This window comes from Paenibacillus sp. FSL H7-0716 (assembly GCF_038002705.1).
In the GTDB taxonomy this organism is placed as follows: Bacteria; Bacillota; Bacilli; order Paenibacillales; family Paenibacillaceae; genus Paenibacillus_AQ; species Paenibacillus_AQ odorifer.
This window is the reverse complement of sequence record NZ_JBBODA010000023.1, coordinates 1-99,380: the sequence shown is the minus strand read 5'-3', so window position 1 is coordinate 99,380 and position 99,380 is coordinate 1. Positions and strand designations below refer to the sequence as shown.

Sequence of the window (99,380 nt, the reverse complement as noted above, 5' to 3'; positions counted from 1 at the left end):
CGGGCTTGCCTTTACCGCCGCGTCCCTTGCCCGCGGCGCCTTTACCCCCGGCCGGCTTAATGAAGCCGCCACCCGAACGGCCGCCCTTGCCTCCGCGGCCGCCTGCAAAGCCACCGCCGCGGTGCTCGCCTGGCGCGCGTGGCTTCATGTCGACCAACTCGAAATCGATCGTGTGGTCATCCATATTTACTTTGGCGACTCGGATCTTCACCTCGTCACCAATGCGGAACACACGCGATGTGCGCTCGCCAATGAGCGCCATATGACCTTCGTCGAAATGATAATAATCGTCGCTCATTGCACTGAGACGAATAAGACCTTCGACGGTATTATCCAGCTCGATGAACATTCCGAAGCTGGTCACACTGCTGACCATAGCCTCGAATTCCTCGCCTACTTTATCCTGCATGTATTCTGCTTTCTTCAGCTGCTCCGTATCGCGCTCAGCTTCTACCGCCACACGCTCGCGTTCCGAAGACTGCTGAGCAATGTCAGGCATCCGGCTAGACAAATAATCATGCCGTTTCTGGGTCAGTGCCCCTCCATTCTCAATCACTTCACGCATTACGCGGTGAATGACCAGATCGGGGTACCGGCGAATCGGAGAAGTGAAGTGAGAATAGTATTCCGCAGCCAGTCCGAAATGACCCGTGCTCTCCGCATCATACTTTGCCTGCTTCATAGAACGCAGCATCATCGTACTGATGACCGTCTGCTCCTTTGTGCCTTGGATTTGCTCCAACAAATCCTGCAAAGCACGTGGATGAACCGAATTGCCACGACCCTTGACGTGATATCCGAAATTGGCCGCAAAAGCCATGAAATTCTGCAGCTTCTCTGGGTCTGGATCTTCGTGAATCCGGTAAAGGAACGGAACCTTCAACCAGTGGAAATGTTCAGCTACTGTTTCATTTGCCGCCAGCATGAACTCCTCGATAATCTGTTCAGCTACAGAACGCTCACGCTTCACGATATCTACAGCCTTGCCGTTCTCATCCACGATGATTTTGCTCTCTTCAAAATCAAAATCAACCGCACCCCGGCGCATCCGCGCATCGCGCAGCTTCATCGCCAATTCTTTCATGAGGCGGAAATCGTCAATTAGTGGACTATAACGTTCCAGCAGCTCTGGATCTTCGTCTTCGAGAATTTTACGAACATTGGAGTAAGTCATTCTCTCTTTGGTGCGAATCACGCTCGTAAAGACATCGTGCTTCACAACCTTCATTTGCTCGTTAAATTCCATTTCACAGGACATTGTTAAACGGTCTACCTGTGGATTCAAGCTGCAAATCCCGTTCGATAGACGGTGCGGCAGCATCGGAATAACCCGGTCTACCAAATACACACTACAACCGCGGTCATAGGCTTCTTTATCCAGCTCAGAGCCTTCACGCACATAATAACCTACGTCTGCTATATGGACGCCCAGCTTGTAATGTCCATTCTCCAAGCGCTGTACGTTTACCGCATCATCCAAATCCTTAGCATCTTCGCCATCAATCGTAACAATGTTCAGTCCGCGCAGGTCGCGTCTTCCTTGCTCCGCAATCTCCTCTTCTGTAATTGAATCAGGAGCACCATCGGCTTCATCCATCACTTCAGCTGGAAATGCCTCAGGCAATTGATGTTTGCGGATAATGGAAAGAATATCAACACCCGGATCATCCTTATGTCCGAGAATCTCAATAATTTCACCTTCTGCCGCTGCTCGGCCTTCCGGATAACTCACAATACGCACAACGACCTTTTGACCATCAACAGCACCTTTAAAGGATTGCTTCGGAATAAAAATATCACGATTAATCCGCTTATCATCAGGCAGCACAAAACCATAGGTCTCCAGGTTCTGAAATACACCTACCGTCTGCAACACGCCACGTTTTACAATGCGTACTACTTCGCCTTCCATACGTCCGCCGGACGGACTTTTAGAGGTAATACGAATCAGAACGATATCGCCATTCATAGCTCCCTTAAGATCATTTGCATGGATATATACGTCAGGATGATCACGATCATCCGGGATTAGAAAAGCAAAACCCTTCGCATGTGCTTGTAAACGTCCACGCAGCAAATCCATCCGTTCTGGCACGCCATAACGTGCAGTACGGGTCAATACAATTCTTCCATCCTGCTCTAATTCAATCAGCAGCTCCTCGAACTTTTTAAACCCTTCGCTATCCTCTAGAGCAAAATGACTCACCAGCTCTTCATAAGTCATTGGTTTATATGCAGTTTCCCGCATGAAATCGAGTAATATTTCTTGTGTTATCATGTTCGTCACCCCAGCCCTCCGCGGCTTCAAGCCGCTGGCAAATATGTATATCTTGTCCTGCCCTGCAGTAATGCCAAGTAAATTTTACCTTTACTACTTCATACCCTAGTATACACGAAATCAATCCTGCGCATCCCTGTTACTGTCATCCAAAGGTTAACACAGTACAAAATTTCCTTTAAATGCTGAAATACATCCATGCCGACTTCAGGTTTACTTCCTATCGATCCAGCCTTTTTCTTTGCGAATATGAAAAGAAAAGCACCCTTAGGTGCTTTTTAACTCCTTTTAATATAACAAAAAAGCCTCCGCTCTATTCCATTTAGAACAGAGCGAGGGCTTACGGTAGATCTTTTAGTCGATTAGAACTGCAGCTAGAATCGCCATGATAAAGAAACCAGCAGCAAGTCCAACAGTTACACGTTGTAGTACGAGCTCCATACCACGAGCTTTTGTTTTACCAAAGAGATGCTCAGCACCGCCAGAGATGGCACCGGAAAGACCCGCGCTTTTCCCCTTTTGCAGAAGAACCACCGCAATAAGACCGACGGAAAAAATCAGGAGCACAACTTTCAAAAAGATATCCATTCACTTCCACCTCCTACGCCTAAGCATCACTATCTATGGTAATTTAGGTTATCACGATACATAAACAGTATTCTTATTTTATCATAGCGCTGTCGGTAATACAACAGCTTAGACTGTTAAGTCGTAGCTTTTCTTGCAAGATAAGGATAAACCTATTGAAGTCTATCTTCTTCAAATCATAAAAAAGACCCGCCATAACGGCGGGTCTTAGAAGTCTGCTATAAAAGCAGATTATCTTTTGAGGTTGTAGAAGGATTTCAGGCCGTTGTATTGAGCCAATTCACCCAACTCATCTTCGATGCGAAGCAATTGGTTGTATTTAGCAACACGGTCTGTACGGGAAGGAGCACCTGTTTTGATTTGACCAGCATTAGTCGCAACAGCGATGTCAGCGATTGTGCTATCTTCGGATTCACCGGAGCGGTGGGAGATAACTGCTGTGTAACCAGCACGTTTAGCCATTTCGATAGCATCAAAAGTTTCAGTCAATGTACCAATTTGGTTAACCTTAACCAAGATGGAGTTACCGATACCTTTTTCGATACCTGTTGCAAGACGCTCAGTGTTAGTTACGAACAAGTCGTCACCAACCAATTGGACTTTGTCGCCCAATTTTTCAGTAAGCAATTTCCAGCCATCCCAGTCGTCTTCGGACATACCGTCTTCGATTGTGATGATAGGATATTTTTCAACCCATGAAGCAAGAAGGTCAACATACTCAGCGGAAGTGTAAGATTTACCTTCGCCAGCAAGGGTGTATTTACCGTCTTTGTAGAACTCAGTGGAAGCAACGTCCATACCCAAGAATACGTCAACACCTGGTTTGTAACCAGCTTTTTCAATAGCTTCGATGATTGTAGTGATTGCTTCTTCATTCGAACCAAGGTTCGGCGCGAAACCACCTTCGTCACCAACAGCTGTGTTCAGGCCTTTGGATTGAAGTACGGATTTCAAGTTGTGGAAGATTTCAGCACCTGTGCGAAGAGCTTCTTTGAAGCTTGGAGCGCCTACAGGAAGAACCATGAACTCTTGAACGTCGATGTTGTTATCCGCATGCTCACCACCATTGATGATGTTCATCATTGGTACTGGAAGAGTTTTAGCGTTGAATCCGCCCAGGTATACGTACAAAGGAATATCCAAAGCTGCTGCAGCTGCACGAGCTACTGCCATGGATACAGCTAGGATTGCGTTAGCACCCAATTTACCTTTGTTAGGAGTTCCGTCCAAAGTAATCATCAATTTGTCGATGCCCACTTGGTCAAGAGCGTCCATACCGATAACTTCTGGAGCGATGATTTCATTTACGTTCTCAACAGCTTTCAGAACGCCTTTACCCATGTAACGGGATTTGTCGCCATCACGAAGTTCTACAGCTTCGTGAGCACCAGTGGAAGCGCCGGAAGGAACGATAGCGCGGCCTTTAGCACCGGATTCCAGATAAACGTCAACCTCTACTGTAGGGTTACCACGGGAGTCAAGGACTTCGCGAGCATATACATCAGAAATAATAGTCATGTAAGTTAATCTCCTTTTAACATTGTTTTGGGTCTTACTTGTATAGCTTAAAATCAAAGGCGTTATACCTTACCTTACTTACGGCTAGCAATCATGGATTGTCCGGTCATTTCCGCAGGTTGAGGAAGTCCCATCAAATCTAGGATTGTTGGTGCTACGTCTGCAAGAATACCGGATTCACGCAATACAACATTCTCAGTAGTCACGATGAACGGAACAGGATTGGTTGTATGAGCTGTGAACGGGCGACCGTTCTCGTCAAATACCATATCTGCATTACCATGGTCAGCGATAATAATGGCAACGCCACCTTTGGCAACAACCGCATCCACTACTTTACCCACACACTCATCCGTCACTTCTACAGCCTTGATTGTTGGTTCCAGCATGCCGGAGTGTCCAACCATATCAGGATTGGCAAAGTTAAGAATGATAGCATCCTGTCTTTCCGCTTCGATTTCCGCTACGCAGGCTGCAGCCACTTCGTATGCGCTCATCTCAGGTTGAAGATCATAGGTTGCCACTTTAGGAGAGTTGATTAAGATCCGGGTTTCCCCAGGAAGCTCCTCGTCACGTCCACCGCTGAAGAAGAAGGTTACATGCGGATATTTTTCAGTTTCCGCGATGCGCAGTTGCTTCTTGTTTTGTTGAACAAGCACTTCACCCAATGTGTTATCCAGGTTCTTCGGTGAGTAGGCTACATAACCTTGTACCGTTTCGCTGAAAGTAGTTAGGCATACGAAGTGCAGGTTTTGCGGGAACAAAGGACCACGGTCGAAACCGCGGAAATCTTGATTCGTGAACACTTGTGACAATTGAATAGCACGGTCAGGACGGAAGTTGAGGAACACGACGGAATCGCCGCTCTCTACTGCCGTTACAGGTTTGCCTTCACTGTCTACAATTACACTAGGTTCAACGAATTCATCAAATACCGAGTTTTCATAAGATGAAGTGATGGCTTGCACAGCATCCGTGTATTTAGGGCCTTCACCATAAACCATAGCACGGTAGGCTTTCTCTACACGTTCCCAACGTTTATCACGATCCATTGCGTAATAACGTCCGGACACCGTTGCAATTGTACCCACGCCAACCTCTTCGATTTTAGCTACTAGATCTTGGACAAACTTCTTCCCACTATCAGGAGCTACGTCACGGCCGTCCATAAAAGCATGGATATACACTTCATGCATATCTTCTTTTTTAGCCAGGTCAAGCATAGCAAACAGGTGGTTAATATGGCTATGTACCCCTCCGTCGGATACAAGCGCATATAGGTGAAGCTTTTTGCCAGTGTTCTTAGCATTTCTCACTGCACTAACCAGGGTTTCGTTATCGAAGAACTCGCCCTCGCGGATCGATTTATCGATACGAGTCAAATCCTGATAAACGATCCGGCCTGCACCAATATTCAAATGCCCTACTTCGGAATTGCCCATTTGCCCTTCCGGAAGGCCTACAGCTTCACCGCAAGCAGTGAGTGTAGTGTTAGGATATTGTTTCAGGTAACGGTCATAGTTAGGTTTGTTGGCTTGAGCAACGGCATTACCTTCTGTCGTTCCACGCAAACCAAAACCATCCATGATGATCAAAGCTACGGGTTTTGGAGCTGACATCTTACTTCGCCCCCTCAACCAATTGAACGAAGGAATCCGGTTGTAAGCTGGCACCGCCAACAAGCGCACCATCGATGTCGCTTTGGCCCATGTACTCAGTTACATTCTCAGGCTTCACGCTGCCGCCGTATTGAATACGAACAGCTTCAGCTGTTGCTGCATCATACAGATCTTTTACAAGACTGCGGATGTATGCAATAACTTCGTTAGCATCTTGGGAAGTGGAAGATTTACCTGTGCCAATAGCCCAGATAGGTTCGTATGCAATAACAACTTTTGCTGCTTGCTCGGCACTAAGACCTTGGAATGCAGCTTCAGTTTGTACTTTACATACTGCTTTAGTTTGATCAGCTTCACGCTCTTCGAGCTTTTCGCCAACACATACGATAGGAGTAATTCCGTGACGGAATGCAGCATGCATTTTCTTATTCACGATTTCATCCGTTTCGCCAAAATAAGCACGACGCTCAGAGTGGCCAATGATAACATAGTCCACACCAAGATCACTTAGCATTACACCACTGATCTCGCCTGTGTAAGCACCGTTATCCTCAAAGTGTAGGTTTTGTGCACCAATCTTGATGTTAGTACCTTTTGCAGCTGCTACAAGTGCAGGCAGGTTAGTAAATGGAGCGCAGATTACAGTCTCAACGCCTTCTACTTCTGCTTTGCCTTTAATTTCAGCAATAAAGCTTTCTGCTTCAGGAACTGTTTTGAACATTTTCCAGTTACCTGCAATAATAGGTGTTCTCATGACTTATGTTGCCTCCTTCTTAGGTCTTACTTATCGTTCAGTGCTTCTACGCCAGGAAGCGCCTTGCCTTCCATGAACTCAAGGGATGCACCGCCACCAGTGGAGATATGATCCATTTGATCAGCCAGGTGGAATTTCTCTGCTGCTGCTGCGGAATCTCCGCCACCAATAACAGTGTAACCTTCAGTAGTTGCACAAGCTTTTGCTACTGCAAGTGTACCTTCAGCGAATTTATCGATTTCGAATACGCCCATAGGTCCATTCCAGACAACCAGCTTGGAGTTCTTGATAATATCGGCATAAAGTTCACGAGTCTTAGGTCCGATATCCAGTCCTTCCCAACCTTCTGGGATTTCATTGTAATCAACGATCTTAGTGTTAGCGTCAGCACCAAATTTATCAGCAACAACAACATCAACTGGAAGCATGAAGTTTTTACCAAGTGCTTTTGCTTTTTCGATGAATCCAAGAGCAACGTCAAGTTTGTCGTTGTCTACTAGTGATTTACCGATTTCAAAGCCTTGTGCTTTAGTGAATGTATAAGACAATCCACCGCCGATCAGGACGTTATCAGCCAAAGACAACAAGTTATCAATAACATCAATCTTGTCTTTAACTTTCGAACCACCGATGATCGCAGTGAAAGGACGTTCTGGGTTAGAAAGAGCTTTACCAAGAACGGACAATTCTTTCTCCATCAAAAGACCGGATACAGCTGGTAGGAAATGAGCGATACCTTCTGTCGATGCATGTGCACGGTGAGCTGCACCAAACGCATCATTAACAAACAAATCAGCCAATTCAGCGAATTGTTTAGCCAGTTCAGGATCGTTTTTCTCTTCACCTGGGTAGAAACGAACATTCTCAAGCACAAGTACGTCGCCTTCGCCTAGCTCAGCGATTTTTACTTTTACAGCTTCGCCAATTGCTTCATCAGCTTTAGCTACTGGTTTGCCAAGAAGCTCGGACAAACGTTCAGCAGCAGTAGTCAAACGCATGGAATCTACGAATTCGCCTTTAGGACGACCCATATGACTCGCAAGAATGATCTTTGCACCGTTCTCGATCAAATATTTAATGGTTGGAAGTGTTTCGCGAATACGAGTATCATCAGTAATTTTACCGTCTTCTACAGGTACGTTGAAATCCACGCGTACAAATACGCGCTTACCCTTTACTTCTACATCACGGACGCTTTTTTTGTTCATGATTAATTCCTCCACACCCAAAATTGTTTCTAGCAGGAAACAAGAAATACATTTAGAAAGAGCGGAAACAAGGAATTTCTGTTTCCGCTCTATAGATGTTGCTTATATCAAGTCAATTACTTAGCGATTTTAGCGAATTTCTCCAAAGTACGAACCAATTGTGCAGTGTAGGACATTTCATTGTCATACCAAGCAACAGTTTTAACCAGTTGTTTGTCGCCAACAGTCAATACTTTAGTTTGTGTAGCATCGAACAGGGATCCGAAAGTCATACCTTTGATGTCGGAAGATACGATTTCATCTTCAGTGTAACCATAAGTGTCTGGATCGGAAGCTGCTTTCATTGCTGCGTTGATTTCTTCAACAGTAACGCTCTTATCAAGAACAGTTACAAGCTCAGTCAGGGAACCAGTTGCAACTGGAACACGTTGAGCTGCACCATCCAATTTACCTTTAAGTTCTGGAATAACCAGACCGATTGCTTTAGCAGCACCAGTAGTGTTAGGAATGATGTTCTCAGCTGCTGCACGAGCGCGTCTGAAGTCACCTTTAGCATGTGGAGCATCCAAAGTGTTTTGGTCACCAGTGTATGCATGAATTGTAGTCATCAAGCCTTCAACGATACCGAACTTGTCGTTCAGTACTTTTGCCATTGGAGCTAGGCAGTTAGTTGTGCAAGATGCGCCGGAAATAACAGTCTCAGTACCATCAAGAATGTCATCGTTAACGTTGTAAACGACAGTTTTCATGTCGCCAGTAGCTGGAGCGGAGATAACTACTTTCTTAGCTCCACCTTTCAAGTGTTTTTCAGCTGCTTCTTTAGTTGTGAAGAAACCTGTGCACTCAAGTACGATATCAACGCCTAGGTCGCCCCATGGCAATTCTTCAGGGTTGCGGTTAGCAAGAACCTTAACTTCTTTACCATTGACTTTGAAGAAGCCATCATGCACTTCAACATCACCTTGGAATTTACCTTGAGTTGTATCATATTTAAGCAAATGAGCAAGCATCTTAGCGTCAGTCAAGTCGTTGATTGCTACCACTTCGATACCTTCTACATTTTGAATACGGCGGAAAGCAAGGCGTCCAATACGTCCAAAACCGTTAATTCCAACTTTTACACTCATTGAATAGTTCCTCCTAGAATTCGTTTTATTTATTCAAAACAGACGGTGAGGTCTGTCATGACAACAATGTTAAGTATGATGCAAGAAGTATGTTATTGCCTGCAATCTAAAAACTACGAAGATAGCTGTAGTTGATTGTCAATTTCCTTGCCTATTTCTACTGCGGCGGCCTCGTCCGTGACGAGAATATTCTCCTGCCCGAAACGCAGCATGGCATGAATGGCTTTGGCCTTGGGTTTGCCTCCTGCAATACCGATGACTTTCTCTGTCCGGATGATATCTTCTAGACGTAGACCCATCGTAAGCATGGTATGGACAACCTGACCCTCTTCATTGAAATAATAGCCAAAAGATTCGGCCACTGCCCCTTCACCCTGGATTTCCGAGACTGTAGCCTCGTCCAGTTTGCGGCGGCGGGTCATTTCAATGGCATCCCCAATCCCATGTACAATAATACGCGAACTGCGGATGGTTTGTACAATCTCTCCAATATTAGAGTCAAGCGCCAGCGATTGGTATGCATCCCCACTAAGCAAATCAGGGACATGCAGCAACCGGTAGTTGGCTCCAACCCGCTTTGCCATTGTTGAGGCAATCGTGTTGGCTTGAATCTCCATACTCTCTCCTAATCCTCCACGCGCCGGAACAAACCAAGCGTTCTTATAGGAAAGGGACAACGGCGGTGTCAGTTGATCAGCCATATCGGCAAGCGTCGATCCACCTGTGACGGCAACTGTATCATCTGCGCGAAGTATACTCAGCAGCGCTTTCGCACCCGCTCGGCCAAGCTCTCGTTTGGTGAACGGCGATGACTCACAATCACCCGGTACTACAATAACTTTATCCAGACCATACGTTGCTCGAATTTTCTCTTCCAGCTCATCCAGACCAAATAGGCTCTTAACAACCGGCTCTAGCAAATCAAGCAGTCTACGTCCAGCAGCGCTAATGCGCATGCCAACACTCTCGATCTCAATAAGCCCTTGCGATTTCAGAAGATCCGTCTCGGCACGCAGTACCCGCTCAGTCATATCTAGCGAAGCGGCTAGCGTTCTGCGCCCAATAATATCGGACAGCATGATCTGATGAAGAATCGTGTACCGTCTCTTAAGGGTTTCCATGAGATCAGGCAGAAGCTGCTTTTGGATATCTAATAAATTACGCATACTTTCACTCCTGCAACTTCGTCTTCCTCTATTCCCTTGTTCATGGTCTCAAAACGTCCCGGGTAAACTTTTTAAGTCCCACCCATATTCTAACCAAATATTGCTCGAAGCGCAAGTCTTCCGAGAGTAGAATTCTCAAGCGCTTGTCTTCTTATACATGAATAAGGTCAGAAAAAGATATAGCGCCCGATGCCTGTCCCTAGAGCGCCTGTCCAGTATTAATATTACATTGCAATTGTGTAAAAATTGTATTATAATCATTTTTGTTGCGCCCGTGGTCCAATGGATATGACGTAGGCCTCCGAAGCCTGAGATCCAAGTTCGATTCTTGGCGGGCGCGCCATTAATTTCATTTTTGCACATAATTTAGTAGTGCCTATACTACTACTTAACCAAAGAGCCGCTTGTCGGCTCTTTTTTTTGAATATAAGTTTGACTTTCTTTGACTTTTTGTTTGAATTTGTTTATCATGTGGGTAATACGGCAAGAGTAAAAATGAATACATTTAAAGAACCAATATCAAGGAGGTTTTCCACGTGAGTTATATTCCTATGGTAGTAGAACAGAGCAACCGCGGCGAGCGCGCTTATGACATCTATTCCCGCCTGCTGAAGGACCGCATCATTTTCCTTGGAACGGAGGTTAATGACGTGGTAGCCAATTCTATCATCGCACAAATGCTGTTCTTGGCTGCCGAAGATCCTGACAAGGACATTCACCTTTACGTGAATAGCCCAGGCGGTTCCATTACTGCAGGTATGGCTATTTTTGATACAATGCAGTACATTAAACCAGACGTTTCCACCATCTGTGTGGGTATGGCAGCTTCCATGGGAGCTTTCCTGCTAAACGCTGGCGCCAAAGGCAAACGCTTTGCACTGCCTAACAGCGAGATCATGATCCACCAGCCTCTGGGTGGTGCTCAAGGTCAAGCAACGGACATTGAAATCCGTGCCCGCCGTATCCTCAAATTGCGCGATAAGCTGAACCGTATTCTAGCAGAACGTACGGGTCAACCTCTAGAACGTATTGAGAAGGATACAGATCGCGACTACTTCATGACTGCTGCAGACGCGGCTGAATACGGTATCGTAGATAAAGTAATCGAGAAGACATTGCCTAGCGGTGTGTAAGCTATAAAGTAAAAATATAAAGAGGCTGTGCTCTAACCATAACGGATAGGGCACAGCCTCTTTATATTTTATAGAAGACCTAAATCCAATTAAGCCAGCCCGCCATAACCTAGCGCGTCCAGCTTCTCGGCAATTACGCGATAACCCCGGCCATTCGGATGCAAATGATCAATGGATAACAGCCCTCTCTCATTTCCTGCGAACTCACTGTAAATTGAAGCAAATCCACAGACTCGACTGCTGTACTGTGCTGCGTATTGATTAAACTGTCTGACCCACTCTGTCGCACCAACCACCTGAGGATAGGGATTATATAATCCCACAATTCTAATGATAAAAGGTCTACGCGTCCTCGCCTTCAATTGTATGAGAATATTCATAATTGCAGAGAAATTTTGTTTGCATTCCTGAAGCGATCTGCGCAGCTCTGCGGATAAGTTCCCTTGCTGTCTTGCTGCGGATTTGGCCGCGTGAATCAAATCATTACCACCGATAGACACAGTGATGATATCGGCTTCTCGAACGGCCTCACGCATCATGGTATTTCCGCGCAGCCGCTGCTCCAGCTCTGAAGTAGTCATTCCGTTCACGCCTAAATTCGTAGAGGCTACAGTTGTCCGCAGTCTCCCTTCTGCCATTCTACGGTACACCGGTACAAAACCGTTACCTGGCAGAGCACCAAATCCAGTCGTCAAGGAATCGCCAATTGCAGTATATTGGTAGCCCATAGCTCTCCCCCGTTCATAAACTAGTTACTCCCTTTAGCATATGAACAAGAGACAACTCTGGTAAGGGGGAGATGTCTTGTGCCGACATTTGCGGAGATGAAGAATCTCCATTTATTTCATGCCAGCAAACGGGCTACTGCCATCCGGCAAAAGCTCTTTGAAACTAAAAGTATACTCAGGGAAGCCTGCAGCATAAGCTGTGTACTCATATAATTGGAAGAACAGAACAACCTTGTCGTCCTTCAGATAGAAATATTTCTCCGTATTTAATCCGTTGAATCCTCCCAAATAACTAGCCTCTGCCTTCAGCAGCTTGCTCAGCTTAGCATTCAGCTGTTTTTTGTAGTTTGGATTAGCTCCAAACAGGTCGCCCAACAATAGACGTTTACCATCCTTAAGCGAGAAGGTGAATGCCTCCCGGTTAGTCATTCCATGAGCGCCGCCCGTATCACTATACTGATGCATCACTATGCTGATCACACCATTTTGATTGTAGGTCACTACATAACCTGAATCATAGGTGTATTTGGGCTCTGCTCCATCTCGATCGGAGATATCCTGTTCTGCACCCGCCGCGAATTTCATAACACTTTCCTTCAAAGTATTATTAATAGCTTGTTGGGCACTGGAGTTGCCCAATCCACTGATCTTCGGGTAATCAAGCTGAATAAAAGCTTCTGCCCGATCTTTAGCATAAGTTTCCGTGGTTACCGTCAGCGCGTTCTGCGGTCTGTTCACCACATTCAGCCTACTAGCGGCCCGACTCCAATCTACCTTATAACCCATATAATCATTTAACAATCCTGATGGAACATAGAGGCGACTATTAATTAACTTCCCTTCATACTCTCGAATGAAATAGTTATTCACCCACACAGAAGTACCGTAACTGGATAATATCAACTTCGCCTTGGCCGATCCTTTTCCAATCATGTACGCATTTTCCTTCTTATTATACGCAAGCGGTAATCCCAACACATCTCGCATAAAAGTTATGGGAATCCAGGCCTGTCCTTCCTTCAGAATACCTTCCTGTAACGAATTTATCCCGTTTGCCTTTAAAACGATACGCGAATCAATAGCTTTATTCTCCGTTTTACTTGCTGCTGCATAACCCGTTTCGCTGGGCAGCAGACCTCCGCCAAACAATAAACCTGCTGACATCACCCCTATGCCCCATTTGCGTACTGATTCTTTTGAAATAATATTCATCATCTTATTTTTCCTCTCCTTTCCAATTTATTAAACAGAATCGTAGAGAACTTACACAAAAAAAGAGGCGCCCCCCACTATTACTAGTGGAAGATCACCTCTCCTCTCTGTATTCACCTTGTTCTGATACTATTTCAATTCATACATTACGCTTAGCTGAGTTGTAACTTTAACTACACCAGGTTGCACGGATGTGCTTGCACCAGCATCTGCTGCAGCCATATTCATTTTTAGATTCTGTTCAAAATAAACCGGAGTGATATCGCCATCATTTTGGCTGACCGTGATCACTTGACCCAAGCTGCGTTTAGCTGCCTTAGCAATAGCCCCTGCTTTAACATCTGCATTCGCCATCGCCTTTTCAATCACCTGAGCTTCAAATGCAGAAGTATCTTCCACAGAAAAACGTGCATTTCCGATATTATTCGCCCCTGCCGCAGATGCAGCGTCCAGCAATTCACCAACCTTAGTCAGATCTCTATAAGACACTAACAGCGTATGATTGGCGTTGTATCCCTTCACTTGCTGTCCTTCTTTTTCGCTGTAACTATAATTGGGTTGCACATAAAACTGCGTGCTTTGAATATCTTTATCTGCAATTTTCCAAGTATTCTTCAGTAAAGCCATAATCTTCTGAATTTTAGCGGCATTGGTCTTCTGCGCTTCTTGCGCAGTTGTGGCCGTAGTATCCACACCGATGGTCAAGTATACGATATCCGGCTTGAGGGACAATTCGCCTTTACCTACTACACTAACAACATTTTTCTGCACTTCATCTGCGTAAGCCTTTGCAGGACCTTGGAAAACACCACTCATGCCGATCCCTCCAATTAACAAACTCCCTACGATCATCACTGAACCAATTTTCTTCAATAAACCTTTCATATTTGCCAGCCCCTTTCATTTCTTGTGATTTGTTATTATCCTCTAGACGAGTCATTTTGGTAAATGTTGCACGTTCTCCATCTATTTTTTGGTATTAAAAAAAGCCCCGAAGGGCTTTTGGTCATGCGATAAATAAAGTCTTCCTAGCAGTCTTCCTATTATTGGTTCTCAAGCTCTTCTTTGCTGACCAGACTTGTCAAAGCGTTTACAGCTTGATCGGCATCCGCACCGTCCGCGCTAATGTAAATCTCCGTGCCGGAACTGATAGCGAGGCTCATAATCCCCATAATACTTTTAGCATTTACTTTTTTATCATCTTTTTCCACGAAAATCTCCGACGAAAACTTGTTAGCTTCTTGCACAAACAATGCTGCCGGTCGGGCATGAAGCCCTGTCTTCAACCGAACAACTACCGGGTGCTTTGTCATGAAACGCTTACCCCCTAATTGAGTTCTCCCCAAAAGTTTCACATTAATTTTATATTATTATATCATTATAACGTAAACCACACTAGAAAAAAAGTAATTAGCCGCCTCGAACCTTGTCCGCCAGCTCATCAATCTTACGAAGCCGATGATTTACTCCCGACTTACTGACTGTACCTTTGAGCATTTCACCAACCTCCTTGAGGTTGATATCGGGATGCGCCATTCGAATTTCTGCTACTTCACGCAGTTTATCCGGCAAATTCTCCAGTCCCATTTCTCGCTGCAACAGCTTGATATTCTCAATCTGCCGCACCGCAGCACTTATTGTTTTGTTGAGATTTGCGGTCTCGCAGTTCACGATCCGATTCACGGAATTACGCATATCCCGCATAATTCTTACATCCTCAAATTTGAACAACGCCTGATGCGCTCCAATCAAACTTAAGAATTCAATAATCTTCTCGCCTTCTTTAATGTAAAGAATGAACCCTTTTTTACGTTCAATACAGCGTGCATTTAAGTGGAATTCCCCAGCCAGATCCACTAATGCTTTACAATGTTCCTCATACATCGAGGAAATCTCCAAATGGTAGGAGGAGCCTTCCGGATTATTAACCGATCCGCCAGCCAGAAAGGCACCGCGCAAATAAGCACGCTTGCAGCAGTTATTCCCAACAATCTCATCATCAATACCATCGGTAAAAATAAATCCTTCCGACACAATTCTAAGATCCTTTAGGATCTCTTGTACACGGTTTGGGATTCTGACGATATAGACGTTATTTTTCTTCAAACGCATTTTTTTACGCACGAGTAGCTCAATATGGACCTGGTAATATTTCTTAAGTAAAGAATATACCCGCCTTGCAATCGCGGCGTTCTCCGTCGAAATGTCGAGGATAACCTTTTTGCTTGAAAGCTGCACAGATCCATTCATACGGATAAGCGCTGACATTTCCGCCTTCTCGCAGCAGGGTTCACTCTCCACCATCGTCAGCTCTTTTTTGGTAAGGGCCGCAAAAGACAAGGGTCTCACCTCTTTCTTGATAAGTACTTCATTCTCATCTATAAGTTATACCCTAGGGTTTCTGTTTATCCAATCCTGCACAAGCTGATAAATGTGATGACTAAGCTTATCGGTATCATGTCTCAAATAAGTTCGGAATAAAACCAGTTTATCGGCTATAACCTTGTATCCATTGCCATCCAGCGCTTCTTTATCAAGCTGCACCGGGCGCGCGCCCTTCTCGGCGTACTTCGTCTGGACCTGTTCCGGAATCTCACCGTCATTAACAATAACATAATCGAATAAATCGATCCCGATATGATCATATACAGCTTGAAGATGATCGCTGACGGTATAGTTATCCGTTTCACCCGGCTGAGTCATTACGTTGCAGACGAAAATTTTGATAGCATTCGAAGATACAACCGCTTCTGCCAGTTTCGGAACAAGCAGGTTGGGAAGAATGCTCGTATACAGACTGCCAGGACCCAGCAGGATCGCATCTGCGTTCCGAATCGCCTCAAGCGCTTCGGGCAATGGTTCTACATCTGGCGGCTCCAAGGACACTCGTCTGATGATCCCGCCAGCTTCAGGGATTTTGGACTCCCCCGTGATAATCGTGCCGTCCGACATTTCTGCATGCAGGATTACAGCTTCACCGGCCGCAGGCAATACCCGTCCGCGAACAGCGAATAATCGACTTAGCTCCCGTACAGCCGTAACGAAATCGCCGGATATATCCGTGAGCGCAGCAAGAATCAAGTTGCCGAGACTATGACCAGCTAGTCCCTCACCCGTGTTGAAACGGTATCTCATAATCTCTGCCATGAGCGGCTCAACATCAGCCATAGCTGTCAATACGTTGCGGATGTCCCCAGGAGGAGGCATTTGCAGCTCACTGCGTAAAATACCAGAGCTTCCCCCATCATCGGCAACGGTAACAATAGCAGTAATATCTAATGGCTTCTCTTTTAAACCACGAAGCATGACAGATAACCCCGTGCCACCGCCCATAACGACGATACGTGGACGCTGTCTTTGTTCTTCAGCCACTATGACCCCTTCTCTCTAGTGCCGATCACGCTCGGAATCCCGATGACTAACGGTTACGGATTCCGTCTCGCTAACGCCCAGCATTTTACCCAAATACTCGGATATGGCTACGGAACGGTGTTTACCTCCCGTACAGCCAATGCCAATGATAATCTGGGACTTACCTTCCTTACGATATTGCGGAATTAGAAAATGAAGCATATCGAGCAGTTTGGTCAGGAACACCTGTGTTTCAGGCCACTTCATTACATAATCGTAGACTTCACTGTCCTGGCCGGTTTTAGGCCGCAGATGGTCCACATAATGTGGGTTAGGCAAGAAGCGGACATCAAAGACAAGATCTGCATCAATAGGGATACCGTACTTAAATCCGAAGGATGTAATATTGACGGAAAGCGTACTTTTTCCTAGATGCGAAAACCGTGAAACGATCTTCTCCTTAAGCTGCACAGGCTTCATACTGCTGGTATCTAAACATAACGTAGCTGAATTTTTCAATTCTTCAAGCATCTTACGTTCTAGCTTGATACCATCAAGCGGCAGCCCCTTAGGTGCTAATGGATGATGACGTCGACTTTCCTTGTAACGCTGAACAAGTACTGAATCTGTAGCATCCAAAAACAAGATCTCACAGCCAATGGTTGACTCATCCTTGATATAGGCAAGAGACTCAGACAAAGCAGTGAAGAATTCTCGACCACGCAGGTCAATTACAAGGGCTACCTTGGCAATCTTACCCTTCGACTGTTCAATTAGCTCTGCGAACTTGGGAATCAGCACCGGTGGTAAATTATCGACACAGAAGAACCCTAGGTCTTCCAGACTCTGTACAGCAATTGTCTTCCCCGCACCTGACATTCCCGTAATAATAATCAGGGTGGCTCCAGCCGTTGGGGTATTGTCCAATTCGGTCATAAAAGCGTCCCCTCCCTAGATTTAGTATATGAATACTTCCCGTCTTTTAAGAACGCAGCAAAAGGCCGGCAGCCCCAACAATACCTGCGTCATTGCCAAGCTCAGCTGGAATAATCGAAACACCAGTTTGAAGCGGAGCCGGTGTCAATTTCGCAAACACACGACGAACCTCATCAAATAGAATATCTCCAGCCTTAGACACGCCGCCGCCAACGATAAATACTTCAGGGTTAAGCACAGCCGCAACAGAAGCCATGGATTTACCCAGATAGTACGCTGCACGATTTACTATACGGATAGCTACTTCATCGCCAGCCTTAGCCGCATCAAAGACTTCTTTCGCAGCAATCTTCTCTACCATAGAGAGGGAAGTACGATCGCCACGAGCTACTGCATCATTAGCCATGCGGATAATACCTGTAGCGGAGGAAACGGTTTCCAGACAGCCCATGTTGCCACAGCCGCATTGAATAGCTTCCAGATCCGGCACTACTGTGATATGACCAAGCTCACCAGCTAATCCCGCAAAGCCTTGATAAATCTTTCCATTAATAATAATTCCGCCACCGACACCTGTTCCAAGCGTATAGCAGACACAGTTATCAACACCACGTCCCGCACCACTCCAAGCTTCGCCCAGTGCAGCCACGTTCGCATCATTGTCTATTTTGACAGGCTTGTTCCAACGATCTTCCAAAATGGAACGGATCGGCACATCTCTAAATCCTATGTTAGGCGCAAGGATGATGATTCCTTCACGAATATTTGTGAACCCGGCTACACCCGCTCCTACACCTGCAAGCTGATCCCAAGAGTACGGGGAATCCTCCACAATTTGGCGTACATACTTCTCGATATTATCGATAACAGTATCGACACCCTCTGCAGTTCCTGTAGGTCCCTCATAAGTATGAAGAAGAGTACCTTCAGCATTACAGATTCCAACCTTAATTGCAGTTCCACCCAAATCCACGCCAACGTAGATATTCTCAGACATGTAACAAGCCACCTTTTTTTATACTAAAATAGTTAATCCTAAGTACCAACTATAATAGAAGCCCTCTCTGTGGTCAAGGAAAGACAACACACCCGGGAATTCCTTATTTTAAGAGTATACTCTATTATATTCTAAAAAGACCCCCTTACACCTAAGTAAGAGAGTCTTGTACCTATATTATTATCTGGAAAATAACCCAACGTACCGATTTATTCTGATAAAATGCGCTTTTGACCCTCTAATGCTCGGATTGGAGCGATATTCTGTGTGAACTCTAGCGTGCCCATATAATGGCCTGACTCGTCTCGTACAGCGAAGTAACGGATGTAGATAAACTTATCCTTGATATTAATCCAGAAGTCTTCAGCATCCTTACGACCTGCCTTAAAGTCTTCCAGAAGCTTCTCTACCACATGAACACTTTGCGGGGGATGACAGTTCTGTACTGTACGGCCGATAACGGCTTTAGTTCGGGCAAAGATACGTTCCTTCCCATGTGAAAAATATCGAACAACATCATTCTCATCAATGAAGGTTAGATCTACAGGCAGATGGTTGAGTACGGTCTCCAGTTGATGCAGTGACAACAACCCTGTCTCAAAACGGATGAACCCGCCTTGCGGCGTAGCTCCTTCTGTTTCTTCCAGCACTGCGCCGTCCGGCTCAGCGGCCCGCTCAGGGATCCACTCCTGCTCCGGTGCGATTAGGCAGAACCCGATCTCATCGCTCTCCCGGGCGATTTTGACCCATTCATCTTCCGTCAATTTGTCTAGGGCCATGGGCAATAGAATATTTTCTTCCTTAAAGATCATTTCATTAACTTCCTTGATGATCTCCTCAAGCTGAATACCTATTTCTGCTGCGTTTCCGCTATAAGTGCTGAGCGCTGCTTTTGCCTCTTTAATCATACGGCGGATATTATCATCCACTCCCCACATTACCTTGGTTGGGCCATAAATGCCGTACTTTTCGAGGTATGGGAACAGCAGATTTTCTTTTCGGCTATAGTGTTTATCAAGATCCAGCAGCAAGCTAAGATCCTCCAACAATTTGAAGATCAGTTCCTCACTATCATTCTTTTGAAACTTTGTTGCGTGCAGATCCATGCGGAAGTTAACAAGTTTTTCGATCTCACGATTCTCCAATTTGAAGGTGTGTACTGGATGGCCTGGCTGCTCCTCGGGCTTAGACGAGCGATGAATCTGCTCAATAGAGCCTTTAAAGATGGCTGTATGCACCGAACAAAGACGTTGGACCTCGGATACCGGAATTCCTTCTTCGGTCATTAATGAATGCTCCATCGCGGAAATCTCCGCTACAGTAACATCACCCACAGCTTCGGCGAACCACGCCTTAACCTCTTCTACACTTTTGCCTGCATGCAGTTCTTTAATAATCTCCTTAAGCATAGCTTGGCGACGAGTCTGTTCCGGCACATCAACTTCACGGTTGTTAATTAGTTCGCTCATATTAACACTCCTTTATTAAATAATCTCGAAACCATGACGTTCAAAAGTTAGCTTCACGTGCTCGAGATCCATTTTTTTCAGCTTAATTCCTTTGGATAAGGTCATGAAACGGCCAGCGGTCTGCAGCATACCAGGCTTGGCAATATCCTTAAAGCCCAGCTCTACCATAATCTCGATGACCTCCGGATGTCGTGATACCATCTCGAATATAGATTCATCCAAACTCAGCACTTTTTCCATTTGACTCTTCTCCTTCATGTGAGAACTATTCTCAATAAAAGATTAGCACAGGCCGTAAAGGACCATTGTGATTGCAATCACTAATTCGAAAGAAAGCAATTATCGTTCTTTTAAAGACGAATTATGTATGCTGTGAACCTAAAAAAACTGTCCCCTACGCTTAAAAAGCATAAGAGACAGCCTGATCTGTCATTAATTAACTATTTATTTATTATAGCGTTACTCCTGTTTTGAATATGGAGATCTCACGGAAATTATTCTTTTCATTATTAACCCATTCACCGCTGGCCACCGCAATAATATAGTTTATGAAGCTGCGCAAGACCTCATCTGGCGAACCATCTTCCACCAACACACCTGCATTAAAATCGATCCAATGACGTTTGCCTTCATACAATGGGGTATTGGTAGACACCTTCATCGTTGGCACGAATGTACCAAATGGTGTTCCCCGTCCAGTCGTAAAGATCACCAATTGACAGCCAGCAGCAGCCAGTGCAGAGGAAGCCACAAGATCATTGCCAGGCGCGTTAAGGAGATTTAAGCCTTTGTTAGTGATAAGCTCTCCATACTTGAGTACATCCATCACTGTAGCATTCCCGGATTTTTGAGTACAACCCAATGATTTATCCTCAAGCGTAGTAATTCCTCCGGCTTTATTCCCTGGAGAAGGATTTTCATATACCGGCTGTTTATAGTCCATAAAATACTGCTTAAAGTCATTAATGAGATCGACAATTTTGTGGAAAATAGTTTTGTCCGCAGCACGTTCCATTAGAATTTTTTCGGCACCAAACATTTCAGGCACTTCAGTCAGTACAGTGGTCCCGCCTTGAGCAGCCATATAATCAGACAGACGTCCAAGGAGCGGGTTGGCAGTAATACCGGATAACCCGTCGGAGCCTCCACATTTCAGACCGATTTTCAGCTCAGAGAGTGATACCTCTTCCCGTTGATCGCCTTGGACATTATTATAGATTTCCTTCAGCAGCTTCACGCCTTCTTCAATCTCATTCCCAACCTCCTGGGAGACAAGGAAACGCACACGATCCTCATCATAACTGCCAAGCATATCTTTAAAAATATGCAAATTGTTATTCTCACAGCCCAATCCGAGCACAAGCACGCCGCCCGCATTCGGGTGTTTAACCGCGTTAGCAAGTATCGTACGTGTATTGTCATGATCATCGCCCAGCTGGGAGCAACCGTAGTTATGCTTAAGCACGAGCACGTTATCGAAAGGTGCGATATCCCCAACCTCTGCTTTGAAAATATTGATAATCTGCTCCGCCACTCCATTCACACAACCAACAGTAGGGACGATCCAGAGCTCATTGCGGATACCTACAGATCCATCAAAGCGGCGATACCCCTTAAAGGTCAAATTCTCCGCTGCAAAAGGATTCGGCGTCAGCTTCTGCTCAAAGGTATATTCCTCTACCCCTGTTAGGTTTGTCTTAGTGTTATGGGTATGCACCCACTGCCCCGGCGCGATAGACGCTATAGCATGACCAATGGGGTAACCATATTTCAATACGTTTTCACCTTCGCTAATGCTGGATAGTGCAATTTTATGGCCTCTAGCGATATCTTCAGTAATTTTAATCTCTTTTGAACCAATCACAATGGTGTCGCCTGCTTTATAGTCTTTAAGTGCAACAGCGACATTATCAGCCTCATTAATCTGCAATACTTCTTTCATCGTCTTGATCATATCATTGTCACCTCCAGGGTATTAGTTGTGTGCCGGTCTCTTCACGAACGCTTTTAAGGCTTGCTTCATGCCATTTTTCTCAATCGCAATCAGCCCTGCTGTCACCTTGTCAGTAAGTCCAGCCACTTCATTCAGATCACAGCCCCAGCGATTGGTTGCGGCAAGTACTTCGACGGCCAGTGCGCGCAGCCCGGTGTCTGTGCCATCCCATCCTCCCCATAAGGAGGCGAACCATTCCAAAATATCCGCATCATCAGCCAGTTGAATGTTTTCTTCCCCTCTGCGTCCTCTATAGAAGGCAATTAATGCGCTCAATGAGAAGACAAGCTTTTCAGGCAATTGTCCTTTGGCCTCTACATATTGCAGTAAAGAAGGCAGATCTCTTGTCTTAAACTTCGATATAGAGTTAAGGGAAATGCTCATCAAGTAATGCTGCACATAAGGGTTCAGGAATCTTTCTAATACCGCGTCTGCAAAAGAATTCAATTCTTCTGCCGGCAGATCCAGCGTTGGAATAATTTCATCATAGATTAAAGACTTCACGTACGCCCCAACCTCTTCGTGCTCAATAGCCTCAGCAACCGTATCAATCCCGTACAAATACGCTACTGGTGTCATAGCTGTATGAGCTCCGTTTAAAATTCTCACTTTTCGAGTGCGATAAGGGGCCATATCATCCACCACCAGCACATTAAGACCTGCTAGTTCAGCCGGGAACTCCTTTTTAATCCACTGCGGTCCTTCAATCACCCAAAGATGGAATTGCTCGCCGACAACGACCAGCTTATCCTCATAACCCAACTCTTCTGTAATCTCGGCAATGCTGTCTCTTGGATAACCGGGAACAATGCGGTCCACCAGACTGCAGCAGAAGGTATTTGCTTCATTCAACCAGTTCACAAAATCTTCTCCAAGATTCCACAGCTCAGCATATTTCAAAATAACCTTTTTGAGCTCATCACCATTCCGGTCAATCAGCTCGCATGGAATGATGATAAAACCTTTAGAAACATCCCCATTAAAAGTTTGATAACGTTTGTATAATAAGGCCGTCAGCTTGCCTGGGAAACTACTCTGCGGCGTATCGGTTAACTTGTCGCCGGCTTCAAAAGCAATTCCCGCTTCAGTAGTATTAGACAAGATAAAGCGCAGCTCCGGGTTCTCAGCCAGCTTCATATACTCCTCATGCTGTGAATAGGGATTTAGCGTCCGCGTAATACAATTAATTACCTCGTGCTCTTTTACAGCCACTCCGTCTTTAATGCCTTGCAGATAAAGGGTATACAGCCCATCCTGATCATTTAGCATTTCTGCCAGTCCGTTAGCCAACGGCTGTACAACAACCACTCCACCATTGAAATCCGTTTTTTGATTCATGGTATGAATCTGCCAATCTACAAAGGCGCGCATGAAATTGCCTTCGCCAAATTGTAGAACCTTCTCAGGATACTGCTTGTAAGCTGTCCAATTATCACTATTTAATCTTTTCATATTAACGCCTCCTAATAGTAAATGCACACGATAAACTTATTAAACAAACTATATAAAATCATATTTATATTACTAATTAATTAAATATATGCACACGTGAAAATTTTAGATAGCAACCCTTTACGAAGGTAAAGGATTAGGCTGCTATGCGCAGCCTCTACTTCTGCAACTTCCTGACTGATTCTCTGGCAATAAGCTCTGTCTCGATCGAGATCCGCCCGTCTTTTTCTGAGGGTTCCTTGACCAAACTTAACAGCTGGCGAGCGCCTTGCTCACTAATCTTCTCAATAGGACGTTTGACCGTGGTGAGTGAAGGATTGGCAAAAAGTGAAAACCCAATGTCGTCAAAACCAACAACAGAGATGTCATTTGGCACCTGCAGCCCTCGCTCAAACACGCCTTTCATAGCCCCGATCGCCATATCATCATTGGAACAAAATACAGCAGTCGGTGGTTTCTCGAGTTCCAGTAGCTTACCCATCGCCTCATATCCACTTTGCATATCATAACTACCACTTATCATGTAGTCATTACGAACAGGGATATTATGGTCAATCAAAGCTTTTATAAAGCCATCTCTGCGTTCTTGCGTGGATTTAAAGCCCTCCACACCTTCAATAATTGCAATGTCTTGATGCCCGTTTTCGATCAGGTATTTGCCTGCATTATAAGCACCTTCCCGGTCGTTCGAGATGATGTTGATAATGGAACGGTCATCAATTTCCCGGTTCAGCACAACGATTGGAATGCCTTGCTGGACAACATGGTAAATGAATTTATTATCAGCTTCACTCTGGCTCATTAGAATAATTCCATCAAAACGTTTGCGATGAATAGAGGAGTAATCCGCATAATCGTCGATCCCACGGATGAACAGATTGTACTCTACATCTATGACCCTATTTACACCACGAATCGTATCAGAGAAGAAACCAGAAGTTGTGCCGTTGGCAATGCTCGTGAAGAACAGACCAATGGTATAGGATCGCTGCATCACAAGGCTTTTGGCATTGTAATTAGGGACGTAACCCACTTGCGCAGCGATCTCGGCAATTTTTTTACGTGTGACCTCTTTAATTAGTGGACTATTGTTAAGTGCTCTCGATACAGTTGTATGCGATACATTCGCCAATTTGGCGATATCCTTGATTGTAGGTGCCATGGGTCAACCTTCCTTATCAAACGGGTTTGGCTCTTCCATGTAAGGATATCATAACGATTACCTAGTCACCAATGCCTGTTTCGAGAAATTAAAATAATGATCAGCGTTATTGTAACAGATGTTCTCAATCATACTGCCCAGTAAATCCATATCATCCGGGGCTTCTCCAGCTTCTACCCAAGAGCCTACTAGATCACACAAGATTCTTCTAAAGTACTCATGTCTGGTATACGATAAAAAGCTTCTGGAGTCTGTTAACATCCCAACAAATTGGCTAAGTACGCCTAGATTAGCAAGTGTCTTCATCTGTTCCAGCATGCCGTCTTTATTATCGTTGTACCACCATGCGGTTCCGAATTGAATTTTCCCTGGAATACCGCCGCCCTGGAAGCTGCCCATTAGACTGGCAATCACATGATTATCATTAGGGTTCAGTGAGTACAAAATGGTCTTAGGCAACGCATTCTCACGATCCAGCGCATCGAGCAGACCCGCCAAAGGCTTAGCAATCACGCCGTCATTGATGGAATCATAACCCGTGTCAGGTCCGAGACGTCCGAACATTACGCTGTTGTTATTCCGTAGCGCATGAATATGGAATTGCATCGCCCAATCCAGCTCGTTATACAATTTGCCGAGGAATACTAGCGTGAATCCTTTATATTTCTTTTCTTCACTCTCACTTACAGTGCCTTCATGAAGTGCTTTAGCGAATATAGCTGTAGCTTCCTCCAAGGTAGTAGGCTCAAACATTACCGCATCCAAAGCATGGTCAGATACACGGCCGGCTCTGGCATGAAAGAATCTCACTCTGCTCTCCAATGCTGCAAGAAACTGTCCATAATTCTCAACAGCCATTCCTGAAACTTCGCTTAGCTGAGCTACCCAAGGCTGGAAGGTAGGACGGTTGATTTCAAGCGCTTTATCTGGCCGGAATCCCGGCACAACGCTAGCATTGAATCCACTCAGATTACTGATTTTCTCATGATATTCCAGATTATCTACAGGATCATCGGTAGTACAAACCGTATTCACCTTCGATTTAATGATCAAATCTCTTGCTCCGTATCCTTCACTTTGTAGCTGTCTATTCACTTCATCCCAAATTTTTGGTGCGTTAGCTTCATTCAGCAATTCATATACACCGAAGAAACGTTGCAGCTCCAGATGCGTCCAATGGTATAGCGGATTCCCGATAATCATCGGAACCGTTCTAGCCCAAGCTAAAAATTTATCATAATCACTGGCATCGCCAGTAATAAATTTCTCTTCTATACCGTTAGCGCGCATCACTCTCCATTTATAATGGTCGCCATACAGCCAAGCTTCGGTGATATTGTTGAACGTTTTGTTCTCATAAATTTCTTTTGGACTGAGGTGGCAATGATAATCGATAATGGGCATGTCTTTCGCATGATTATGAAACAGCTTAATTGCGGTCTCGCTCGACAATAGGAAGTTCTCATCCATGAATTTTTTACTCATGAGGTTTGCTGCTCTCCTTTAAGTTCGAATGGGAGTTACACAAAGTTTAACGTGAACATTTATTCAATCGGTCGATTTCTTAATAAATATTTTAAACTTAAAATTACTGCCTATAATAGGATTTAATATAAAATGTTCACGTTAACATTATATCTTCATTGTAAACGTATTTTTAAAATGCGCAAGTCTTTTTATAAGGACATTGTTACAGTTATTTTAACTTCCGAGCGGTAATAAATAAACAACATATTTAATATTTGGACACGGCCCGCCATTATTGAAAAAAAGCAGGCTTCCTTTTAGAAAAAGGATAACCTGCTTATATGTCATCGGACTACGATTTCTCGCAAAATTAACTATCCAGTGTTTCGCTCCAGTCATGCACCATCGTGCCCTCTAGGTACTTCTCAGCATCCATTGCTGCCATACAGCCAGATCCCGCTGCGGAAATTGCCTGACGATAACGGGTATCCTGCACGTCGCCACAAGCGAATACGCCCGGGATGTTCGTTTCTGTCGTTCCAGGGTTGACCACAATATAGCCGTTGGTATCAGTCGTAATTTGCCCCCCTAAAAACCCGGTGTTCGGGGTGTGCCCGATCGCGACAAACACTCCGTCCGCTTCGATGAGTTCATCAATTCCCGTCTCATTGTTGCGCACCGTCAGCCCTTTAACGCCAGACTCGCCGGTTGTAACCTCAAGCGGTGTACGGTTAAGAGCCCACGATACCTTACTGTTATCCCGTGCGCGAGCCTGCATAATCTTCGAAGCTCTAAGCTCATCACGACGGTGAACCAATGTTACATTGGAAGCGAATCGGGTTAAAAAGCTGGCTTCCTCCATCGCTGAATCTCCACCACCGATGACAATAATCTTTTTGCCACGGAAGAAGAATCCGTCACAAGTAGCACAAGTGCTGACCCCACGGCCCACATTCTCCTGCTCCCCGGGGATTCCTAAATATCTGGCAGATGCGCCGGTTGAGATGATCACTGACTCCGCCTCTAATACTCCCAATCCATCTACAGTCACTTTAAATGGACGCTGTGAAAAATCAACTGAATCCACCCAACCATTCTTAAATTCAGCCCCAAAACGTTCAGCCTGCTTGCGCATATTGTCCATTAAATCCGGGCCTAGAATTCCTTCAGGAAAGCCTGGGAAGTTCTCGACTTCTGTTGTCGTTGTCAGTTGTCCACCTGGTTGCATACCTTCAATCACAAGTGGGTTTAGGTTGGCACGTGCCAAATAAATTGCAGCAGTAAGCCCGGCTGGGCCTGTTCCGATTACAATCGTTTTGTACATAACAGTGGCCTCCTCACAATAGGGTTTATTTAGAAGAAACGGGCCCTTTTTTGGCAAGCATAGCCGCCTTCGGTGCCCCTATAAGGAACATTAGCGTTTACGCAAGACATATAAAAAGGGCTCCGTTTCTACGAAATACTACATGATCGATTTAGATATTCTCGGTAAATGGCGGAAGACTGTCGCTCACATTTCCCTCGAAACTACATTCCTCATCTATGCGCCGAGCATAACGACTGACCATAGATACGGAAACATTGTAACGCTGAGCTACTTCACGGTAGGTGACCGGCAGGTTATGCGTTTTAGCAATTAGATATTCTAAGGCAGCACACCAGCCATTCGCATGACGGATAAACGGAACATCCGGATAAAGGCTGCTCAGAAATTGCTTCCAAAGTAATTCAGCATCTTTTTTGTGGATTGCATCATATCTTCGATCCATCATACTAAGGGTCTGATCGATAACTTTCTGCCAATCCTCTCTCCATTCCGGCAGTCCCTTCAGACGCGGGGAAGAGGTTTCTTTGACTTCCTGAAGCACATTCTCTTCAGGAACACTTCCAATCAGCCGCTGCAGACTAAGAAGTGCCGCTTCTTGCAGCTTTTCTTCCTGCAAGGGCTGCTGCTTCAGAAGTCCTTGCAGAATTTCGGACATCTCTTCATCTTCAATCCACCGCAGAGCTTCTGTAACCTGAAGCTTCGTATTGGCATCCCCGTAGCGGAGCGCCCAGAAGAAGGAAGAGCGAAGCAGCGGATTGTTCCGTACCTCTTCGGTAAAGCTGCCTTTGTTGTCCTTCCACAGCTTCAGCTGCTCCTGAAAAGGAAGCTGATAGTTGTAGCTGACCAGCGACAGCGTTTTGCCTTCCCCCTGTGCCTGCTGCAGCTGAGCTAGAAAAAATCTCGGCACAGCTGATTCCGGATCGAGCTTAGCCGCCTTTTGCCAGCAGCGCTGGGCTTCTGTATACAGGCCACTATTGCTGGCAGCAGCCGCACAATAATGATAGAGACTGGCGTCGCCACCGACCTCTTCATCCTTCAACAGACGTCTAAAATGGCCATAGGCGGTTCTATGGCGTCCCAGAATCCCCATGGTGGTGGCCATTTTGAACAAATGCTCCTGATGAAACGGAATAGTGGTCTCCAGAAGGCGTAACAATCCATCCAGTTGCCCGCGGTCGCCTTCATACTGAAGGAAGATCGCTAAGTTACAGAGTGCATGCAAATTCCCGGAGTCCTGCTCCAGCACCCGCATAATACATTCCTTAGCTTTGGTAAAACGACCCATGTAAAAATACGCTAGGGCTAGGTTGTTATGTGCCGCCAGGAAGTCAGGCGTATTGCTCACAATCTCTTCAAGCAAAGTGACGGCTTGTGTAAACTTGCCCTCCTCCAACAGTGCTCGGGCTCGCTCATGCTCTATTACACCTTCCCGGCTTCTAATCCGGATAAGTGGAGCAGGACGGTCCAGCTCATATTGCAGCAGCTCCATCAATTCTTCCGATTCGGCCAGAAATTCACCGTTCACATCTTCTTCGAGATAAGTGACGAGTGAGCGTTCTGCCTCCTCATAGCTTTCCATATTAGCGAAGTTGTTAGCCATATAGAAATAACATTCCGTCATTGCTGGATCAATATTCTCCAGTACATGGGTTAAAATGTCGTTAGACGCTTCATAATTGCCCATTTCTGATAATACGCCAGCCACGTTGCAATGATTGACCGGATTCTCCGGCTCGTACTCTACAGCTTTGCGAAAATTCTTTAATGCCTTATCATATTGAAAGCGATCCAAGGACCGAACGGCTCTTTCAAAGAAAAAATTGGCATTCAGAGTTACAGGAATCACATTATCATTCCCCAGTTCATACTCTGAAGTTCTCTCAATCATGGAAGCAAGGCACCTCCCTTATAAGAAGCTTCCTTATACTAACGAAAAATAGGAGGGCGGCGCCCTATGGGGTATGCCGGAGCTCCATCCTTAATCGCTATTCCGTTCCCTTATTGGGCGCGGGTATCTCCACACAGTATACCACATGTGACAGCGAGAATCTCAAGTTGAGAAAGACTCTACCACTCTGCTTACAACATCTTTTTTGACAAAAAATAAAAAAGACGGGGAATTAAATTCCCGCGTCTCTAAATAGCTTATCGATTGAACCACCCTCAAGGATGATGTGCGTAGCCTGGGCAAGCATCGGTGCAACAGATAATACCGTAAACCGACTTGAATGGTCATCAGGCAGTGCAATAGAATCTGTGGTAACCACTTCCTGAATAGAAGGATGGTCCAGCCGCTGTAGCGCGGGCCCTGAGAACAATCCGTGTGTCGCGCAGACAATACTGTCCTTCGCACCTCTCTCCTTCAGGCCTTCTACCACATTCACAATAGTCGTCCCAGTATCGATCAGATCCTCAATAATGATAGGTGTCCGCCCCTCGACATCACCAATGACATGAGTGATTACCGATTCATTATGGGCTGGGCGCTTCTTGATCATAATGGCAAAAGGTGAATCCAGCTTATTCGCCAGCTTCTCAGCCATAGACGCACGCCCTGCATCCGGGGAAACAATGACCAGATCAGACATTGCCTTGGCTTTCAAATGGCTGCTGATCAAATCGAGTGCAGTCAGATGATCGACCGGAATGTTGAAAAAGCCTTGAATCGCCGCTGCGTGCAAATCGATGGTGATTACGCGGGTTGCTCCAGCGGTCGTCAGCACATCAGCCACCATCTTAGCCGAAATCGGCTCACGAGGTGCGGACTTCCGCTCCTGCCGAGCATATCCATAATACGGCACAATAATGTTCACTGTACGAGCTGAAGCCCGTTTGGCAGCATCTATCATCACCAGCAGCTCCACGAACATCTCATTAATGGGATGCGAAAGGGATTGCACCAAAAATACGTCGCAGTTCCGGATGCTTTCTTCGTAATGCACGTAAATCTCGCCGCTCATGAAGCGGGTCAGCTTTATCTGCCCCAATTCAACACCAAGTCGCTCCGCAATATCAGCCGCTAACTTTGGATTCGACGAACCGGAAAAAATACGTAATTGTTGATGATGCATAATACCCTCCTGCGGATTATAAATTATTATAGTTTGAACTGAACAGTGGTACGGCGGCGTCCCTCAAATACAGCCAGCTCACGAAAACCTGTCTGCCAAAGCATACTGCGCGCCTCTTGCAGCCCATCCCCCAACTTGGCAGGATCATGTGCATCGGAGCCTAATGTCAGCGGTATGCCGAGCTTTAGGGCCTCCTGTAGCAGGTGCTCCGCCGGGAACATCTCAGCGCAAGGCTTCGTAAGTCCGGAAGCATTCAGCTCCATGGCGATTCCGCTATCCGCTATAACCTTTAAGGTCTCTAGCTCCAGCGCCTTCACCTCAGCCTTGCCCTCCGGTGTTTGTGGACCATAACCGAACCGTTTAATAACATCCATATGTCCTATAATATCATATAATCCCGATAACGCCGACTTCTTTACCGCATCGTAATAAAGACGATATACCTCTAGCGCATCTTTGCCTTCCCAACCATGAACCTGGCGGTGATCCGTAATATCCCACTCCCCAAGAAAATGCACAGAACCTATAAGATAATCCCATGGATACGGTGACAAAACCTCGCGGATTTGCTCTTCGTAGCCTTCGATATAATCGGCTTCCAGCCCCACCCGCAGATCTATGACTCCACGGTAACGCTCCTTTAGGGTCAGACACTCCTCCACATAACGAGGCAGCTCAGCCATTGGCATAGCCATTTCAGGATAATAGCTGGCGGGATCTACGTGGATGAGCGGCAAATGGTCGGATAACCCCAGCTGCTGAAGTCCAAGCTCTATCCCGCGCTGTACATACTCCTCAAGCTTACCCACGGCATGGCCACAGCGTTCATGATGCGTGTGGTAATCAATATGCATCACTCAGTCCTCCCTTAGTACTGATCCCGGCGTGGGCGTTCGTGACGGGTACTCAACTCTTCCATAATCTCATCCAGTGGAAGCTTGCGCTCTTGCAGCAATACCAACAGATGATAGATCAGGTCACTGACCTCAAGACGCAGCTCGGCGTTATCTTTATTTTTGGCGGCAATAATAGTCTCGGAGGCTTCCTCGCCTACCTTTTTGAGGATCTTATCCACGCCTTTATCAAACAAATAAGTGGTATACGCGCCTTCCGGGCGTTCCACTTCCCGCTCAGCAATCACACGCTCCAGCTCACCAAGAACAGCAAAGCGCTCGCCATCCGTCAGACTAGACACTGGTTTCGAGGCATCTGTTGTTGGGTTATTCAAAGGAATCTCACGGAAAAAGCATGATGTAGCTCCAGTATGGCAAGCTGGTCCTTCAGGCACAACCTTCACGAGTAGTGTGTCGCTATCACAATCATAGGATATGGAGGTAATAGCTTGTGTGTTGCCTGAGGTACCGCCTTTATGCCAAAGTTCGCTGCGCGAGCGGCTCCAAAACCAAGTCTGACCACTCTCCAGTGAGAGCTGTAACGATTCGGAGTTCATATAAGCAACCATCAGTACCTCTAAACTGCTAGCATCCTGAACAACGGCAGGCACCAGACCCGCTTCATTCCAGCGAATACCTGCCAGAGCTTCTTTTTGGCTTAATGTGGTGTTGTTTTGTATTTCGCTCATCGGATTTCTACCCCTTTTTGCTTCAAATCTGCCTTTAAATCATTAATTGCAATCTCTTTATAGTGAAAAATGGTCGCCGCAAGTCCCGCATCGGCTTTCCCTTCCGTAAATACATCGTAAAAATGCTCCTTCTTCCCAGCGCCGCCAGAAGCAATCACAGGAATACTGAGCAAATCGCATACTGCCGAGGTTAGCTTCAGGTCGAAGCCGTCTTTTGTGCCATCTGCATCCATGCTAGTGAGCAAAATCTCGCCTGCGCCCAGCTTCTCAGCTTCTTTAGCCCAAGCCAGAGCACGGATGCCAGTGGGCTTACGCCCGCCATGAGTGTACACTTCCCATTCACCAAAAGCCTCATTATATTTAGCATCTATCGCTACTACAATACACTGCGAGCCAAATCGGCGAGCCCCCTCCAAAATTAACTGAGGATTAGTGATGGCTGCCGTATTAATGCCGATTTTGTCTGCGCCTGCACGAAGAATCCTTTTCATATCATCAGTTGTAGAGATCCCTCCACCCACTGTAAAAGGAATGGCAATCTCACCAGCGGTCTGCCGCACAACCTCGATCATCGTTGCTCTACCTTCTACGGAAGCCGATATATCGAGAAACACAAGCTCATCTGCACCCTCGCGGTCATACAGCGCCGCTAGCTCTACCGGATCTCCAGCATCACGCAGATTCACAAAGTTAACGCCTTTGACTACCCGTCCATCCTTAACGTCAAGACAGGGGATGATACGTTTTGCTAACATTATGAAATCCCCCTTTCTTTAAAAAGCGTTTCAAGCGCCTAAAGTGTGTCGGTCCCCCTAAAGCCCTCTTAGCCCAGGGGGAGCCCAAGGGCCGCTGCCCTCTGGAAACCTTGATTGTTGACATGGGCGGATCATAACCCATCCGGCTGAACCATAGCCCACACGGCTGAACATGTGCTATGATCGCTAACCCCTTCGTGGCCGCTTCCTTGACCCATAACACCTTCAAGTTCCGCGGTTTTGGCCCTCATCGGGTCGGAAGGGCTCGCGCCACCTGCAAGCCCACGAGTATTTAGTTGCACAACGTGCAGTTATTTTATCAGCCTTTTTGCAAGGTACTCTTTTAACTGCATTTCGTACAACTAAATCTGGGGATGAGCTTATAAATCAACTCATCTCTGAGTTATAGCTGCACGAAATACAACTAAATTAGCTAATCAGCTCTAAATGTGAAAAATAGCTGTATAAAGTACACTTAAATCATCTTCCGAGGAAAAATACCCTTCCCGCCGCCTCATTACGCCTATTGTAGCAGATTGTGCAGCGGGTTTTAGCTCTGTTGCATTTCGTGCAATAGTTTCCTGTAGAACCCACGCAAAAGGAGAGTTTATCCAGTTTTGATTGTACAAAGTGAACCACATTAGCTGGTTGGGTTTGTTGCTTTATTAGTCAGCAGGTTTGTTTTAGCTCTTTTGTTGGTTTGTTGTTAAGCCCATTTGCTGGTTTACTTGTTCGTTTGTTCGTTTGTTCGTTTGTTCGTTTGTTCGTTTAAACTTTTACTAGTTTGCTTCTCTGGGCGTTCATTTAATTATTATTAGTTACTCATTTACTGTTACATCTATTTCTTTTATCCACTGCTCATGGCTTGCTCAACTGTTGTCTTTTTGTTCCTCCGCTCATTAATTAGCTCGTTCGCCCAACGCTATTTCTGCCCAAGCGCTCGCAAAGCTCCAGAAAGATCAATATTGCCCGTGTATAACGCCTTGCCAACAATAGCTCCACCTACACCACTGCCGCTGTGCACGTTCAGACGCAACAGATCATCAAGACTGGTGACTCCGCCGGACGCGATCACAGTTTTACCGCTGGCCTGCGCCATGGACAGGATACCGTCCACGTTCGGCCCCTGCATCATCCCGTCGCGGGAGATGTCGGTGTAAATGAATGTCTCGGCTCCTTTTGCAGCCAATTCCTTGGCAAGAGCTTCAGCACGTACTTCAGAGGTGTTCAGCCAGCCGTGTGTCGCAACATAACCGTTGCGCGCATCAATGCCGATCGCGACTTTATCGCCGTATTTTGCCAATACTTCTTCGGTAAAAGCATGATCATTAATCGCAGCAGTACCGATAATAACGCGGCTAACGCCAAGTCCGAGCAATTTCTCTACGTCCGCAAGATTACGAAGACCGCCGCCCACCTGCACAGGAACGTTAGCATTAGCAGCAATAGCACCGATAATCGCATCGTTCACAGGATGACCCGCCTTCGCACCATCTAAGTCCACCAAATGAATGAACTTTCCACCTTGCTCTTCCCATGATTTTGCCACCTCTAGTGGACTATCATTGTATATCGTTTCCTGATTGTAATCCCCCTGCTGCAGCCTGACGCATTTTCCATCCCGGATATCAATCGCCGGATATACAATAAAAGAAGACATTTGGCGCTCCCCACTTTCGTTACATTATATTTATAGCGTGGCTTACGCCCGCTCTCTCTTAATCTTCAAAAAATTACCCAACAGCTTGATTCCCAGCTCTCCGCTTTTTTCCGGATGGAACTGCATACCAAACACATTATCTTGCCCGACAATAGCTGTAACTGGGTAACCATAATCTGTGACGGCCAGCAGATCACTCTCTTTTGCTACAAGCGCGTGATAAGAGTGGACAAAATACACATGCCCCTCCTCAAGGCCAACAAAAAGCGGATTCTCCGGCTGTCTAAAGCTGAGCTTGTTCCACCCCATATGCGGCACCTTATAGCCATCTCTAGGAGCGAACCGCACCACTGAGCCCGAGAGAATATCTAGCCCCACATGGCTGCCATGCTCTTCGCCGGTGCTAAACAACAGCTGCATGCCAAGACAGATCCCAAGCAGAGGCTGCTCTCCAGCGGCTACCTCTTTGACGACAAGATCCAAACCATTCTCCCGCAAATGCCCCATCGCATCGCCAAATGCACCGACACCTGGCAGAATGACACTATCAGCAGCGAGAATTTGCTCGGCATCACCCGTCACTACACACTCATAACCGAGACGTTCTACCGCCTTACTCACACTGTGCAGGTTGCCCATGCCATAATCGACGATTGCAACAGTCATCCTACAGCACTCCCTTCGTAGAAGGCACGCCCTTCACACGTGGATCAATCAAAGTTGCCTCATCCAGCGCCCGTCCAAGCGCTTTGAATACAGCCTCAATCATGTGGTGTGTGTTAGAACCGTAGTGTACGATAACATGTAACGTAATCCGTGCTTCGAGCGCGAACTTCCACAAGAACTCCTGAACAAGCTCCGTCGAAAAGCTGCCCACCTGCTGTGAAGGATAGGTTGCGCGATATTCAAAGTGCGGGCGATTGCTGATATCGATCACAACCTGCGCCAACGCCTCATCCATCGGTACAAAAACACTCGCATAACGTTTGATTCCTTTTTTATCACCCAGTGCTTCGTGCAGTGCCTGCCCTAGGCAGATCCCAATGTCTTCAACCGTGTGGTGGTCATCAATCTCGATGTCTCCTCGCGCCTGTACAGACAGGTCAAATTGTCCGTGCTTCGTGAACAGATCCAACATATGATTCAGAAAAGGAACATCCGTCTCCAGCTCTGAAACTCCACTTCCATCTACGTTAAGAGACAACTTTATATCCGTCTCGTTTGTTTTACGGCTTAATCCAGCTTGGCGCAGGGCCTGTTCGTTATTGTTCTCCATATCCGTCTCCACCTTTTCCTTCGTTCTTGAGTCGAATTTCAATGGCTCGTGCGTGGCCTTCCAACCCTTCGCGCCGTGCCAGCTCTATAATGGTCTTCCCATCACGCAAGAGTGCTTCCTTACTGTAATAGATCAGACTTGATTTTTTAATAAAATCATCCACATCCACTGGTGATGAGAAACGTGCGGTCCCATTGGTTGGGATAATATGATTTGGCCCGGCAAAATAATCACCCACGGGCTCGGAGCTATACGCTCCCAGGAAGATGGCTCCAGCATTCTCAATGCTGCCTACGAGGCCCATAGGATCTTCGACAACAATCTCCAGATGCTCTGGTGCCAGTCTATTCACTACGGAGATCCCTTCCTCCATAGATTCCACAACAATGACCGCGCCGTAATTCTCTACGGAAGAACGGGCGATCGCCTGACGCGGCAGCTCTTGCAGCTGACGCTCCACTTCGGCCGCCACACGATCCGCCAGGCTCTGCGATGGCGTGACCAGAATCGCCGAGGCCATCTCGTCATGCTCAGCCTGCGAGAGCAGATCCGCTGCGATATAAGCCGGCTCAGCGGTCTCATCTGCCAGCACGACAATTTCGCTTGGACCGGCGATACTGTCGATATCCACGGCGCCATATACCTCGCGTTTAGCCAGCGCAACGTATATGTTGCCGGGCCCACATATTTTATCTACCGGCGCTATGCTCTCCGTACCAAAAGCCAAAGCAGCTACCGCCTGTGCTCCGCCCACACGGTAGATTTCATTCACACCTGCTTCTGCGGCAGCAACCAGGATATAAGGGTCAATCCCTTCTTTGCCGCCGGTGGATGGCGGAGTCACCATGACAATCTCCGGCACACCCGCGATCTGTGCTGGGATCACGTTCATCAGCACCGAAGAGGGATAAGCTGCTTTGCCACCAGGTACATATACCCCTACCCGCTTCAGCGGACGAATAATCTGCCCCAGAATCGTGCCATCCGGCTGCAAGTCCATCCATGAATTCCGTTTCTGTCTGGCATGGAATGCCCGGATATTGGCTGCAGCTGCTTGAATAGCAGATACGAAAGATTGCTCTACTCGGCCATACGCTGCCTGAAGCTCTTCCGGCGTTACCCGCAGTTGATTCGGCGTAAGTGCAACCCGGTCAAATTGCTCCGTATAGCGAAGAAGCGCCGTGTCTCCTTCTTTTTTAATGGCGGCCACAATTTCCTTTACCGCCTGATTTTGCTCTGGCGTACCATACTCCACTTCCCGCTCTAGCTTAAAGTCCTTGCTCGACACAACCTTCATCGCTGGTTCCTCCCTTTACCCCTAACATCTGTTGCCGCCTACCGCAAATTAGGTTGCCCTATAACTGCCTGTAGTCGGTCACACAGTTGCTGTATCTCTTCATTTTTCATCCGATAGCTCACACGATTCGCCACCAGGCGGCTTGTAATTTCGAATATACTCTTCATTTCGATTAATCCATTGTCCCGCAGCGTTTGCCCGGTCTCTACCATATCCACAATACGATCGGCCAGACCAATCAGTGGCGCAAGCTCGATGGATCCATTCAGCTTCACGACCTCGACCTGTTGTCCCTGTTCCCTAAAATACCTTGAAGCTACATTCGGATATTTTGTCGCTACACGCTGCTGAATTCCCGGCTGCCAGTTCGGCAATCCGATGATCGACATCCGGCAGCGGGCAATGCCAAGATCAAGCAGCTCGTATACATCACGATCTTCCTCCAGCAAAACATCCTTGCCCACGATCCCAATATCCGCCACACCATATTCTACATATGTAGGTACATCTACTGGTTTCGCCAATATAAACTCCATCCCTGCCTCAGGCAGCGGAATAACAAGCTTGCGTGATGCCTCACCGTCCGGTGGAATCGGAAGACCTGCCTGGCGGAACAGCTCAGCAGCCTTTTCGTAAATCCGGCCTTTTGGCATAGCCACCTTCAATATCTGTGCCATTGTTAAGTTGCCTCCTTTTCCATCTCCATGCAAAATTTATGTTAATCGCTTTTTGTACTAGCGATATCCTCAGCCATGCTCACTTACAAAAGATACGAATGTATAGATCTCACCGTACCGTACACCCTCTGCTTCGACCGTGTCCGTATCCAAACGCTTCACCGTTTCAAGCTCTTCTGGACCTGCAGCAAGTCTAGTAACGACTGCATGACCCTCTAACCGCAGGCGTGTTGCCTCTTCCAGGCCTTCTTTTCTGCGAATCGCGTCATATTGGATCAAAATAGGCAGTTCTTCCTCTTCGACCACCCCAGTTACACCATCCAGGATGCGATTGGTTTTCAAAGAAAATCCTGTCGATGGGATCGGACGCCCAAACTGTTGCAGCAGATTGTCGTATCTACCACCACTACATACCGGAAATCCTAATTCCGCTGCATAACCTTCAAAAGTCATGCCTGTATAATAGGAAAAGTCCCCAATCATCGTCAGATCAATCAGTACATGCTGTGATACGCCGTAAGAGACCAGCACCTCCCACACCTTGCACAAATGATCAATCGAATGACGCGCGAGCGGATGATTGCTCAGCTCTAGCGCCTGTCCACAAATCTCCTTGCCTCCGCGTAGACGCAGCAGCCCATCCAGTTCGTTCTTCTGCGCTTCTGTAAGATCCAGCCGCCGTAAAGTCTCCCGGAAAGAAACATAGTCTCGGCCCAGCAAATGACTTTTCAGCTCCTCTTGAGCCTCAGGCAGTTCAGGAAGTGCCTCTTGAAATAACCCATTCAGAAAGCCTACATGCCCCATAGCGATCTTAAAAGACTTCACACCCGCGGCTTGCAGCGAAGAAATAGCAAGCGCCACTACCTCCGCATCGGCCTCAGGTGAATCATCACCTACCAGCTCTACACCTGTCTGGAAAAACTCCGCTTCCCGCCCCGCTTCTTCCTCAATGGCACGGAATACATTCGCGTGATATGACAGACGCAATGGCAGTGGCTCATCCTTTAATAGAGAGGCAACAACACGGGCAACCGGGGCAGTCATTTCTGATCGAAGCACCAAAGCCTGACCACGATTGTTAAGTAATTTATAGAGCTTTTGGTCTGACGTAGAGCTAGCCACGCCAACTGTATCGTAATATTCCAACGTTGGAGTCATCATTTGCCGATATCCCCAGCGACTCATGCAATGCAGTACATCGTTCTCAATTTTGCGCAATTTCGTTACGGCCCGGGGCAGATAGTCCCGAACGCCAGACGGCTTCTCAAATCCCTTTGGTTTGGACATCTTCATTGTTCACCTCGTCAGTTATCATTAGATACTGTTTATGTTTACTTTACTATGGTAAAGTGGTAGCAAATTAAAGTATTTTCAATATCGTATCATGTTCACTGCTTTTTCGTCAATCAAACCCTTAGTCGAGCGTTTGGCATTTTCTTTATTTTTGCCTCCCCGCTTATCGAATACTATAATGAGCTAATACGATTGTACTTCATAATTTTGTAATTGGTGTTCTAAAAATATACTTTCACCTAGAAAGAAGGGCTAACGCTTGACTAAATCCTATATGATTGGCGTTGATATTGGTACTACAAGTACAAAGGCAGTTCTCTTCGAGGAGAATGGAGCCATAGTTGCACATGCTAATATGGGTTATCCCTTGCATCAACCCTCCCCTTCTATAGCGGAGCAGGACCCAGAGCAAATCCTACGTGCAGTCTTTCATACCATCTCTAATGTCATGCGGCAAAGCGCCGTAACTCCAGATAAGATTCTATTCGTCTCTTTCAGTTCAGCCATGCACAGTGTCATTGCAATTGATCAACTAGGTAAACCACTTACTGCCTGCATCACTTGGGCTGACAACCGTAGTGCCGGGTCTGCACTTCGCCTGAAGAACGAGTTTAACGGACATGAGTTGTATTTGCGCACAGGAACGCCTATTCATCCTATGTCACCGATTACCAAGCTAATGTGGCTTCGGGATGAGCAGCCTGAGTTGTTCCAACAAGCCTATAAATTCATTTCTATAAAAGAATACATATTCGCTCGGCTGTTCGGCGAATACATCATCGATCATTCCATTGCCTCTTCTACAGGCATGCTCAACCTTGAACTTTTGGAGTGGGATAAAGAGGCCCTGGAGATAGCCCATATTTCACCAGATCAACTCTCACGGCTTGTTCCCACCACAGAGATCATGCAAGGCCTGCTTCCCGGTCTAGCAGAGGAGCTGTTACTGCTCCCGACGACACCTTTTGTCGTAGGAGCCAGCGATGGCGTCTTGTCCAACCTTGGCGTAGGCGCGATTAAACCCGGTGTAGTGGCTGCTACGATTGGAACAAGCGGAGCGATTCGCACCGTAGTGGAACACCCGCTTACTGACCCTAAAGGACGGACCTTCTGTTATAACTTAACCCCAAAACATTGGGTGATCGGAGGGCCCGTTAATAACGGCGGTATGCTGTTCCGCTGGGTACGGGATGAGTTCGCTGCTTCTGAAGTCGAAACCGCCAAACGTCTTGGCATTGACCCTTACGAGGTTCTAACGCGCATCGCGGAACAAGTTCCGGCAGGTAGCGGTGGTCTTCTGTTCCATCCTTACTTAACTGGTGAACGTGCACCGCTGTGGAATCCTGATGCTCGTGGCTCCTTCTTCGGCCTTTCTATGAATCACCATAAGGAGCATATGATTCGCTCGGTACTAGAAGGCGTAATTTTCAATATGTATATGGTTCTGCTGGCTATGGAAGAGCAAATCGGGCGTCCTAGCAAAATTCTGGCCACAGGCGGCTTCGCCCGCTCCTCAGTCTGGCGGCAGATGATGTCTGATATTTTTGATCAAGAGGTCATCATTCCGGAGAGTATCGAAAGCTCCTGCCTCGGAGCAGTAGTGCTTGGTCTTTACGCTACGGGCCGTGTGGACTCCTTCGAGGTTGTATTCGACATGATCGGTTCAACTTACCAGCATGATCCGATTGATGAACATACCAAAGTGTACAAGCAGCTGCTGCCGATTTATATTTCCGTCTACCGTAGTCTTGAAAGCCAGTATCAAGCTATTGCGGAGTTTCAGCGGGAACAAGCTGGAGAATAGACACAAAATAAAAAGCGCCGGTCAACCCGCATATACGGAAGACCGGCGCTTTTATATTACCTAGCAGTAGACTATGCGCTTTTGGAACCTGTTTTTGCTTTCTTTTGTGCGCCTGATCCGAAAATAATCCAAGAAGCAGGCACATACCGGAAGACGAGAGCCACTGCCAGCCATGAAACCAGCAGCGCAACAAGCCATCCTCCAACAATCGCTGCGATGTACGCAAGAGAGCCCCCGTGAAACGGTAATTTTCTATAGAAATACAGCAGCATAGGGTGTAATAGATAAATCCCGAAGGAGCATGCTCCCACGGATACCAAGAGTCTTGTCAGCAAGCTTCGACCCGCTCCATAGAGCAAGAAGGAGATTTGCAACAGCACCACACAAGAGAGCAGCGCATGTAGATTAGAGAAACCCTCATACCATAAGCTGTTGATGACAGTTTTTTTCGTGTAGTTGTTAAACCATAGCTCAACATGAACAACCCCTGCTACAATCCATAACAACCACAACGTAATCCAAACCGGACCTTTACCGGCGCGCCAGCCTTCACGTGAAGGCACTAGCCATTTTTTCAAAGAAGAATAATACACCGCAATCCCAGCACCCAGCAGGAAATACGAGAAATAAGTGATCGCCAGACTCCCCTTGGATAACTGCCAATACCCATGATTGGTCATGTATTTATTCAGCAGCACAAAACCCCACTGTAGTAATAACCCGATCAGCGGCGCCCAAGCCGCCAGATGACGAACCTTTTGCAAACACCACAAAATAAGCGGAAATAACACGTAAAACTGAATAATGATAATAATATAATACAGATGCGTATATGCCGTTCCTGTCCATAAATACTTCCATAGCTTAGAAGCCATCTCCCCCGGAGGTAAGCCCCAAGTATTCCCGGCATTCATTTTTAACGCAAAATACAGCAGTGAAAATACTACATAAGGCACAATAATATAAAGCAGCCTTCTAGAGTAGAACTTTCCTAGCGTTTTGCCACCCAGCGGACGGTCAATATAGTTATAGAAGAGCACGAACCCACTCAAAAATATGAATGAAGGTACGGCGAACTGGCTGAATTTATTAATAAATAAGAACGGATGAAACATGTTTGTGCCTAGTGTCTCCGCCAACGTTCGTGAAGTAGCATGAATAGCCAGCACTGCAAAAATAGCAATCGCCCGAAAAATATCCAGCTGCGGAATTCTTTCTTTTTGTTTCATAATCTTTCCTCCTGTTAAGCTCCGCATCGAAGTGATGCCTTTTTAATCAAGTATTATGAAGGCTACCTTCCCACGTTCAAGCGTGTGCGTGTATGAGACCTTCTTTTAACGTTATTTCTCCTGCTGCACGAATCCCTTTGCCCGTTCCTCAGGGATATAACCTGACTTTTCCTGCGGACTGGACTCCAAAGAGCGAGGCACGCTTCCAAAGATAATCCATGATCCCGGAACTCGCCGGAAAGCAAACTGCACAATAAGCCAGCTCCCTCCCAGTGCGACCACAAGCCCTCCGTAGATGAACAAAACATATGTTAGCGACTCTAGGGGAATCTGATATCGGAACCTGCGATATACTGCCAGCAATAGCGGATGAATCAAATATATCGCAAAGGAGAGTTCACCCAAACGAGTTAAAAAAGCAACAATCCCGCGAGGAGCCTTACGATAGATCAGAAATGTAGCATACAACAGAACCAATGCAGATAACATCGTATGGACATTCCATAATAGCTCGTACCACAGCGAATCCGTCCACACCCCAAAATGGCGGGCCACATACCATAGCTGCACATGGATAAAGGCTGCAATTAACCACCCGCTCACTAACAGGGCAGTCCATCCTTTTTGCTTGGCAGTTAGCTCCCTCCATGGCTTCATCAGCCACGTCTTCACCTTCTCAAAGTGAATTGCGATATAAGCACCCATCATATAATAAGCCAGATAAGAGATCGCCAAGCTCCCTTTTTCAACAATGTGCAGTTCGTATTTATTCCAGAAAATAAACCCCCACTGAAGTGCCAATCCGAGTGGAATCGCCCATTTTATTAAAAAGCGGGAACTCTGGAGTAGCTTAAGCAGTACTGGAAAAAGCAAATAAAACTGAATGCTGATAAATACAAAATACAAATGCGCATATGCGGAACCTGAGAATAACGCTCTAATAAAGCTGTACAGGTTGCCACCGAGGTTCTGGGTCAATCGTCCGTTCACATATAAGGTTAGTGCGTAATAGCCCATAGAGGCTAGCAGATAAGGTAATAAAATATACTTTAATCGACGACGGTAGAAATTAATAATCAAGCTGCGGGTCACAGGACGCCCATAATAATTATAAAACAATACGAAGCTGCTCAGAAAAATAAATGAGGGCGTACCGAATTTAAAGAAAATGTTGATCCAGTTCAGCCAGTAATAATAAGGCGAATGCAGTGCCTGCTCTCCAGCGGCAAAAGATGAGGAATGCACATGCAATACGCCTAAGATCGCTAATGCTCTGAAAATATCCAGCTGGGGCAGCCTTTCCTGTCTCGCAGTGTTCATATTATATTCCTCTTCTCTACTATGATGGTTGTTCATAGAGACGCTAAGCGGAATGTGGAAACTGAAAATACCAGGAAGCCTGCACCTGCTGATTTTACATTCTGATATTTGAAGCTGAACGCCTAGCGTGGGATTCGCCTTATCACTAACGCTAATTATATCGAATGTATCTGTTCTAAAAACTTAAGAAGAACTTAAAGTTTCCTTAATAATCTTCTCTAAGACGCAAGAAACCCTGCAGAACCTGCGCTAAAAAAACGCAATATGTAACTGCAGGGTTAAAAAAGCATCGTTTACACTTGTTCCGCATGTTCTTCCGTTGAAGAGGGGCGCAGCTCTCGCAGTGGATTGCCTCCGACAAAAGAGCCAGCTGCCACATTTTTGTGCACCACAGAGCCAGCAGCTATAACTGCCCAATCTCCAATGGTTACACCGGGAAGAATCGTTGTATTCGCGCCGATCAATACATTTTCACCGATCACCACTTCGCCCAGGCGATATTCCTTGATCAGATACTCATGCGCCAGAATCGTCGTGTTATAACCAATAATAGAATTCTCACCTACCGTTATTTTCTCCGGAAAAAACACATCCACCATTGCCATAAGACCAAAAGCCGTGTGTTTACCAACCTTCATCCCCAACATCCGTCGATAGATCCAATTCTTTAACGGTAGAATCGGACAATAGCGGGCAATCTGAATAAAAATAAAGTTGCGGACACCCTTCCAAGGACTGACCGTACGGTAAATATACCAAAGTGAGTTATGACCTTCTACTGGATAACGGGTTACGTTTCTCACGATTCATTCGTTCCTCGCTCCATAATTTCTATAATATCCTTCATGTTATGGATGATAAAGTCCGGATCATACTTGCGGAGCGTATCCTCGCCCTTCAAAGACCAAGATACTCCAGCAGCGTATACACCGGCAGCTTTGGCTGATTGAATATCAACTGCACTGTCACCTATCATTAAGGTTTTGCGAGGATCAACGCCAAGGTTTTTGACCGCTGTCAGAACGGGCTCCGGATGTGGCTTTGGTTCAGTAACATCGTTCACAGTCACAATCGTATCCATGTACTTAAGCAAATCGAACCTTTCCAGGGTCTTGATCGTTGTTGGACGGATCTTAGTAGTTACAATCCCAAGTTTGATCCCACGACGCGAGAGCTCCTCAATGGTCTCCTTTACAAGCGGGAAAGAACGCACTAACTCATCATGATGCTCATTATTATAAGAACGATAGGACTTTTCTAACGTACCATTTACATCCTCTAGTCCAGAGAATACTCTCATCTGTTGCTGAAGGGTTGTTCCCATATGCGGAATTATCTCTTCTCTGGTCAGTGGAGCCAGACCATTGTCCTTCAGCGCGTACATAAATGAGCTAATGATTAGCTCATTCGTATCGACAATCGTTCCATCCAGATCAAAAAGAACGCATTCTATCATAAGTTTTACTGCTCCTTCTTATCTCCATCCGCTGGCTGTCCTTGCTCAGGTTGTGTTCCTTGACGAGTTTTCTGCGGTGTATTTACTGCGCTTTCTGGCACTACAGTATCTGCTTGGATCGGTTTAGTACATACGATAGGGTCAGAATAATGTGCTTTAGGCTCTCCGGTTACTCTGCGAATAACGATTAATAATATAGCTGCCACAATAATCAGTAGAGAAAGCAGCTGAGAAATACGAATATTACCATAGGCAGGATCCAGATATCCTTGTTCAAAACCTAACCATTCCATCGGACTCCATAAGCCATTTATAAACGAAGCCAGTCCTGCACTTCCGTTAAAGGCTAAACTGTCAGTACGCACAGCCTCGATGAAGAACCGACCGATGGAATACCATATAAAGTAAGACATGAAGATTTCTCCAGCGCGTACAAACTTCTGACGACGGAGAATCATCAATAACGCAATCCCTAGTAAGCTCCATAGAGATTCATACAGGAAAGTCGGATGATGAAAAGCATCCCCTATGTACATTTGATTAACGATGAAGTCAGGTAAATGCAGTTTATCCCGTAAAAAAGATTCCTCAACTACGCTGCCGTATGCCTCTTGGTTGACAAAGTTTCCCCAGCGGCCAATCATTTGACCCGCCAGTAGTCCAGGTGCGCAAATATCAACAATACGCCAGAAAGGGTAACCCTTATAACGGAAATAAATAATTCCGCAAATAATCGCTCCTATTAATGCGCCGTAAATGGCGATACCGCCATTCCAGATCTTAAAGACGTCTATCAGATTATGCTTATAATCGTCCCATTTAAAAGCTACAAAATAAATCCGTGCCCCTATAATTGCCGAGGGTACACCCAGTAGCAGCATATCCATAAAGAATTCTTGCGGGATTCCGAACCGTTTGCCCTCGCGGATCGCAAGAAATAATCCCGCGAGTGCACCGACCCCTAGTATTAACCCGTACCAGTGTACAGGCAGTGATCCAATTGAGAATACAATAGGATCTATTGCTAATGGGAACATTGTCTCACACTCCTAATCGAGATCGTCCATATCCTCAGATATGGTCGCAGTTAACTTATTCGTAAACTGCAGGGCTGCATTAAAGCCCATTTGCTTCAGGCGATAGTTCATCGCAGCAACCTCAATAATAACGGCAAGGTTACGTCCTGGACGTACAGGAATGGTTACAAGTGGAACATCGGTATCAATAATCCGCGTCGTTTCCTCATCAAGTCCAAGCCGGTCATACTGCTTGTCTTGCTGCCAAGCCTCTAATCTAACGACAAGTGTAATCCGTTTATGATTACGGATAGCACCCGCACCAAAAAGTGTCATTACGTTGATGATACCTACTCCGCGAATTTCCAACAAGTGACGGATCAACTCAGGGGCTGTACCATGCAGCTGGTTATCTGAAGTCTGGCGGATTTCCACGGCATCATCAGCGATCAGTCTATGTCCACGTTTTACAAGTTCAAGGGCTGTCTCACTCTTACCAATACCACTACTACCAGTAATCAGCATACCTACACCATATACATCACAGAGTACACCATGAATCGTTGCTGTAGGGGCTAATCTCCCTTCTAAGAAGCTCGTCAAACGGCTGGAGAAAATAGTCGTAGCCATCGAGCTACGCAGCACAGGAAGTCCCTTTTCATTACTTATATCAATTAACTCCTGTGGCACATCCAAACTACGGGTAATTACGATACAAGGGGTATTGTCATTACAGATTCCACGAAGCCTACTTTTACGTTCAGCTTCAGGCAGCATGGAGAAGAATGCGAGTTCTGTCTTACCTAATAGTTGAACACGTTCTTCCGGATAATATTCGAAATAACCAGCAATCTCTAGTCCAGGGCGATTCAGGTCATCGACCGTAATAGGTCGCTTTAGACCTTCCTGGCCGGAAATAACCTCTAATTGAAAATGTTGTACCAATTCAGATACTTTTACTTTCTTAGCCATGTAAATTCGTCCTTTCGTCACCTGCGGTATATGTCCGCTTACTGCGTCCGGTTGACAGCGATCTCATTACAATTCCGGAGGTAATTCTCCTGCTATCTTAATTGATAACGCTTGTGAATGCAATCTTAACGCCTATCCATTACGACCCTAATTAAACAATAAAGCCACCCTTTCGGGTGGCTTTATCAAGAGAGAAAAGATCCTGTGATCTTATCCCAACAGAATGTTTACTTCGGATTCTTTATCGAAGAAGTGAACTTTGTTCATATCGATAGCCAATTTTGGCTTGCTGCCTTCGCGAGTAGTGGAACGTCCATCTACACGAGCGATTACAGTAGATTTACCAAGGCCGCTCAAGTAAAGGAGCATTTCGTGACCAAGGTTTTCAGTTACATCAACCAATGAAGTAAAGATTGTGTTCGGGGAAGCTTCCAAGAATACTGGCTCTTCATGGATATCTTCTGGACGAACGCCCATAATTACTTCTTTGCCAATGTAGCCTTTGCTGCGGATGATTTGAGCCTTTCCGCCTGGTACTTCAACATCAAGGTTCTCAGCACGGAAACGGACAGAACCGTTTGCTTCGGACAAAGTACCATTGATAAAGTTCATTGTAGGGGATCCGATAAATCCAGCTACGAACAGGTTAGTTGGTTCATTGTACAACTCTTCAGGGGAAGCAGCTTGTTGAATGATACCATCATACATAACTACGATACGGTCACCCATTGTCATAGCTTCTGTTTGGTCATGCGTTACGTAGATACAAGTGGTTTCAAGGCGTTTAACCAGTTTAGTGATTTCAGCGCGCATTTGACCACGAAGTTTAGCATCCAAGTTGGAAAGAGGCTCATCCATCAAGAAGACTTGTGGATCACGTACGATAGCGCGTCCCAAAGCGACACGTTGGCGTTGACCACCGGAAAGTGCTTTTGGTTTACGATCTAGCAAATGCTCGATATCGAGAATTCTAGCAGCTTCACGTACTTTCTTGTCGATTTCATCTTTCTTCACTTTACGAAGTTTCAAACCGAAAGCCATGTTTTGGTATACGCTCATATGCGGATACAGTGCGTAGGATTGGAATACCATCGCGATATCGCGGTCTTTAGGTGCAACGTCGTTGACTACACGATCGCCAATGTACATTTTACCTTCGGAGATTTCTTCCAGACCAGCGATCATACGCAAAGTTGTGGATTTACCGCAACCGGATGGTCCAACCAATACTAGAAATTCCTTATCTTTAATATCAAGATTGATATCCATTACTGTTGCTTTATCTGAACCCGGGTATTTTTTGAAAATATGCTCTAAACGTACGCCTGCCATTGTATTTCCCCCTCGAGTTAATTATTGATTAATTGAAAAATTCTTTTTTCCTTGTACATTTATATTACCCTAGACGGGACACGGTGGCTATTTGTAACGTTCACAAAAAACCTATTTCCTTTTCGTCACTTTATACAAAAGCATAGTAAGCTTCACAATAGCAGCGTCCCCAAAGCTACGCACATCGGCACCCGTCTCCTGCTTTATCTTGTCCAGACGGTATAAAAGCGTGTTGCGATGAATATATAGCTTCTTGGCTGTTTCACTTACATTACAATCCATCTCAAAAAACGTCTCCAGAGTCATCAGCATTTCTTTATCTGATAATACGGAAGAATAGTCGCCAATCTGTCCAAGTAACTGTTTACGCCGTGCATCAGGAATGCTGTTAACCAAACGTTCCAAATGCAGCTCCCAAGGTAAATGAATATATTCACCCACTTGGAAAATTCGTCCGAGTACAATAGTCTCTCTCAACAAGGCCACGGATCCCGTCAATCCCTTAACAGGAACGATAGCCGGAGCTACAGCCAAATGGAATACACCTACCCATTCGCTGGCTATCAGTTCGTGTAAGCCCATGCTTGTCTGAGCCAGAATTTCATCTACGCTCTCTTCTTCCTCATCCTTATCATCTCCGCCCGTGAGTAATTCCTTCCGGGCCAATATTAACCATTCTTTTTCTTGAAGAGGTATAAGCAGAATTTCATTCTCAAAATAGCTGCGCAACAGCTTCATTAAGGAACGATAAGTGATCTGCGGGCTATGTGCATTCTCACTGCTAAGTAGGAATGGAACCATATCTCCGAATAAACGTCCCTTTAGAGCCATCTCATCGGGTATCTCAGAGTCATTTTTCTCTTGCTCCAGTTCGGTGTTCAACCAGGTACCCAGCTGCCGAGCCTCCGCTTCCCCTTCTTCTCTAACCCCAGTAGCTTTTAGTGCAATTGCAAAGTTTCGAACCGCATAATTCACTAATTGTATTTCCAAAGAGTTAAGTCCATCCAATTCCACCCAGACAGCGGTTACACGTCCATCAGTCTCATATAATGGTGCCCAAAGATGACCCTCATGGATTACCGGCTGTTCTTGTGCTTCCAATCCCAGGCTAAAAAGAGAAGCTGAATGTTGCCTCCCTAACTGCTTGATTCCGGTTTTCTTTCCGGTGAGCTGCTCTAACTTTTTCCGCAATGTTTCGCTATCCATAGTCACCATACTCCACCACTTTTGCTCTTTTCGCCTATTTTAGCATATTCTCTAATATTATGTTAATCACTACAGCAGCGCGCTACTATAATACGACATAAAAACACAAAAAAAGCCACCACCCTAAGGTGATGACTTTCTGTTTGGGATGAGCCATGAAGGACTCGAACCTTCGACACCCTGATTAAAAGTCAGGTGCTCTACCAACTGAGCTAATGGCTCATAAATGGTGGGGGATGATGGATTCGAACCACCGAACACGTACGTGAGCAGATTTACAGTCTGATGCGTTTGGCCACTTCGCTAATCCCCCAAAAAAGGTGGCTCGGGACGGAATCGAACCGCCGACACGAGGATTTTCAGTCCTCTGCTCTACCGACTGAGCTACCGAGCCATAAGATTACATGACAATTAAGCGGAAAAGTCTTACACTTCCCACTCATTTTGTGGAAAAAATGGCGGAACCGACGGGATTCGAACCCGCGGTCTCCTGCGTGACAGGCAGGCATGTTAGGCCAACTACACCACGGTTCCGCATTAAATAAAAATGGTGCCGGCGAGAGGACTTGAACCCCCAACCTACTGATTACAAGTCAGTTGCTCTACCAGTTGAGCTACACCGGCACGGTGTAAAAGCAATTCTAAAAAGATGAAAATGGTGGAGGCTGAGGGGATCGAACCCCCGACCCTCTGCTTGTAAGGCAGATGCTCTCCCAGCTGAGCTAAGCCTCCAGGTATTATGGTAGCGGCGAAGGGGATCGAACCCCCGACCTCACGGGTATGAACCGTACGCTCTAGCCAGCTGAGCTACACCGCCACAATAATTAGTATTGCTATGGATTGAAAATGGCGGAGAGAGTGGGATTCGAACCCACGCACCGCTTACGCAGTCTAACCCCTTAGCAGAGGGTCCCCTTATAGCCACTTGGGTATCTCTCCAAACGATATCAGTACCACAGCAATCCAAACAGGAATTTGACTCCCTGAAAACTGAATCCGAAACAAATCTGCATTCTAAGTATAGGATAAGCCCTCGACCGATTAGTATTGGTCAGCTCCATGCATTGCTGCACTTCCACCTCCAACCTATCTACCTCGTCGTCTTCAAGGGGTCTTACTAATTGGGAAATCTCATCTTGAGGGGGGCTTCACGCTTAGATGCTTTCAGCGCTTATCCCGTCCGTACGTAGCTACCCAGCCATGCTCCTGGCGGAACAACTGGTGCACCAGCGGTACGTCCATCCCGGTCCTCTCGTACTAAGGACAGCTCCTCTCAAATTTCCTGCGCCCACGACAGATAGGGACCGAACTGTCTCACGACGTTCTGAACCCAGCTCGCGTACCGCTTTAATGGGCGAACAGCCCAACCCTTGGGACCTACTTCAGCCCCAGGATGCGATGAGCCGACATCGAGGTGCCAAACCTCCCCGTCGATGTGGACTCTTGGGGGAGATAAGCCTGTTATCCCCAGGGTAGCTTTTATCCGTTGAGCGATGGCCCTTCCATGCGGTACCACCGGATCACTAAGTCCGACTTTCGTCCCTGCTCGACTTGTAGGTCTCGCAGTCAAGCTCCCTTATGCCTTTGCACTCTGCGAATGATTTCCAACCATTCTGAGGGAACCTTGGAACGCCTCCGTTACTCTTTAGGAGGCGACCGCCCCAGTCAAACTGCCCGCCTGACACGGTCCCCGTACCCGATTAGGGCACTAGGTTAGAACCTAGATACGATCAGGGTGGTATCCCAACGGCGCCTCCACCGAAGCTTGCGCTCCGATTTCTACGGCTCCCACCTATCCTGTACAGATCGTACCCAAATTCAATATCAAGCTGCAGTAAAGCTCCATGGGGTCTTTCCGTCTTGTCGCGGGTAACCTGCATCTTCACAGGTATTAAAATTTCACCGGATCTCTCGTTGAGACAGCGCCCAAGTCGTTACGCCATTCGTGCGGGTCAGAATTTACCTGACAAGGAATTTCGCTACCTTAGGACCGTTATAGTTACGGCCGCCGTTTACTGGGGCTTCGGTTCATAGCTTCGGGTTACCCCTAACCACTCCCCTTAACCTTCCAGCACCGGGCAGGCGTCAGCCCGTATACTTCGCCTTGCGGCTTCGCACAGACCTGTGTTTTTGCTAAACAGTCGCTTGGGCCTTTTCACTGCGGCCCCCTCGTGCTATTCACACTACCGGGGCACCCCTTCTCCCGAAGTTACGGGGTCATTTTGCCGAGTTCCTTAACGAGAGTTCTTCCGCGCGCCTTAGAATTCTCTTCTCGCCTACCTGTGTCGGTTTGCGGTACGGGCACCTTCTCCTGGCTAGAGGCTTTTCTTGGCAGTGTGAGATCATGACCTTCGCTACTACAATTTTCGCTCCCCATCACAGCCCAGCCTTAATGATGTGCGGATTTGCCTACACATCAGCCTCACTGCTTAGACGGACATCCATCAGTCCGCGTCACTACCCTCCTGCGTCACCCCATCGCTCATAGCGGATTACGGTGGTACAGTAATTTCAAACTGTTGTCCTTCGACTACGCCTTTCGGCCTCGCCTTAGGTCCCGACTTACCCTGAGCGGACGAGCCTTCCTCAGGAAACCTTGGGCTTTCGGCGGATCAGATTCTCACTGATCTTTTCGTTACTCATACCGGCATTCTCACTTGTGTAGTGTCCAGCGCTCTTTTCAGTACACCTTCAACCCCTACACAACGCTCCCCTACCCCAGATACATACGTATCTAGCCATAGCTTCGGTGGTGTGTTTAGCCCCGTTACATTTTCGGCGCAGAGTCACTCGACCAGTGAGCTATTACGCACTCTTTCAATGGTGGCTGCTTCTAAGCCAACATCCTGGTTGTCTGTGCAACTCCACATCCTTTCCCACTTAACACACACTTGGGGACCTTAGCTGATGGTCTGGGCTGTTTCCCTTTTGACAATGGATCTTAGCACTCACTGTCTGACTCCCGGCAATAAGTATATGGCATTCGGAGTTTGACTGAGCTTGGTAATCCTTGCGGACCCCGCACCCAATCAGTGCTCTACCTCCACTACTCTTATACCGAGGCTAGCCCTAAAGCTATTTCGGGGAGAACCAGCTATCTCCGAGTTCGATTGGAATTTCTCCGCTACCCCCACCTCATCCCCGCACTTTTCAACGTACGTGGGTTCGGGCCTCCAGTGCGTGTTACCGCACCTTCACCCTGGACAGGGGTAGATCACACGGTTTCGGGTCTACGTCCACATACTAAGTCGCCCTATTCAGACTCGCTTTCGCTGCGGCTCCACCTTCTCGGCTTAACCTTGCATGTTAAACGTAACTCGCCGGTTCATTCTACAAAAGGCACGCCATCACCCATAGATCGGGCTCTGACTTTTTGTAAGCACACGGTTTCAGGTTCTATTTCACTCCCCTTCCGGGGTGCTTTTCACCTTTCCCTCACGGTACTGTTTCACTATCGGTCGCCAGGTAGTATTTAGCCTTAGCAGATGGTCCTGCTGGATTCATACGGGGTTTCACGTGCCCCGCACTACTCGGGATCCGTCTCGGAGAGAATACAGTTTAGGTTACAGGGCTTTTACCTCTATCGCGGGCCTTTCCAGACCTCTTCACCTACCATATTCCTTTGTAACTCCATGTGAGACGTCCCACAACCCCTAAGAGCAAGCTCTTAGGTTTAGGCTGTTCCGCGTTCGCTCGCCGCTACTGACGGAATCACTATTGTTTTCTCTTCCTCAGGGTACTTAGATGTTTCAGTTCCCCTGGTCTGCCTCTACATTTCCTATGTATTCAGAAATGAGTAACTGCGAATTACCACAGCTGGGTTTCCCCATTCGGACACCCCCGGATCAAAGCTTGCTTACAGCTCCCCGAGGCAGTTTCGTTGTTCGCCACGTCCTTCGTCGGCTCCTGGCGCCTAGGCATCCTCCGTGTGCTCTTATTAGCTTAACCTTGATTCTTCCGAAGAAAAATCTCACTAATAACATTTACTTGTTTGCACAAGTTGCTAAAAGATGTTCTAAAACGCAAATTCGTTTCGGTATCCAGTTTTCAAGGATCAAGTTGAAAAAGTTATTCATTTAAAATTTATGGTGGAGCCAAGCGGGATCGAACCGCTGACCTCCTGCTTGCAAGGCAGGCGCTCTCCCAGCTGAGCTATGGCCCCATAAAATTACTCTATAATGTTATATGGTGGGCCTTGGTGGACTCGAACCACCGACCTCACCCTTATCAGAGGTGCGCTCTAACCAACTGAGCTAAAAGCCCATATAACATATATAACATTGTGAATCAACCAATGAATTGGTTGTCCGCTTGGCAACGTCCTACTCTCCCAGGACCCTTCGGTCCAAGTACCATCGGCGCTGGAGGGCTTAACGGTCGTGTTCGGGATGGGTACGTGTGGAACCCCTCCGCTATCGCCACCAAACGCATACGAAAGAGACTTGCTCTTTCAAAACTGAACACGAGTGAGTGTTCGAACCCGAAGGTTCTATTGTGGAAGCTGAGCTTCCGATTTGAATGTCCTCATTGCAGAGAACGATTCTCCATAGAAAGGAGGTGATCCAGCCGCACCTTCCGATACGGCTACCTTGTTACGACTTCACCCCAATCATCTACCCCACCTTCGGCGGCTGGCTCCCTTGCGGGTTACCCCACCGACTTCGGGTGTTGTAAACTCTCGTGGTGTGACGGGCGGTGTGTACAAGACCCGGGAACGTATTCACCGCGGCATGCTGATCCGCGATTACTAGCAATTCCGACTTCATGCAGGCGAGTTGCAGCCTGCAATCCGAACTGAGACCGGCTTTGATGGGATTGGCTCCACCTCGCGGCTTCGCTTCCCGTTGTACCGGCCATTGTAGTACGTGTGTAGCCCAGGTCATAAGGGGCATGATGATTTGACGTCATCCCCACCTTCCTCCGGTTTGTCACCGGCAGTCACTCTAGAGTGCCCAACCTTACTTGCTGGCAACTAAAGTTAAGGGTTGCGCTCGTTGCGGGACTTAACCCAACATCTCACGACACGAGCTGACGACAACCATGCACCACCTGTCTCCTCTGTCCCGAAGGCCGCTGCTATCTCTAGCAGATTCAGAGGGATGTCAAGACCTGGTAAGGTTCTTCGCGTTGCTTCGAATTAAACCACATACTCCACTGCTTGTGCGGGTCCCCGTCAATTCCTTTGAGTTTCAGTCTTGCGACCGTACTCCCCAGGCGGAGTGCTTACTGTGTTAACTTCGGCACCAAGGGTATCGAAACCCCTAACACCTAGCACTCATCGTTTACGGCGTGGACTACCAGGGTATCTAATCCTGTTTGCTCCCCACGCTTTCGCGCCTCAGCGTCAGTTACAGCCCAGAAAGTCGCCTTCGCCACTGGTGTTCCTCCACATATCTACGCATTTCACCGCTACACGTGGAATTCCACTTTCCTCTTCTGTACTCAAGCCACCCAGTTTCCAGTGCGACCTCAGGTTGAGCCCAAGGTTTAAACACCAGACTTAAATAGCCGCCTGCGCGCGCTTTACGCCCAATAATTCCGGACAACGCTTGCCCCCTACGTATTACCGCGGCTGCTGGCACGTAGTTAGCCGGGGCTTTCTTCTCAGGTACCGTCACTCCGGTAGCAGTTACTCTACCGGACGTTCTTCCCTGGCAACAGAGCTTTACGATCCGAAAACCTTCATCACTCACGCGGCGTTGCTCCGTCAGGCTTTCGCCCATTGCGGAAGATTCCCTACTGCTGCCTCCCGTAGGAGTCTGGGCCGTGTCTCAGTCCCAGTGTGGCCGTTCACCCTCTCAGGTCGGCTACGCATCGTCGCCTTGGTGGGCCGTTACCCCACCAACTAGCTAATGCGCCGCAGGCCCATCCCTCAGTGACAGATTGCTCCGTCTTTCATTCTTCTCTCAGGAGAAAAAAGAAATTATCCGGTATTAGCTACCGTTTCCGGTAGTTATCCCAGTCTGAAGGGCAGGTTGCCTACGTGTTACTCACCCGTCCGCCGCTAAGTTATTTTGAAAGCAAGCTTTCAAAATAACTCCGCTCGACTTGCATGTATTAGGCACGCCGCCAGCGTTCGTCCTGAGCCAGGATCAAACTCTCCAATTAGTATTGAAAAGAGCGATATGCTCATTTTGAAACATCTGACGAGAAAATTAATTCTCTAACTTTGGATATCACTTACGTGATTTCCTACTCACTCGTTGTTCAGTTTTCAAAGATCAATGTCTCATCTTTCGTCGTCGTTGCTTGTCAGCAGCGACCTTTATAATATATCACAGCGCCTTTGTTTTCGTCAAGCTTTTTTTTAATTTCTTTTTTTGCTTGACCATTTCAGCAAGTTGTTAATCAACAGCTTGTCCAAACGGGCGAGACTTAATGTATCATATTTTTCAAAGCCACGTCAAGCATTAAAATAAAATTATTCTTAATCCGAGCAACATAACCACGCCAGGAAGCCCAAGAACCGTTACTGCGCCTATAGTTGCAGGGTTCAAAGGGATATACACCTGCGTGAGCAAACCTGAGAAGTTCACTACATATATCCCAAGTGCAGCCAATACCAAATGAACCCCAAATAAACTTAGCCACCCAAAACCCAGCTTTTTTCTAAATACAACTAAACCTAATAAGATAACGGATAATATCAATACGCCCATAGCTACCATTCTAAGCATGTAGATCCCCCTTATACAATTATTTACAAGCCCTTAAATTTGACTGCTGTTCAACCCTAAGCTTTTTGCATGTTTGAGATGTATCTGATATTTACGTTCTGCCGCCTCCAAAATATATATCGCGTAATCTATCTGATCCTGTCCCAACGCCTCGTCGAACATCAGGTAAGCCCTCTCCCACTCTGAATGCGCCTTACGGACCTCTAAGAGGGTTTCCCACCCCTCACTTTCCTTTTTGCCTTGTTCCTTATCCACTCCCCGCCACAGCTCTCTCCACCATCCCATTTCAATTCCTCCTCAGAATAATTTTGATGCAAAATACACATCTCGTTATTCTCATTCATATCGGGATAGGGACAAACTTAGAACAAAAAAAAGGAAACCCGAGGGCTTCCTTTTTGAAAAATACCACTATAGAGCTGCTAGAATAGCTCGCGACGGCCTTCCAACGCTTTGGACAAGGTAACTTCATCAGCGTATTCAAGATCGCCACCTACAGGCAAGCCATGAGCTATCCTGGTGATTTTAATCTCAAACGGCCGAACAAGACGAGAAATATACATCGCCGTTGCTTCCCCCTCAATGTTGGGGTTAGTCGCCATAATAAGCTCGCTTACTCTCTCATCACTCAGACGGGTCAATAATTCTTTCAAGCGAATATCATCAGGGCCGATACCTTCCATAGGTGAAATAGCGCCCTGAAGAACATGGTAATATCCATTAAACTCCTTGGTTCGTTCTATAGCCACCAAATCCTTGGAGTCTTGAATCACACATATCACTGAAGGATCTCTAGTTTTGTCCTGACATATTCTACATGGGTCCGTATCCGTAATATTACAGCAGACCGAGCAATAGTGAAGATTGCGTTTGACGCTTACTAGCGCTTTTGCAAAATCAATAACTTCATCCTCTTTCATGTTAAGCACATGAAAAGCTAACCGGGCGGCTGTCTTCGGTCCAATCCCGGGCAAACGCGTAAAAGCATCGATCAGCTTAGCTAGCGGTTCGGGATAATACAAATTAATAATTCTCCTTTAGACTGAAGTGGAGTGGGCTATTAGAACAAGCCTGGGATCTTCATTCCACCAGTGAATTTACCCATGTCATTGTTAGCAAGCTCTTCAGCTTGAGTCAATGCATCATTTACAGCAGTGATTACAAGATCTTGCAGCATTTCAACATCTTCCGGATCAACGGCTTCCGGTTTAATTTGAATAGACAGCAATTTTTTGTGGCCGTTTACTTGGACAGTAACTACACCGCCACCTGACGAACCCTCAATAACCTTGCCTCCGAGTTCCTCTTGAGCTTTAAGCATTTGCTCCTGCATTTTCTTAACTTGCTTCATCATTTGGTTCATATTATTCATACATCGTCTCTCCTTTGGGATGCGCAATTAGCGCTAGTATGTTTATATTACTCTTTTATGACAACAAGGTCTTCTCCAAAAAGCTGGATAGCCTCATCAATCCAAGGTTCAGGTTTAGCTTCTGCAGTATCATGTTCATGCTCCAATTGTAGTTCTTCTTTGCCAGTCTGTCCCACAGACTTCTGGGCAGCTTCATTCCAGTCACGAAGCATCATGGTTACAAGCCTATAAGGTTTGCCTAGACGCGCTGCAAGCACACTCTCAATAACCTGTCTGTTTGCCGGCTTCTCCGTAGTATCGCGGTGAATCGTGTTCTTGAATGCAACAAGCACCGCATCCTCCATAATCGATACTGGCTCACCGTCTACAAACCATGCATGAACCGTTACCTTTTCCTCTTTCACTCCCTGCAGGACAAGGCTCCACTGTTTATAGATAGCTGCAAAATCGGGACTATCTTTACCAGCAATAAACTTATCTACGTTAGGAGGCATTTTTGAGGCTGAAGAAACCCGCGGTGTTGGAACCGCGTGCGATTTCGGTGCAGGAGCACCATCACGCCCTCCTCCGGAAATGCCACCGGATTGCATTGCCTGTTCCAGCTTCTTCTCCAGTGCTGCGATCTGTCTTTTGAGAAGATCCAGTTCACCAGAGTCAACGCTTGAATTATTCGCGCCTACGCCGGCATTTGTTTCGCCTAACGGAGCAAATGCGGCGCTCTGGCTTACCTCTTGCTGCAAGCTGCATAGCTTCATCAGCGCCACTTCAAACAGTGTCTGAGGATGTGTTGCGTATTTCATTTCACCTAGGTATTTATTGATTGTATCTACAATCTGAAATAGACGCTCCCGAGAAAATGCGGTGGCCATATCTTTAAATTCTGCAGGATTCAGCACCCGCTCTGTTAATTGATCGGCCTCGGGTACCATCTTAATCATCAATAAATCACGGAAATAATACATGAGATTCTCTAGGCATTTATCCGCACTTTTACCTTCATGCATAAGCTGCTCAACAAGCTCCAGAAGAAGACCCATATCACCTTCCAATATCGCAGTAGCAAGACGGGCAAATTGCTCGGAGGGAATTCCTCCTGTCATTCCTAACACTTGCTCGTACGTAACGTTACCATCTGTAAAGGATGAAATCTGATCCAGCAAGCTCAATGCATCACGCATACCACCATCAGATAGACGGGCAATATACTGCAATGCGTTGTTATCCGCTGTAATCCCTTCCTTCTCACAAATAGCAGTCAGATGGGCGGTCTGTTCTTCTAACGCCACTCTACGGAAGTCAAAACGCTGACAACGGGAAATTATTGTCGCTGGCAATTTGTGAGGTTCCGTTGTCGCAAGAATAAACATCGCATGTGACGGCGGTTCCTCCAACGTCTTTAATAGAGCATTAAAAGCTTCTGTAGTCAGCATATGCACTTCATCAATGATATACACTTTACGGCGCACCTCGGTAGGTGCATACTTCACCTTTTCACGCAGATCACGAATCTCCTCTACGCCCCGGTTTGATGCCGCATCTATTTCCTGCACATCCATTACATTACCCGCAGCGATTCGCAGGCAGGATGGACATTCGTTACAAGGTTCCGGACCTGGCCCACGTTCACAGTTAACCGCTTTAGCTAAGACTTTAGCAGCACTTGTCTTACCAGTTCCCCGCGGACCGCTGAACAGATAGGCATGCGAAACCCGCTGTTCACGAATTGCGTTCTGCAGCGTTTGGATAATGTGCTGTTGTCCAACCATGTCTTGAAACGACTGCGGCCGCCAAGCACGGTACAGCGCGATATGTTCCACTATGCATTACCCTCTCTTAAGCTGCCGCTTTCCCGGCATTTGTCGCAAATTTATTATACTATATTCATCGGCTATTGACCAAAAACAAAAAGCATCTTTGCTTGTGGCAAAGATGCTATGATAAACAGAATTATAAACCGTGCACCTGTTATTGATGGCTACGATCCAAGCGGCAACCCTACATGACTGCTCGAGTTAGGCCACCCTCCGGCACAAGAGTAATCTTACTTATGGCTGCTTCCTTCCGGACCTGACCAGGTTCATAAGCACTCATTGCGGAGGACCCAACTGTCAACACAGCCCGTAGGAACCAAGGCCTCACATCGATAGCACCTCTAACAGGAATTCAACCTCGCTACAGCGGATTGCGAGTTACAGGGCACCGCTACCTCCCCGTCTAGCACGGCGAAGATAAGTATAGCTCACGCTCGGACAAAAATCAACTCCAAGACATAAAATGAGCCCCTCAGCTATACAGCTGGGGGGCTCAATCTAACCGTTAAGCCGCAAAGCGACTGTTCAAATTAGATACCATATTTCTTCTTAAATTTATCAACGCGACCGCCGGCATCCAAGAACTTCTGCTTGCCAGTGAAGAACGGATGGCAGTTGGAGCAAATTTCGACACGAAGCTCTTGTTTAACAGAGCCAGCTTCGAAAGTGTTGCCACATGCGCAGGTTACCTTAGTTACATTATACTTTGGTTGAATTGCTTCTTGCATTTTGAATTTCACCTCTCATGCCCTAAGCCTCATGCGGACCCAGAGTTATGTGATTACACTGTGGTATTTTAGCACGAAATATCGAATTGGGCAATATGTTTCATTTTTACATTTTAGCTGCTTAAATATTGATTCCCCGCCGTTTAGCCCGCGCCATATCTGCTGGCGGCACATGTGTATAAGAGCCTATAACTACATCCGGCAGTTCATCGCGGAAAATATCAAGCATCGTCTTCATCCCAAGGATTTCACCCTGGGCAGGTGGAATCAACTCTAAATAACTCTCCGGGTCGATGTTTAGATTGCGCATCTGAATAAGCTTCAGATCAGTACGTCTTACAAACTCCAGCATCGCTTCAATCTCTTCTTCACGATCAGTCACACCAGGGAAGATCAGATAATTGATCGATGTGTAAACCCCCTGCGAAGCAGCGTATTTCAAAGATTTCTCTACATTAGCCAATGTATAACCGCGTGGTTTGTAATAAGCATTATAATGGTCATCAAGGGCACTGATTGTGCTGACACGCATCAAATCGAGCCCAGCATCAACGATTCCTCGCATATGATCGCTTAATCCCGCATTGGTGTTGATATTGATATAGCCCATATCAGTAATCGAGCGCACTTCACGAATAGCTTCTATAATAAGTTTTGCCTGCGTGGAAGGTTCCCCTTCACAGCCTTGTCCAAAGCTGATAATCGATTCAGGCGTCTTTAAATGCTCCAGCATAACTTGTGAAATTTCGTTGACCGTAGGCCGGAAATTCATCCGAGTCTGCGGAGATACAAAGCCGCTATCATCAGGTTGCTCAGAAATACAGCCAAAACATCCAGCATTACATGAATAAGAGACGGGTACACCGCCCTCCCAACGCCCTAAAAAGGTATTGGAGGAAGTCAGGCATTCATAACCAAGCGCACAGTTAGAAAGATGTTCATAGAGGCGGTTATCAGGATATTTGGCTGTCATCTCACCAACGCTGACTTCAAGATCTTCCTTGTCACAATTAAGTGGATTCCATTTCTCCGGATTATCGGTAGGGTCTGCCGCAACATAGAACCCGCCATCCTTCCACAATACAGCCGAATACCCAAACAGAGGAAGCTTATAAGACTTATCTGTCTTCACATAACCAGGAAGACATAGACGAGTGTAGCCTTGCGGCAGCAGCGCTCCGACAGCCTGCGAGCCTTCCGGCAAAGACATCATTTCACCCGTCTCAGGATTCATACCCACAGCACGTGTACTAGGCAAGCCCACGAGCGTAGCACCTTCTGGTAATGGAATTAATTCTTCCTCCAGCATTTCAACAATCATATCCCCACTACGGGCTAGCCCGTACAGTTCGGGATGATCATATACGTTTCCTTGCCCGTCGGCATATACCAAATACATGTTAGTCTCCTCTTATTATCAATTCTCAAGTTGTAGGTACTGAAGGTGTCTTCGCTCGAGTGGTACGACGAGCAGCTGTACCACTGTTGGAGGTGCCCCCGTTACTTGCAGTCCCGTTTGGTGTTGTTTTTGCCCCAGTAACGTCAAAGGATGCCAAGAACTCAGCATTAGTCTTCGTATCACGCAGCTTTTTGATGAATCCCTCCACAAAATCGTAGGACTCGTTCATATTTTTGCGAATCGCCCAAATCGTATCCAGTTCTTCTTTGCTCAAGAGCACTTCTTCGCGACGTGTACCTGAACGACGAATATCGATAGCTGGGAATATCCGGCGTTCCGCCAATTTGCGGTCCAAATGAAGCTCCATGTTACCGGTACCCTTAAATTCTTCATATATAATATCATCCATACGCGAGCCAGTATCTATTAATGCTGTTGCCAAAATAGTTAATGAGCCGCCTTCTTCCACATTCCGTGCAGAACCAAAAAACCGCTTCGGCCGGTGAAAAGCCGCCGGGTCAATCCCCCCGCTTAGTGTACGTCCAGATGGTGGAACCACCAGATTATAAGCACGCGCCAGACGCGTAATGCTATCCAAAAGAATAACTACATCCTTCTTGTGCTCAACTAAACGAAGTGCCCTTTGCAACACAAGCTCAGCCACTTTAATATGATTCTCTGGAAGCTCATCAAACGTCGATGCAACCACTTCGCCTTTTACAGAACGCTGCATATCGGTTACTTCTTCAGGACGTTCATCAATCAGCAATACAAAGAGCTCAATCTCAGGATTATTAGTGGAAATACTATTGGCAATTTCTTTTAAGAGGAGCGTTTTTCCTGCTTTTGGAGGTGCTACAATCAAACCCCGCTGCCCCAAACCTACAGGAGCGAGCAAATCCATTATTCGGGTAGACAAATGAGTAGGGGATGTTTCAAGCGGTAGCTTGTCTTGCGGATAAAGTGGTGTTAATGCTGGAAAATGAAGACGCTCCGCTGCACTAGCAGGGTTCTCGCCATTAACGGCATTGACTTGAAGCAGGCCAAAATATCGTTCATTTTCTTTTGGTGTCCGACATTTACCAGACACAAGATCTCCGCTTCTGAGATCAAACTTACGAATTTGTGAAGCTGAGATGTAAATATCTTCAGCACTGGGCAAATAGTTAATCGGCCTAAGAAATCCATAGCCCTCAGGCAAAATTTCTAGTACGCCTTCCATAAACATGAGACCGCTCTGCTCTGCCTGTGCCCGAAGGATCGCAAAGATCAGTTCCCGTTTCTTCAGCTGTCCGTAATAAGGAATCTGGTATTTCTTGGCCAGCTTATATAACTCGGTCAGCTTCATTTCTTCCAGATCGGAAATTTGAAGATCCATGTAATAACCACCTATTCAATTTTTAAATGAGTTCTTCCTAGTCTATCTACTAGGCAAAAAATATGATTCTATTAAAATGCTCATTAGGTTAGTATTACCCCAAATGGAAGGAAATATGCGGTTTGGCCGCAAATTAATACTCCTTCCAAGCGGGATATCCTAATATTATTCATTCTCACGCCAAACATGAGCACCAAGTTGCCGAAGGTTGCTCACTAAATTATCATAACCACGATCAATATACTCTACGCCGGTCACTTCAGTAATACCATCCTCTACTGTTAACCCGGCAATGACAAGGGCTGCACCCGCACGCAGATCAGCCGCCTTTACTTTTGCAGCATTAAGTTTACTGCCCTCAATAATTGCAGATCGGCCTTCAACACGAATCTTTGCGCCCATTCTTACCAACTCTGGCACATGCTTAAAGCGGTTGCTATAGACGAAATCGCTAAGCACACTAACCCCTTCTGCCTGTGTCAGCATACTCGTCATAGGAGATTGTAAATCTGTAGGAAATCCAGGATAGGTCAGTGCTTTAACATCTGCATGTTCATAATTAGCTCTACCTATAACTCGGATACTTTCATCAAGCTCTTCAATATCCACGCCCATCTCTAAAAGCTTGGCTGTTAAGGCTTCCAAGTGCTTAGGAATAACATTATCTATCAACACATTACCACGCGTAGCCGCAGCGGCAATCATATAAGTTCCTGCTTGAATCCGATCGGGAATAATGGAATGACGGCAACCGTGCATTTCCGAGACCCCTTCGATCCGGATGGTTTCTGTACCAGCGCCTTTAATAACAGCGCCCATAGAGTTCAATAGGGTAGCTACATCTATAATCTCAGGCTCTTTAGCCGCATTTTCAATAATTGTAGAGCCTTTGGCTCGTGAAGCCGCCAGCATGATGTTTATAGTGGCACCTACGCTTGATACGTCCAGATAAATCTTCGCACCGCGTAGCTCTTTTGCATATAAGTGGATAGAACCATGTTCGTTGGTAACTGTTGCTCCTAAAGCCTCGAATCCCTTGATATGTTGATCAATTGGACGAGGTTCAAAATTACAGCCACCAGGAAGACCTATTGTCGCTTCTTTGAATCTTCCAAGCAGAGCTCCCATCATATAATACGAAGCTCTAAGTTTCTTAACCGGCCCATTGGGCATTGGAATAGATACAATACGTGAAGGGTCAATTCTCATCTGATTGCCTGACCAGGATACATTAGCGCCAAGCTCTTGCAAGATTTCGGAGTATACGGCTACATCACTAAGGGACGGTAAATTATCCAGAACAACTTCAGATTCGGCCAAAATTGCCGCAGGAATAAGCGCGATGGCACTATTCTTTGCTCCACTGATGGTTACAACGCCCTCTAGCGGACGTCCACCGCCAATCATTAATTTTTCCATAGATTTATCAATTTCCCCCTACGTGTATTGCAGCTGGGTGGGCAATACGTGCTGTGGACTTTTAGTGATGAAAATGGAAAGACACCGGCTAAGCGGTGTGCTTTCCTCATCAAACTATTCAACTGGACAGAGTAATAGCCCTATCCTTTAACAAATTGCTTGTCCACCTGAGGCGGAAGCTACAATGATTAGGCTTTGTTGTTGGATCCAAATTCGCGAATTTTACCAATAACGGTTTCTTTGATTGCATCGCGACCTGGTGCGATGAATGTACGTGGATCGTAAGCATCAGGTTTAGCAGCTAGAACTTCGCGAACCACTTTTGCGAACACGATTTGATTCTCAGTGTTCACGTTGATTTTGGAAGTACCCAGGGAGATGGCTTTCTTGATGTCATGTTCAGGAATACCTGTACCACCATGAAGAACCATTGGGATGTTAGTAGCGTCACGGATTTCTTCCATCTCTTTGAATCCGAGGTTAGGCTCGCCATGGTAAGGTCCATGAACGGAACCAAGTGCAGGAGCCAGGGTGTCGATACCTGTTTCTTTCACAATACGTACGCACTCATCAAGCTTAGCATACATGATGCCGCCGATAACGTCGTCTTCTTGTCCACCAACAGTACCTACTTCAGCTTCTACAGAAACGCCTTTAGCGTGAGCATATTCAACGACTTTTTTAGTCATATCGATGTTCTCATCGATTGGGTGATGGGAACCGTCGATCATTACGGATGTAAATCCAGCATCAATTGCTGCTTTACATTTATCAAAGCTAGATCCATGGTCAAGGTGGATAGCTACAGGAACAGTGATATTCATGTCAATAATTAGACCTTCAACCATCTTAACAACAGTAGTGAAGCCGCCCATGTGGCGTGCTGCGCCTTCAGATACACCAAGGATTACTGGTGATTTTTCTTGTTCAGCGGCACCAAGAATAGCTTGAGTCCACTCCAAGTTGTTAATGTTGTACTGACCTACTGCATATTTTCCTTCAAGTGCTTTGTTCAACATGTCTGTCATAGATACTAATGGCATGGTTTCATCCTCCTAAGAATGTTGGTTGGCTATGTTTTTAAACCGACATCACATACAGGCTTATTATAGCACATCCTGTGTCAAATACTAAATAGGGTAAACAAAAAAATGTCCCGGTGGGACGATTTTTATCCAGCCTATATAGCAATTAGACTCATCCTCTTCGGGGTCCCACGCGAAATAGGACCGATACAGAAATCACCGCTTTAACTGCATTGATCCACAGACTTGTTATGAAGATGCATGTTTACCGCTACGCGCATTTCGTCTATGTCGAACGGCTTTGTAAAATGCATTAACGCCCCTAGCTTGGTCGCCTCCTTAATCATGTCCAATTCACCATAGGCCGTCATCATAATGACCTTAATGGACGGATTGATCTCCTTTAGATGCTTCAGAATCTCGAGTCCATCCATTCCCGGTATTTTCATATCGAGTAAGACCAAATCGGGTGACTCGCTGCGAACAATGTCTAATGCCAATTTTCCGTTAGCCGCTTGAAATGTTGTATATCCCTCACTATTGAACACTTCCATAAGAAGAATCCGGATCCCATTCTGATCATCGACAATTAATACTTTCTTCTTTTCCATACGATACCCTCCCAGAAATTAAGGCAGATTGACTATACCGCGCTCTCCACAGCGACCGGCCCCTTTAGAAACTACTCCATACGAAACCTATTATTCGTGCTTTACTGTCCAAATCCTGCTAATTGGATAAAATGGGTAAATAAAGAGTCTAAAATGAAATAAATGTCAGTTACAATTTTTCTATTAAAGGGTAATACAAAAAGAGAGCCTTCGGATGAAGGCTCTCTTCGACTATTTAAGAACCGAGGGTTCTTTCTGTCTGTGTATAAATTATTGCTGCTCGGAATGCGTCAAAGAGGCTTTGACAAATTCACGGAATAGCGGTTGCGGACGGTTCGGACGTGAAGTGAATTCCGGGTGGAATTGAACCGAGAGGAACCACGGATGCTCTGGAAGCTCTACGATCTCAACTAGACGGCCATCCGGAGAAGTTCCGGAAATAACCAGTCCTGCTTTTTCAATTTCATCACGGTAAGCATTGTTGAACTCATACCGGTGACGGTGACGCTCATATACCAGTTCGTCATCATAGCAAGACATTGCCAGAGAGTCCGGAATAATCTTACAAGGATACAATCCAAGACGCATAGTGCCGCCCATATCTTCAATATCTTTTTGCTCAGGAAGCAAATCAATCAATGGATATTGTGTATTTGGATCGATTTCGGAGCTGTTTGCACCTTGTAGTCCAAGAACAGAACGGCCATATTCAATTACAGAAACCTGCATTCCAAGGCAAATTCCAAAGAAAGGTATCAATTGCTCACGGGCATAACGAATAGCGGAGATTTTACCTTCGATTCCCCGATCACCGAAACCACCAGGAACAAGAATACCGCCAATACCACGCAGCATTTCGTCCACGTTCTCATCCGTAATTTCCTCTGCATTCACCCAGCGGATCTTAACTTCTGCATTCGCAGCAAAACCTGCGTGTGAAAGTGATTCAACAACGCTCAAATAAGCGTCATGCAGTGCTACGTACTTACCTACAATTGCGATTTCTACTGTCTTCTCTAATTTCTGAATCCGGCTAAGCATACTTTCCCATTCGCGCATATCTGGCGCAGGTGTTGTAAGCTTCAAATGATTAACAACAATCTCGTCCAATCCTTCATCACGAAGGTTCAATGGAACTTCATATAACGTCGAAGCATCGCGGCATTCCACAACAGCATTAGCATCAATATCGCAAAAGAGTGCGATTTTGGCTTTCATATCTGCGGAAAGCTCATATTCCGTACGGCACACGATGACATTCGGTTGAATACCGATACTGCGCAGCTCTTTAACGCTATGCTGTGTCGGCTTCGTCTTCACTTCTCCAGCAGCCTTGATATAAGGAATCAAGGTTACGTGGATATACATCACATTTTCCCGGCCAATATCACTCTTGATTTGACGAATCGCTTCCAGGAACGGAAGACTTTCAATATCCCCTACAGTACCGCCGATCTCTGTGATAACAACATCAGAGTTGGTCTCGCGGCCCGCGCGGAACACGCGTTCTTTGATCTCATTCGTAATATGCGGGATAACTTGTACAGTTCCACCCAAGTACTCTCCACGACGTTCCTTGCTGATTACAGATGAATAGATCTTCCCTGTCGTTACATTGCTGTTCTTCGACAGATTGATATCAATAAACCGTTCATAGTGCCCAAGGTCAAGGTCAGTCTCTGCACCGTCATCCGTTACGAAGACTTCTCCGTGCTGGTAAGGGCTCATTGTTCCAGGGTCTACGTTAAGATACGGATCAAATTTCTGAATCGTTACCTTTAGACCTCTGTTCTTGAGCAGCCTGCCCAGCGAAGCGGCGGTAATGCCTTTACCCAGGGAAGACACAACGCCACCCGTTACAAAAATATACTTTGTCACTGTAAAACCCTCCTAAATAAAGTCCAAACATAAAAGCGGCACATGGTGTTTATCGTAACCCGTTTTACTATCATCAAAACAGGGGAAATCAAAAGTTCAATTCACCGGGGAAAACATAAACCGTCATCCCTCAAATTCCATTAATCTACAGCTACTTTGCATCTAAAAAAACAAAAAAGTGACACCCGTAGAACCGGGGCACTTTTTATTTTAGAAAACACGTTTATTAACTTACATGATAAGCCCATGCAATAGTTTACTCTGACGATCCCCCACTGTCAAGGGAGGAATTATGCCACAGACAAGACTCTTCTGATTATTGATCTTACTTGTCATCCTCGGAATCTTCATCGTCGCCATCTTCTGCATCGTCTTCGTCCGTATCGTCTTCGTCTATGTCATCTTCATCGATCACGACATCTTCGTCGACTTCTTCTTCGCTGTCGTCGTCAGAATAGAGGTCGTCGCGATCTTCATCGATAGCGTCGAAATCCTCTTCTTCAGCTGTGTAGTTTTCTTCTTCATCAGCAAAATCGTCATCTTCCAAATCATCGTCTTCATCGTTGATGATGCGCACCCGTTTAGTGTTACCAACTGGATCATCGGAGCGCTCAAGAGGATACCAGCGTTTCAGTCCCCAAAGGTTGGTTCCGACACAGGCAAAACGCCCGTCAATGTTAATCTCGGTATATAACTGGGCAATAGTATCTTGGCTTTCTTGATCGGTCATGCCGCGTAACTTGGCTACCTCGACCATCAGATCACGGTAATAATACGGTGTATTGGCTGCTTTAAGCACCAGAAAGGCAAGATCCACCATTGGCATTTCTTTAACTTTCTCAGGGTCTAGCTTTAAATTGAGTGGCGTACTCACTAAAGGACACTTCCTCTCACGCATTGTTCACATTACGGTTTATTTCAATAATATCCATTAACAAAACTAAGTAAAACCTATTTAACAACAAAATGCAAGTCAAATGCAAGAACCGCCCAACAGAAAAAGCCTCCTGCTTATTATCCATACAGGAAACCTGTCTTCATCAAGAAGAGTTGATATGTAATTGTAGCAAGGGTCGCCGCACCCAAAGTTTTTAGAAATGGGATTTAAAAAGGCGGAGGAAGACCTCCGCGCATGACTGTATCCACGCCAAGGATCGGCTCCTTACGGGATGTTACAAAGAGAGTTTTAATCTCTTCTGTTTATTTTATGTAAAGCGCCGTCTTTTGACACGCTGGGCAGCCCATTTCCTTAAAAAAGGGCAAGTTCCCATTCGGACCCCTCCCTCCGCTCATACAATATGGCAGCAGGGCACCGAGGAGGGACAGCGAAACCTATGGACTATTACAAATTTTGGAACATGCTTCTTGAAGAAATATCGGTTGCCCCAAAAAATGGTGAGCGGCGTATTCTTACCTTCAACGATCCCCGCCAGTATGCCGGAGCTTTCTCCCAATGGAAGGCTCTAAAAGCAAAGCAGCCCGAGCTGCGGCAAGTACAGGTATCTCCGCTGATTCGGGCCTTCTTCGTGCCCGCTGCCGCCGGAAAGCTGATGAACCGATTTGCAGACCTTCTAAATGTCGAAGACGATCTGCAAATCCAAATCCATTCCATAGCTAACGAAAAAAGCGGAATCGCAGCGCTCCCTTGGGGGGTGAAAGCGATTCATGCTCCTCAGGCATGGTCTAAATCAACCGGAGTTCACGTCAAAATCGGCGTCATTGACACCGGCGCGGATTACCGTCATCCCGATCTGAAGCATTCCTTAGCCTCTGGAGTCAACCTGCTACACCGCGGGATGCTGCCGCTGGATGATAACGGGCATGGAACTCATATCGCCGGAACCTTAGCGGCAGCAGGGGGAAATCGCGGAATGATGGGAGTGGCGCCGCGAGCGCTGCTATATCCAGTCAAGGCCTTTGATCATAGTGGATCAGCCTATGTATCCGATATTGTGCTAGGTATTGATTGGTGTGTGCAGAACCGAATCGACGTCATTAATATGAGCTTTGGAATGAAGACTAGAAGCAAGGCGCTCCACAATGTGGTTATAAAAGCGTATCGGGCCGGAATCGCCGTCATTGCCTCCTCTGGGAATGACGGCAAACGTGGCGGGGACTATCCCGCACGTTATCCCGAGACGATAGCCGTGGGCGCCATCGATAAAAGACACCGGGTTGCCGGCTTCAGCAATCGCGGTTCATATATCGATGTATACGCGCCCGGCGAAGGCGTGCCCTCCTGCTGGCTGAAGGAGGGCTACAAAGAAATGAGCGGCACCTCCATGGCGACCTCGCATGTCACGGGAGCCGCCGCACTGCTGCTCGCACTGCGACCGGGCCTCACGCCAAGGGAGCTGAAGCTGCTCTTACGCCGCACCGCGTCCCCGGTGCGGCTACGTAAGGGGCAGCGCCGCGCATCCCTAGGCGGCGGCTCTGCCGATGCCCTACGCCTGCTGAGAGCAGGAGTAAGGGCGAAGCGTTCGGTCTCCGCGAACGTGTAGACCCCTCCCGGGCACCGGGTGGGTCACTCTGACGTGAGCGCAGCTGATGCCGGTGCGAAGAACGGCAGCAAAGAAAAATCCGCCCCCAGGAAACCGGATGGCGGATTTTTTGTCGTTTGCTGTTGATTTACATGCGATCCGGTGCAGAAACTCCGACAAGACGCAGTACATTGGCAATAGTAGTACGTGTTGCACCAAGCAGTGCAAGACGCGCCACGGTTTGAGCAGCGTCCTCAGTAATTACACGTTCAGCTTTGTAATAACTGTGGAACATCGCAGCCAGCTCATATACATAACGGATGAGGCGATGTGGAGCATAACCTTCAGCCGCAACAGCGATTTCTGCCGGGAGCTCGCCAATTTTGCGCAGCAGGTCATATTCATGCACTGCTGTCAGCTTGGAGAAGTCAATTTCAGCGTAATCAGGGATAGAAATCCCTTGCTCCTCTGCCTGACGGAAAATACTGCAAATACGCGCATGCGCATATTGAACATAGAATACAGGATTTTCATTAGAAGTAGAGATCGCCAAATCCATATCGAAATCAAGATGAGAATCCATGCTACGCATGGTGAAGAAATAACGAATGGCATCGATTCCTACTTCCTCCATCAAATCTTCCATCGTAACCGCTTTGCCGGTACGTTTGGACATTTTGACCTTTTCACCATTCTGGAACAGGCTGACCATCTGAGCAATCAGAACCACTAGCTTCTCAGGATCATTGCCAAGTGCTGACATTGCCGCCTTCATCCGCGGAATATAACCATGGTGATCAGCGCCCCAAATATTAATCATTTTATCGTAACCGCGGCCATACTTATCGCTGTGATAAGCAATATCCGGGGTAAGGTAGGTATATGTGCCATCATTTTTGATCAAGACACGGTCTTTATCATCACCGTATTTTGTCGTTTGCAGCCAGGTTGCCCCATCTTGCTCGTACACTTCTCCACGATCACGGAGCTCGTCCAGCGAGCGCAGTACTTCTCCGTTCTCATACAGCGAGGTTTCACTGAACCAGATATCGAAGTTTACACGGAAAAGACCTAGATCACGTTTGATTTTATCCAACTCTTTATTAAGTCCATAGGTCCGGAAAAAAGCAGCGCGCTCACTAGGGCTCATCTCGAGCAAGGTATCGCCCTTTTCTGCCACAAGCTCCTTCGCAAAACCCTTAATATCCTCACCATGGTAACCGTCTTCCGGCATTTCTGCCTCTTGACCCAGCTCCTGAAGGTATCTGGTTTCAATGGATTTACACAGATTAGCCACTTGGTTACCGGCATCATTAATATAATATTCCCGGGTCACTTCATAACCTGCATAATCAAGCACATTACACAGCGCATCACCGACAGCAGCACCACGGGCATGCCCTAAATGTAGGCTACCTGTTGGATTGGCACTGACGAACTCCATTTCAACCTTCTGACCTTGACCCAGATTAATACGGCCATAGTCATCCCCTTGCTCAGCAACAAGGCTGATGATTGGGTACAAGTAGTTCTTAGACAGGGTAAAGTTAATAAAGCCTGGTCCTGCAATCTCCGCTTTCTCAATAGAAGCTCGGCTCGTATCCAAATTCTCAATAATAGCTTCCGCAATCTGGCGTGGATTACGTTTAGCAATTTTGGTCAGCTGCATAGCAGCGTTCGTAGCCAAATCACCATGCGCCTTATCTCTTGGTACTTCAAGTACAATATCCGGAACCTCTTCCGGTGCAACCAGCCCAGCATTCACAATCGCATCGGCGATGGCTTCTTTTACCCGTTCATTTACAAGCTCTAACGGATTCTTACTATGTGTCATAATTTCGGTTCCTCCTGTATATGCAAACTAATAGCGAACTTTCCTGTCAATTCCTCGTAGACGTACAAATCATATTCCCAGGCAACCGTTAAAGAACGCCCTTCGCGCACAACTTCCAGCTTGTTCGTTTCCGTAGAAAGATTGAACTGCGTATATGGCGAGCGATAGAATCCTGGCAGACGCCGTCCAGCTTCAAAGCTCTGCTCCGACTGAATCCCGCCATGGCGGATTAGCTTCAGTTGATTGCCTGCAATCTTTATCGTTGTACGAACAGAAACTTCCTCTCCGCGAGGACCCTGCTCTAATTCTTCATATTGAATATATAGATGCGGTCCTTTGGATGTTACTTCTCCATTCGCTTTCATAACATTTCGCTGACCATCTTGAAGGCTCACGAGCGTAATAGAGACATCATATTTGTCAGACTGTATTTCAGGCATCACACGTTCCTCCATTCTGCAAGCCTCTGCATTCTGCATAAGAAAAACGTCTAATGACAAAGCTTAAACATTTTTATATTAATCAAAGGCCTATTTCGCTTTCCCATTGTACACTATAATCCAGTTCAAAGAAGCATTTCAATACAGAATCAAGCATATCTTCATAAGCACATAAAATATTACCATATTGATGATTAAAAGCACACTTTGAACGTCCATTCCCTATGTATATCATTTACTTCGATAACATTTGCACCTACCAAGCACCTATCGGACATAGATGACCCTAAGCGCAGTATGATTCCATATTCGGTGTGATAACGGACCCACTAGTAGCTATTAGCCTAAAAAACAACCCATTTGAACCTCCTTCTAGGGAATAGTGATACTGGAGTCCGAAACCCTCCGTGGATGGGGCATCTAATTAGAGCACTGATAAGGGTACTATTGAAGCAAGCAAGAAACCAACGACAAAAATACAGAGCAGCGATTCTCCAAGTATCCGGAAAATCGCTGCTCTGCTGTCTATTTGCGATTTTTGCAATACATCGGACCCTTATATTTTTTATTGAAAAGAATTATTGGGTCATCACTTTCAAAGAAAACCTGCGTTCCCATGAAGCTCCGCCGTCTTTGGTCGCATACAAGGAAGAGTAATCAAGCTCACGGATGGCGAGCCAGCCCTCTTTATTACTAGTGAAGGAGATTACCCCGTCATAACCAGCGAGCGCGGGAAGATTAGTCCATTGCTTACCACCGTTATAAGAGCGTCCAACTGCCACTTTCTCTGCTGCTGGGGAAAACCCCACTAAAAAGGATGTGCTGTTTCCCACAAGCTGCAGGTTCCCGGGTTTCCCAGCGGCTGGCCCTTTATTGAATTCAGCCTTGCCGCTGCCTGGCGCAGGTCCGCCGCCCGCTGTTTCCTGAGCGATCACACGATTCCAACTTTTCCCCCTGTTCGCACTTTCATATAGCGAGTAGGAGGTCTGACTCATCCCCGTACCGCCATAGAGCACTACAGCGACCTGATCTCCCTTAGCGGAGATTTGTCCAAACTCGGGCTCGGCAAAAGCCGCCTTCAGTGAAAGGCTCCAAGTTCCCCCTCCATCTGTGGTCTTCATTACCCGATAGCCGCTTCCCGGCATGATTACAACCGCCCAGCCAGTATTCCGGTCACTAAAATAAGCGCCTCGTGTATTGGGTGGGGTGGAAATCTTACTCCAGCTCTGCCCCCCGTCTTTAGTGTAATACGTTGCAGCTCTCTCATAAGCAAAACCTTTCTTACTATCGATAAAATTTATTCTTTCAAAGCTGACGGCTTTGTTCGAAAGTCTCTTCCACTCCGAGCCACCGTTAGAGGTACCGATTAAATATTGAGCCTGCCCTTCCTCTACAGAAGCAAGAGCAAAGCCATGTACATTATCGGGAAAATCGAATTGTTTGAAGCTCCATTGGCCTTGATAGATCTCTTGAAAATGGCAACCTCCGTCAGAGGTACCAATCATAAATCCATTACCTGCTGCCCGTCCGGTATTCCCATTTAAAAACTGAACATCAGAAAAGCTAAGCGGTGTCGATACATCGCCTGAATGCTTGTTTTGCAGGGCCTGTAGCAAGCCGTGATCTCCCGTGCCGCAAGTCGCTGGTGCTGGTGCAGCCGCAGCATGTACAGAAGTTACAGGTGCACTCCAGCCTGAAACTATAATAAGCGTCGCCGAGAGGGCGGTTATTGTCGTCTTATAAATCCTTTTCGTCCATTTCATGATGACACCTCCTAATATGTATATACCCTTACTCACAATCTCTACTCTGTTATACCGCCAGAGAGAATACCCTATCTACCTTAAACAATCACAAAATAGAAACAATTTGTTACCCTCCATATCCCTAATGAATATCCTTCCAGATCCTTCCCCATAATATGAAAGAAAGGAGTCTGGTGCCATGACACGCGAATCAACGAATCCACCGAAACGAAAAAGCCGCTTCCGGCGTTTATTTCGGCTGCTGGCAGCCTTGATCATATTATTTGTATTAACCACCGGAGCTCTGCTCGGTTATCTATATCAAAAAGATCTTCCACCGATTAGCGATGATGTGCGCTCCAAGCTGTTTGACTCCCGTGGCAATGTTCTTGCCACCTTTACCTCAGACGGCCGCAGCCGCGAACCCGTCAAATTAAGTCAAATTTCTCCCCTGCTCATTGAAGCTACACTAGCAGTCGAGGATCGTAAATTTTATGAGCATTCCGGATTTGATCTGAAAGGGATGGCACGAGCTGTTCTTGTCAATCTGGAAGAGGGGAACCGGTCGCAGGGTGCTAGTACGCTAACTCAACAGCTCGCACGTAACCTCTACCTATCCCATGAAAAAACATGGACGCGCAAGGCTAAAGAAGCTGTCTATACGATGCAGCTGGAGATGAAATACAGCAAAGATGAAATCCTGAACATGTATTTAAATAATATCTACTATGGCCACGGTGCTTACGGCATTGAAACAGCCTCACGGATGTATTTTGGGAAATCTGCAGCGGATTTAGACCTGGCAGAGAGTACCATGCTGGCTGGAATTCCAAAGGGACCTACCTATTATTCACCATACAACCACATGGACAATGCTAAAAAGCGCCAGAGAATCATCCTGACCGTCATGGCGGATTTAGGTAATATCACTCAGGAAGAAGCCGGACAAGCCGTCCAAGAGAATTTAAGCTTCAAGCCGCAAGGACAAAAGGATACGCTTGTAGCTGCGCCTTATTTCCGGGATTATATCCGCAATTTGGCTATAGAATCGCTCCACATCAGTAATGATGAGCTGGAGCAAGGCGGACTAAATGTCTATACCACCCTAGACCCTGACATGCAGCATGCCGCAGAAAATGCCGTTGACAAAGAGATGGATCAAACTAGTGATCTGGAGACTGCGCTTGTATCCATCGATCCTCGCACCGGTTACATCAAAGCAATGGTCGGCGGAAAAAATTATCGTACCAACCAGTATAATCATGCTTTGGCCACCACACGCCAGCCGGGTTCTTCCTTTAAACCGATTATGTACTTGGCCGCACTCTCATCCAAAGAGATGACAGGACTTTCGGTCTTCAATAGTCAGCCAACGATGTTTCATTATGATAACAACCGCAAAACGTATCAGCCCCGAAACTTTGGGGATAAGTATCTGGGTGAAATTAATATGCGGCAAGCTATCGCAGCATCCGACAATATCTATGCTGTTAATACAATTATGAAGATCGGCGCGGATAAAGTAAGCGAAGTGGCTGCGAAGATGGGCATTGACAGTCCACTTCAAAGCGTACCTTCACTGGCACTGGGCACTTCACCGATCAGTCCGCTTGAAATGGCTGCGGCTTTCGCTGTAATTGGAAACAGCGGTCAGAAAATGCCGACCACAGCCATTCTAAAAATAACCGATTCAAATGGCATGGTCCTGTATGAAGCACCTCAACCCAAAGGAGTAACCGTCGTAGAACCTGCAGCTGCCTATGTACTGACTCGTTTAATGGAGGGGGTATTCGAGACTGGGGGGACGGGCAATCGGGTGGCTTCCATAATCAAACGTCCGGTAGCCGGCAAGACCGGTACTACGGATACAGATGGCTGGATGGTAGGTTTCACCCCGGAGCTATCAACGGCAGTCTGGGTTGGATACGACAAGGGGCGCGACATCGCAACTACCGACGGACGGCGTGCAGCTCCCATTTTCGCCCAATTTACTGAAAAAGCGCTGGAAAATGTCCCTCCAAAAATTTTCCCCATTCCAGATGGAGTGGTCAGCGTATACGTCAATCCGCAATCCGGTAAACTTGCTACAGCAGCATGTCCCGACAAAGAACTGGAAACCTTTATTAGTGGAACTGAGCCCACCGAATACTGCGAATTGCATGGAACTGGCGCCGCTCCTGCTGTCGATGACACACAAAGCAAGGTAGATCCTGCTGAAGAGAATCGTTCCCTATGGAAGAACATTAAACGCTGGTGGTTGAATTAGCCTCTTCATTTATATTGAAGGGGTTTTTCTTTTTTTATAAGTTATATATTGTAGTAACAACAGGATTTTTAAATTCAAATATCACTTATAGCATAAGGGATGTAACCGTTTTATTTATTATGCTTACCCCATTTTCTTAACTCACAATTACTGCTATAATAGTTATTAGAAACCAAAATATAATGATGTAAATGAGGGACATGGGATGAAGGATACAGGCATGATCCGGAGTTTAGACAGTCTTGGGAGAATTGTGGTTCCCGCAGAAATCCGTATGACGCGTAATATCGACATTGGTGATCCTATCGAATTTTTTGTTTTAGACGAAAAAATCATCGTCCTTAGGAAGTACACCTCGACAGAGTGTACATTTTGCAGAAGCCACGACCATGTCACCTACTATAAAGAGCAGTTTATTTGTAGCAGCTGTCTAAAAGAAATTGTCGATCCTGAACGCATGTCTCAATTGCCAGAGTCACGTGAGGATTTTGTTGTTGAGGCACCAGAGCACAACACCAGCATCCGAAAGTCGAAGACAGAGGAAATGTGCCAACGTCTGGAACAAGCTATTGAAGATCATCCCTATGCCAACCAAAAAGAACTTGCGGAAATCCTCGGGATTAGCCAAGCCAGAGTGAGTCAGCTCAAACGCAAGCTTAGCAGCACAAGCAAATCATAAATTAAAAAAGCTTCGACGCTCCTATTTCCGGAGGTCGAAGCTTTTTCTATATCGGATAACCCTTCTGGAGGCTCCTATACTATTCAGTCAGTGCAGCTTTAAGCTCATCTGAGGATGCATTCCACCATGTTTCATTATGAGAGATCAAAAGGGATTTGAGGGCCGATTTCTCAACGGCTCCAAGCCCTGCCACATCGATCTTGCGTTTGAGAGCTGCATCCAGCTTATTGACATGCTCGGCAAGAATTTTCCATCCGCGGCGCGCTTCTGTATCAATCCACATTTCACAGGCTGTGATTCCACCATAAAATTGAGCTTCCAATGTACGGTCTACCGCTACCCATACCACCCAAACCAGTCTTCCATTCGGTACGTCTTCACGATTCATGGAAAATTTAATTCCTTTTTCCACCTTACTCTTGGCATGCATGGCACCGATATCAATAACCGCCACATCACCATCAATAATGACAGGTGAAACGTTGTTGAGATCTATAGAGCCTGCTCCAAAGCCTTTATGTTTACTTTTAGCGTTCACAATATTTAAGGCAATCTGTTTCTTGCCCTCCGGTTGTATGTTGTCCACGAGTGCACACCCTTCCTCTTACGAATAATTTAATTTTAGCTAATAATGCGGCGATTGCAAACATATACATCCCGTAGATGCTTGTCACGGGAGGAATCACACTATGAAGTCACTGTCATTAAAGTACATCATCTTTGCGACCCTGGCCATCCTCGCGCTGCTGGGAGGAGGAATATGGGCCTTTTCAGGGGATAGCTCTACGGCTTCTGTTACTAGCTTCGCTTCAAAAGAGGCCAAGTCCTCCAGCGGCACAGCGCCTGCAGCCGTACCACAGCAGGTATTGCCTGAGAGCGCGCCCGTCCCGGCAGAGGAGGCTTTAAGCCAGCGGGTAGTCGAGTATCACATTGATGTCCAGCTTGTTCCTGACACAGAAACCTTAAAAGCTTCTGAGACAGTAACCTGGACACACCCCGGAGTAAAGCCAGTAAGTGATTTATATTTTCACATGTATCCAAATGCATTTGCCTCATCAGATACCACCTTTATGAAGGAATCCGGGGGGACGCTCAGAGGCGACAGCATGCCTGAGAACGGCTTCGGAAATATGACGCTGACCGATCTGCGCACGACAGAAGGAACTTCGCTAATGCAAAGAGTGCAATATGTCCAACCTGATGACGGCAATATCAACGATAAGACGCTCCTAAAGGTACATCTTCCTCAGCCTGTTAATGGTGGGGAAAGTGTAACACTTAAGCTTCAGTATGAAGTCCAGCTGCCCAAAATCTTTGCACGCATGGGTGCTTCAGGTAACTTCGTTATGGCTGGGCAATGGTTCCCTAAGCTTAGTGTATACGAGCCGAGGGGCACACGCGGAGTTAAAGAAGAAGGCTGGGACCTGCATCAGTATCACGGAACCTCTGAGTTTTACAGTGATTTTGGCATCTTTAATGTAACGATTGCCGTCCCTTCCAACTATACGGTGGCTGCGACCGGATTTCCTGTAAAAAATGCCAAGCTCAAACAAGATCAGAAAATATATCAGTTCTACGCCGATGATGTCCACGATTTCGCTTGGGCCGCATCCCCTGATTTTACAGTAGCTGAGGAAGCCTTCTCTACGCCGGAGGTGCCTGGAGTACGAATTAAGGTGTATCTCGACCCACTACACAAAGATTTAAAAGAGCGTTACCTTCAGGCTGCCAAGGCTGCCCTGACCTACTTCAGCAAATGGTATGGTCCTTATCCCTACTCTACGCTGTCTATTGTCGTCCCACCTAAGGAGGGCAACGGTGCTGGAGGAATGGAATACCCTACCCTTATTACAGCCTTTGGGGCCGCGGATTCTTCTCCAGATACCTCACTTGAAAGAACCGTCATTCATGAAATCGGCCATCAATACTTCTACGGTATGGTAGCCAGTAATGAATTCGAGGAGGCCTGGCTGGATGAAAGCTTCACTTCCTATGCCGAAGACAGACTTATGGAGCAAGAATACGGTATCAAGTCTAATTTGCCTTTACAGGCCAGCCTGGTAACTATACCTGAGCCGTTAAATCTGGAAACGTGGAAATATGCAGGGGCGGATTCCTATAGCCGAAATGTTTATATCCGCGGCAAGCTTGTACTTAAAGATATCGAACACCAGGTAGGTACCAAAGCAATGAACAACATCATGTCCTCCTACGCTCGTAAGTTCCGTTTCGAGCATCCTGCTACGTCAGATTTTCAGAAAGTCGTTGAGAAGGTAACCAAAAAACCATGGCAGGCCTATTTCGATGATTACATTTATGGTGATGGAGCGCCTGACTTCTCAGTAGATACGATTACTTTTAAAAAAAATAACAGCGGCGATGCCCCAAGCTACGAATCATTAGTGAAGATTTCAAACAAAGGGAGCCATTACGTTGATGTTCCCGTGAAATTCACATTCGCCGACAGCTCTTCGGTGCAGCGGGTCTGGAACGGTGAAGGAGCAGAGACTACGTTTCAATTGTTAAGCGATAAGCCTCTTCTCTCTGCTGAGATTGACCCTGAACATTCCATCTTATTGGAGAGCAAACATCTAAACAACTTTAGGCTGGCGGAAATAGAGCCCAAGACGCTCTCTCGCTGGACATTAAGTGTAACTAAACTACTTGAAACCGTGCTCGGAACTCTTGTCTGGTGAGGTGAATGATTGTGAGAACATCGATAACCCGCGGCTGGCAAAGCATGAAGGAGCAATTTTATATTTTAATTCTGCTCTTCATCTACCGACTGCTCTGGGGCTACTTTATGTATGGTTTCATCCGATCTGCTATTATTCCAATTCTACTGCGCTATCCGGATAAAGACGCCGGAGGCAGCGGTATGGGCAGACTGTTATATTATATCGAGGGACAGTTCAGCTTGAATACGGACCCTGCGATACGCACTTGGTTATGGATGCTTCTGGCGCTTGTTGTCTTGCGACTTCTGCTTTCCCCTTTCATAAGGGCAGGATTGCTGCATGAGCTCCACCAGGAGCGAAAGGGCGAGCGTGGACTGTTCTTTTTCCCTGGCATGAAGATCTATGGACTACCTGTCTTAGTCTTTAGCCTAATCGAATGGGTGCTGACCCTGCTGCCGCTTTACTGGCTTGCTCCAAAAATGTACGGGCTGTTCTTATCCTCTTTGTTTAACTACGCTTTGTTACTTCATTTAGTACCATACGTATTGGCATGGCTTATATATATTTTTATCGTGCGCCTGTTTCTTCTATATATGCAGTTTGGTTACACCGGCGGTACAGGAATGTTCTCCTCACTGTTCATCTGCTTGCGGTCACTGATTCCTGCTATAGGTGTTTCCATTGTACTTGGTGCGGGAGGCTTGCTCTTACTGCTAGTGTGCGGACTGACGGGTCTGTTCTGTCCCGGCCTACCGGCACTTATAATACGGCAAATCTCACCACTACCTTCTACGCTCTTAAAAATGTGGGGAATCTCTGCACAATATCATCTATGGCGTAGCAAAGCATTTCCACAATAAATCAACCTTATTTGACATAATAAAAAGGTCCCAATTCCTGTATTTAGGAGCTGGGACTTTTTCTCAATACGGATAACTTAAGAGTATTTGCAAAATCGTAAAAGCTCTGTTACAATAAGTCCTGTGCTATTAGTAACAATTTTGTAATCAATTGAAACGATTCCTACATAACTAAATGTATTTATCGTAAGTGTAACTGTCGAAACGTCATTCTCTGGTGCTTAACACGCCTAATTCCTTTGCACCGGGAAGTGGGGGAACCATATTTTGGGTGAATTGATCTCGCTTTACAGGGATCATAGGGAATCTTCTACCGAACCCTTAAGCTAACCTCGCAGGCCTTGGAAGGAGTACATCTTTTGAAAAGACATAATTTAAGAAAAAAATGCGTCGCTGCGGCGCTAGGACTTGTAATGGCGTTATCTATTGGTGGAGGAAGCGCCTTTGCCGACTCTAAAATGGACTCTGTAATCTCAAAGACTATTGGAGTTGCCTATAAAACCGGAGGTACAAGCACTGCCGGATTTGATTGCTCTGGATTTACAAAGTATGTATTCAAGAATGTGGGTCTTACTTTACCTCGTACATCAAAAGCTCAATATAGCGTTGGAACTGCTGTATCCAAAAGCAATCTGCGTTCTGGTGATCTAGTGTTCTTTAACACACTTGGCAATGGAGTATCCCATGTCGGCATTTATGTTGGAAACGGAAAATTCGCACAATCGTCCTCTTCGCGTGGAGTGACCATCACTTCACTCAGTCAGGCCTACTGGGCCAATCGTTATGTTGGCGCTAAAAGAGTAATGAGTACTTCAGCTTATCAAGCTGTAGCCTTCGATTGAAACCTTCCTCACAACTATAACCTCATAATTACAACTATATGAACCTGAATCTGATTATGCCCGTAATCAAATTCGGGTTTTTCTTTTTTCCATAATATATTTTTACACTATTAGAGCCCAATTGAAACACGTTTATTTGATAAAAATTGCAATTATATTAAAAATTAGGTCATTATTAACGCTTACATATGCCTTTCTACCGTAAAAATGCCAATTTTTCTGCATTAATATGTTAAAAACGATTGCCAAGCGGCTTTCTGTTTGTTACAATTAGCGCAGTGAGATTTTAGTAACATTTTTGTAATCATTAAGTTGTTATTTACAAAGGTTTTGTCATGTATTGATTACAAGCTAATCCTAATCAACAGTATGAGCCGAGTTTCCTAACTATTAGGAAAACGGGGGAACCAACTTTGGGTGAATTGACCTCCATTATATAGAGGGGTCATAGGGGACCTTCAACCGAACCCTTAAGCTAACCTCGTAGGCATTTGGAAGGGGTATACACTTTTGAAGAAGAAGTTAGCAGCAGCAGTACTAAGCTTTTCCATCATCCTCACCATCGGAGCAGGAAGCGCTTTCGCAGATTCCAAAATGGATAAAGTGATTGACAAGGCCATCGGTACTAAATACGTATCCGGCGGTATATCCACTAACGGATTTGATTGCTCCGGATTTACAATGTATGTGTTTGATAAGATTGGCATTAACCTTCCACACCAATCAGGTTCCCAATATCAAATGGGCACAGCAATCTCCCGTGATGATATAAGAGCCGGAGATCTTGTATTCTTCAATACAAGTGGCAAAGGTGTCTCCCATGTCGGCATTTATGTCGGTGAAGGTAAGTTCGCACACGCTTCTACCTCACGCGGTGTTACGATTAGCTCTCTGAGTGATAGCTACTACGTGAAACGCTACGTTGGTGCCAAGCGCATTATGAGCACAGACGCTTACCAATCGGTTGCTGCTGAATCGGAAGACAATGATGATGTGCAATAAGTAACGTACATAGGCTCTTTTCCAAGGTAACTCTTGGAGGAGAGCTTGTTTTTTTGTCTTATTACTTATTTACCCCTCTCATAATTTGTAAAACATTTCTCTCATATAAAGTTTCTGAGTCGAACCTCCCCCATTTTGTATATAATTAGTAATATAGCAATGTCCTCGTGAAAGGAGATCGATGACTTTATGATAAATCCCTCGGTAACTTTTCATGTAGTTCCTATGGAGGCAATTCACGGAGAAGCTATTTGTAAGTGGAGCTATACGCCTCCATATAATATTTATGGCTGGATGCCGTGGGAGCAGATGCAGGCTCTTGGCATCGAGTTTGGTGATCCGCAGCTCCGGGAGGAACAATATATCTCCATATTAAATGAACAAGAGGTATTGTGCGGATTCGCACAGTTGTTCCCGATGGAAGGAGTCGTTCGTTTAGGAGTTGGGATGCGCCCCGATCTATGCGGCCATGGTTTAGGCAAACTATTCGTGGATGCCATCGTCCAGACAGCCTTGAATCGTTATCCTGATCGTGAGATAGATCTAGAAGTCCTGACCTGGAACCAACGCGCCATACGAACTTATCAAAAATGTGGATTTACGATTACAGATACGTATGAACGCCGCACACCTACAGGAGATAAACCTTTTTATTGCATGGTCTATGACAAATGATATTAAATACCATATATTTCATAAGAATGATTGTATTCTCGTTCATTTTTTTGTCACAAACCCTATGATAACGCTTCACCATAAGCTATAATGTAGGGAGCAGCTTACATAGAAGGGACGAATTGGGATGCAGAAATGGATCATGAGCGGTTTGTTTTTTGCCGCCTGTGCCTTTGCGGTAGTACTCATGTTTACACTTCCGGGTAAAGAAGAGGTAGCGGAAGAAAATAAGCCCACGATGCCGGTAGTTCAACTGGACGCAGCAAAGGCAGAAGCAACCGTGAAAGCCAGCTGTATCACCTGTCACGGCGATCAGCTTCAAGGTGGAGTTGGACCAAGTCTTCAGAATGAAGGCGGCCAGCATGACGCTGAGGAAATCTACAGCATCGTCACTAAAGGACGTGGTCAAATGCCTTCCTTTAAGGAGAAGCTAGCGCCTGAAGAGATCGCCAACGTCGCACTCTGGCTCTCAGAGAAAAAGTAACCCATCAAGCAACTAAAAACGCCCGTGTATGAGATAGGTGACTATCTATGCACGGGCGTTTATTTTATGATTTTGGCTAAACTAGTGATTTTTTTCAAAGGCTTCATTAAATTCATGCGCCGCTCGAAGATCTAGAGCCGTAATCCCATCTTCTTCATTAGATTCAAGTCGCAGGGTAACTGTTTTATAATCAATCGTAATATGTGGATGATGATCGAAGGCTTCAGAAATCGTGGCTACTTCATCAACGAAAGCAATGCCCTTCATATATTGGCTGAACATATATTTTCGCACCATAACATTATTATCCAGCTTCCAGCCCTCCAGCTTAGTGATCTCCTCACGCAGTTCCTCTTCCGTAAATAACAATTCGTTTCCTCCCTTACAAAAAATTGCAGTAAAGTGCGCAGTTCCCTTTACTTGACTTAGGCGTTAAACAAAACATCCCTTAGCTTCTGAGGTCCAAGGGATGTGCCAGGATAAAGGCGATATTTTCGATTTAATGTATTCACAAATCCCAGCGATTATAACTCGGCTTTATCAATTTTAACACGGGCTACTAACTACGGGCAAATTACGTCCCGACGTCTCCTCAACCTAAATCAAAACCACTGAAGCCAAATCCTCTTCGCCAACTAAAATATTAATGCGGTGCGTGTCCTTATCGTAAATAATTACGCCGCTCCCCACTTCAATCATAGGTTCATTACCCAACGCGAAGAAAAGATCCTCAGCCAATGCTTCCCATACCTCCAGCTTTGATTCTTGGGGTAGTTCCTGCCACTCGTCCGGATCCATCTCGAAAAATAAATATCCATCGGAAATTCGTCCGACGGCTTCGGTCAAATCCGTTAGAATTTCACCGTAATCTCTACCATGCTTTACACCCACGTATATCACTCCGTTTTCTTCACAGATGAATAATTACTTACCTTATCCATTATAGCCGAAAAAATGACTTCACAAAAAACCGAATGATGTCGATAAATAAGAATATACGTTAATTCGGTTTCGCACAGAGTGCCCTGCCGCTGTTTCAAGGATGATATACGCGGCATTGTCGGAACACATCTTAAATCTCACGGACGAGGTGCAAAATGGAAATTTCAACAATAATTGGTTTAATTTTTGGTTTGGTTGCTGTAATCTGGGGCATGATCCTCAAGCACGCTCCACTTCATGCTTTGGCCACACCTGCTGCTTACGTTATTATCTTGGTGGGTACGGCAGCTTCTATTTTCATGGCTTTTCCTTTCAACGAGGTCAAAAAGATTCCAAGTCTGTTCAAAATGATTTTTATCAAAAAGAAATTAATCAGTAAACCCGAATTAATCACTATGTTCATGGAATGGGCTTCTATCACACGGCGTGAAGGTCTGTTGGCTCTAGAATCAAAGGTCGATGAAATAGAAGATAACTTCCTCAGGAATGGCATGCGGATGATCATTGATGGAAATGATCAGGATTTTGTCCGCGATGTCCTCATGGAGGATATCCACGCCACAGAGGATAGACATAAAGCAGGAGCGCTCATTTTCTCACAGGCAGGTATGTATGCTCCTACCCTTGGGGTGCTCGGGGCGGTTATCGGCCTCATCGCCGCTCTGGCTGATATGAGTGATATGAACAAATTGGCTGCGGCAATCGGGGCTGCCTTCATCGCCACTTTGCTAGGTATCTTTACAGGTTACGTATTATGGCATCCTATTGCCAATAAGCTGAAACGTCTCTCCAAACAAGAAATCGAAGTTCGAATGATGATGGTCGAAGGTCTTTTGTCCATACAGTCCGGTGTATCTACTATTGCCATCAATCAGAAGCTTGCTGTATTCCTAACACCTTCGCAACGCGTTAAGTTAAATGAGAAGGACGGTGGATCAGGTGAGCAAAAAGACTAGACACGAAGAGCATGAAGAACATGCCGATGAATCGTGGCTGTTACCTTATTCCGACCTCATGACTCTTCTGGTGGCTCTGTTCATCGTTATGTATTCTATGAGCGCAACGGATGCCAAGAAATTTGAAGAGATGAGTCAGGCCTTCAGTTCCGCACTTAATGGCGGTACAGGTATTCTTGAAGAGCGGGCAGCAATGCCTAGTAAGACTCAAGAAGATCTGGGGAAAAATGATAAGATGGGTAGCTCTACTTCCAAGAAAGCTGAAGAAGCAGAAATGGCAAAGCTACGACAAAAGGAACAAGAGGATTTAGAGAAGCTTAAGAAACAATTCGATCAATATATTAAGAGCAACGGTCTAACGGATCTGCTCAGTACGAAGCTTAATCAATCTCAGCTAATGATTACGATCAGTGATAACGCATTGTTCGCCTCTGGCCAAGCCATTGTTAAGGATGATTCGCGGCAATTAGCTAAATCCATCTCAACGATGCTGCAACAATTCCCGGATTATGATGTAGTAGTGCAAGGGCACACCGACGATATTCCGATTTCTAATAGCAACTATTCATCCAACTGGGATCTGAGTGCGGATCGGGCACTTCAGTTCATGAAGATTTTGCTGCAGAACACGAATCTAAATCCGCGCAAATTTAGTGCGATTGGATACGGCGAGTATCATCCTATTTCGGATAATGACACAGCTACCGGCCGAAGCAAGAATCGCCGGGTAGAGGTTTCCATTATTCGCAAATATCAAGAATCCAAAGAGTTTACAGGGATTGTTCCCTCTGCTGAATAAGTGATTTCGTAAGGTAATAAAAAGAGCTGTCCAAAGGTCTTAGACCCTGGACAGCTCTTTTTTGTTGCGAGTACTACATTCTATATGGACCTGTAACATTGTAATAACATTCCTACAGTAACTCGTAGTTCAGCGTAGCTCCAAGCTCTTTCTTCTCATCAGCAGACAGCTCCCGCCATTCTCCCGTTTGCAATGCCCCCAGGCGAATATTCATAATCCGAATGCGTTGCAGCTTTCGAACCTCATAGCCAAAAGCGCTGCACATACGACGAATCTGACGATTTTTGCCCTCTGTCAAAATAATACGGAAGACACGCTCCGTAATACGCGTGACCTCACAGGGCAGTGTCTTCTCACCTAATATTTTCACACCGCTGGACATGCCGGTAATAAACGAAGGCGTAATGGGTCTGTCCACGGTAACCACATATTCTTTTTCATGCCGGCCTTCCGCCCGTAAAATTTTATTAACGATGTCGCCATCATTAGTAAGCAAGATTAATCCTTCCGAATCCTTATCGAGACGACCAATCGGGAATATACGTTCATGATGACCTACAAAATCGACAATATTCCCCTTGATATGCTGTTCTGTGGTTGATGTAATCCCTACCGGCTTGTTTAGAGCAATGTAGACCGTCTGGCTTGAGGTTTCAAGCGCTATACCATCTATTCGCACATCATCGCCCGGAACAGCCTGACTGCCCAGCACAGCAGGCTCTCCGTTGATCGTAACTCTGCCGGCATCCACAAGCTTGTCTGCTTCTCGGCGTGAACAGTACCCTGTCTCACTGATGAATTTATTAATTCTCACGTTGTTCTTCACTCCGTTCATCCTTAATGTTAAGCCAAGGTGTACCCCCTCCAGCTGCAGGCAGCTTAATCATAACGGTTGTCCCCCGGCCAACTTCACTTTGTATTTCCAAATGACCCTTATGAGCCTGAATAATACGCTGGCTAATCATTAACCCAAGACCAGTCCCCGATTCCTTATTCGTGAAGAACGGTTCACCCAGCTTAGGCAGCACGTCCTCTGGAATCCCTTCACCCTGATCTTTGATTACTATAAAGACGCAATCCACAGAGTTCCACAGTTCCATTGAAATGACGCCACCCTCAGGCATAGCCTCAATTGCATTTTTAACAATATTAATGAATACCTGCTTCAGCTGGTTCTCTTCACAATGTACAGTAGCAGGTTGTTCAGAGAATTTCGTACCAAATTGAATATCATGTAGATGAGCCAGACTATCCAATAGAGAAACTACATCACCTAATATGTAGCGAAGATCTTTTTCCTGAAAATGAACGGCTTGCGGCTTAGCCAGGATTAAAAATTCACTGACAATAAGATTAATCCGCTCCAGCTCGGATAACATCAGCTCTACATGAAGCGGAACCAAGAGCTCCTTCTCCTGTTGAAGCTGTAGAAATCCTTTTAATGTGGTAAGAGGGTTACGAATCTCATGAGCTACTCCTGCGGCCAATTGGCCGACCGTAGTTAGTTTCTCAGAGCGTCTAAGCAGCTCCTCCATTCGATTGCGTTCCGTCATATCACGAGAAACGTGAATAAAGGAATGGGGATAACCCTCTTCATCTCGAATTATCGAGGTACTAACGCTAACCTCAACTAATGATCCGTCCCGTTTAAGTCTCACTGTCTCGATCGGCGGCAGAACTGCACCATTTCTTAACGCGTCCAGCCGCTCTTCCTCTTGCTTAAGCGCTGTCGCGGGTACAAGATATGGCATATTGCCGATCACTTCTGTTGCACTCCATCCATACAGCTCCTCAAAGGCCCTGTTAGTGCTAGTGATTCGTCCCTCCATATCCAACGTATGAATCGCATCAGACGTACCGTTAATTACGGATTCCAAATGCTCCTTAACCGCCCGGTTCTCTTCCAGCGTCTGCTTAAGACGATTGGTGCGTTGCATAAGATGAGAAGTCATAGCGTTAATCCGCAAGGCTAATTGACCTAACTCATCACGAGAGGTTACCTTTAATGGAGGTTCGAACTTACCTCGCGCTACATCATTGACTTTGGCAAGTATAGCCTGAATTGGACGAGTAACAAAACCTGAAAGTATGTAACTACATAGCAAAAATAATGCCAGCAACAACAGAGACGTAGTCAAATAATTGGCTAATTGTTCATGAACTACGGATGAAATCACAGAATAATCCAAAACTACACCGATTACGTAGGGCTCCATTTTAGGATTCTGAATAGGGATGAAGCTTTTAAGCACTCTTTTCCCATGTACCCTCGTCTCCAGTGTAACTGGCTTCTGCTTCTGCTGAGCTAATAGAATGGCCGCTTTATCTTGCTCCACATTACCATAAGTATAGGTACCGAACTTAATTGGGCGGTTGCCAAGTTTCTTTTTAAATGCATCGCTTCCATCGCCCGCCATACTCGCTAAACCAAATGTTGTTGGATTAAATCCTGTAAGCTCTAAAATCCCTGGATTAACTTCTTTGGTTCGCTCTACAATTTGATCGGGATTGGTGATTTTGACATATTCACTAGCCGCAGTATTGAGAATAACAGGATTAATGATGTAATTGCTTGCTTCATCATGATAATAACCCCACTTCTCAATGAAATCGGGATTGTAGGTTGAATATTCAAATGGGCCTGACCAAAAATGATCCAATGCCTGACCTTGTCCCACAGTGACTTCCTGATTATCAAATAACTCCAAAAGGGCAAGGTACCAGTACCCCCAACCTTGAGTGGACATTCCAATATCAATAGGATTTGATGCCTTTGTCACCACGATATCATTATCAGTCTTTACCAGAATTGAAATATTAGACACGCCCAACTTGGAAGTTAGGGCCTTAAGTTGAGCATTGGTTATATTCTTATAATCCGGACCCAATTCCTTAGAGGCAAAGATGGCAGCCATTCTTAAGTTATGCGCAATTTGATATTCTACATAGTTAGAGCTATAGTTACTTTGTTCTACAGAAACAGCCATTTGCATAGCGGTGATCTGCATATTATTTACGTTTTCATTTCTTAGATTATTCTGAGCGGCATAAAGGTTAAATGTCAGGTTTAATGCTAAAATTAGCAGTACCGCTCCAAAAATAATAGCAGATAGTTTTGTCTTTATGGACAAACTGTTATTCACCTCTTATCCACTGGTAAATCCTTGCGGAGCCTATAATAAACATCATACCTTTTGCCCCCTCATTTGAAAAGGACATTTAAAACAAGCCTATTAATTCACGAAATATTGAAATTCAAAAGGTGTTTCTCTACAATATATAAGAAACCATCCACATCTTATGCACATATAAACAAATTATTAAAGTCTGATGTGTACAAAAATGTGTATAAGTAGGCTGTTATCCACAGAGTTATACACATTTTGTTAAGAACGAATATTTGTTCGTTGTACAATGGTTACAGAAGAAGGGAAGATGATCTTGAATATTAAAGCCAATGAATCGCCAGAAGATATACAAGCGGTTCATGAATATTGGATGAGGCAGGCGATCGCAGAAGCACGTAAAGCTGAGGCATTAGGTGAGGTTCCTATTGGCGCTGTCATTGTTCGACATGGTGAAATTATAGGACGTGGATACAATTTACGAGAAACGACAATGGATTCGACAGCCCATGCAGAGATGGTAGCCATTCGTGAGGCCAGCAATGTCATGAAATCTTGGCGTCTGCTGGATTGCCAGCTGTACGTCACCCTAGAACCTTGTCCGATGTGTGCAGGAGCAATAGTGCAGTCCAGAGTGCCTCTCACGGTATATGGAACGCCTGACCCTAAAGCTGGATGTGCCGGGACCCTCATGAACTTGCTTGAAGAACCGCGATTTAATCATAGAACTGAGGTAATACAGGGTGTTTTACAAGAAGAATGTGCAGATCTACTCACCTCCTTCTTTCGCCGTTTACGTAAAAAGCCAATAAAACAAAAGGAGGACTCCTAAATGACCCTTACTCTATATCATACCTCTCAAGGCATCTATATTTCTCCACTTGAGCTTAAGGATGCACAGAGCCTGCTGGAGCTTCGTTTAAATAACCGGGTAACCCATGAACCGTTTGAGCCAAAACGTGATGAGCACTTCTTTACCCTGGAGAGTCAACAACAGATCATCAATCAGCGTATTGAGGACGCCCTAAAGGACAGAGCTTATATGTTCGGTATTTATCTGCTGGATGGACAGCTAATCGGTCAGATCACATTGTCCAACGTCTCACGAGGTATAGCACAATATGCTGATTTAGGATATTTAATGGATCATCGGATGCAAGGACAAGGTTATATGACAGCAGCAGTCGGATTAGTCCTTGGCTATGCGTTCCGGGCCTTAGGTCTACATAGAGTTCAAGCAGCTATTTTATTGCATAATGAAGCTTCCCGAAGAGTCCTGGAGAAGAGTGGGTTCAAACCTGAAGGGATTGCCCGTCAGTATCTTAAAATAAATGGACAGTGGCAGGATCACCAAACCTACGCAATCTTAACCGAAGATGTGCTGACTGAGGAACGGAAATAAGATTCTGCATTGTCGCAGGAATGAGTGCTACTTTTTTTCCTAAAAAAAGACCCGCATGGGCGTATAATATACGCATCATGCGGGTCTTAATCTTGCGAACTGGGATTAATAAGTTCCCATACCACCGAATTCTTCTCCAAGTTGATCCATTGTAATTACATCATCACCTTGAGGGATACCAATCTTGAATACCGGCTTCTCGTTGATCTTACTGTATTGGCCCGTTCCATTTACTGAGAAGGCTACTTTTGTGCCATCTTCCGGATCATTAACTTTAACATCCATCAATAAATCCTGATACACAGCGTATCCATCTTTATTGATCGCAGTATTATAGTGGAACTGGTTGATGGTAAGGTACTTATCAAGATCAGCTAAGCCCTTATCCAATTCAGTTCTAGCTTCACCTGATGTCAGTTCTTCTTTAGCCTTAGCTAGATCTGCATCTTTAATCTGCAGCATATCCTTGTATTCTTCCTTGCTTACGATATCAATGATTTTAGGCAGGGCATTATTCACCAAGATAGTGATTGCTTCTTTAACATTATCGTTAGTCACTTGGAACTGAACGACTTGTTTAGCTTCCACGCCTTCTGGTAAATTAGCATCTTTGGGATCAATCTCGTTAAAATATTTTTCTTCGTCATATTCAGCTAGGACAGCGTCCACCACTTCATTAGACAGCTTCTGCATTTTCTGAGTATCCATCGTACTTGGGTTAAATTCTGCACCCTCCTGCTCTGCCAACGCCTTCAGATCAACCTCTACAAACTTATTGAGGATCGTCTCAGGAATCGGTACGAAAGGAATAGATGGAATCTTAACATACAACTTCTCGGCAGTCATTACCATAGGAACATTAAAGCTCATGCTCATATCGCCCTTCAGATTCAGAACCATAGTTAGTTCTGTCTGCATTGGCTCTGCTTGATATACCCCATCAACGGTAATATCAGCATTCTTAAGCATACTAAGTACCTGTGTAGTCATTGCAGCAGATTCAGCGTCAGAAGTCTCGATCGTAAGATCGTTGATCGTGAATTTACTCTTCATCTCATAAGATGACATTGTAGTCGCTTTAGTAGCGGCTGATTTTAAGGCCTCTTTTGGCGCCTCCTGTTTACTTGCACATCCCGGCAGAATTACTGCTGCTGTAAGCAGCAATGCAGCGGCCGACAAACCCCACTTTTTGTTCATTATTGTTCTCCTCTCCCATTGTAAAAGAAATCTCTCCCCCTCCTATGATAAACCATTTGTAAAAATCAAGAAACACTTCTTTAAAATTCTTAACGTTTTTATTTGTTAACCTTGTGGATTATGGTGGTCAACATGGTTCGCTTGTTTCACCTTTTTAGAACCTGAAAGCGGTTCTGGACCTGAAGGTGTATGGTCTTTTCTCCGCTCACCACTTGTTGGCTCTGCCCCAGGAACAGGGATACTTTTTGGTTTCGACATTTTCATTCCTCCTAAGGATTGGTCAAGTTCTGAAGAGCCTGAGCACATTCATGAATTTGCCGTGAGTATTGCTGTGCCAGCTGCTGTACGGCATCACTACGCTCATCAATATGGAGACCGCTCTGTTCCACATCCAGCAGATCCACTGCCACTTCTCTGCTATCTACATACTTGCAGCGAAAATCCAATGAATAGCCTTGATGACCTGCCGCATTAAAATGAATCAGCAAGCTATTCGGATCCCCATTATCCGCCAGCACACTGAAACTATCCCCATCATCCATCAACGCCGGCAAACGCTCCTGCCAGGCTGAGACAAGCTTATGCTGATCAACTTCTAATGATCTATCCATGATTATGATCATCCTCCTTCTCTAATACATTGCGGAGAAATGAAGCTTTTTATTCTCAATAGAACTCGGTCTACCAAACAAAACAAAAAACCGTCCCCCAGAGGGAACGGTTTCTATCTAATTATTCTTTAAGTTCATAAAGGAATGGCGGAGAGGATGGGATTCGAACCCATGTGGGCTTGCACCCTAACGGTTTTCAAGACCGCCCCGTTATGACCGCTTCGGTACCTCTCCAAATGCATTTAAATTTCACATGCATTAGGATTGTACCATACTATGCAAAGAAAAAGCAACTATATCTTTAAATAGTTTTTGGTTGTATCGATTTTACATTGCGCATATAAGGTTGTAGGCATTCTGGAATCAGAACACTGCCATCCTCTTGCTGATAATTCTCAAGAATTGCAGCAACTGTACGTCCAACCGCCAAAGCAGAGCCGTTCAGCGTATGAACAAATTCAGGCTTCGATTTTGGATCCTTACGGAAACGAATATTTGCCCGGCGCGCTTGGAAATCTTCTGTATTTGAGCAAGAGGAGATCTCACGGTACATCCCACTCTCAGGCAACCACACTTCCAAATCGTACGTTTTAGCGGATGTGAAGCCCATATCAGCCGTACATAACCCAAGTACACGATAAGGCAGTCCTAACAGCTGCAGCACACTTTCAGCATCTGCTGTCATTTTTTCTAATTTCTCATAAGAGGATTCAGGGGTGGTGAGCTTCACCAACTCTACCTTGTTGAATTGATGCTGGCGAATCAAACCGCGAGTATCACGGCCCGCCGAGCCCGCCTCAGAACGGAAACAAGAGCTGTAAGCTACATGGTATTTAGGCAGGTCAGCTGCCGTCAAAATCTCTTCGCGATAGTAGTTCGTTACCGGTACTTCAGCTGTAGGAATCAAATAGTATTCGGTATCCCGCAGCTTGAACAGATCCTCTTCGAATTTAGGCAGTTGTCCTGTACCATACAAGCTGTCTTTGTTCACAATGTAAGGCGGCAGCATTTCCTCATAGTTATGCTCACCACTGTGAAGATCCATCATAAAGTTAATCAGCGCCCGTTCTAGACGTGCTCCAAGTCCTTTATAGAAAACAAACCGGGATCCTGTAACCTTTGCTGCAGCTTCAAAATCAATAATATCAAGCTGCTGCGCAAGCTCCCAATGTGATTTCGGAGTGAATCCGAATTCTTTGGGCTCCGACCAGCGGCGTAATTCAACGTTATCATCCTCAGATTTCCCTACTGGAACTGAATCATGAGGAATATTAGGGATATTCATAGTAAGATCAGCAATCTGAGCTTCCAGTTCACGTACTTCATCATCAAGCTCTTTAATTCGGTCAGATACTGTACGCATTTCTGTAATTAGATCATCTGCTGGCTCACCGTTCTTTTTCTTTTTCGCTACTTCACCTGAAACTGTATTACGACGGTTCTTAAGACCTTCGGTTTCTTGCAGTAATTCACGTCGACGCAAATCAAGTTGTGGAAAATCAGCAATTAAATCCAGTGATTTGCCCCGTTTTTCTAAAGCCTCTTCCACTCTTGCGTAATCACTACGTAGTATTTTTACATCTAACACAAAGTTTCCCTCCTGAAAACAGCCTAAACTCTTTCAAAATGCTGATTACAGCTTTGAAAGAGTCAGAATGTTCTTTATATGCGATTTTGTTGTTGGACTTCCCTATTCGCCTCTACCATATCGGCAAAATATTGGTGCAGTCTGAAATCATCGGTCAGTTCTGGATGAAAAGAAGACACCAGCAAGTTCCCTTCGCGCGCGGTTACAATCTCATCATTATAGACTGTAAGCACATCAACTCCCGGTCCTACCTCGTTGATAAGCGGTGCACGTATAAATACAGCACGAACCGGCTCATCAATGCCTTTAACCTCCAGATAACATTCAAAGCTTTCCCGTTGGCGGCCGAATGCATTCCGGGCTACGGTAATATCCATCAGCTCCAAATGTCCCGGTTCACCACCGGCAATTTTTTTGGCCAGCACGATCATACCCGCACATGTGCCAAAAATAGGCTTACCCTGATCAGAAAAATCACGGATGGCTTCTATGAAACCATATTTCCGCATTAGCTTTCCAATCGTTGTACTTTCTCCGCCGGGGATAATCAGGCCTTCAACTTCTTCTAGCTGCTCCACACGCTTGATAGGCACGCCTTCTGCACCGGTCTTCTCTATACTAACAATATGCTCCGTAACAGCGCCTTGAAGCGCCAATACTCCTATCTTCATCCTACAACCTTCTCTCTATTAACGGCCACGCTCCGACATACGTTCAGCCGGGGTGAGAGTTGCAATATCAATCCCCTTCATTGGTGCACCAAGGTTCTTGGATACTTCAGCAATCAGTTTGTAATCAGTATAGTGTGTAGTGGCTTCAACAATCGCACGCGCAAATTTCTCAGGATTGTCCGACTTAAAAATACCCGAGCCTACGAATACACCATCAGCACCCAAATGCATCATAAGAGCAGCATCGGCAGGAGTAGCTACACCCCCAGCGGCAAAGTTAACAACCGGCAGTTTGCCAAGCTCATGTACTTCGAGCAACAGCTCGTAGGAAACTCCCAGGTTCTTTGCTTCATTATATAGCTCGTCCTTGGACAAATTCGTTACTTTACGGATTTGACTGTTGATAAAGCGCATGTGACGCACAGCCTCAACAATATTGCCTGTTCCTGGTTCACCTTTTGTACGGATCATGGAGGCACCTTCGTTAATACGTCTCAATGCTTCTCCCAGATCCTTCGCTCCACATACAAAAGGAACGGTGAACTCATGTTTATCAATATGGAATACTTCATCAGCAGGAGTAAGAACTTCACTCTCATCCAAGTAATCAACACCCAAAGATTCTAGAACTTTCGCTTCTACATAATGGCCGATACGAGCCTTAGCCATAACAGGGATACTTACCACTTTGAGAACCTCTTCTACAATTGTAGGATCGGCCATCCGTGCTACACCGCCAGCTGCGCGAATGTCAGAAGGTACGCGTTCCAGAGCCATAACAGCAACTGCACCAGCAGCCTCAGCAATTTTTGCTTGCTCTGCATTCATGACGTCCATAATGACGCCGCCTTTTTGCATTTCTGCCATGCCTCTTTTAACTCGCGATGTACCTGTTTCCATGTCCTAACCCCCCGAATGATCTATCTTAATCTAACTTGTAATTTTACCCCAATGAAGGGGAATCTACAACCCATTTACTCGGATTTACTGCTGATTTCGACACCAAACTGCATTAGAACAAGTTCTTGATCCCTGAAAATAAATCACCGAAGAAATCGCCAATCGCTCTAAGGAACAACTTGAACCAGCCAGCTTTCTCAGCTTCCTCTACAGTGATCAGATTAACTGTTTTCTCCTGTGCTGCTTGCATGCCTTCAGCCTTGTAGGAATAAGTAACTTTACCTACTTTAGAGGATTGGGCTATAGGAGCAACCAAAGTTGCAGGGTCATTTGTTACAACAGTTGTAGTAACTTCAGGAGAAACCGTTCCCTTGGGAACAATGAAAGAAACTCCTTCATCAGTAACTATAGAAACATCTTTATTCTTGCCTTTCAGTACCGGAACTGTTTCCGTGCCAGCAATAACAGCCTTCGGAGCTACAACCTGTTTGATTTCAAAGTTGTTAAACCCGTAGTCGAGCACTTTTTTAGTTTCTGTGAATCGATGTGCCTCTGAATTAGCACCCATAACAACACTGATTAGACGCATTCCATCACGCACAGCAGTACCTGTAAAGCAGTTACCTGCATTTGTGGTATGGCCAGTCTTCAGTCCATCTAGACCTGGATAAGCATATGCCTTAAAGTTGGGGATACTTTTGTTAGCTTCCAGCATCCAGTTGTAGTTAATGATCGGCGCTGTATCCCGATCACGGAATTTATAAGACTGAATCGTTGTAAATTCAGTGAAGTCCGGGTGGTCAGTAACTATAAATTTGGCAAGAGTAGCTGCATCTCTAGCTGACATTACAGTCTCTTTATCAAGATCAGGACGGAATTTCTTCGGCATGTCTGCCCGATCAAGTCCAGTTGAGTTAATAAAATAGGTATTTTTCATGCCCATCTTCTGTGCAGTCTGATTCATTAGTTCTACGAATTGTTCTTCTGAACCCGATACCAATTCTGCCAAAGCAACTGTGGCATCATTCGCTGATCCTACGGCCATCGCTATGTATAGCTCTTTAACCGTATGTTCATCTCCAGCTGCCAGAAAAATTCGTGATCCGACCTGTTTGGAAGCATTCTCTTGAATGATAACTTTCTGATCCCAAGAGATGTCTCCTTTTTTCACGGCATCAGATACAAGATATTCAGTCATCATCTTGGTCATACTCGCAGGTGGGAGTGGTGTGTCTGGATTTAGAGCCATAAGTACTTGGCCTGTAGTTGGTTCTATTAGAATAGCAGAACTCAATTCCAAGTTAAGAGATTCCACAGAAGGGATCTTAACTGCGTTGGTCTTGGGTGCAGTTTCAGTAGTAGTTGCGGCACCTTCGGTTGTAACCGGAGTTTTGCCCGCTTCAGCCAATGCTGGAATTACTGGGTTCATTAACATATTTAAAAGCAGACCTACAGTCGCTGTCTTAATTACAATTTGCTTACCATTAAATTTTCGTTTGTGCTTCAATGATTACGACTCTCCTTTAAATCTCATATCAATAGCTTGTTCTATTCTAACACAGGGGTACCCGCAAAAAAAGACAGACAGGACGAAATAGTCCTGTCTGTCCAAAAAATAATACGGTTAGTCCATTATACGGAATAGTTTGGAGCTTCTTTTGTAATTTGCACATCATGCGGGTGGCTCTCACGAAGTCCAGCACTTGTGATACGAATGAAAGAAGTATCGTTACGCAGTTCTTCCAATGACTTCGTACCGCAATAGCCCATACCTGAGCGCAATCCGCCGATCAATTGATGAACAGTGTCAGAAAGAGGCCCTTTAAAAGCAATACGTCCCTCAATTCCTTCAGGAACGAGCTTTTTATCATCATCTTGGAAATAACGGTCTTTACTGCCTTGTTTCATGGCACTCATGCTGCCCATACCACGATATACTTTAAATTTACGGCCTTGATAAAGCTCGGATTCCCCTGGGCTTTCTTCAGTACCTGCAAACATACTTCCCATCATTACAGCATGAGCACCCGCTGCGATAGCCTTAGTAATCTCCCCAGAATACTTAATACCGCCATCAGCGATAATAGGAATTCCGTACTCACGAGCAACTGTCGCACAATCATAAATGGCTGTAACCTGAGGTACGCCGATACCAGCGATAACACGTGTTGTACAGATCGATCCTGGTCCAATACCTACTTTAACTACAGATGCACCAGCTTCAATAAGTTCACGGGTTGCTTCACCTGTAGCCACGTTACCAGCAACAATCGTAAGATCAGGATACAACTCACGAATTTGGCGAACCGCTTCAATAATATTAATGTGGTGACCATGTGCAGAATCGACGACGATCAGATCCACACCAGCTTTTACTAATGCTGCAGTACGTTCGAAGGTGTCTTTAGAGATACCGACAGCTGCTCCAACAAGTAGACGGCCATGTGCATCTTTGGCTCCGTTAGGGAATTGAATAGCTTTTTCAATATCCTTAATGGTGATGAGACCCTTAAGAATATTATTCTCGTCCACAAGGGGAAGCTTCTCGATCTTATGACGTTGCAGGATACCTTCTGCTTCCTGAAGGGTTGTACCAACAGCAGCTGTTACAAGATTCTCATGTGTCATAACTTCTTTAATCTGAATATTGAAATCATGAATAAAGCGTAAGTCTCTATTAGTCAGAATACCGACAAGTTTATTGTCACTGTCTACAATCGGCACTCCGGAAATGCGATATTTACCCATTAAAAGCTCTGCATCAGATACCATGTGTTCTGCCGTAAGTGAGAATGGATTCGTAATAACTCCGCTCTCGGAACGCTTCACACGATCTACTTCTTCCGCTTGCTGCTCTACAGGCATATTCTTGTGTATAATCCCGATGCCACCCTCACGAGCAATTGCAATGGCCATGGCTGCTTCTGTGACTGTGTCCATACCTGCACTCATAAGTGGAATATTCAACTTCACATTCTTACTTAGAACTGTGGTCAAATCCACTTCTTTAGGCAGTACCTCAGATTTACGCGGAACCAGCAGCACATCATCAAAAGTTAGACCTTCTTTACCAAACTTATCTTTCCACACCTGGGTCATTCCTCCTCGGTTGTTTTAAATTATACCCGCCTACAAACTTTATGAAAGAAGAACCTTTGACTCCAGTCCATTCACGACAGACAATTCTGTACATCTGGGGGCTGAACAAGTGTAGATCTTCAATTAAGGTTTGAGATGCTTATCCAAAAATATATTATTGCCATCTTAGCAAAGGGCATTTGGACTGTCAAGAACATTACATCATCAGAGTAGGTATTCAAAAAACGGCCGCCGAGTAAGCGAATTATTGGACGTTAGTCCGTGCTGAGAGGACAATTCAGTGTGTTAAAAATTTATATTACACCTCTGTTCACCTTTTAAGCCACGCTTATCTCCATCTTAGTATCTCAAAATATAGCCCAATGAATTCTCTATT

The 99,380-nt window shown here is 45.8% G+C and carries 86 protein-coding genes, 12 tRNA genes, 3 rRNA genes, 1 other RNA gene and 2 riboswitches; of the genes, 16 read left to right on the top strand and 86 right to left on the bottom strand.

The genetic code is table 11. The features are described 5' to 3' along the window. The 8 genes from rnr to MHH60_RS24115 all read right to left on the bottom strand — a co-directional run. Positions 1-2,278, bottom strand: a 2,278-nt coding sequence (gene rnr, locus MHH60_RS24150; protein WP_341161167.1) for a ribonuclease R, incomplete at its 3' end; no start/stop codon positions are given. Positions 2,279-2,632: 354 nt separating this feature from the next. Beyond that, the gene (secG, locus tag MHH60_RS24145) at positions 2,633-2,866 is read right to left on the bottom strand and encodes a preprotein translocase subunit SecG (RefSeq protein WP_036687153.1); all 234 of its coding nucleotides are present in this window, start codon (positions 2,864-2,866) and stop codon (positions 2,633-2,635) included. A 231-nt stretch (positions 2,867-3,097) separates the two neighbouring features. Next, on the bottom strand, positions 3,098-4,384 hold the full coding sequence (gene eno / locus MHH60_RS24140) for a phosphopyruvate hydratase (RefSeq protein ID WP_036687130.1): 1,287 nt from the start codon (positions 4,382-4,384) through the stop codon (positions 3,098-3,100). A 74-nt stretch (positions 4,385-4,458) separates the two neighbouring features. Then, positions 4,459-6,003, bottom strand: a complete 1,545-nt coding sequence (gpmI, locus tag MHH60_RS24135) for a 2,3-bisphosphoglycerate-independent phosphoglycerate mutase (protein WP_036687125.1) — start codon at positions 6,001-6,003, stop codon at positions 4,459-4,461. A 1-nt stretch (position 6,004) separates the two neighbouring features. Beyond that, positions 6,005-6,757, bottom strand: a complete 753-nt coding sequence (tpiA, locus tag MHH60_RS24130) for a triose-phosphate isomerase (RefSeq protein ID WP_036687124.1) — start codon at positions 6,755-6,757, stop codon at positions 6,005-6,007. A 26-nt stretch (positions 6,758-6,783) separates the two neighbouring features. After that, the gene (locus tag MHH60_RS24125) at positions 6,784-7,965 is read right to left on the bottom strand and encodes a phosphoglycerate kinase (protein WP_076135284.1); all 1,182 of its coding nucleotides are present in this window, start codon (positions 7,963-7,965) and stop codon (positions 6,784-6,786) included. A 116-nt stretch (positions 7,966-8,081) separates the two neighbouring features. Continuing rightward, a complete protein-coding gene (gene gap / locus MHH60_RS24120; protein ID WP_036687120.1) occupies positions 8,082-9,092 on the bottom strand; it encodes a type I glyceraldehyde-3-phosphate dehydrogenase in 1,011 nt (336 codons plus the stop codon). 113 nt (positions 9,093-9,205) lie between these two features. Next, the gene (locus MHH60_RS24115; RefSeq protein WP_036687118.1) at positions 9,206-10,258 is read right to left on the bottom strand and encodes a sugar-binding transcriptional regulator; all 1,053 of its coding nucleotides are present in this window, start codon (positions 10,256-10,258) and stop codon (positions 9,206-9,208) included. Between the two features lie 268 nt (positions 10,259-10,526). Here MHH60_RS24115 and MHH60_RS24110 point away from each other — a divergent pair. Continuing rightward, positions 10,527-10,601: transfer RNA gene (locus MHH60_RS24110), tRNA-Arg, on the top strand. Between the two features lie 193 nt (positions 10,602-10,794). Beyond that, positions 10,795-11,391: an ATP-dependent Clp endopeptidase proteolytic subunit ClpP gene (gene clpP, locus MHH60_RS24105; protein ID WP_036687113.1), complete on the top strand. Its 597-nt coding sequence runs from the start codon at positions 10,795-10,797 to the stop codon at positions 11,389-11,391. An 89-nt stretch (positions 11,392-11,480) separates the two neighbouring features. Here the strand turns inward: clpP and MHH60_RS24100 are convergent, their stop codons facing one another. From MHH60_RS24100 to MHH60_RS23975, 26 genes are all read right to left on the bottom strand, one after another. After that, positions 11,481-12,119, bottom strand: a complete 639-nt coding sequence (locus MHH60_RS24100; RefSeq protein WP_076135283.1) for a GDSL-type esterase/lipase family protein — start codon at positions 12,117-12,119, stop codon at positions 11,481-11,483. 111 nt (positions 12,120-12,230) lie between these two features. After that, positions 12,231-13,334, bottom strand: a complete 1,104-nt coding sequence (locus MHH60_RS24095) for a PdaC/SigV domain-containing protein (protein WP_076135281.1) — start codon at positions 13,332-13,334, stop codon at positions 12,231-12,233. Positions 13,335-13,460: 126 nt separating this feature from the next. Beyond that, a complete protein-coding gene (locus MHH60_RS24090; protein WP_076135279.1) occupies positions 13,461-14,216 on the bottom strand; it encodes an SIMPL domain-containing protein in 756 nt (251 codons plus the stop codon). A gap of 158 nt (positions 14,217-14,374) precedes the next feature. Beyond that, on the bottom strand, positions 14,375-14,644 hold the full coding sequence (locus MHH60_RS24085) for an HPr family phosphocarrier protein (protein ID WP_036687106.1): 270 nt from the start codon (positions 14,642-14,644) through the stop codon (positions 14,375-14,377). A gap of 97 nt (positions 14,645-14,741) precedes the next feature. Next, the gene (gene whiA / locus MHH60_RS24080; protein WP_036687104.1) at positions 14,742-15,671 is read right to left on the bottom strand and encodes a DNA-binding protein WhiA; all 930 of its coding nucleotides are present in this window, start codon (positions 15,669-15,671) and stop codon (positions 14,742-14,744) included. 45 nt (positions 15,672-15,716) lie between these two features. After that, positions 15,717-16,664 carry a gluconeogenesis factor YvcK family protein gene (locus MHH60_RS24075; RefSeq protein ID WP_169744815.1) on the bottom strand — a complete coding sequence of 316 codons (948 nt, stop codon included), beginning with the start codon at positions 16,662-16,664 and terminating at the stop codon, positions 15,717-15,719. A 54-nt stretch (positions 16,665-16,718) separates the two neighbouring features. Further along, a complete protein-coding gene (gene rapZ / locus MHH60_RS24070) occupies positions 16,719-17,618 on the bottom strand; it encodes an RNase adapter RapZ (protein WP_076126855.1) in 900 nt (299 codons plus the stop codon). Positions 17,619-17,664: 46 nt separating this feature from the next. Then, entirely contained in the window at positions 17,665-18,615 is a 951-nt protein-coding gene (locus MHH60_RS24065) for an ROK family glucokinase (RefSeq protein WP_036687097.1), read from the bottom strand. Positions 18,616-18,824: 209 nt separating this feature from the next. Then, positions 18,825-20,084 (bottom strand): DUF438 domain-containing protein, encoded by a 1,260-nt coding sequence (locus MHH60_RS24060; protein WP_076135277.1) that lies wholly within the window; start codon positions 20,082-20,084, stop codon positions 18,825-18,827. Positions 20,085-20,099: 15 nt separating this feature from the next. Next, positions 20,100-20,324 (bottom strand): DUF1858 domain-containing protein, encoded by a 225-nt coding sequence (locus MHH60_RS24055; RefSeq protein WP_036687092.1) that lies wholly within the window; start codon positions 20,322-20,324, stop codon positions 20,100-20,102. Between the two features lie 211 nt (positions 20,325-20,535). Further along, positions 20,536-22,026, bottom strand: coding sequence for a UxaA family hydrolase (locus MHH60_RS24050; RefSeq protein ID WP_076135438.1), 1,491 nt, complete (start codon positions 22,024-22,026; stop codon positions 20,536-20,538). Between the two features lie 33 nt (positions 22,027-22,059). Continuing rightward, positions 22,060-23,529, bottom strand: a complete 1,470-nt coding sequence (locus MHH60_RS24045; RefSeq protein ID WP_076135275.1) for a tagaturonate reductase — start codon at positions 23,527-23,529, stop codon at positions 22,060-22,062. A 157-nt stretch (positions 23,530-23,686) separates the two neighbouring features. Beyond that, on the bottom strand, positions 23,687-24,691 hold the full coding sequence (locus MHH60_RS24040) for a LacI family DNA-binding transcriptional regulator (RefSeq protein WP_076135272.1): 1,005 nt from the start codon (positions 24,689-24,691) through the stop codon (positions 23,687-23,689). Between the two features lie 57 nt (positions 24,692-24,748). Beyond that, positions 24,749-26,176, bottom strand: a complete 1,428-nt coding sequence (gene uxaC, locus MHH60_RS24035; RefSeq protein ID WP_076135271.1) for a glucuronate isomerase — start codon at positions 26,174-26,176, stop codon at positions 24,749-24,751. 352 nt (positions 26,177-26,528) lie between these two features. Beyond that, entirely contained in the window at positions 26,529-27,482 is a 954-nt protein-coding gene (gene trxB, locus MHH60_RS24030) for a thioredoxin-disulfide reductase (RefSeq protein WP_076135270.1), read from the bottom strand. 151 nt (positions 27,483-27,633) lie between these two features. Then, on the bottom strand, positions 27,634-29,373 hold the full coding sequence (locus MHH60_RS24025) for a tetratricopeptide repeat protein (RefSeq protein ID WP_076135268.1): 1,740 nt from the start codon (positions 29,371-29,373) through the stop codon (positions 27,634-27,636). Positions 29,374-29,605: 232 nt separating this feature from the next. After that, positions 29,606-30,556, bottom strand: coding sequence for a ribose-phosphate diphosphokinase (locus tag MHH60_RS24020; protein WP_036687083.1), 951 nt, complete (start codon positions 30,554-30,556; stop codon positions 29,606-29,608). 26 nt (positions 30,557-30,582) lie between these two features. Further along, positions 30,583-31,410: a histidinol-phosphatase HisJ gene (gene hisJ, locus MHH60_RS24015; RefSeq protein WP_076135266.1), complete on the bottom strand. Its 828-nt coding sequence runs from the start codon at positions 31,408-31,410 to the stop codon at positions 30,583-30,585. 14 nt (positions 31,411-31,424) lie between these two features. Then, positions 31,425-32,138 (bottom strand): bifunctional phosphoribosyl-AMP cyclohydrolase/phosphoribosyl-ATP diphosphatase HisIE, encoded by a 714-nt coding sequence (hisIE, locus tag MHH60_RS24010; RefSeq protein ID WP_076135264.1) that lies wholly within the window; start codon positions 32,136-32,138, stop codon positions 31,425-31,427. Further along, positions 32,135-32,893, bottom strand: a complete 759-nt coding sequence (hisF, locus tag MHH60_RS24005; RefSeq protein WP_076101059.1) for an imidazole glycerol phosphate synthase subunit HisF — start codon at positions 32,891-32,893, stop codon at positions 32,135-32,137. Before hisF ends, hisIE begins: the two co-directional genes overlap by 4 nt. A 922-nt stretch (positions 32,894-33,815) precedes the next feature. Then, complete coding sequence (gene hisA, locus MHH60_RS24000; protein WP_076135262.1) at positions 33,816-34,553, bottom strand: 1-(5-phosphoribosyl)-5-[(5-phosphoribosylamino)methylideneamino]imidazole-4-carboxamide isomerase; 738 nt, start codon at positions 34,551-34,553, stop codon at positions 33,816-33,818. Between the two features lie 42 nt (positions 34,554-34,595). Next, positions 34,596-35,219 (bottom strand): imidazole glycerol phosphate synthase subunit HisH, encoded by a 624-nt coding sequence (gene hisH, locus MHH60_RS23995; protein WP_076135260.1) that lies wholly within the window; start codon positions 35,217-35,219, stop codon positions 34,596-34,598. Position 35,220: 1 nt separating this feature from the next. Continuing rightward, positions 35,221-35,829, bottom strand: a complete 609-nt coding sequence (gene hisB, locus MHH60_RS23990; protein WP_036687073.1) for an imidazoleglycerol-phosphate dehydratase HisB — start codon at positions 35,827-35,829, stop codon at positions 35,221-35,223. Further along, positions 35,816-37,126 (bottom strand): histidinol dehydrogenase, encoded by a 1,311-nt coding sequence (gene hisD / locus MHH60_RS23985; protein WP_076135258.1) that lies wholly within the window; start codon positions 37,124-37,126, stop codon positions 35,816-35,818. Before hisD ends, hisB begins: the two co-directional genes overlap by 14 nt. A gap of 38 nt (positions 37,127-37,164) precedes the next feature. Then, positions 37,165-37,803, bottom strand: coding sequence for an ATP phosphoribosyltransferase (gene hisG / locus MHH60_RS23980; RefSeq protein ID WP_036687062.1), 639 nt, complete (start codon positions 37,801-37,803; stop codon positions 37,165-37,167). Positions 37,804-37,872: 69 nt separating this feature from the next. Then, the gene (locus MHH60_RS23975) at positions 37,873-39,090 is read right to left on the bottom strand and encodes an ATP phosphoribosyltransferase regulatory subunit (protein ID WP_076135436.1); all 1,218 of its coding nucleotides are present in this window, start codon (positions 39,088-39,090) and stop codon (positions 37,873-37,875) included. A 280-nt stretch (positions 39,091-39,370) separates the two neighbouring features. Here MHH60_RS23975 and gntK point away from each other — a divergent pair, with 280 nt between their 5' ends. Next, on the top strand, positions 39,371-40,900 hold the full coding sequence (gene gntK, locus MHH60_RS23970) for a gluconokinase (RefSeq protein WP_076135434.1): 1,530 nt from the start codon (positions 39,371-39,373) through the stop codon (positions 40,898-40,900). Positions 40,901-40,971: 71 nt separating this feature from the next. Here gntK and MHH60_RS23965 read toward each other — a convergent pair whose 3' ends face one another. From MHH60_RS23965 to rpoE, 35 genes are all read right to left on the bottom strand, one after another. Beyond that, entirely contained in the window at positions 40,972-42,129 is a 1,158-nt protein-coding gene (locus tag MHH60_RS23965) for an acyltransferase (protein ID WP_076135256.1), read from the bottom strand. Positions 42,130-42,240: 111 nt separating this feature from the next. Beyond that, on the bottom strand, positions 42,241-43,449 hold the full coding sequence (locus tag MHH60_RS23960) for an acyltransferase (protein WP_076135254.1): 1,209 nt from the start codon (positions 43,447-43,449) through the stop codon (positions 42,241-42,243). Positions 43,450-43,742: 293 nt separating this feature from the next. Further along, on the bottom strand, positions 43,743-44,252 hold the full coding sequence (locus MHH60_RS23955) for an acyltransferase (protein WP_170914218.1): 510 nt from the start codon (positions 44,250-44,252) through the stop codon (positions 43,743-43,745). Then, positions 44,249-44,905 (bottom strand): pyrophosphatase PpaX, encoded by a 657-nt coding sequence (ppaX, locus tag MHH60_RS23950; RefSeq protein WP_076135252.1) that lies wholly within the window; start codon positions 44,903-44,905, stop codon positions 44,249-44,251. The genes MHH60_RS23955 and ppaX overlap by 4 nt, the downstream gene beginning before the upstream one ends. Before the next feature lie 5 nt (positions 44,906-44,910). Beyond that, positions 44,911-45,942 carry a prolipoprotein diacylglyceryl transferase gene (gene lgt, locus MHH60_RS23945; RefSeq protein WP_076135250.1) on the bottom strand — a complete coding sequence of 344 codons (1,032 nt, stop codon included), beginning with the start codon at positions 45,940-45,942 and terminating at the stop codon, positions 44,911-44,913. 12 nt (positions 45,943-45,954) lie between these two features. Continuing rightward, positions 45,955-46,893: an HPr(Ser) kinase/phosphatase gene (hprK, locus tag MHH60_RS23940; RefSeq protein ID WP_036687047.1), complete on the bottom strand. Its 939-nt coding sequence runs from the start codon at positions 46,891-46,893 to the stop codon at positions 45,955-45,957. A 210-nt stretch (positions 46,894-47,103) separates the two neighbouring features. Then, positions 47,104-48,225 (bottom strand): ABC transporter ATP-binding protein, encoded by a 1,122-nt coding sequence (locus MHH60_RS23935; RefSeq protein WP_036687044.1) that lies wholly within the window; start codon positions 48,223-48,225, stop codon positions 47,104-47,106. Positions 48,226-48,336: 111 nt separating this feature from the next. Then, positions 48,337-49,431: a PucR family transcriptional regulator gene (locus MHH60_RS23930; protein ID WP_036687042.1), complete on the bottom strand. Its 1,095-nt coding sequence runs from the start codon at positions 49,429-49,431 to the stop codon at positions 48,337-48,339. A gap of 149 nt (positions 49,432-49,580) precedes the next feature. Then, positions 49,581-49,653: transfer RNA gene (locus MHH60_RS23925), tRNA-Lys, on the bottom strand. A 5-nt stretch (positions 49,654-49,658) separates the two neighbouring features. After that, positions 49,659-49,744: transfer RNA gene (locus tag MHH60_RS23920), tRNA-Tyr, on the bottom strand. A gap of 8 nt (positions 49,745-49,752) precedes the next feature. After that, a tRNA-Phe gene (locus MHH60_RS23915) sits at positions 49,753-49,825 on the bottom strand. Positions 49,826-49,887: 62 nt separating this feature from the next. Next, a tRNA-Asp gene (locus MHH60_RS23910) sits at positions 49,888-49,965 on the bottom strand. Between the two features lie 14 nt (positions 49,966-49,979). After that, a tRNA-Thr gene (locus MHH60_RS23905) sits at positions 49,980-50,055 on the bottom strand. Positions 50,056-50,087: 32 nt separating this feature from the next. After that, positions 50,088-50,163, bottom strand: a tRNA-Val gene (locus MHH60_RS23900). 8 nt (positions 50,164-50,171) lie between these two features. Further along, positions 50,172-50,248, bottom strand: a tRNA-Met gene (locus MHH60_RS23895). A 30-nt stretch (positions 50,249-50,278) separates the two neighbouring features. Then, a tRNA-Ser gene (locus MHH60_RS23890) sits at positions 50,279-50,370 on the bottom strand. A gap of 82 nt (positions 50,371-50,452) precedes the next feature. Continuing rightward, a 23S ribosomal RNA gene (locus MHH60_RS23885) occupies positions 50,453-53,379 on the bottom strand. A gap of 138 nt (positions 53,380-53,517) precedes the next feature. Continuing rightward, positions 53,518-53,593: transfer RNA gene (locus tag MHH60_RS23880), tRNA-Ala, on the bottom strand. A 24-nt stretch (positions 53,594-53,617) separates the two neighbouring features. Beyond that, positions 53,618-53,694: transfer RNA gene (locus MHH60_RS23875), tRNA-Ile, on the bottom strand. 46 nt (positions 53,695-53,740) lie between these two features. After that, a 5S ribosomal RNA gene (gene rrf, locus MHH60_RS23870) occupies positions 53,741-53,857 on the bottom strand. A 124-nt stretch (positions 53,858-53,981) separates the two neighbouring features. Beyond that, positions 53,982-55,539, bottom strand: a 16S ribosomal RNA gene (locus MHH60_RS23865). Together the 16S, 23S and 5S rRNA genes with 10 tRNA genes alongside form the textbook arrangement of a ribosomal RNA operon. A gap of 302 nt (positions 55,540-55,841) precedes the next feature. Next, a complete protein-coding gene (locus MHH60_RS23860) occupies positions 55,842-56,108 on the bottom strand; it encodes a pro-sigmaK processing inhibitor BofA family protein (protein WP_076138608.1) in 267 nt (88 codons plus the stop codon). A 33-nt stretch (positions 56,109-56,141) separates the two neighbouring features. Next, the gene (locus tag MHH60_RS23855) at positions 56,142-56,393 is read right to left on the bottom strand and encodes a DUF2508 family protein (protein WP_036679920.1); all 252 of its coding nucleotides are present in this window, start codon (positions 56,391-56,393) and stop codon (positions 56,142-56,144) included. Between the two features lie 137 nt (positions 56,394-56,530). Further along, positions 56,531-57,130, bottom strand: a complete 600-nt coding sequence (recR, locus tag MHH60_RS23850) for a recombination mediator RecR (RefSeq protein ID WP_076138609.1) — start codon at positions 57,128-57,130, stop codon at positions 56,531-56,533. Positions 57,131-57,168: 38 nt separating this feature from the next. After that, positions 57,169-57,480, bottom strand: a complete 312-nt coding sequence (locus MHH60_RS23845) for a YbaB/EbfC family nucleoid-associated protein (RefSeq protein ID WP_036679924.1) — start codon at positions 57,478-57,480, stop codon at positions 57,169-57,171. Between the two features lie 47 nt (positions 57,481-57,527). Then, positions 57,528-59,297, bottom strand: a complete 1,770-nt coding sequence (gene dnaX, locus MHH60_RS23840) for a DNA polymerase III subunit gamma/tau (protein WP_036679925.1) — start codon at positions 59,295-59,297, stop codon at positions 57,528-57,530. Between the two features lie 137 nt (positions 59,298-59,434). After that, positions 59,435-59,703, bottom strand: an RNA gene (ffs, locus tag MHH60_RS23835) — signal recognition particle sRNA large type. Positions 59,704-59,821: 118 nt separating this feature from the next. After that, entirely contained in the window at positions 59,822-60,019 is a 198-nt protein-coding gene (gene rpmE, locus MHH60_RS23830) for a 50S ribosomal protein L31 (RefSeq protein ID WP_036679927.1), read from the bottom strand. 121 nt (positions 60,020-60,140) lie between these two features. Continuing rightward, entirely contained in the window at positions 60,141-61,418 is a 1,278-nt protein-coding gene (locus MHH60_RS23825) for a radical SAM protein (RefSeq protein WP_076138610.1), read from the bottom strand. Between the two features lie 25 nt (positions 61,419-61,443). Beyond that, entirely contained in the window at positions 61,444-62,796 is a 1,353-nt protein-coding gene (gene rho, locus MHH60_RS23820) for a transcription termination factor Rho (RefSeq protein ID WP_076138611.1), read from the bottom strand. A 165-nt stretch (positions 62,797-62,961) separates the two neighbouring features. Further along, positions 62,962-64,215 carry a UDP-N-acetylglucosamine 1-carboxyvinyltransferase gene (locus MHH60_RS23815; protein WP_036679932.1) on the bottom strand — a complete coding sequence of 418 codons (1,254 nt, stop codon included), beginning with the start codon at positions 64,213-64,215 and terminating at the stop codon, positions 62,962-62,964. Between the two features lie 188 nt (positions 64,216-64,403). Beyond that, positions 64,404-65,258, bottom strand: coding sequence for a class II fructose-1,6-bisphosphate aldolase (gene fba, locus MHH60_RS23810; RefSeq protein WP_036679934.1), 855 nt, complete (start codon positions 65,256-65,258; stop codon positions 64,404-64,406). A gap of 206 nt (positions 65,259-65,464) precedes the next feature. Then, positions 65,465-65,851: a response regulator gene (locus tag MHH60_RS23805; protein WP_036679935.1), complete on the bottom strand. Its 387-nt coding sequence runs from the start codon at positions 65,849-65,851 to the stop codon at positions 65,465-65,467. Between the two features lie 270 nt (positions 65,852-66,121). Continuing rightward, positions 66,122-67,729 carry a CTP synthase gene (locus MHH60_RS23800; protein ID WP_076130377.1) on the bottom strand — a complete coding sequence of 536 codons (1,608 nt, stop codon included), beginning with the start codon at positions 67,727-67,729 and terminating at the stop codon, positions 66,122-66,124. A 325-nt stretch (positions 67,730-68,054) separates the two neighbouring features. Continuing rightward, positions 68,055-68,603 (bottom strand): DNA-directed RNA polymerase subunit delta, encoded by a 549-nt coding sequence (rpoE, locus tag MHH60_RS23795; protein WP_036679939.1) that lies wholly within the window; start codon positions 68,601-68,603, stop codon positions 68,055-68,057. Positions 68,604-69,063: 460 nt separating this feature from the next. Here rpoE and MHH60_RS23790 point away from each other — a divergent pair, with 460 nt between their 5' ends. Beyond that, positions 69,064-70,230 (top strand): S8 family peptidase, encoded by a 1,167-nt coding sequence (locus MHH60_RS23790; RefSeq protein WP_038568071.1) that lies wholly within the window; start codon positions 69,064-69,066, stop codon positions 70,228-70,230. 127 nt (positions 70,231-70,357) lie between these two features. Here MHH60_RS23790 and argS read toward each other — a convergent pair whose 3' ends face one another. The 3 genes from argS to MHH60_RS23775 form a co-directional block, all read right to left on the bottom strand. Continuing rightward, complete coding sequence (argS, locus tag MHH60_RS23785) at positions 70,358-72,043, bottom strand: arginine--tRNA ligase (RefSeq protein WP_076138612.1); 1,686 nt, start codon at positions 72,041-72,043, stop codon at positions 70,358-70,360. Then, positions 72,040-72,483, bottom strand: a complete 444-nt coding sequence (locus tag MHH60_RS23780; RefSeq protein ID WP_076138613.1) for a DUF1934 domain-containing protein — start codon at positions 72,481-72,483, stop codon at positions 72,040-72,042. The genes argS and MHH60_RS23780 overlap by 4 nt, the downstream gene beginning before the upstream one ends. A gap of 578 nt (positions 72,484-73,061) precedes the next feature. Next, positions 73,062-74,246, bottom strand: a complete 1,185-nt coding sequence (locus MHH60_RS23775; RefSeq protein WP_076138614.1) for a YCF48-related protein — start codon at positions 74,244-74,246, stop codon at positions 73,062-73,064. A 181-nt stretch (positions 74,247-74,427) separates the two neighbouring features. On the opposite strand from MHH60_RS23775, the gene MHH60_RS23770 reads away from it, so the two are divergent. Together MHH60_RS23770 and MHH60_RS23765 are read left to right on the top strand one after the other, a co-directional pair. Continuing rightward, the gene (locus MHH60_RS23770) at positions 74,428-76,494 is read left to right on the top strand and encodes a transglycosylase domain-containing protein (protein WP_076138615.1); all 2,067 of its coding nucleotides are present in this window, start codon (positions 74,428-74,430) and stop codon (positions 76,492-76,494) included. 205 nt (positions 76,495-76,699) lie between these two features. Further along, positions 76,700-77,173 (top strand): AbrB/MazE/SpoVT family DNA-binding domain-containing protein, encoded by a 474-nt coding sequence (locus MHH60_RS23765; RefSeq protein WP_038568063.1) that lies wholly within the window; start codon positions 76,700-76,702, stop codon positions 77,171-77,173. A 79-nt stretch (positions 77,174-77,252) separates the two neighbouring features. On the opposite strand, the gene MHH60_RS23760 is transcribed toward MHH60_RS23765, so the two are convergent. After that, entirely contained in the window at positions 77,253-77,759 is a 507-nt protein-coding gene (locus tag MHH60_RS23760; protein WP_076138616.1) for a YwhD family protein, read from the bottom strand. Between the two features lie 103 nt (positions 77,760-77,862). Here MHH60_RS23760 and MHH60_RS23755 point away from each other — a divergent pair, with 103 nt between their 5' ends. The 6 genes from MHH60_RS23755 to MHH60_RS23730 all read left to right on the top strand — a co-directional run bounded on the left by MHH60_RS23755 (position 77,863) and on the right by MHH60_RS23730 (position 83,714). Further along, complete coding sequence (locus tag MHH60_RS23755) at positions 77,863-79,869, top strand: M1 family metallopeptidase (RefSeq protein WP_076138617.1); 2,007 nt, start codon at positions 77,863-77,865, stop codon at positions 79,867-79,869. 11 nt (positions 79,870-79,880) lie between these two features. Further along, entirely contained in the window at positions 79,881-80,711 is an 831-nt protein-coding gene (locus tag MHH60_RS23750; RefSeq protein ID WP_038573983.1) for a hypothetical protein, read from the top strand. Positions 80,712-80,928: 217 nt separating this feature from the next. Then, positions 80,929-81,067, top strand: a riboswitch (cyclic di-AMP (ydaO/yuaA leader). 57 nt (positions 81,068-81,124) lie between these two features. Then, complete coding sequence (locus MHH60_RS23745; protein WP_052097401.1) at positions 81,125-81,553, top strand: C40 family peptidase; 429 nt, start codon at positions 81,125-81,127, stop codon at positions 81,551-81,553. A 362-nt stretch (positions 81,554-81,915) separates the two neighbouring features. After that, a riboswitch (cyclic di-AMP (ydaO/yuaA leader) is annotated at positions 81,916-82,058 on the top strand. A gap of 5 nt (positions 82,059-82,063) precedes the next feature. Next, on the top strand, positions 82,064-82,555 hold the full coding sequence (locus MHH60_RS23740) for a C40 family peptidase (RefSeq protein WP_036679958.1): 492 nt from the start codon (positions 82,064-82,066) through the stop codon (positions 82,553-82,555). 189 nt (positions 82,556-82,744) lie between these two features. After that, positions 82,745-83,230 carry a GNAT family N-acetyltransferase gene (locus MHH60_RS23735; protein WP_076138618.1) on the top strand — a complete coding sequence of 162 codons (486 nt, stop codon included), beginning with the start codon at positions 82,745-82,747 and terminating at the stop codon, positions 83,228-83,230. Between the two features lie 127 nt (positions 83,231-83,357). Further along, positions 83,358-83,714 (top strand): c-type cytochrome, encoded by a 357-nt coding sequence (locus tag MHH60_RS23730; RefSeq protein ID WP_036679962.1) that lies wholly within the window; start codon positions 83,358-83,360, stop codon positions 83,712-83,714. An 81-nt stretch (positions 83,715-83,795) separates the two neighbouring features. Here the strand turns inward: MHH60_RS23730 and MHH60_RS23725 are convergent, their stop codons facing one another. Next, entirely contained in the window at positions 83,796-84,083 is a 288-nt protein-coding gene (locus MHH60_RS23725; RefSeq protein ID WP_076130383.1) for a 4a-hydroxytetrahydrobiopterin dehydratase, read from the bottom strand. A 228-nt stretch (positions 84,084-84,311) separates the two neighbouring features. Beyond that, positions 84,312-84,605: a hypothetical protein gene (locus MHH60_RS23720; protein WP_036679966.1), complete on the bottom strand. Its 294-nt coding sequence runs from the start codon at positions 84,603-84,605 to the stop codon at positions 84,312-84,314. A 206-nt stretch (positions 84,606-84,811) separates the two neighbouring features. On the opposite strand from MHH60_RS23720, the gene motA reads away from it, so the two are divergent. Together motA and motB are read left to right on the top strand one after the other, a co-directional pair. Further along, positions 84,812-85,612: a flagellar motor stator protein MotA gene (gene motA / locus MHH60_RS23715; protein WP_036679967.1), complete on the top strand. Its 801-nt coding sequence runs from the start codon at positions 84,812-84,814 to the stop codon at positions 85,610-85,612. After that, a complete protein-coding gene (gene motB, locus MHH60_RS23710) occupies positions 85,596-86,411 on the top strand; it encodes a flagellar motor protein MotB (protein ID WP_076130384.1) in 816 nt (271 codons plus the stop codon). Before motA ends, motB begins: the two co-directional genes overlap by 17 nt. A gap of 112 nt (positions 86,412-86,523) precedes the next feature. Here motB and rluF read toward each other — a convergent pair whose 3' ends face one another. Next, a complete protein-coding gene (gene rluF / locus MHH60_RS23705; RefSeq protein ID WP_036679985.1) occupies positions 86,524-87,225 on the bottom strand; it encodes a 23S rRNA pseudouridine(2604) synthase RluF in 702 nt (233 codons plus the stop codon). Continuing rightward, positions 87,215-89,542, bottom strand: coding sequence for a sensor histidine kinase (locus tag MHH60_RS23700; RefSeq protein ID WP_076138619.1), 2,328 nt, complete (start codon positions 89,540-89,542; stop codon positions 87,215-87,217). The genes rluF and MHH60_RS23700 overlap by 11 nt, the downstream gene beginning before the upstream one ends. 304 nt (positions 89,543-89,846) lie before the next feature. Between MHH60_RS23700 and tadA the strand changes: the two genes are divergently transcribed. Further along, positions 89,847-90,368, top strand: a complete 522-nt coding sequence (gene tadA, locus MHH60_RS23695; RefSeq protein ID WP_076138620.1) for a tRNA adenosine(34) deaminase TadA — start codon at positions 89,847-89,849, stop codon at positions 90,366-90,368. Beyond that, positions 90,369-90,938 carry a GNAT family N-acetyltransferase gene (locus MHH60_RS23690; RefSeq protein ID WP_076138621.1) on the top strand — a complete coding sequence of 190 codons (570 nt, stop codon included), beginning with the start codon at positions 90,369-90,371 and terminating at the stop codon, positions 90,936-90,938. A 105-nt stretch (positions 90,939-91,043) separates the two neighbouring features. On the opposite strand, the gene MHH60_RS23685 is transcribed toward MHH60_RS23690, so the two are convergent. The 9 genes from MHH60_RS23685 to guaB all read right to left on the bottom strand — a co-directional run bounded on the left by MHH60_RS23685 (position 91,044) and on the right by guaB (position 98,995). After that, positions 91,044-92,135, bottom strand: a complete 1,092-nt coding sequence (locus MHH60_RS23685) for a hypothetical protein (protein ID WP_076138622.1) — start codon at positions 92,133-92,135, stop codon at positions 91,044-91,046. Positions 92,136-92,240: 105 nt separating this feature from the next. Further along, positions 92,241-92,393 carry a small acid-soluble spore protein P gene (locus MHH60_RS23680; RefSeq protein ID WP_076138623.1) on the bottom strand — a complete coding sequence of 51 codons (153 nt, stop codon included), beginning with the start codon at positions 92,391-92,393 and terminating at the stop codon, positions 92,241-92,243. 11 nt (positions 92,394-92,404) lie between these two features. Beyond that, the gene (locus MHH60_RS23675; protein ID WP_036679977.1) at positions 92,405-92,746 is read right to left on the bottom strand and encodes a hypothetical protein; all 342 of its coding nucleotides are present in this window, start codon (positions 92,744-92,746) and stop codon (positions 92,405-92,407) included. Positions 92,747-92,891: 145 nt separating this feature from the next. Then, positions 92,892-92,980, bottom strand: a tRNA-Ser gene (locus tag MHH60_RS23670). 67 nt (positions 92,981-93,047) lie between these two features. Further along, the gene (gene serS, locus MHH60_RS23665; RefSeq protein WP_341161166.1) at positions 93,048-94,334 is read right to left on the bottom strand and encodes a serine--tRNA ligase; all 1,287 of its coding nucleotides are present in this window, start codon (positions 94,332-94,334) and stop codon (positions 93,048-93,050) included. A gap of 74 nt (positions 94,335-94,408) precedes the next feature. Next, positions 94,409-95,005: a pyridoxal 5'-phosphate synthase glutaminase subunit PdxT gene (gene pdxT / locus MHH60_RS23660; protein ID WP_076138624.1), complete on the bottom strand. Its 597-nt coding sequence runs from the start codon at positions 95,003-95,005 to the stop codon at positions 94,409-94,411. Positions 95,006-95,023: 18 nt separating this feature from the next. After that, positions 95,024-95,905 carry a pyridoxal 5'-phosphate synthase lyase subunit PdxS gene (gene pdxS / locus MHH60_RS23655; protein WP_036679980.1) on the bottom strand — a complete coding sequence of 294 codons (882 nt, stop codon included), beginning with the start codon at positions 95,903-95,905 and terminating at the stop codon, positions 95,024-95,026. 112 nt (positions 95,906-96,017) lie between these two features. After that, positions 96,018-97,412, bottom strand: a complete 1,395-nt coding sequence (locus MHH60_RS23650) for a D-alanyl-D-alanine carboxypeptidase family protein (RefSeq protein ID WP_036679981.1) — start codon at positions 97,410-97,412, stop codon at positions 96,018-96,020. 125 nt (positions 97,413-97,537) lie between these two features. Beyond that, complete coding sequence (gene guaB, locus MHH60_RS23645; RefSeq protein ID WP_036679982.1) at positions 97,538-98,995, bottom strand: IMP dehydrogenase; 1,458 nt, start codon at positions 98,993-98,995, stop codon at positions 97,538-97,540. Between the last annotated feature and the right edge of the window lie 385 nt (positions 98,996-99,380).

Bases quoted from the DNA above. Each gene is read 5' to 3' on its own strand.
- MHH60_RS24115 (WP_036687118.1), bottom strand. From the start codon at position 10,258: ATGCGTAATTTATTAGATATCCAAAAGCAGCTTCTGCCTGATCTCATG.
- MHH60_RS24100 (WP_076135283.1), bottom strand. From the start codon at position 12,119: ATGGGCTACCAATATACTGCAATTGGCGATTCCTTGACGACTGGATTT.
- MHH60_RS23775 (WP_076138614.1), bottom strand. From the start codon at position 74,246: ATGAAATGGACGAAAAGGATTTATAAGACGACAATAACCGCCCTCTCG.
- pdxS (WP_036679980.1), bottom strand. From the start codon at position 95,905: ATGGAAACAGGTACATCGCGAGTTAAAAGAGGCATGGCAGAAATGCAA.
- MHH60_RS23675 (WP_036679977.1), bottom strand. From the start codon at position 92,746: ATGGATAGATCATTAGAAGTTGATCAGCATAAGCTTGTCTCAGCCTGG.
- MHH60_RS23690 (WP_076138621.1), top strand. From the start codon at position 90,369: ATGACCCTTACTCTATATCATACCTCTCAAGGCATCTATATTTCTCCA.
- eno (WP_036687130.1), bottom strand. From the start codon at position 4,384: ATGACTATTATTTCTGATGTATATGCTCGCGAAGTCCTTGACTCCCGT.
- MHH60_RS23960 (WP_076135254.1), bottom strand. From the start codon at position 43,449: ATGAACACTGCGAGACAGGAAAGGCTGCCCCAGCTGGATATTTTCAGA.
- MHH60_RS24060 (WP_076135277.1), bottom strand. From the start codon at position 20,084: ATGAGCGAACTAATTAACAACCGTGAAGTTGATGTGCCGGAACAGACT.
- lgt (WP_076135250.1), bottom strand. From the start codon at position 45,942: ATGTTCCCATTAGCAATAGATCCTATTGTATTCTCAATTGGATCACTG.
- rpmE (WP_036679927.1), bottom strand. From the start codon at position 60,019: ATGCAAGAAGCAATTCAACCAAAGTATAATGTAACTAAGGTAACCTGC.
- MHH60_RS24085 (WP_036687106.1), bottom strand. From the start codon at position 14,644: ATGACAAAGCACCCGGTAGTTGTTCGGTTGAAGACAGGGCTTCATGCC.
- hisB (WP_036687073.1), bottom strand. From the start codon at position 35,829: ATGGAGAACAATAACGAACAGGCCCTGCGCCAAGCTGGATTAAGCCGT.
- MHH60_RS24090 (WP_076135279.1), bottom strand. From the start codon at position 14,216: ATGAAAGGTTTATTGAAGAAAATTGGTTCAGTGATGATCGTAGGGAGT.
- MHH60_RS23790 (WP_038568071.1), top strand. From the start codon at position 69,064: ATGGACTATTACAAATTTTGGAACATGCTTCTTGAAGAAATATCGGTT.
- hisA (WP_076135262.1), bottom strand. From the start codon at position 34,553: ATGTCTTCTTTTATTGTATATCCGGCGATTGATATCCGGGATGGAAAA.
- MHH60_RS23780 (WP_076138613.1), bottom strand. From the start codon at position 72,483: ATGCCTGAAATACAGTCTGACAAATATGATGTCTCTATTACGCTCGTG.
- MHH60_RS23770 (WP_076138615.1), top strand. From the start codon at position 74,428: ATGACACGCGAATCAACGAATCCACCGAAACGAAAAAGCCGCTTCCGG.
- MHH60_RS24075 (WP_169744815.1), bottom strand. From the start codon at position 16,664: ATGGGCGGTGGCACGGGGTTATCTGTCATGCTTCGTGGTTTAAAAGAG.
- MHH60_RS23685 (WP_076138622.1), bottom strand. From the start codon at position 92,135: ATGAACAAAAAGTGGGGTTTGTCGGCCGCTGCATTGCTGCTTACAGCA.
- MHH60_RS23975 (WP_076135436.1), bottom strand. From the start codon at position 39,090: ATGTCCAAACCAAAGGGATTTGAGAAGCCGTCTGGCGTTCGGGACTAT.
- MHH60_RS23730 (WP_036679962.1), top strand. From the start codon at position 83,358: ATGCAGAAATGGATCATGAGCGGTTTGTTTTTTGCCGCCTGTGCCTTT.
- MHH60_RS23735 (WP_076138618.1), top strand. From the start codon at position 82,745: ATGATAAATCCCTCGGTAACTTTTCATGTAGTTCCTATGGAGGCAATT.
- secG (WP_036687153.1), bottom strand. From the start codon at position 2,866: ATGGATATCTTTTTGAAAGTTGTGCTCCTGATTTTTTCCGTCGGTCTT.
- MHH60_RS23965 (WP_076135256.1), bottom strand. From the start codon at position 42,129: ATGAAACAAAAAGAAAGAATTCCGCAGCTGGATATTTTTCGGGCGATT.
- MHH60_RS23815 (WP_036679932.1), bottom strand. From the start codon at position 64,215: ATGGAAAAATTAATGATTGGCGGTGGACGTCCGCTAGAGGGCGTTGTA.
- MHH60_RS23930 (WP_036687042.1), bottom strand. From the start codon at position 49,431: ATGGATAGCGAAACATTGCGGAAAAAGTTAGAGCAGCTCACCGGAAAG.
- rho (WP_076138611.1), bottom strand. From the start codon at position 62,796: ATGGATCTTCAAATTTCCGATCTGGAAGAAATGAAGCTGACCGAGTTA.
- MHH60_RS23860 (WP_076138608.1), bottom strand. From the start codon at position 56,108: ATGCTTAGAATGGTAGCTATGGGCGTATTGATATTATCCGTTATCTTA.
- MHH60_RS23765 (WP_038568063.1), top strand. From the start codon at position 76,700: ATGAAGGATACAGGCATGATCCGGAGTTTAGACAGTCTTGGGAGAATT.
- MHH60_RS24045 (WP_076135275.1), bottom strand. From the start codon at position 23,529: ATGAAAAGATTAAATAGTGATAATTGGACAGCTTACAAGCAGTATCCT.
- argS (WP_076138612.1), bottom strand. From the start codon at position 72,043: ATGACACATAGTAAGAATCCGTTAGAGCTTGTAAATGAACGGGTAAAA.
- hisD (WP_076135258.1), bottom strand. From the start codon at position 37,126: ATGAAGGTTGTGTCGAGCAAGGACTTTAAGCTAGAGCGGGAAGTGGAG.
- MHH60_RS24050 (WP_076135438.1), bottom strand. From the start codon at position 22,026: ATGAAAGAAGTATTGCAGATTAATGAGGCTGATAATGTCGCTGTTGCA.
- MHH60_RS23845 (WP_036679924.1), bottom strand. From the start codon at position 57,480: ATGAATAATATGAACCAAATGATGAAGCAAGTTAAGAAAATGCAGGAG.
- MHH60_RS23680 (WP_076138623.1), bottom strand. From the start codon at position 92,393: ATGTCGAAACCAAAAAGTATCCCTGTTCCTGGGGCAGAGCCAACAAGT.
- fba (WP_036679934.1), bottom strand. From the start codon at position 65,258: ATGCCATTAGTATCTATGACAGACATGTTGAACAAAGCACTTGAAGGA.
- MHH60_RS23755 (WP_076138617.1), top strand. From the start codon at position 77,863: ATGAAGTCACTGTCATTAAAGTACATCATCTTTGCGACCCTGGCCATC.
- MHH60_RS23935 (WP_036687044.1), bottom strand. From the start codon at position 48,225: ATGGCAGGCGTACGTTTAGAGCATATTTTCAAAAAATACCCGGGTTCA.
- ppaX (WP_076135252.1), bottom strand. From the start codon at position 44,905: ATGATAGAATGCGTTCTTTTTGATCTGGATGGAACGATTGTCGATACG.
- trxB (WP_076135270.1), bottom strand. From the start codon at position 27,482: ATGTACAAAACGATTGTAATCGGAACAGGCCCAGCCGGGCTTACTGCT.
- MHH60_RS24040 (WP_076135272.1), bottom strand. From the start codon at position 24,691: ATGGCACCTACAATCAAGGATATCGCCAAATTGGCGAATGTATCGCAT.
- MHH60_RS24055 (WP_036687092.1), bottom strand. From the start codon at position 20,324: ATGGAAAAAGTGCTGAGTTTGGATGAATCTATATTCGAGATGGTATCA.
- motA (WP_036679967.1), top strand. From the start codon at position 84,812: ATGGAAATTTCAACAATAATTGGTTTAATTTTTGGTTTGGTTGCTGTA.
- rapZ (WP_076126855.1), bottom strand. From the start codon at position 17,618: ATGACCGAATTGGACAATACCCCAACGGCTGGAGCCACCCTGATTATT.
- hisH (WP_076135260.1), bottom strand. From the start codon at position 35,219: ATGACTGTTGCAATCGTCGATTATGGCATGGGCAACCTGCACAGTGTG.
- hprK (WP_036687047.1), bottom strand. From the start codon at position 46,893: ATGGCTAAGAAAGTAAAAGTATCTGAATTGGTACAACATTTTCAATTA.
- hisG (WP_036687062.1), bottom strand. From the start codon at position 37,803: ATGGCACAGATATTGAAGGTGGCTATGCCAAAAGGCCGGATTTACGAA.
- hisF (WP_076101059.1), bottom strand. From the start codon at position 32,893: ATGTTAGCAAAACGTATCATCCCCTGTCTTGACGTTAAGGATGGACGG.
- MHH60_RS24095 (WP_076135281.1), bottom strand. From the start codon at position 13,334: ATGATGAATATTATTTCAAAAGAATCAGTACGCAAATGGGGCATAGGG.
- MHH60_RS24020 (WP_036687083.1), bottom strand. From the start codon at position 30,556: ATGCATCATCAACAATTACGTATTTTTTCCGGTTCGTCGAATCCAAAG.
- MHH60_RS24125 (WP_076135284.1), bottom strand. From the start codon at position 7,965: ATGAACAAAAAAAGCGTCCGTGATGTAGAAGTAAAGGGTAAGCGCGTA.
- uxaC (WP_076135271.1), bottom strand. From the start codon at position 26,176: ATGAGTAAAAAATTCATGGATGAGAACTTCCTATTGTCGAGCGAGACC.
- gntK (WP_076135434.1), top strand. From the start codon at position 39,371: ATGATTGGCGTTGATATTGGTACTACAAGTACAAAGGCAGTTCTCTTC.
- MHH60_RS23855 (WP_036679920.1), bottom strand. From the start codon at position 56,393: ATGGGATGGTGGAGAGAGCTGTGGCGGGGAGTGGATAAGGAACAAGGC.
- gpmI (WP_036687125.1), bottom strand. From the start codon at position 6,003: ATGTCAGCTCCAAAACCCGTAGCTTTGATCATCATGGATGGTTTTGGT.
- tpiA (WP_036687124.1), bottom strand. From the start codon at position 6,757: ATGAGAACACCTATTATTGCAGGTAACTGGAAAATGTTCAAAACAGTT.
- MHH60_RS23825 (WP_076138610.1), bottom strand. From the start codon at position 61,418: ATGTATTTGGTATATGCCGACGGGCAAGGAAACGTATATGATCATCCC.
- tadA (WP_076138620.1), top strand. From the start codon at position 89,847: ATGATCTTGAATATTAAAGCCAATGAATCGCCAGAAGATATACAAGCG.
- pdxT (WP_076138624.1), bottom strand. From the start codon at position 95,005: ATGAAGATAGGAGTATTGGCGCTTCAAGGCGCTGTTACGGAGCATATT.
- gap (WP_036687120.1), bottom strand. From the start codon at position 9,092: ATGAGTGTAAAAGTTGGAATTAACGGTTTTGGACGTATTGGACGCCTT.
- MHH60_RS23805 (WP_036679935.1), bottom strand. From the start codon at position 65,851: ATGGAAAAGAAGAAAGTATTAATTGTCGATGATCAGAATGGGATCCGG.
- hisIE (WP_076135264.1), bottom strand. From the start codon at position 32,138: ATGAGCGAAATACAAAACAACACCACATTAAGCCAAAAAGAAGCTCTG.
- hisJ (WP_076135266.1), bottom strand. From the start codon at position 31,410: ATGCATATTGATTACCACACGCATCATGAACGCTGTGGCCATGCCGTG.
- MHH60_RS24065 (WP_036687097.1), bottom strand. From the start codon at position 18,615: ATGTCTGAGAATATCTACGTTGGCGTGGATTTGGGTGGAACTGCAATT.
- MHH60_RS24025 (WP_076135268.1), bottom strand. From the start codon at position 29,373: ATGATTGAGAGAACTTCAGAGTATGAACTGGGGAATGATAATGTGATT.
- MHH60_RS23745 (WP_052097401.1), top strand. From the start codon at position 81,125: ATGGCGTTATCTATTGGTGGAGGAAGCGCCTTTGCCGACTCTAAAATG.